Below are 115,343 nucleotides of genomic sequence, written 5' to 3'. Positions count from 1 at the left end.
TATTCATCATCCAGCAGTCGCAGAACAAAGATTCCCTGGCCATCCAACTGAAGCTGAATGAGCTGATCGCAGCAGAAGAAAGGGCCAGCAATCGTCTCATTGTTGTTGAAGACCTGTCGCAGGACGAACTGGAAATACTGAAAAAATTCTACGTCCGCCTTTCCGATCTGGCCAAAGAACAAAATGATCTGCACAGTTCGCACTCGGTAGATGAAGCCAGGGAAATGCACGAGCATAAACGCAGCATTCGCCAACACGACGAAGCGAAACAGCAGTCCCCGAATTAAACAGCATGGAAAAAGCGGTCGAACTCTCACACAAAGAGTTTTTGAAAATAGACAGGGATTATACAAAGGCGGCCAAGGCTGCTGACCTGGTATATGTCAGCGACAAAGACCTTGGCATCCTGCGTCAAAAAAAGGGAACCGGTTTTGCCTATTATGATGGAGGGGATTTGGTCAGAGATGAAGCCACGCTGGAGCGCATTAAAAAGCTGGCGATTCCTCCGGCCTGGACGCAAGTGTGGATCTGTAAAAAAGAGAATGGGCATATCCAGGCAACGGGTTACGATGCAAGAAACCGTAAGCAGTACCGTTACCATCCGCAGTGGGAGTCGCTGCGAAACGAAACCAAGTTTCACCGGTTGTTCGAATTTGGAAAAGTTCTCCCTTCCATTCGGCTGAAAGTGGAAGAAGACCTGGCGAAAAAGGAATTGACAGAGGAGAAAGTGCTGGCAACTGTGGTGAGCCTGATGGAGCGGACTTTTATCCGGGTGGGAAACGACGATTACGAAAAACTTTATGGCTCCTACGGCCTGACTACGCTAAAGGACAAGCACGTAAAAGTCGATGGCAGTACGGTCCATTTTTCTTTCAAGGGAAAAAAAGGAATCTATCACAACATTACGCTGCGCAACCGCAAACTTGCAAGACTTGTGCAAATGTGCAAAGACATTCCCGGCAAAGAATTGTTTCAATATTTCGGCAGCGATGGCGAGCGGCATTCCATTGATTCGGGCATGGTGAACCGCTATGTCAAAGAAGCCGGCGGTGGCGAATTCACAGCGAAAGATTTTCGCACATGGGCGGGAACGCTGCATATTTTGCAAACGTTTTGTACGATGGACGATCCCGGAAACGAGGCCGATTGTAAAAAAAATATTGTTGCAGCTTTGGATGAAGTCAGTCAGAAGCTGGGCAATACGAGAACGGTCTGTAAAAAATATTACGTGCATCCCGGTATCATCCGGCTTTACGAAGAGCAGGCGCTTCACAAATACCTGAAAGAATTGGACAAAATTGAAAAGGATGATCACCTGAGTGGTTTGACATCCGAAGAGCGGCTGTTGATGAAAATCCTGGAAGAATTGGTGTAAAAAAGATCCAACAGGCTGTAAAATGCTGTTGGATCTTTCTGCTTAAGATTTCTTTGCGGCTGTCTTGCGGCTGCTGCTTTTTTTCGTAGCACCTTTCTTCGCACTGGCTTTCTTCGCTGTGCTTTTTTTGGTGGTGCTTTTCTTTGTAGCCGATCGTTTTGTAGCCGATTTTTTGGTTGCGCCTTTTTTCGAAGCTGATTTTTTCGATGTGCTCTTTTTCGTCGCACCTTTTTTCGCAGCGCCTTTTTTTGCCGGCACTTTTGCGCCTTTTTCTCTCGCTTCAGACAAACCAATGGCAATGGCTTGTTTGCGGGAGGTTACTTTTTTGCCACTGCGACCACTTTTCAGCGTTCCTTCTTTGCGTTCGTGCATGGCTTTTTCTACTTTCTCGCCTGCACCTTTTGAATACTTGGCCATAATAGGAGATTTTGAGTTAGTAATAAAACAAAGGCATGAAACTATTGTACCAGTTTGTGCAAATTGTTCGCCACGCAAGGCCAAAAAGGAAGTGTTGAGTTTAGGATTTGTTTTTACAACAGGGCCTTGCTAGGCAAAAAAACAGTGGTGTCTTTCTCAGTACCGTTCCGTTGCGAAGGCGACCGAAACGGGTATGATTTTTTACCCTTGCTTTCAAAAGCGAATTATGGAAAAGATTGTAAGCATTTTGAACGACCTTGTCCGTATCAACCACGACCGCGTTGTAGGATATGAAAAAGCGATTGATGAATTGAAAGATACAGATGCTGATTTGAAAGCCTTGTTCTCCCGCTATGTCAGCGAAAGCCGCGAATATGCGCAGGAATTGACAAGTGAAGTAGGACGTCTGGGTGGTGACCCTGCACAGGGAACAACCAATTCCGGAAAGATATACCGCGTCTGGATGGACCTGAAAGCTGCCATCGCGGGTAAGGACCGCAAGACCATTTTGGACAACTGTGAGTTTGGCGAGGATGCCGCGCAAAAGGCATACGATCTGGCACTGAATGCCGATGTGGAACTGGAACCTTCGCTCCGCGACCTGCTCGTTCGCCAGAAAGCAACACTGAAAACCGGCCACGATGAAGTGCGGCGCTTGCGGGATATGCAGGCTGCCAATAAATAAATTTGTTCGTTGATATTGCTGCCCTGCGGAAGCGGGGCAGCACCTTTTGGGGAAAACTCTACTCAGCAAACCCGGATCAGGAAGGCTTTTGCCGTTTAAAAAAAATTGGCAGGTTATTCGCTTTTTATGAGTTCGGTACGCTTTGCGGCGACGTTTCTGAACTGTTGCCGTGTTACCGGTCCGTCTACCCATTTTCCAACCCCTTAGCCAAAAAATACAGAAATGCTAACGATCAAAAGTTTTCATACCAATGCTGCTTTTAATGCATGGATCAAGTGCGAGAATCTTCTGATTGACATCCAGTCTATCCGGAATTATATTTCCAAGAAAGTGGTCAATGTGCTCGACGAATGTGCACACATTTGCCTCGGTACCTTTCATGCGTTAAAAACCGGCTCGGTCAACAGTAAAAACATGGCGCTTTTGTGTGTAGGCATTTGCGAAGAATGCGCCGAAATTTGCGAAAGTCATCACGGATCCTCTTTTAAAGAATGCGCAAGAATTTGTCGTGAGTGTGCTAACCATCTGAGCGATTTTACTCTGGCCTGAAACATTTTTTGCGAACCTGATTTCTTTCAACAATTGCGAAACGCCTTGCCATCACAAGGCGTTTTTTTATGCAGGTCCTGTTCAAGTGCTTTGAATACAGGCAAACAATTTGTCTTGCCGTTCTACCAAAGCTGCGTTAATTTGCCTCATTCTTTCCGGCAAGTCATTTATATCCAGAAGCAATGAATTTTCTGAAAAAAGCATGGAAGATTTTGATGCAGGCAGCTGATAGTTTCTCGGAAGACGGCTGTATGAAACTCGCGGCGTCGCTGAGTTACTACACCATCTTTGCCGTTGCTCCCTTGCTGATCATCGTGATCTCTCTTGTTGGCTACATTTTTGGGCGGGACGCTGTGCAGGGGAGGGTGTATGACGAGATACGGCTGCTTGTGGGGAACAGCGCCGCCCTGCAGATACAGGACATTATTGCCAATGTGCAACGCTCCCATCATTCTACTATCGGAACGGTCATCGGCGCCATTGCCCTGTTCATTGGGGCCACCGGTGTTTTTACAGAAATCCAGGGATCGATCAATTTTGTTTGGTCGGTGAAGGCTAAACCCAAAAAGGGATGGTTAAAATACCTTATTAACCGGCTGTTGTCGTTCGTGCTGGTACTGGCGCTAGGATTCCTGCTGATCTTTTCACTGATCGTCAGCACCTTGCTTTCCGTGTTGGATGATAAACTCACCAGGCATTTTCCCGACTATACCATTTACCTTGTCAATACCGTTAACGTTATCGTGCTGCTGATCTCCATTACCGGCCTTTTTATGGTCATCTATAAAGTGCTTCCTGATGCCGTCATTTCGTGGCGCGACGCACTGGTAGGATCATTGTTTACTTCGGTTTTGTTCCTCGCAGGCCGCTACATCATCGGCATTTACCTTGGCCACTCCAAACTCGATGTCACGTACGGAACCGCGGCCTCCATCATCATCATTTTAACCTGGGTGTATTATTCTTCCATCATTTTGTATTTCGGGGCAGAGTTTACCAAAGCCTTTGCGCTGGAAAGCGGGCATGGCATCCGCGCCAAGTCAACAGCCGTTTTCATCATCAAGCGGGAAGAAAAAGAAATCCCGCAGTCGAGGCTGACATTATAATTCTTCTGAAACCATAGAAAAGAAATTCCCTGCTACAGCCTGCGAATGGCACAGATTTTTTGCCCAACAAAAAGCTATGCGGGATTTACAGCCTTAAAAATTGTTCAGTATGGCTAACATTCGACACCCCTTGTTCCTGACCGGCCTTGCCGCGGTATTGTTGCATCTTTTTGCGCTTGCAATGCGATCAAGCCGGAATAGCCAGGTTGCCGATTTCCTGACGCTTGCCGGTGCGTTTCTGATGGTTGTCTGTTGGGTCTGGTCTGTTTTCGAAGTGGCAAAAACCGACACCCTTGAAGGCAGTCAAAAAAAATTTTGGCTGATTGCGGTGATCGCAATTCCGTTTGTCGGGGGAATGCTTTACCACATGATGCACAGCAAGCGAAATACGATCGTAGATTAATGATCGGACACGGCAGGAAAGCTGATGGTAAATGTTGTTCCCTGCTTTAATGCAGAACTGACATCAATATTGGCTCGGTGCGACTGGAGAATGTTCAGCGTAGCAGCCAGCCCCAGCCCCATTCCATTTCGTTTCGATGTAAAATAGGGTTCAAACAGGCGGGAAAGATTTTCTTCCGGAATACCGCAACCGTTGTCGCGAATGACGACTGTGTGAAGATTCTTTGAGGTGTCGATACTGATGGCCAGGATGCCGTTGCCGGGCTCCATAGCTTCTACGGCGTTGATGATGATGTTCAAAAAAGCAATGCGCAGCTTTTCCTTGTTGGCCATGATGTAACAGGGAGAATTCGCATAGCGGATCTGCATGTTGATGCGCTGCAGGGTGATGCGGTCGAGTGCTTCCGCAATGGCTTCGTCCATGATCGACTGCAGCGAGTGTTTATCAAACGTCAGTTCTGTTGGACGGGCCGTATCGAGCAGTTCGGTGATGATGTCGCCAATGCGTTTGCTGTTGCGCTGGATAATGTCGAGGAAGAGGGTATTTTCCTCGTTTTCCGTACCGCTGTGCGCCAATTGCTCTACCGACATGTTGATGTTGTTGAGCGGGTTGCGTACTTCATGTGCCAGCGTCCGGACAAGGCGCCCGGTCGCACCCAGTTTTTCCACCATCAGGTTGGCTTTTTCGGCCCGGCGTAAGTTGGTAATATCGTGGATCAGTCCCTGGTAGGTACTTTCTTTATCGACGGTAGCAGTCACCGACAGGATGCAGGATTTTTTTTCTCCTTCCTTGGTTTGAATTTCCACTTCAAGGTCGGCCAGTTGCCCTTCATTTTCCATCCGGAACTGTAACAGCACCCTGTCGTTGTCGTCGCTGATCAGGTCATACATCGAAAGGCTGCGCAATTCTTCTTTGGAATAACCGAGTAAAATGGCGGTGGCAGGGTTGCAGTCTTTAAAAAAAAGGTCTTTATCGGAAATAAAGACTGCGTCTTTCGACAGTTCAAAAATGCTGCGGTATTTGACTTCGTTGGCCCGAAGTGCCTTTAGGTACGTTGTTCGCTCGAGTGAATAACGAATACAGCGCTCCAGTTTTTCTGTTGTCAATTCCGTTTTGACCAGGTAATCGGTGGCACCCATCTGCATGGCTTCGACGTCGATGGTCTTATTGCCCTTACCGGTTAGCAGGATGATCGGTTCTTCCGCACCGGTCTCCATGGCGTCCCGCAGAAAATCCAGCCCGGTCTTTGCACCCAGGCGATAATCTACAAAATAAACATCGTAGGCTTTTTTGCGGAGCAACTCAACGGCTTCGTTGAATTTATAGGCCCAGTCGATCTTCAGCTTGTACTCTTCAATGCCTTTCATATAATCGGACGTGATGAAAAAATCATCTTCATCATCATCGATGATCAAAACCTTTATCACGTCATCGGTAATCGCCATAGTTTACAAAGTTTTGCCGGGTAAGGAAACCGAAAAGATACAACCTGTAGTCTTTAACTGGTTTACCAAAAGGCGGCCTCCATTTCGAAGCAGGATCGCTGCCACGTTTGTTAATTGTTGTTCGTTTTGTTGTAACCAATCCGCACACGGACTGATGTTGGTGTTGAATTGAATGCTGAATTGCTTCAATCCCGCCGCGTTGTCCGTGTCGATATCTTCCGACGTGCAATGAACATGGAGAAACAACCTGGATACGTTTGCCCTGCGCTGCAGAATGGTCTGCAGCAACAGCGAAAAAACGGCTTCAAAGTCGGCTTCTGCTCCCTGCACAGCCGGAAGGTCGTCGCAGCGAAGTGCAATTCCTTTACGCAGATCTTTACTGAATTGCGCCAGCGCTTTTTTAAATATGGCGTTGGTGTTGACCAGCTTTCGCTCCGCTTCCCTTATCATTCGCTCCGAGGCTGGCGGCACTGAATGGATCTCGGACATAATGGACTAGAAACACTTACTGGTTATTGAATTCCTGGTATTGCTTCATCTTATTGTACAGGGTCTTTCTGTCGATGTTCAGAAGCTTGGCGGCTTTGCTTTTGTTGAAATTGACTTTTTTCAGCGCTTTCAAAATCATTTCATACTCGGCGTCGATGCTGGCGCCCTTTAATGAAGTTTCCGATAAGTCGCGTTGCGGCAGATCGCTGTCTTCTTTCATAGCAACCGGCGGCGGTGCGAACGAACTGGTAACCGGCTCGGGCTGCATCTGCTTTTCAAACTGCAGCTTGCTGAAATTAGAGATCTCGAACGGCAGTGCGCTTGGTTCAATTTCTTCGCCATCGGAGAGGAGCGTTGCCCGCTTGATGACGTTTCGCAGTTCCCGCAGGTTTCCGTACCAGACATAGCTGCGGAAGATCTGCTCTACTTCAGGGCTCAGGCGTTTGATATTCTTGCCCAGTTCCATGTTCGTTTGCTGCAGGAAGTGGTTGGCAAATAACAGCACATCGTCCGGACGCTGGCGCAGCGGTGGAATATCGATGCTGAATTCGTTGAAGCGGTGATAAAGATCTTCGCGGAACTTGCCCCTGCGCACAGCATCCCAAAGCCGCTCGTTGGAGGCGATGATGATGCGCACATCCAGTTCAATATCCTTCAAACCACCCACACGGCGCATTTTGCGCTCCTGTACTACCCGCAATAGCGAAACCTGGATGTCGTAGGAGAGGTTGGCAATTTCGTCAAGGAAGATGGTGCCGCCGTTGGCCGTTTCAAAGCTTCCGACCTTTTGGTTCAGGGCACCGGTAAACGAGCCTTTTTCGTGGCCAAACAGTTCGCTGCCGGCCAGTTCTTTGGAAAGGGCACCGCAATCGATTGCCACAAACGGCTTCGATTTGCGCTTGCTGCGCTTGTGAATTTCCTGCGCAATGGCTTCCTTGCCGCTACCGCTTTCACCGTGAATGATCACCGTATAATTGGTTGGCGCCACGAGATCGATTTGTTGCAGTAATTGGCGGAAGACCGGTGTGTCGCCAAAGATATAATCGCCTGAAATGGTGATGGCCGGGCCTTTTTCTTTTGGTGCTGCGGCCGACGTCGCCGAAGCAGGAGCAGGTTTCGCCGGTTCTGCCACGACACGTTCCTGCCGCACGGCGTCTCTTTCTTCGGGCGGTGTTTCCAGGGCCTTCTTGATGGTGACAAGAATTTCATCCGGGAAGAGGGGCTTGGTAATATAATCGAAGGCACCCATTTTCATCACTTCTACCGCGATCTTGATATCGCTGTAACCTGTCATGATGATCACCGGCACATGGAGATAACGTTCTTTAATTTTGGCCAGCAGTGTATTGCCTTCCATGTCCTCCAGGCGAAAGTCACACATCACAAGGTCCGGTTGCGTTCCTTCCAGCAGTTCAAGGGCTTTTTTTCCACTGTACGCTTCCAGTACTTCATAGCCATGGCGGGTTAAAAAGCGTTTCAGCAGCAAGCAAATATCACGGTCGTCGTCTACAATTAAGATGGTTTGCATTGTTTCTAAGATGTGTTTTTTTTGTGTGTGTGAAAATAGAAAATTATGCCCACAAGCCGCGTACATGCGATACAGGAATTTGCAATTGTTCCCTGTATTTTGCCACCGTGCGGCGGGCAACGGAAAATCCTTTTTGGGAAAGAATTTTGACAAGCTGTTGGTCGGTGTAGGGATTGTGTTTGTCTTCGCTCTGGATGACTTCTTCAATGGCCGATTGAATGACACGGTTGCTGATCACCTGGCCTTTTTCGTTGGCAATCCCTTCGGTAAATAAATCCTTCAGCAGGATGAGTCCAAATGGTGTTTCGGCATATTTGTTACAGGTGATTCTGGAAACCGTCGAAATATCGACGCCAACCATTTCAGCCACATTTTTCAGGATCATCGGCTTCAGCAGGTTGATGTCGCCGGTCAGAAAATAATCGTGTTGGAGATGTACAATCGAGTGCATGATCTTTAGCATGGTCGACTCCCGCTGCTGTACCGCATGGATAAACCATTGGGCAGACTGTAGCTTGTTTTTGATGTATTGTACGGCAGATTTATCGGTCGTCACTTTTGCATTATTCTCCGCCATCTCTTTCCAGGCCGCATTGATGTTGAGGCTTTCGGAACGCTGGCGGTACAACTGTACTTCAATGCTATCGCCGTTGCGGGTCACAATAAAATCAGGAAGAATATTTTGATTGGTATTGACACCTTCCTGCAGTTCGCAAACCGGACGCATTTTCAATGTAGCAATCAGCGTGAGCACGATCTTCAACTCTTCGTCGTCGATCTTCAGGTGTGCTTTGATTTTGTCCATGTTCCGGTGATGCAGGTCGGCAAAATGTTCTTCCAGGAGCCGGATGGCCGTTTTTACATCGGGCCGTTTCGTATTCAGGCGATAGAGCTGGATCAGCAGACATTCCTTGATGCTGCGGGCTCCAATGCCTACCGGTTCCAGTTGCTGGATTTTCAGCAAAATCTCCAGAAGATTTTCCGGTTCGATCCATTTGTTCTTTTTAAACGAATAGTCTTCGGCAAGCGAGTCGAGCGATTGTTCCATCAGGCCGCTGTCGTTGAGCGAATCAATGATGAATTCTGCGAGTTCGGTTTCCCTCTCATCTTCCGAAACCAGTTGAAACTGCTGTTTCAGCGAGCCGCGGTAATCGAAGGAGTTGACGATAGGGCGTTCGGGAAGCTTATCGTTGTGCAGAAAATTTCCATATTCTGCCTTATAGTCGGGTATGTCGTCGTAAATAAACTCTTCCCAATCCTGGTAATCCTGAACTGAATCCTTGTTGAACTTTTCAATCTCTGTGTCAAAATCATTTTTCTGATCTTCCAACAGCGGGTTTTCTTCAATTTCCTGCTGGATACGCTGTTCGAGTTCCAGCGTATTCAGGTGAAAAAAATTAAGCAGCTGGATCTGTTGCGGCAAAATTTTCAGCCGCTGCTTTTGGGCGAGGTGTTGATTGATCATGGTGCTTATTTTTTGGCGCAACCGTCATAAGACAAGTGTGGCTCCAAACTGATTAGTACTAGGAAAAATTCTTTTTTTATACTGATATTCAGCATTTTGTAAAAACATCAGCTTGGTGGCCTTTAAGCTTGGCTGTAGTTTTGAAAGCAACCCCAGCCATGGGTGTGGAAGCATTTCTACGAAACGGGAAATGGCGATGCCTTTGCCAAAAATAAAAAGCGCAAACCTTAGGTTGCGCTTTTGCTAAAAAAACTCGTTTATTCCGCTAGAGCAATTCTTGCCCTCTGGGCTTTGAGCGGTAGTAAAAAAATGCAGGTATCGGGTAGGACATGCCACCCGGCGCCGAAGACGAAGGATCTGTACTTCTTCTGTCTGCATATCGTTCGCGACTGCTAAGTGGTGCTGTTGGCCGGCTGTTTAGCAAAAAGGGCAAACCAGACTTACGGTCGTTTTGGGAACTATTCATCTGTACCATACTTCAGGACTTGGCTAAGGAAAGTCTAAAAAATATACCAAAAAAAATTGGCGTTTAAAGGATTGCAGATCACTACAATTGAGAACGATTTTAGTAGAATAAATTCCTCAAAACGCTGTTTTGGAAATCGCTTCTACCATTCTATTTGGACTTTGTCATGGAATAAATCTTACCGGCTTTCAATGCTATCTTATTGCTGATGTCATAACCCCTTTCACCCCACTTCCGCAATTTTGCGGCGTTTCTTTTACGGGAAGGAGAGACAAGGTATAAAAAACCAAAATTATTCAGTGTTCACCAGCCATTTGCTACTTCCTAAAAACGAATGAAACCTCCCGGAATTCCATCATCACATCCGCCGCTTGCTATCACACCGGGAGGTTAAACTCATGCTGCCTTCCAAAATGGCCATTCGGTTCTTCGTTTCAATACAACCTGTTCTATAATTCGTCTACTCTGTTTTCGCCTTCGCTCACATGCGTTTCGGATTGCGAAGGCGCATTAACGATCTTGTTTTCGCTCTGTGTATTTACAATCACTTTTTCATCCAGGCGGCTATCCTCCGGGTTGGTTTCCGCCAAGGCATCATCGCCGCCCTCGCGGCGCGGGGTTTCGTCCGGCCTGGTTTCGAATGTTGACTTCGAGTTGTCTTCCTTGTTTTTGGGGCCTGGGGCTGTACTCATAACGATATTTTTACAGGTGGCTACCTCTAATGTCTAAAAACTGTACCTGTTTTTTTGTTCAGAAAGCCGGTGGAAGGAAACGGAAATTTTTCCTCAAACGGGTGAAAGTGCGAAGCCTTTTACTTGGATTGGGTATCAGGCCGGCGGGGCGGCTTCAAATGGCTCCTTTTTTTTCTTCATCATGAACTTGCTAACCAGGTTACTCACAGTTTTCGCCACCGCTTTGCGTTGCCCTTCGGTGATTAGGTGGGAGGCGTAGTTCTTAATGACATACGGAACAACCACCTTGGCAATCCAGCCGGCGCGGCCTAGTAAAAGCTTGCGCAAAAACACGTCTGTGCCGAATTTCAGCCCGAAGTTCAACAAGGGGCCGTTGTCGTCAAAGGTGAATAGGTTTTTGGCCCCGGCCACCACTCTCTTCACAGGGTTGAGACTTGCTTTCAGTCCTGTGATATCTTCCCGGATCACCTCTTTGTAAGAAGCCAGTTGCGCAGTCAGTCGTTGTTCCTCCTGCAACAAGTCTTCGTATGTTTTAATTTTTGGTCTCATACACCTTGCTGATAATGGCATTTCGGATAAGTGGAACAATCACCTTTTTGCGCAGGGCAAAAACGAGAACGAGAAGCAGCAAAAAAAATCCGGCAACCGTGAGGAAACCTAAGGCCGGGCTGTTGAAAACATTGCCGAGCCACCAGGCTACTCCGGTGAACAGAAAGATCAGAAAGAATAGCAGCAGGAAAAATGCCGCCACGCCGATGGCCGCGCCGGCCGCCGCATTGGATGCACCTTTGGTGGCTTTTAACTTTGCGAGGTCAATCGTTGTTTTCGCATAGTCACTGACGTGGTCCTTTAGGTGGGCTGCTTTGGTTTTCAGATCTTCCATATATGTAAATTAGCAAAAAAAGAAGCAGGCCCCTTGACCTGCTAAATTATTAGCTGAAGCTTTCTTTTGCGGTGCTGTACCGATCGGCTGCCTCCGAGGCCAGATCAGCCCCTCTGCGACGCAATTTGTCAACACCATCTTTCGCACTGGAGAAAAGATCACTCAGCGAGGTGCCCCAATCGCCGGCGGTTGAAGCAATTTTTTTGCGGGTATCTGCACCTGTTTCAGGAGCCATTAACATTCCAACGGCAAAGCCCACGGCTGCCGCTCCCACTAAACCCAGAATTACTTTTGTTCTTGCACTCATATGATTGGTTTTTAAATGATGAATCGATGTGAAACGTGGTTAAATAATCATACCAACTTCCTCTGAACAAGGACAAAATGAATTGATTGAATGTGTGGGTGAACCCTTATTTTTACCCATCCGGATAGATGGAATTGCATTGGTACGATAATTATTGACATTAAGCTTTGCTGACGAGCTATGACAACACGTAAAAAGGTTTTAATTATTGACGACGAAGTGGACTTGTGTCTGCTGATGAGAAAATATTTTGTCAACAAAAATTACGAGGTTTATATTTCTCATACGCTTGCCGACGGGATGTCCCGCCTGCAATCGAACACGCCGGATTTTCTTTTCATCGACTACAATCTGCCGGATGGCCTGGGCTGGGACAAACTTCCCGAAATGTACCAGAACTACCCGGAAGTGCACTACCACCTGATCAGTGCATTTCGCCCGACCCTTCCCGAGGAGCTGGATGGCGCCAAGCTGACGATATGGGAAAAACCCATCAGCCTGAAATCGTTGGATAACTTTTTTTAATGAGCAAATGGCGAGTGACAAATAGCAGGTAGCCACTCCTATTTGACAAACTTTCTATACTCGAACCTTCCTGCCTTTTCAGGAGGTTTTTTTGCTGTAAGAAACGACTGTGCGAAAAGGCGACCCGCTACTTACTTCTTACTACTCGCTATTCCACCTATCTTTGCCCACAAAATTTTTTACGACATGAACTTGCACGAGTACCAGGCAAAAGAACTGCTGAAAAAATACGGTGTTCCGGTTCAGGAAGGAATCGCCGCCAGCACACCGCACGAAGCGGAGGAAGCATATCGTCAGATCAAAACAGATTATGGAAGTCCGTTTTCGGTGATTAAAGCCCAAATTCATGCAGGTGGTCGTGGAAAAGGTAAGGTGAAAGAGACCGGTATCAACGGTGTAAAGGTGGTGAAGAATATGGACGAAGTAATGGATGTTGCCGCCAAAATCCTCGGCGGTACGCTGGTAACGATCCAAACCGGCGAAGCCGGCAAAGTGGTCAACAAGATCCTGGTTGCGCAGGATATGTACTACGATGGACCGAGCGAACGCAAGGAGTTCTACCTCTCCATTTTACTCGACCGCTCCAAAGGCCAGAACGTAATTATGTACAGTACCGAAGGCGGCATGGACATCGAGGAAGTAGCGCACAAAACACCCGAAAAAATTTATAAGGAATGGGTATGGCCGGGTGCCGGCCTGCAAGGCTACCAGGCAAGAAAGATCGCCTTCAACCTGGGACTGAAAGGGGATTCGTTCAAAAACATGGTGAAGTTTGTCACCAACTTGTACAATGCCTATGTGGGACTGGATTGCTCCATGCTGGAGATCAACCCACTCTTCAAGGCGTCCGATGACAAGATCGTTGCAGTTGACTGCAAGATGAATTTGGACGACAATGCCCTGATGCGCCATCCTGATTTGGCCGGTCTTCGTGACATCAGCGAAGAAGACCCTACAGAGGTAGAAGCGGGTAAATACAACCTGAATTTTGTAAAGCTCGATGGGAACGTAGGCTGCATGGTGAACGGTGCAGGCCTGGCCATGGCCACGATGGATATGATCAAATTGAGCGGCGGCGAACCTGCGAACTTCCTGGACGTGGGTGGTACCGCAAATGCCCAAACCGTGGAAGCCGGCTTCCGAATTATTCTGAAAGACCCGAAAGTAAAGGCCATCCTGATCAACATTTTTGGTGGGATCGTACGGTGCGACCGTGTGGCGCAGGGTGTGATCGACGCCTATAAAAACATGGGCAACATCGATATCCCGATTATCGTGCGCCTGCAGGGAACCAATGCCGAAGAAGCCAAGAAACTAATCGATGAAAGTGGCCTGAAAGTGCAATCGGCTATTCAGCTCAGTGAAGCGGCCGACCTGGTGAACAAGGCGCTGGCCTAGTTCGAAGTTCGTGCCTGGAGTTGGGTTGTTTCGGTACAATTCACTTCTTTTTCTACCAATAGCTTTTAAGTTGAAGACGTCCTGCAACCGGACGTCTTTTCTTTTAGAATTGCCCGTCTTTTCGTCTTTTTCAACGGGAGTGTGGCCGGGAACGTTCCGCTAAACCCAAACTCCAACTGCCAAACCCTAACTTTGCCCGCTATGAACATCGACTTTGCCAAATACGCCGATGGCCTGGTGCCTGCCGTCGTGCAGGATTTTACAACGCAAAAAGTGCTGATGCTGGGTTTTATGAACGAAGAGGCACTGAAAAAAACGGAAGAAACAGGCCTGGTGACCTTTTACAGCCGCAGCAAAAAACGTCTTTGGACCAAAGGAGAAGAAAGCGGTAATCACCTGCAACTGCGCCAGATCCTGGCCGATTGCGACAAGGATACCCTTCTGATCAAGGCCGAACCGAAAGGGCCTGTTTGCCATACAGGAGCCGACACTTGCTGGAGCGAGAGAAATCACAAAGAGGATTTCCTGCTCTACCTGGAAGAAATTGTCAAACTGCGCCGAACCAGCAACGACGAAACCTCGTATGTGAAAAAGCTGTTTGATAAGGGCATTAACAAGATTGCCCAGAAAGTGGGAGAGGAAGCCGTGGAGCTGGTGATCGAGGCAAAAGACGTTAATCGTGCGTTATTTTTAGGCGAAGCAGCGGACTTGCTTTTTCATTACATTGTATTATTGCAAGCGAAAGATTGCTCACTGGCCGATGTCATCCAGGTGCTGAAAGACCGTCATCAACCGAAATAAAGTATGAAAAAACTTTTTGTATTCCTGTTCGTTCCCGCCTTGACTTTTGCGCAGGTAAAGGCTGGCGAAAAACCTGTATCCTCCGCACAACCCCAAACTGCCACTGCTAAAACCGCCGATGGATTTACAATCAGCGGAAATGTACAGGGACTTGCCGATGGTGAGGTAAAAATTACCACCACCCAGGGAGAGCAGGTGCTGGTAAAAGGCGCTGCAAAAAACGGCGTTTTTAACCTGGCCGGTAAAGTGGAGGAACCCGGATTGTACTGGCTCACGATGGGCAAAGAGCAGCCGCAATACATTTTCCTGGAAAACACAGCGATCAAAATCTCCGGGAAGCAATCCGATATTAAAAACATCCAGATCGAGGGTTCGCAGTCGCACAAGGACTTTCTCCAGTTCCGGAAAGCCTTCGACCCGCTGTTTGCCAACCTGAATGCCATCTCGTTCCAAATTCAGCAGGCCGCTGAAGAAAAGAAACCGGCCCTGATGCAGCAATACACGACCGCTATTACGAACATGAACAAAGCGGTTGGCGAGTTTATTCGGGAAAGGCCGGCTTCGTATGTGTCGGTGTTTTTGCTGTCCATTACGAAACAAATCAATGAGAATGTTTCCGAACTGGAAGAGCGGTTCAACGCCCTTAATCCATCACTGAAATCCTCAACTGTCGGAAAGGACCTCGAAGGGTATATTTCCTTTGCCAAGATTGGCTCCGTTGGTTCGGAAGCGCCGGAATTCATACAAGCGGACGTAAACGACAAACCAATTTCGCTTTCTTCCTTCCGCGGCAAATACGTGCTGCTCGACTTTTGGGCCAGTTGGTGCAAGCCCTGTCGCCAGGAAAACCCGAACGTGGTAAAAGCCTTCAACAAATTCAAGGGGAAAAACTTTACTGTTTTCAGTGTTTCACTCGACCAGCAAAAAGAGTCCTGGGTAAGAGCCATCGCCGCCGATAAGCTGGACTGGACCCACGTAAGCGATCTTAAATTCTGGAACAATGCCGCTGCAGAACTTTACCACGTACAATCGATCCCGCAAAATTTCCTGATCGACCCGGCCGGGAAAATTGTGGCGAAAGATTTACGCGGAGAGGATCTTGATAAAAAACTTTGCGAGCTTTTAGGCTGCAACTAAACGCTTTGGTTGAAAACCGGAAAGCCCCGCACTGCGGGGCTTTTTCTATGTCGTTTGTTTGTGAAAGCTTTCAGGCTGCCACTCCTTTTAATTTGCAATCAGCAAGCGGGGAAGCGCAGGTCTGACAAAGCATTGCTACAAAAGCAAATCCAGGGAATCCAAATGAAAACGGTATCAGGCTACCAGAACGGGCCGGAGTTGCCGGATGCTTTCGCCCAAAAAGTTGGGCAAAACGTGGGCATAGGTCCACATGATCTTGTCCGGGTCATTTAATTGCTCGATCATGGATTGCCATTTTTCCTCGCCGTGGTTTTCAATCACGGTTTGTTTCTTATCCTCCCGTTGCAGGTACATGCTCATCCCGATCGCATCCGCTTCGGGGTGAAACTGGGTTCCGATCATGTACTCGTTGAAACGGATACCCATCAAGGCCTGTTCGAAAGGCACGTGGGGGCGATACTTTTCAATGCAGAGGATTTTGCTGCCCAGCATGTCGATCTTTTCGAAATCCAGCGAAGTGACCTGGTAGTCGCGGCTGTCCACCACGTAAAACGGGTCGGCCAGGCCGCGAAACACACCGTCGTGCTGGCCTTCGAGAGTCACATGAACCGGGTAAACGCCAAAAGAGGTTTTGTTGCGTTTGCTGATGTTGCCAATGGCATAGTGCCGGCACACCAGCTGGAACGAATGGCAAATGAAAAAGACGAATTTTTTATTGGTATTGGCCGGGTTGGCATTCCACCCTTCCACGCCTTCCAGCCAGTGGAAATAGGCCTTCTCCCAGTCAGACCCTTCGCTCTCGAGCGGCGAACCGGGTCCACCGGACGAAATGTAAATGTCATAGGTCAGGTCGGGTACATCGTTTTCCAGGCGCACGTCAAACTCGTTCCACTCCATCGGCAGGTTATGAAATTCACTCCATTCGCCAAGGATCTGCCGGATGCACCGCATGCCTTGGTTGGCCTGCCCTTCGTAAAGGTCCAAAATTGCTACTCGTATCATATCGAAGCTCCAAACTTAGGAGATTCTCTGCAAGCTATTTGCCATAAACCTTTGAGCCGCCTACATACGTCGCCAAAACGTTTGTTTCCAGCACCTGTTTGGGACTTGCTTTCATCAGGTCTTGATCAAGGATAATGAAATCAGCCCATTTGTTTTTTTCGAGCGATCCTTTTTCCGATTCTTCAAAATTGCTTTTAGCCGCCCAGATGGTCATACCCCGGATTGCCTGTTCGCGGGTCAGTGCATTTTCCATTTGATAGCCGCCTGCCGGAAAGCCTTTCGCGTCCATGCGGAACACCGCCGCATAAAAGGTCTTGAAAGGAGAAATGTCCTCCACAGGGAAATCGGTACCCAATGGAAGCCAGCCGTTCTGACTCAATAATTGCCTGAATGCGTAAGCACCTTTCACCCGCGAGGGTCCCAGCCGTTTTTCTGCCCAGTACATGTCGGAAGTGGCATGGGTGGGCTGAACCGAAGGGATAATGCTGTAGCGGCCGAAAAGCGCAAAGTCGGCTTGGTTTATCACCTGCGAATGCTCGATTCGCCACCGGCGGTCGTTTTTGCCGCGGAGATAGCTGCCATAAATCCTGAGGATCGTCCGGTTGCCGGAGTCGCCAATGGCATGCGTGTTCATTTGCCAGCCCATTTTGTAAATCACGTTCGCTACGGAATCAAAATGCTGCTGGCTGCTCAACAGGAAACCTGTCCAGTCGGGCCGGTCAGTGTAAGGGTGTAAAAGCGCTGCGCCACGGGAGCCAAGGGCGCCATCAGCATATACCTTAAACGATGCGACATGCAGGGATGGCGTTTTGATCCTGCCTTTTTGCAAAGCAAACTGGAAGTTTGCCCTGTTATCACTGAGCATGGCGTAAATACGCATCTTGAGCTGTCCTGCTTTTTGCAAACTGTCCATAAAGAGTACCTCTTCGTAACCAATCCCACAATCATCCACCGTGGTCAGGCCCACGGCAAAACAGTTTTGCTGCGCTTCTAGAAGAGCGGTCCGGTAGGTTTGCAAAGAGGGTTCAGGGATCCGCGACGCGACCAGTGCTGTAGCCCTGTCGACAAGGATACCCGTCAGTTTGCCATTTTTTACTTCCACATCGCCGCCTTCGACTTTCGAAGATGTATTGACTCCGGCCAGGTCCAACGCTTTCGTGCTGGCAATGGCTGCATGGCCATCCACCCGGGTCAGGAAAACGGGATTGTTGGGAAAGAGTTTATCGAGCCTTTCTTTTGTTGGAAACTCTTTTACGGCCCAGTCGTTCTGGTCCCAGCCGCGGCCAATGATCCATTCACCCGGTCGGATGTTCTTTTTTGCCACATGCGCCTGCAGTCGTTGCAGGATTTCTTCCCAGCTTTCGGTGCCAACGAGATCGGCGTTTTGCAATCCGAGTCCATAGCCAAAAAAATGGGCATGCGCATCAATAAAACCGGGGTAAACGGGCCGGCCACCGGCGTCCACTTTTTCTTTTGCCTCGTATCGAGCCAGCAGTTGCTGGCTACTGCCGGTTTCCAGCACCCTGCCGTCCTTTACCGCCATAGCCGATGCCACGGAAAACCGTGCATCCGCCGTATAAATTTTCCCGTTATACAGCAGCAGGTCCGCCTGCTTTTTTTGCGCACCCACAGTCAGCGACAACAGGCTGCCTACACAAAGTATCAAGAGTTGTTTCATCATTTCAAAAGTCAGTATGATTGATTGGTAAAGAGAGACGGGTGCTTTTTGTTGTGTTCTGTTTTGGATTGGTAGGCTTTCGCTGCTTCCAGGATGGAGGCTTCATCATAAAGATTGCCCACGAAGGTAATGCTTTGCGGAAGGCCGTTTTTGTCGTAACCCATCGGCAGGCATACGACCGGGTTGCCGGTAAGGTTGGTGATGCGCAACTGGGCACCTGCAAACGTGGGCACGATCACCACGTCGTAGTCTTTTAGAAATTGCTGCACCTGCTGGCAAAGCCGGCTGCGGTAGCGGTTGGCATTGATGTATTCGACAGCCGGGATAAACCGCGCCGAGCGAAACGTGTTGGGCCACGAAAACCGGGATTGTTGTACCAGGATGGAATCCCGGCCCGATCGCGTCAGTTCATCAAATGCAGCACCGGCTTCCGCATTCAGGATAATGCCAACGAGGTTGGCCGGATAGACCGTAGAGTCGGGAAAGCTGACCGCTTGCGGGGTGTTGCCCATCTTTTTGAACGTCTCCAGTACATTCCATTCCGGTGCATCCTTCGGTAAGCGGCTGAAATAATTTTCCGCATAAGCAATGCGCAGCTTTTTGATATCGCGTTTGGGATTGTAATTGAAGGCATGGTCTACCGCACCAGCATCTTTTCCATCAGTACCCTTCAGGTAAGAATAAACGATGGCGTCGTCCTCGGCACTGCGGGAAATCGGGCCCGCCTTATCCAGGCTCCAGCACAAGACCATGGCGCCGCTCCGGCTGATGGTCCCAAACGTAGGCCGCAAGCCGGTAGCACCGCAACGTGTAGAAGGTGATACGATAGAGCCCAGCGTTTCCGTACCGATGGCAAACGGTAGCAGGCCTGCCACCACCGAGGATGCGCTGCCGGCTGATGAGCCGCTGGAACCCTGTTTCAGGTTCCAGGGATTGCGGGTCAGTCCGCCAAACCACCTGTCGCCCATGGCCAGTTCGCCCAGCGTAAGCTTGGCGCACAAAACGGCACCGGCGTTTTTAAGCTGCGTGTACACGAAGGCATCTTCTTCCACCATTTGGTCTTTGTAAGGCATGGCGCCCCAGGTTGTTTTATAGCCTTTTACGGCAAACAAATCTTTCAGGCCGTAAGGGATTCCATGCAGCAAGCCCCGGTATAGGCCTTTGCGCAGTTCTTCGTCGGCTGTTCTTGCCTGCTGCAACGCCAGGTCTTCGGTTAGTGTGACGACGCACTCCAGTGTATCGCCCCATTTTTTCAGGCGGTCCAGGTAGAACCGTGTTAGTTCGACAGAGCTGATTTTTTTATTCTTCAGCAATGACGCCAGTTGCGGGATGGAATAAAATGCCAGGTCAGATTTGTTTTTGGGTAGTGCTACATTGGCTGGGATATCCCAGGCGATCTTCTGTTGTTTTGCAGGGATGGAAAATCCGGGTGGTGCGGGATGAAAAGCAAATGGAAAAGGCAAGTCATTGGACAGTAATTCCTGGTGCATGCGCTGCAGGATGCTTTTTGCAGCCAGCACATTGGCCAATAGCGAATCCGTTTCTGCTTCGGTAAAATCCAGGTCGTATAAACCGGCGGTCTGCTGCAACAGGCGCAGCGAGTCTTTGCGGGTTTGTGCATTCGAAATAAGGCCTGCGCCAAGGGCCAGGAAGAGAATGATTTTTTTCATATGCCGTCATTACATGTGGATGTGCGGGGTGAAAATAAAGCAAAACTTTTCTACCTTTTGCGGCCAATGCCATTCAATATGAGAAAGAGCCTGCTTGTGCTTGCAGCGATCGTTTTTTTGTATGCCTGTACGACAAAGGGCAAAAACAACTCCGGTATAAACGATGTCACCGTCCGGCAATACTTCAACTACGGCGACACCGGCGTTCAATCGGCCGGCATCAAACTGATTCCCATTCAAACGCCGGTCGGTAATTTCAGGGTCTGGACCAAGCGCTTTGGCAACAATCCACGAATCAAGATCCTGCTCCTGCATGGCGGGCCGGCCATGACGCACGAATACATGGAGTGTTTTGAAAGCTTTTTCCCAAAGGAAGGCTTTGAGTTTTACGAATACGATCAACTGGGTTCTTACTATTCCGATCAACCAACAGACAGCTCCTTGTGGGTAACGGAGCGCTTTGTCGACGAAGTGGAACAGGTGCGCAAAGCCATTGGCGCCGATCAAACCAATTTCTATGTGCTGGGCAATTCCTGGGGCGGCATCCTCGGAATGGAGTATGCGCTGAAATACCAGCAGCGCATGAAAGGATTGATCGTTGCCAATATGGTGGCCAGTGCACCCGAATACGGCCGCTACGCCGCTGACGTACTGGCCAAACAAATGGATCCGAACGTGCTGGACGAAGTGCGGGCCATCGAAGCCAGGAACGATTTCAGCAATCCACGTTACATGGAACTGCTGCTTCCTAATTTTTACAAACAGCACCTTTGCCGCCTGGCCGAGTGGCCCGATCCCATCAACCGTTCGTTCAAACATGGCAATGAAGTTATCTATACCATGATGCAGGGACCTTCTGAATTCGGCATTCGCGGCCGGCTGGCGGCCTGGGACATTAAAAACCGTTTGCACGAAATTGCCATACCAACGCTGATGATCGGTGCGAAGTATGACACAATGGACCCGAAAGCGATGGAGGAGCAAAGCAAAATGGTTAAAAACGGCAGCTACCTGTATTGTCCCAACGGCAGTCACCTGGCCATGTGGGACGACCAGCAGGTTTTTATGAACGGTGTGATTAAATGGATCAGGGAAGTGGATGAGAAGAAGTGAACTGCCTAATGTTATTGGGCATGTTGGAAAATAAGTTTTCCATAACGTCGAGCCCCGAATATCCTGCTAACTTCCCACTGCCTGCATATGCGTTGCCACCGCCTCGATGATGGTCTTCATCAGCAACGCGGAATTGTCGCTTGTGGCATCGGGGAAAATGTAATTCCCGGGAGAAGGGGAGATGATCCTGTTTCCGGGCAGCAGGAGGCGAAGATCAAATTCCAGGGTCGTTAGCAGGTACTCGATATAAAGTGGCGTGGTTCGAACGGTCACCATCGTTGTGTACAATGCATCGTCGTAAGTGAAGCTGATTGTGAAAATGCGTGCCATCGTATTGAATTAAGTATTCAAGTAGAGTACAGCCGCGTTCTGTGATCAATTCTTTTCTGAAAATTCCGCCAAAAACAAGATACAAAAAAAAGCCCCGTAATTCAAAATAACCATCAGGCAGTTCCTTCAAGAAATTGCGTGGAAATGTATTCGGCAACTTTACCAAGGTCTTTTGTTTCTTCATAGATGGCCAGTTGCCGGTCGGCACCGGTACCCTTTTCCAGGATTTTGTGAATATGCTGAATCCTGTTTCGTGAACCCAGGTGATCCACGACATCATCGACAAAATCGAGCAATTCGTACACCAGCACCCTGGTGTTCACTTCTTCTTCCTTGCCGAAATCAATCAGGTAACCGTCAATGCCATAGCGGCTTGCCCGCCACTTGTTTTCGTTGATCAGTGGTCGTGGGTATTGAATGAAATTCATGTTTTGCTGCCGCAGTTTGTAGATCTTGACGCAGATGGCCTGGAAGAGCGCAGCCAGGGCAATGGTTTCATCCACCGTCATGGGCACATCGCAAATGCGAAATTCCACCGTGTTGAAAAACGGGTGCACCCGGAGGTCCCACCAGATCTTTTTCGCGTTGTCAATGCAATTGGTCTTCATCAGCAGCTTCACGTAGTTGTCATAGGCTTCAATGCTGTCGAATGCTTCGGGGATACCGGTGCGGGGAAATTTGTCAAACACTTTTGTACGGAAGGATTTGTAGCCTGTTTTCCGTCCTTCCCAAAACGGCGAATTGGTGCTGAGGGCATAAACGTGTGGCAGGAAATAGCGGGTAGAATTGGCAATATGGTTGGCCATTTCCCTTGTTTCCATTCCGACGTGAACATGCAGGCCGAAAATCAGGTTGCTGCGGGCCGCATCCTGCAATTCGTTCACGATTTCGTTGTAGCGAACATGGTCCGTAATCAACTGGCTTTCCCAGTGGCTGAACGGGTGGGTACCGGCAGCGCCCATGGCAAACCCCAGGTCGCCGGCGATGCCGGAAATGGTTTTGCGAAGCACGGACACATCTTTATGGGCTTCTTCAATGTCGGCGCAGATATCCGTGCCCACTTCCACCACTGCCTGGTGCATCTCGGCCTTTACTTTGTCCTTGATGATTTTCTGGCCTTCCTGCACGATCTTCTGCTCATGGCTTTTCAACTCCCTCGTAACGGGGTCCATGACCATGTATTCTTCTTCTACGCCAAGCGTGAAAGTTTTATAATTGATGTTTGCCATGCACTGTTTGGTATTTAACGGTCATGCTGCCTGATTCACGCAATCAGCATGCGGGGTTACATGTTTTTCCAGGAAGTTTATTGGTAGTTGTACAACAGCAGTCCGGTGCTAAACGCCGCTATCCGGAAGGCCATTTGAGGTGGCGCTCTTTTTCACATATTCGCCCCAGGTCAGGTTGTCTTGTCCTTCCAATTGTGCCTGTGCCCTTTCAATCGCATAGTTGGCGGCGGTCTCCACCACCCACTCAAAATTGTCTTCTCCCACACTGCTGCGTTCCGCATCGGGTGCAGGATTGCCAAAATCGATGGCATAGGGCACACCGTCGCGGATCGCCAGTTCCACCGTATTGAAATCATACCCCAATGCATGGTTGATGCGCAGCACGATTTCTTCCATTTGCTTCAGCAGTTCCTGCGATGGGGAGAATGCAGCCTGGTACCGCAGGTGATGCGGGTTACGCGGCTCGTAAGGCATGATGCGGACATGCTTGCAGCCGATGCAATAACAGCGATAGTATTCTTCGAATATGATCTCCTCCTGCAACAGCATGACCAGTTGACCCGTTTCCGAATGTTTCTCGTAAAACTCTTCGATGTTGTTCAACTTGTAGACGTTTTTCCAGCCGCCCCCGGCATAAGGCTTCATGTAGGCCGGGAAACCAACATAATTGAAAATGCCCGGCCAGTCGAGTGGATAAGCCAAGTTGGAAAACGATTCGCTTTTGGTGTCGGTAGGCATTTCGTACGAGGGGAGAATAACGGTTTTGGGCACCGGTACGCCAACCTGCACCATCAGGCAGTTGTTGAAAAATTTGTCGTCGGCACTCCACCAAAACGGGTTGTTGATGACGGCGGCTCCTGTCATGGCGGCATTTTTCAAATAAGTGCGGTAAAACGGGACATCCTGCGAGATCCGGTCGATGATGACCGCGTAGCCGGACGGCTCTCCCTGCATCACCTTATCGATCCGTACCGGTTCGGCCGTGATGCCTTCGACACCTTTGCTGTTAATCCGCTCGATCAATGCCATGGGGAAGCTGCGTTCCTGGCCGAAGAGAATGCCAATCTTTTTCATGTCGCTGGGTTTAATGTCCTAATCAGGGTCAAAAAATACAATATAAAATAAAGCCACAAAAAATATTTTGCCACGCCAACTCCGGGCAATTCTGTCGCTGCACTTATATTTGGCCTTATGCTTCTCGACGAGTTATCCACTATCCTGGTAGAACAAAAAGCCCTTGCCTCACATTTTCTAAAACGGTATGTCATCGTTGATGTCTACCATCCCAAACAAATTGCCAGGCCCTCTTCGCTGTCGCTGCTTGTGTTGAACGACGGGCAAAATCTTGATGAAATGCAGTTTGCCCCGCTCCTGAATGGTTTGCTCGAAACAAACCAGATAGCTCCCGTCGTTTGTGTTGGCGTGCATTGCAACAAAGACCGTATCGACGAATACGGAACAGCCGAAAACCTGGACTTTGCCGGCCGGGGGAAAAAGGCGAATGCCTATCAACGATTTTTGGTGGAAGAACTGCTGCCGTTTCTGCACCTGCATTACGGTGTCGAACAATACCGCCAAACGATGATTGCTGGCTTTTCCATGGGAGGCCTGTCCGCAATCGACACGTTGTGGAACTACCCGGATGTCTTTTCCGTTGCCGGTGTTTTTTCCGGTTCGCTTTGGTGGCGGTCGAGGGATCTGCACGATGAATACGATGACGACCGGCACCGCATCATTCACCAGGTTATTCGGAAAAAAAGCTACCATGCCGGCAGGCGTTTTTATTTTATGACCGGTTCGCTCGACGAGACAGCCGACCGCAACAACAATGGTGTGATCGACTCCATCGACGATACCCTCGACCTGATTCGGGAGTTGGAAACCATCGGCTACGAAAACGGCAGCGACATTTGTTATGTCAACGACCAGGAAGGTCGCCACGATCTTGCCACCTGGAGCAAAGCGCTGCCGCACTTCCTGCTGTGGGCCTTGCCGCCGCTGGCAACCCAAATGCTTTTTGACGCGATTGATGACCAGCAGGATTTTCACTAAGGCCAATTCCGGTTTGGCATTCGCACCAGGCTTGCGCTGGTGAGGATGCAGGTATGCCACTGCGATGTCTTCAAGACGGTTGTTGTAAACGCCAAACCATTCTTTTTTACAGCCGTAACCAAATCTTAAAACCATGCTGCACCGCATTTGCAGCATGACTTCGGCTTACCTTTGCACAAAGATTTTTTATGCTGGATAGTATTGAAAGTGCCATTGAAGACATCAAGGCCGGCAAAATGGTGATCGTGGTGGACGATGAGGACCGCGAGAACGAAGGTGACTTTATCACCGCCGCACGAAACGTGACCCCTGAAGTGATCAATTTCATGAGCAAACATGGCCGTGGGCTGATCTGCGTGCCATTGCTGGAAGAACGCTGCAAGGAACTGGGTCTTGAACTGATGGTGAACAACAATACGGCACTTCACGAAACAGCATTTACCGTTTCGGTAGACCTGCTGGGGCATGGCTGCACAACAGGTATATCGGCCCACGACAGGGCGAAAACGATACAGGCGCTGATTGACCCGGCAACAAAGCCGGCCGACCTCGGAAAACCCGGGCATATCTTTCCGCTGGTTGCCAAAAAAGGTGGCGTATTACGCAGGGCCGGCCACACCGAAGCCACGGTCGATCTGGCCCGCCTGGCAGGTTTCGAGCCGGCCGGCGTGCTGGTGGAAATCATGAACGACGATGGCTCGATGGCCCGGCTGCCGGAACTGCGGGTGATTGCCGAAAAATTTGATTTCAAGATTATTTCCATCAAAGACCTGATCGAGTACCGCATCAAGCGAGACTCGCTGATTGATGAAATTGTACGGGTGGACATGCCCACGAAATATGGTCATTTTAAACTCGTGGCCTTCCAGGAAAAAAATTCTTCCAACGAGCACCTGGCCCTGATCAAGGGTACCTGGGAACCCGGGGAACCTGTCATGGTGCGGGTGCACTCGTCCTGCTTCACGGGTGATATTTTGGGATCGCTGCGCTGCGATTGTGGCGAGCAGTTGCACCAGGCCATGCAAATGGTGGACAATGAAGGCAAAGGCGTTATCCTTTACATGAACCAGGAGGGAAGGGGCATTGGCCTGCTGAATAAACTCAAGGCTTACCGCCTGCAGGAAGAAGGCATGGACACCGTGGAAGCCAATCTTCACCTTGGGTTTCAGACCGATCAGCGTGATTACGGCGTGGGAGCACAGATCCTGCGGCACCTGGGTATTTGCAAACTGCGGCTGATCACCAACAATCCCAAAAAGCGTGTGGGCCTGATCGGTTATGGCCTGGAGATCGTCGATAATATTCCCATTAAAGTTGATCCCAATCCGCACAACGAACGCTACCTGCAAACCAAGCGTGATAAAATGGGACACGAGTTTCATTAAAGGCCTCCCTGCCCTCCAAAGGAGGGAGTGGCATTTACACAGACCCTTGCTTTTGCACGATATTTTAAAGCCTTCATCATGCATTTTGGTGGAGGCTTTTTGCTGCCGTTCGGCGTCTTCGCCAACAGCTTTTCTTTGCCATGGTGGGGGCATCGCGTTAGTAGAAAAAGGCTAGAGGGAAGAATAAAGCTTCGTAGGAGCGGAATATTTTTGTGGTACCAGCGATAGAACGTCGATTGAACACCTGTTGCGTCGCACTCTTCAGCGTTCGGAACACGGCCGGGCAAAAAGAGATGCCATCCCTTCAAGGGATGGCATCTCTAGTATAGAAAAGAATCCTGCTTAAACTGGCCCTGTGTGTTGTGGTTCCCTCTCCATGAGGAGAAGGCCGAGGTGAGGGAGCCGCTATTCCTGCTCGTCGGGATCCTTCACCGGTGCCACTTCAATGATGTCGCTGACAATAAACACACCTTTGGGAAACATGGTATTCATCAGGCTTTGGTAGCGTTTGGCTTCGTCTCTTGTTTTAAAGTTACCCGCTTTCAATTTGAAGAAAGGTGACTGGTAAGTGAGATACGCTTTTTGTTCCGGGAAGTGCGTGTAAATTTTTGTTTTGGCGGCAATGGCTTCATCCCTGTTGTTGGTGTTCAGCACCAGCAGGCGGTAACCACGCATGGTGCGTCCGGTTATTTTTCTCGACCGTTCATTGATCTCGGCCTGCTTTTTTGCCAGCATGTCGGCACGGGGGTCGGAATGTACAATCACGGCGGGGCCGGTGAGCAAAACGCTGTCTTGTGCAAACGATGTTTTTAAAACAAATAACGCGATAACGAGGGCCAGCTTTTTCATGCACAATTCATTGAAAGGGTCAGGTTCAAAAATACGCTTCCACTTGTTTCGGTACTGTTAATAGCTGCCGCTACCGGTTTCGCCTTTGACGATCGCAACGGAGGCACTGCACCCAAGACGCGTTGCACCCGCATCGACCAGTTGCTTCGCAAATTCTGCTGTTTTTATTCCGCCGCTGGCTTTGATTTGGATTTGTGAAGGAAGGTGCTCGCGCATCAGGCGGACGGCTTCCACTGTGGCGCCTCTTTCGGCGTAACCGGTAGACGTTTTAAGAAACTGCACCGGGAAATGTTTGTACAATTCACAACACCGGATGATTTCGTCGTCTGTTAAGATGCCGCTTTCAATAATCACTTTCAATATCTTCCCGCTTTCGGCTGTCAGCCGCGATAGCTGTTCGGCCTCGGTCTCTACGTAGGCCAGGTCGTTGCTGCGGAATGCGGCCAGGTTCATCACCATGTCCAGTTCATCGGCGCCTTCCTCTATCGCTAAGCGGGCTTCTTCCAGTTTTGTCTTGTAATGGTGATAGCCGAACGGAAAGCCGATAACGGTGGCGACCTTTACCGCGGAACCACCAACGAGTTTTTTAGCATCCTGTACGAAATAAGGAGGGACACACACGGCAGCAAAACCATATTCCAGCGCTTCACTGCAAATCTTGTCAATATCACCGGTGGTTGTAACGTTTTTTAACGTGGTATGGTCGATCAATTTCGAAAGCTGCATCTGAAAAAGTCTTTATTTTAGCCCCTCTTTAACACTCTATATTTTACAAAGTAATTTAAAAGCAAGCAAACATGAGAAGAACCAGACAATTTCTTTTGTTCTGTGGCGTGCTGGCATTTTCCATGGTGAGCAAAGCGCAGGAAACGTTTCCGCAGAATGACGTTGCGGATCCGAAGTACACGTATTATGCGTTTACCGGCGCCACCATTGTGAAAGATGCCAACACCACCATCACCAACGGAACAATGATCATCAAAGACGGGAAAATTGTTGCCATCGGCCAGGGCCTGAAGGTGCCGCAAAGCGCCATCGAAATCAAAGCCGACGGCAAATACATTTATCCTTCTTTGATCGACATCTACAGCGATTATGGTACCCCAGCACAGCAACCTCGCCAAGGAGGCTTCAATTTTTTTGGACAGGCCCAACTTGCTTCGAACACGAAAGGAGCTTATGGCTGGAACCAGGCCGTTCGTCCAGAGGTAGAGACATTTAAGTTGTTTGCTGCCGATCCTGCCAAAGCCAAAACATTGCGTGATCTTGGTTTCGGTACGGTGCTGACCCATGTGAAAGACGGAATTGCACGGGGCACAGGCGCCGTGGTAACACTGGCCGATGAAAACGAAAACCTGGCCATGCTGAAAGAAAGAGCATCAGCCCATTATTCGTTCGACAAAGGTTCATCCACGCAAAGCTATCCCAGCTCAATTATGGGTAGCATTGCGCTTCTTCGACAAACTTACCTGGATGCACAGTGGTATAAAAACCACCCGGCGAAAGAAGGCGTGAACATCAGTCTCGAGGCGTGGAGTGAAAACCAAAAGCTGCCACAGGTTTTTGAAGCAAATGATAAGTGGAACGACCTTCGTGCCGACCGCATCGGCGATGAAGCCGGCGTGCAATACATCATTAAAGCCGGCGGCAATGAATACCAGCGACTGGATGATATCAAAGCAACCAAGGCCACGTTCATTCTTCCCCTGAACTACCCGCAGGCACAGGATGTGGAAGATCCGGCCGATGCCCGTTTTGTCTCGCTGACCGATCTAAAACATTGGGAACTGGCACCAACCAATCCTGCTGCTTTTGAAAAAGCCGGCATTCCGTTTTGCCTCACCGCGGCCGACTTGCGGGATCAGAAAAGTTTTCTGACCAATCTTCGCACGGCCATCAACTACGGCCTGACAGAAAAAGCAGCCCTGACCGCGTTGACCAAGACACCTGCAGAAGTTCTGGGCATCAGCAACCAGGTGGGAAGTCTTGAAACTGGTAAACTGGCGAACTTCCTCGTCACCAGCGGACCGATTTTCGCCGAGAAAACCACGATTTACCAAAACTGGATCCAGGGCAAAAAACACAACGTAAAAGACGAAGTGTACAACGAAATGCGTGGCCGCTACAACGTGGTGGTCAATACATCTTCGGGCCCAGTCAATTATTTGCTTGATTTCAAAACCCCTTCTTCCGCGATTGCCTTGCGTGGCCGCGATACGGTAACGTCTCGCTTTTACTATGATGGTCGCAATGTGCGTATCAACGTGGCACCGGAGAGAAGGGGGGAAGCCAATATTCGCCTGACCGGCACCGTGAGCGGTAACGAATGGCGTGGCTACGGCGAAGACAGCGCCGGCAACCGCATTACCTGGACAGCGGCATTTGCTGCGGCCGACAGCGCAAGAGGACGGATGGACAGTGCCCGCAAAAAGCCACTGGTTCTGGGCAAAGTGACCTATCCGTTCATGCCGTATGGCTGGGAAGAAGCCCAGGCACCAAAACAGGAAACCATCCTGGTAAAAAATGCTACTGTTTGGACCAGCGAAAAAGAAGGCATACTGCAGAATACCGATGTACTGCTGAAAAACGGAAAGATCGCTGCCATCGGAAAGAATTTGTCGGAAAATGGTGCACGGGTGATCGATGGAACCGGCAAGCATCTCACTCCTGGTGTCATCGACGAGCATTCGCACATTGCGGCGGCTTCTATCAACGAAGGTGGTCAGAGTGTAACGTCTGAAGTGCGCATTGCCGACAACTTAAATCCGGACGATATCAACATCTACCGCCAGTTGAGCGGCGGTGTGACGACGTCTCATATCCTTCACGGTTCGGCCAACACGATCGGTGGACAAACACAGTTGATCAAGCTGCGTTGGGGCGCCGATGACGAAGGTCTGAAATTCAAAGGCTGGACCGGCCAGATCAAGTTTGCCCTGGGTGAAAACGTAAAACGCACGCCTGCCATCGCCGGTCAGCAAAACCGCTATCCCGATACCCGCATGGGTGTGGAGCAGGTCCTGGAAGATGCCTTTACCCGTGCGCATGAATACCAAAAAGAATGGAAGGATTGGGAAGCCGGCGGCAAAAAAGGTTTTGCGCCCAGAAGGGACCTGGAGCTGGATGCCCTGGTGGAAATCCTGAACAACAAGCGCTTTATCACCTGCCATTCCTATGTGCAAAGCGAGATCAACATGGCCATGCACATCGCTGATAAAATGGGTTACCACTACAACACCTTTACGCACATTCTGGAAGGCTATAAAGTGGCCGATAAAATGAAGCTGCACGGTGCCAACGCCTCGACGTTCTCCGATTGGTGGAACTACAAAATGGAAGTGATCGACGCCATTCCGTACAACGCCTACCTGATGCAACTGGCCGGCTTAAACGTTGCCATCAATTCCGACGACGCGGAGATGGCCCGCCGCCTGAACCAGGAAGCTGCAAAAAGCGTGAAGTACGGCGGCATGAGTGAAGTGGATGCACTGAAAATGGTTACGATCAATCCCGCAAAAATGCTGCACGTCGAAGACAAAGTGGGCAGCATCAAAGTAGGGAAAGATGCAGACGTGGTGCTGTGGAGCGACAACCCTTTGAGCATCTACGCAAAATCCCTTTATACCATTGTGGATGGTACAATATATTTCGACCGAGAGAAAGACAGGCAAATGGAGCAGCAGGTTGCAGCAGAACGCATGCGCATCGTTCGCAAAATGAACAGCGAGAAACGCAGCGGTATGCCGGTCTCACCGGTGCAACCCAGCTACCAGGTGATGCAGTCCTGCGGTGAGCATTTCCATAATCATGGTTTGCTTGTTATCGATGCCATCCAATTAGAAAACAATTAAACAGTCATTCATGAAAAAAATAGTTTTAAGTTTTGCCGCCATTTGTTTTCTGGTGACTGTAAAGGCACAGGAAAACATTGCACCGGCTCCGAAACAGGTTCAACCCGTTGTGATCACTAATGCCACCGTGCATGTGGGGAACGGGCAGGTGTTGAACAACGCCACCGTGGTAGTGACCAACGGAAAAATTTCAGCCATCGGGTCGAACGTTGCCGCCCCCGCCAATGCAAAAACCATCAATGCACAGGGTAAACATGTATACCCCGGACTGATTCTTTCAAGCACCAATCTTGGCCTGGTGGAAGTTAACAGCGTTCGGGCCAGTTCGGATGTTCGGGAGATCGGTGAAATGAACCCGAATGTTCGTTCCATCATTGCTTACAATACCGATTCAAAAGTGATCAACACCCTTCGTCCGAACGGCATTCTGCTTGCCAGTATTACACCCGAAGGCGGTATGCTCAGCGGCCAGTCGTCCGTTGTGCAACTCGATGCCTGGAACTGGGAAGATGCAGCGGTGAAAATCGACAACGGCGTCCACTTTAATGTGCCTTCCCTGATGGCACGTCCCCGCGGCTTCGGATTTGGCGGCGGTGGAAGGGCCGGCGCTGCAGCAGAAACCGACCCGGTAAAAGAGGGCCTGGATAAAATCGATGAATTCAAAAGCTTTCTCCGGCAGGCAAAAGCTTACAGCACCGTGAGCAAGCCCGAAGCTACCAATCTGAAATATGAGGCTGTCAAAGGGCTGTTCGACAAATCGAAAAAGCTCTATATCCATGCAACCACTGTCAAGCAAATCTTGGTAGCGATCGATATCGCCAAAGAGTTTGACCTGGACGCTGTGATCGTGGGCGGTGAAGACAGTTGGCAGGTGGCCGACCTGTTGAAGCAAAACAACATTTCGGTGATCCTGAGCCAGCCGCATGCCCTTCCAATCCTGCCGGATGATGATGTGGACCAGCCTTACAAAACCGCGGCTCTCCTGCAAAAGGCAGGTGTGCTCTTCGCTATTAACGATGAAGATGGCCAAACCCGCGGACGGAACCTGGCGTTCAATGCAGGGACGGCCGCTGCCTATGGGCTGACCAAAGAGCAGGCGCTTGCGGCCATCACGCTCAATGCCGCCAAAATCCTGGGCGTTGCCGACAAAACCGGCAGCCTTGAAGTGGGTAAGGACGCCAATATCGTGATCAGCGAAGGCGACATCCTCGACATGAAGACAAACCAGGTGACAACAGCACTTATCCAGGGACGGGAGATCAACCTGGACAACAAGCAAACGCAGTTGTACGAAAAATACAAACGGAAGTACACCGGAGCTTTCTAACGAAAAAGGGATGGGTTTCCATCCCTTTTTTATTTTGTCAATCCTGCAAAAACTCCGACTCCTAATTTTGCTATCCTTCTAAAACTCTTTCATTGATTGAAACGATATTGACGGCCTTTGCTGTCCTGTTGCGCATTCTCTCCAACCCGGTCGGCAATGTCGTGCAAAAAAACCTGACCGCAAAAGGCAACCATCCGCTGGCGGTCAATTTTCTTACCTACTTCCTGTTGTCGGTCATCTGCATTCTGACGGCCATTGGTGTGCAATGGCAAACGCTGCCCCGGGAATTCTGGCTGTACTCGATTCTGGCCGGTATTGCCGGCGCCAGTGGCAACGGCTTCCTGGTAAAAGCGCTGGAAAAAGGGGCCTTGTCTGTGTTGGGCCCGATCAATGCTTACAAATCGGTCGTCGGTATTATAGTGGGAATTATTTTACTGGGTGAAATGCCGAATGTATGGGGTGTCCTGGGAATTGTCCTGATCATTTACGGCAGCTACTTCGTGCTGGATACGACAGATGAAAAATTCTCCTGGGCGCTGCTCCGGAAAAGCGAAATTCAATACCGTATTTGGGCCATGATCCTGACAGCGATCGAAGCGGTGCTGATCAAAAAAATTATCTTGGCGTCATCGCCAACGATCGCTTTTTTTAGTTGGTGCTGGTTTGGTGCTGTCTTTTCTTTCATTCTTCTCCTGGTTTACCGGTTGAACCCGGCAAGAGAAATTCGGAAGATTGGTTTTGCCCATGCCGGCAGCTACACGTTGCTTGTGGCATGCATTGGCACCATGCAATTCACCACCAATTATGTTTTTGACCACATGTCGGTTGGCTATGCGCTGTCCCTTTTTCAGCTCTCCGTCATCGTCAGTGTCTTGCTCGGTAACCGGCTTTTCCAGGAAACCGAGATTCGAAAAAAAATGATCGGTTCCGTCATCATGATTGCCGGTTCAGTAATTATCATCCTGTTGAAAAAATAGGTATTGCCGTTTGTAAAATCTTCCGATGGAAGAATTGCAAAAAAAATCTTTTCGTGAAAACTATCTTTAACCACAAACCCAACTGGTCATGCGTTTTCGTTCGAAACTTGGTTTCATTTTTCTCGCTTCTCTTTTTCTTCAACTGCAGGCAGTTCATAGCCAAACCCTTTATTTCCCCGACTCAAGCTGGAAGGTCAAAAAGCCCGAAGAGGTAAAAATGAATGCCACACTGCTGGACAGCGCTGTGCGCTTTGCTGTTCGAAATGAAGTGAAGATGGATACCGATCTGCGCCTTGCCAATATCAAAGCCTATGCAGTGAATGCACATGAACCGGATTATCGAATCCTGGGACCGATGCGGGAGCGGGGAAAGCCGGCCGGGCTAATCATAAAGAACGGTTACATCGTCGCACAGTGGGGAGATGTAAAACGGGTAGACATGACCTTTAGTGCAACCAAAAGTTATCTCTCTACCGTTGCCGGATTGGCCGTTGATCAAAAGCTAATCAGAAATATCGATGACAAGGTCGCCGACTATGTGTGGGACGGCAAGTTCGAAGGAGACCACAATGCAAAGATCACCTGGCGGCATTTGCTGACCCAATCATCCGACTGGTCGGGCTGCCTGTTTGACGTATGCGATTGGGCCGACCGACCACCGAGAACCGGTGGAATCGATGACTGGAAGGCCCGTAAGCTGAATGAACCGGGAACTGTTTTTAAATACAACGATGTACGGGTCAATTTAACTGCCTATGCGTTGCTGCAGGTATGGCGAAAGCCGCTGCCGGTAGTCCTCCGCGAGCTGATAATGGACCCGATTGGTGCCTCCTCCACCTGGCGCTGGTATGGTTACGAAAATTCTTTTGTCAACATGGACGGCCAGATGATGCAATCGGTCAGTGGTGGCGGTCACTTCGGTGGGGGACTGTTTATTAATACGTGCGACCATGCCCGATTTGGATTGCTGTTTGCCCGGAACGGAAAATGGAAGAACAAGCAACTGCTTTCACCACACTGGGTAGCTTCAGTGGCACAGCCCTCCGCGGCAAACAAAGCCTATGGACTCCTGTGGTGGACAAACGGCGATAACCACCTGGGAAAACGGTCGAAGTCGGTATACGCGGCCGAGGGATTTGGGGGAAATTTTGTCGTGGTGGACAGCGAGCACGATCTCGTTATTGTCGCCCGTTGGCTGGAACCAAACAAGATCGGTGAGTTGGTGGACCTGGTGATAAATGCCATTTTGTAGCCCTTTGATGCTGTTGGAAAAAATCGCAAGCCAGATAAAATAATTTAATCTTTAAATATGTGAAAAAAGTTTAATTTTCTTGGCTGATATTAGTGCATATCGTCGTTCCCGCTTTGAAAACAAAACCCTTACAGAGAACTGCTGTTCCGTATTTTTTTGAACCGTTCTGCTGCCCTTGTTTTACTGTTGTTCCTTACCCGAAGAATGCTTTCCGACGGTTATTTTTCACCATTAAAACAACAAATATGGAAAGTAAAACTGCAGTCGATCTTGAAAAGGACCTGATCTCTCACCTGGCAGCTGCCAACATGACCAAAGAACAACTATCCGAACTTTCGAAGTCCATTGCGGCGTCTGTCGGTAGCGGATTTAAGATCGTCGATTGGTGGATCCTTGGAATTCCTGCCTTTGAGCAGGTAATCATTCAGGCGCACGTTCCCATCGCTGAAACCAACACGCTGAACAAACTAATCCTGAATGAGCGATTCAAAGGGATAGACATCCTCCGCAAAGGCATTCCAAAGCCTGATTTTTTCCAGGTGAAACTTACGATCCAAAACATCCGTTCACAAATGCCACAAGTATGAGAACAGAAACGCCTGCCGAAACCCTGCCGCAAGGCAGGGTTTCTAAAATTATCCAGGTTCACCCAAGCCTGAAATGCAACCTGTTTTGCAAACACTGCTATTCGTCTTCCGCACCGCAATACAAAGAAGGACTTTCGGTAAAATCCATTTTGCGCATCCTCGAAGAAGGAGCAGGAATGGGGTACAATGTTGTCAGCCTTTCGGGTGGAGAACCTTTTTTATACCGTCCGCTGGAGGAACTTGTGCAGGCCTCCAAAGCACTGGGTTATTTTAATTCCATTACCACGAATGGCATGTTATTACGGTCTGCATCTGCCCAGCGTGTATTCAGGCATGTCAACCTGGTGGCGATCAGCATCGACGGACGGGAGCAACAGCACGACGAAATGCGCAGCATGCCGGGAGCGTATCAAAAAATGATGGAGGGAGTCGATATTGTCAAAGCACATGTACCCAACTTCGGATTTATTCATACTGTTCAACCAGATAGCTGGCAATTGTTTCCCTGGCTGGCAGGTCTCGCCGTTGACAAAGGTGCAGCCTTACTGCATCTACACCCGCTTGAATTGGCCGGCCGTGCAAGCACCAGTTTTGGAAATATGATCTTTGGGGAAGAAGCCTTGCTGAAAACCTATATCACGCATTATTACCTGAAAACATATTACGAACCACAACTTTTCATTCAGCTTGACCTGTTGCATCGCGATCACATACGCGATAATCCGGCATTTTGTTTTCATGCCGACGCCCTGTCAGCCTGCGATTTAGGCGATTTTTCCTGTTTGTTCCGGGAACTGATCATTGATGAGCACGGGGACCTGTTGCCGATTGCACATGGGTGTTCAAAACGGTTCAGGATTGGCAATATTGAAGAAGATCTGCCGCTGGTCGAGATGTTCAATCGCTTTGCACAACAGCGCCTGGGTGAACTCATGCAGGTATACCAGCAGACCTATGATGAAATACTCAACAACACAGAACATGAAATTTTTAACTGGGCTGAACTCGTATTAAAAAACACGTTTCGGTACGAGCAGGAATTAGCCTGCGCCGGTTAGGTAAAAACTGGTTTTAGGGGATAGTCTTGATACATCATATCAAACCGTATTCGATGGTCGATGAGGGATGACAAGAGAAAAAAACGTTTTTACTGCACGTGATTGTTCCGCCCTGGTGCCGGTTTGGTACCAGCATCAATATTTTGAATAAAAGAAAAGCCATCCTCAGGATGGCTTTTCTTTTATTCAATTTTTTATTTTACTGTCCCAAATTCAGCGGGTAGGTGTAGGGTTCGGGGTTGCCCGGGTACACACCGGTTATGCGCACAGAACCCACGAGGTTTTGTAGCGCATCGCCCAGTTCTTCCACGCTGCTCACTTCATGTTCGCCTTCGTTTGTTACCAAACCGGTGATGATAAAGCCGGTCTGCACCCGGGAGCGGGCCAGTATGCCGTCTGTGTTGATCTTATTGACCACCACGCCACCTTCGATACCGTAACGGGCCGCTTTGGCTTTGTCCAGCGTCGCTAGCTCGCCACCGAGCCTTGTACCAATATTGTTTGAAACCACATCAGTTTTTTTCTTCAGGATTACGTCGACAGTGGATTCTTTACCGCTACGCAAATATGTCACAGGCACTTTGTCGCCCGGGCGGAAGCCGGCGATCTGCGCACTCATTTGCAGACCCGACGTTACCGACACGTTGTTGACTTTGGTGATCAGGTCACCCTTTTTCAAGCCTGCAGAAAAGGCGCCGCCATCAGGCGAAACATCCGAAACATACACGCCGTCGATGTTGGTGGGAATCCCCAGGCTTTTCACCTGTTCTTCGTTCAGGCCGTCTGTCGGAATGTAACTCACCCCGAGGTAGCCTCTTTGTACATCGCCATATTGGATGATGTCGCCAACGATTTTCTTGACGATGTTAACAGGGATGGCAAACGAATAACCGGCATAGGTTCCGGTGGGAGCCAGGATGGCTGAGTTAATGCCAATCAGTTGACCGTCGGTATTCACCAACGCACCGCCACTGTTACCCTGGTTTACGGCCGCATCGGTTTGGATAAACGATTCCACAGGCGTGTCGCCACGCTTGGTTTGGCGACTGTTGATATTGATCGTACGACCGGTTGCCGAAATGATACCAGCCGTCACGGTGGTTTCCAGTGTCAGCGGGTAACCAATCGCCAGTACCCACTGTCCCAGTTTGATCTGGTCGGAGTTGCCATAGATCAGGTATGGCAGGTTTTTGTCGTCGATTTTCAGCACCGCTATGTCGCTGCTCGGATCGCGGCCGATGACCCTGGCCTTGTAAGTCTTGCGGTTGTGCATCGTCACGGTGATCTCGTCGGCGATGTTGCCATTGGCTTCGTTGGTGATCACGTGGTTGTTGGTTACGATGTAACCGTCTTCACTAATGATGACACCACTGCCCGAAGCCCGTTGCTCCGGAACGATGTTGGGTCCCATGTCGCCAAAGATGTCGCCGAAGAAATCGTCGAGCATGCTGCGGCGGCGGGGGAGGTCGTTCGAGATTTTCTTGGCCGGGATTTTCGTTTTAATGTGAACGACTGCCGGTACGGCGGTGCTGGAAGCTTTTGTAAAGTCGATCGGGTCGGCCGGGGTAAAATTCTTTCCGTCAAAATAGCCTGCATAGTTGGCAGGGTAGCCGTTTTGGGCAGAACCAATTGCCGCCACTTTGTTATTGCTGAAATGATTGTACAACGCAATGCTACCCAACGCAGAAGCAGCGCTGATGGCCACGGTGAGTAAGATTTGTCTGAATTTCATAGTTCGTCAATTAGAGAGTTATTTATATGGTTCAAATAGTATGCCTTCACATCCAAACTTACGTATTGGCAGTCGCTTTGCTAAACCGGTAAAACAGTTTAACATTTATTTACTAAGACTTTCGTACTTCTTTATCACTGTAAATTCAGCAGGAATTGGACGGTGTCAACGCCATCGGCAAAATCACAAATTCCGGGGCGCTGGGCCTTGCCAAAGGGCACGTCCCCGCGGCCAACAACGCACTGAATCGTCTCATCGCCGGACAGCCTTTCCCGCACCGCTTCGGCGTCCTGGTAGTATTCGTAATGCAGTTCGCCGATCCGGGAAAAAGGCGACGCGTCTTCAACCAGGAGCAAGCTTTGGTTGCTCATGAAATAACGCTTGTTCAACAGGTAAATCGCCAGGTTGTAATCGTAATTGTTTTTGTATTTCTGGTGATCGGCAAGGTCGTTGTACTTTTTAAAAGCCTCGAGCAGGGGCTCGAAGTTGTAGTTTTCCGGTACAAAAATTTTGGTCACATTCCGGCAGCCAAGCCCGAAGAACTGGTACACGTCATCGGCCAGTTGTTCCAGCTCAACCGCTGATTCCTGTCCTGTTAGCAGGGCCACCGACGTGCGGTTCTTCCGGATAATGTGCGGGTATTTGGCAAAATAGAATTCAAAATAGTTGGACGTATTGTTGCTGCCGGTGGCAATGTAGACATCGCAGCCTTTGAGCATTTCGCCAAACGTGAAATAAGGCGCCGCAGCGGCATTCCATTCGATTAATTTAGTCACCATAAACCGCATCAGCACCGCGTCCTTCGACGAGAGTTTGATAACAGCATAATGTCCTGTCAGGAACGTGCAGAGAAGGTCGTGAAATCCCACCAGCGGAATGTTGCCCGCCATAACGATCCCGACTTTTTTAGGGGATGGATTGTCCGAAGGAATGGAATAGCGATCAATCAGGTCCTGCAGGCTTTGTTCGGTCAGGAATTGCCGGCTGATATTATTGACGGAAAGTGCAATGAATTCAGGTGTAAACCAGGCGTTTTCTGCCGATGCTTTTTTTGTTGCCCGCTGCCAGTCTTCGTCTGCGGCTCGGAGGTAGTTGCCCAGTCGCACAAGTATTTCCTTTCTTTCTTGTAAATTCATGTTGGCAGATTATTTTTGTCGCAAAACTAATTCACTTTAAAAGCAAAGAAATGTTATGGCTATAAAGATCACAGAAGAATGTATTAACTGCGGCGCCTGCGAACCGGAGTGTCCCAATAACGCGATTTATGAAGGCGGTGTGGAATGGGCGATTGCCGATGGCACGGATGTCAAAGGAAGTTTTACCCTGATCGATGGTACCGTTGTGGACGCTGGCCAGCGCAATGCCCCGATCGCTGTGGATACCTATTATATTGTGCCAACAAAATGCACCGAATGCCAGGGTTTTCACGAAGAACCGCAGTGTGCGGCGGTCTGCCCCGTTGACTGCTGCGTACCGGACGAAATGTACCGCGAAACGGTGGAAGAATTACTGGCAAAAAAAGAGCGGATGCATTCATAAAGTTTATACCTTTACTTCCAATCGTAAGGCAGCGCAAGCTGCTTCATTCAAACAGGTGATATTTCCTGTTGTAAAAAGGTGAAGCTCTTAACGGACTTCACCTTTGTTATTTTCTTTCCGTTTCGCTACCAATTCAGAAAAATGGATTGGTTTGCCGATACGTACAATACAACGCTTCCGGTACAAATAAAAGGCGGCGCATCGCCTGCCTTCTTTATTCAATCCATCCTGGTTCCTTTACTGAAACGAAGGGAAAACAGGGTCGTGAAGAATGTGTTAACGCCAAAACGATTGGTGACGAATCTCACACTCTTGATTACTTTTACCCCATGTTTGCTGCACAGCATATTCCCTACAAACAAACCAACAGCTTTTCCCGACTTGTTCTGGACTACCTAAACGGCGCCGATGCGCTTCGTCCATTTTATTCAAACCGCCCCGATCTTGACGGCATGCGAAAAATGCTCGCCGAGCGGCAGCAGTATCCAACTAACCGCCCGGTCCTGGTGCAGGTGCTAAAAGAGCAATATGCGATACTGGAACACTCGCAGGCCGTGAAGGAAAATATTGATGCGCTGCTCAATCCGGCCACATTTACTGTTTGCACGGCACACCAGCCCAACCTGTTTACCGGTCCGCTTTATTTCGTGTACAAGGTCCTTCACACGATCAAACTCGCCACTTTTCTGAAAGAGCAATTCCCGGCGAATCATTTTGTGCCGGTCTACTACATGGGATCTGAGGACGCGGATTTTGCAGAACTCAACCACACCTATGTGGATGGTAAAAAGATCGAGTGGAAAAAAGAACAAAAAGGCGCGGTCGGTCGCATGAAGGTGGACAAGACGCTGTTGCAACTGATCGATGAACTGGAAGGGCAGTTGGTTTACGAGCCTTTTGGTAAAGAGGTTGTGGCCATGCTGCGCAAATGTTACACGACCGGTCGCACCATCCAGGATGCCACGTTCGAATTGGTTAACGAATTGTACGGAGAATGGGGACTGGTTGTGCTGATCCCGGACAATCCTTCGTTGAAAGGCCTCATGAAAAACGTGTTCGCCGAAGATATTTTCGAAAACACATCTTCCCTGTTGGTGGAACAGACGTCTGCCAGGCTGGATGAGCACTACAAAGTGCAGGCCTATCCCCGCGAGATCAATTTGTTTTACTTGTATGAAAACATCCGGGAACGCATTGAAAAAAGGGAGGACCGGTTCTACGTTCTCAACACGGATAAAAGCTTCACAGAAGACGAACTGAAACAGGAATTGGAAAGCCACCCGGAACGGTTCAGCCCGAACGTGATTCTGCGCGGACTCTACCAGGAGACCATCCTTCCCAATCTGGCTTTTATTGGAGGGGGAGGAGAAACGGCCTACTGGTTGCAATTGCAGGATATTTTCCGGCATTACGGTGTGCCCTATCCTGTGCTTGTGCTGCGCAATTCCTTTTTGATCGTGGAGGAAAAATGGCAGGAACGGTTAAAAAAAATCGGACTGTCGGCTGCTGATCTTTTCCAATCCGACGACGATTTGATGAAAGAGATCGTGACCCGGCAATCGGGCAATTCTGTTTCCCTCAACGGAAATTTTGAAAAGGCAGAAGCGTTGTACGAGCAGCTCCGTTTACAGGCCGAAACCATCGACCAAACCCTCTCACAATATGTGTCCGCAATCAGGACGCGATCGCTGAAGGAACTCCAGGAACTGGAAAAGAAGATGCTGCGGGCCGAGAAACGTAAATTTGCCGATCAGCAGCGCCAGATCCAGGCCTTGAAAGAAACACTCTTTCCTCGAAATGGGCTACAGGAACGGGTGGAGAACTTCAGTGGCTTTTATGCCAAGTGGGGGGCGGCTTTTATTGCCGAGTTACTGCGGCATTCGCCAGCGCTGGAGCAGGTATTTACGATTTTGAGTCAAACTGGTTCGCCCAGCCACCCGCTTTAAGCTTTTCCGCTTTGGCCAGCACTTCGTCGTTCAGGCTTTGCTTGTAGGCCTGCACTTTTTCTCCGATTTCAGAATTGAAAGCGCCGATCATGCTGGCTGCCAGGATACCTGCATTTTTCGCGGCGTTCAGCGCCACGGTTGCTACCGGAATGCCGTTGGGCATTTGCAGGATGGACAGCACGGAATCCCAGCCGTCGATGGAATTGCTGCTCTTTACCGGAACACCGATCACGGGCAGTGGCGTCAATGAAGCGACCATCCCGGGCAGGTGTGCTGCGCCACCGGCTCCGGCAATAATTACCTTCAGTCCACGGGCTTTCGCTGTCGACGCATAGTCGAACATGCGCTGTGGTGTACGGTGGGCCGAAACAATGGTCAGTTCAAACGGGATTTCGAAAAAGGTCAGGATATCGGCCGCCGCCTGCATGATCGTCAGGTCGCTGTCGCTGCCCATGATAATACCAGCTAAGGGTGTTTGCTGTTTGGTGTTTGGTGTTTGGGGTTGTACCATCTGTCTCTCTTTCTTTCAGTTTATTCTAAAAAGGATTGTAGTCAATTTGCGTGATTTTGCTTTGGGGGATAACAGCGGTAAAGGTAATCACACCAAACTCCAAATGCCTGCCTTATTTCACCAGTTCTCCTCTCAAGCGTAGCAATTCTGTTTCTGCAACCTTCAAGTTGTAGCGGGCATTGATCAGGTTTGTAAGGATTGTCGACACATTTTCTTCGGCCTGCCGCAGTTCAATAAAGGTGGTGCGGCCCAGGCGATAGCGTTCCCGTTCGATATAGAGATTTTCCCTTGCCAGGCCAACGCTGGTATCCAGGGTGGTCACAATTTGCTTTTGGGCATCGTAGCCCCTGTAGGTATTGAGCAAATTCGTATTCAGCAACTGCTCCTGGCTTTTGTACTGCAGGTTCTGAAAATCCACTGCCAACTGGGCCTGGCGGATCTGCTGTCGCACGGTGAAATTGTTCAGGATCGGGATGGTGGCTGAGATACCCCAGTTCCACCCGTGGTTCAGGTTAAACAGTGGCGAAAACTGGTTGATCACCTGGTTGTTGCTGGTGCGGTTGAAGTTGTAAGCAGAGATCAGCGACACGGTCGGGTAACGGGCCGTTTTGGCCAGGCGTACGGCCAGTTCGGCTGATTCAATATTGGTTCGTGCCAACTGAAGGTCTGGGCTGGACTGTGAAAAATTGCTCAGCAGGTTCCCAAGCACCAGGTCCGTTTGCACCGGGATGGTGTCGCTCACTTTATAATCGGTGGCCGGTGCCACGTTCATCAACTGGTTGAGGGTTTGTTTGCGCTGGTCGATCAATGCCAGCTGGTTCAGGCGGGCGGCCGTGCTATTGTTCAAATCAATCTGCGACTGCAACACATCGGGCTTGATGCCTGCACCAATATCGAATTTGTACTGTGCGAGGCGCAAACGGTCGGCAGCCAGTTGCAACTGCTCGTCCACATTGCGTAACTGCTGTTTTTGCCGAACAATATCGAAGTAGGTGTTGATCACGCTTGCGACCGTGTTGATGACGGTGCTTTTGATCAGGAGGTTTCCCTGGTTGACGGCAATGCCAATCTGATCGCGTAACAGAAACATCCGGAAACCATCAAAGACCGTCCAACTCAGGTTCAGGGCGCTGGAGAGGTTTGTTGACCTGATGCCGGTCCTGTTTTTCTCAGAACCGTCGGCCAGGGTTTGTTTTTGGTTGTTGTTCGAAAATAGAGCCGTTCCCGTTGCATTGAGACGCGGCAGGAAAGCGGCATTGCGGTATTCGTAATTGATGGCCGCTACGGCAGAATCCTGTTTTGCCAGCATGATGGCGTAATTGTTCCGCAACGCATAGGCCACGGCCTGTTCTACTGTCAGAGAGTCCTGCTGCGCACTGACCCTGCCAAACATTCCGAGTGCGATCCCGATCAAAACAAAACCTTTCTTCATCATGTTAGTAGCGTGCATTTTCCAGTTTAGAGTGTTCCTTTTCTTCTTCCATCATTTCCAGCTCGTTCTTCTTGTGTTTTGAGGAGAGGTAAGAATACATGGCCGGTATCACAAAAAGGGTTAAGATCAGCGAAAAGATAATACCACCCACGATCACGATTCCCAGCGGGATGCGGCTGGTGGCGGCAGCACCCAGCGACAGCGCAATGGGCATCGCACCCAGCGCCATGGCGAGTGAGGTCATCAGGATGGGACGCAAACGCTGCGAGGCCGAATAAATGGCGGCTTCGGTTTTCTCCATTCCTTTTTCCTGGTTTTGGTTGGCAAACTCCACAATCAGGATGCCATTCTTGGTTACCAAACCAATCAGCATGATCATTCCGATCTGGGAAAAGATATTCAACGTCTGGTTAAAGATCCATAGTGAAAGCAGGGCACCGGCGATCGCCAGCGGTACGGTAATCATGATGATGAGTGGATCGACAAAGCTTTCGAACTGCGCAGCCAGGATCAGGAAGATCAGCCCCAGCGCCAGCATAAAAGCAAAGCCCACATTGCTCGAACTTTCCGCGTAATCACGCGACGAACCGGTAAGCGAGGTGGTGTAGGTTTCATCAAGTAATTTTTTGGCAATGCTTTGCATGGCAGCGATACCTTCGCCAACTGTTTTGCCTGGCGCAAGGCCTGCTGAAATTGTAGCCGATTTAAAACGGTTGAAGTGGTAGATCGTTGACGGTGTCGTTGCTTCCTGGAAGCTGACCAGGTTATCGAGGCTGATCATTTGCCCGGCATTGTTGCGGACATAGATGCTCTTCAGGTCATTCGGATCGTCCCTGTCGGACCGGGCCACCTGGCCCAGCACCTGGTATTGTTTTCCTTCCTTGGTAAAATAGCCAAGACGCCTGTTGCTCAGCGCAAGGTTCAGCGTGTTGGAAATATCTTCTACCGACACACCCAGCTGTGCCGCTTTTAGGCGGTCTACCGAGATGCGCAATTCCGGCTTGTTGAATTTCAGGTCCGCATCGGCACCTACCAGCACATTGCTGCGACTTGCTTCTTCCAGGAATTTCGGCAACACGGCCGCAATTTTCTCGAAGTCGTTGTTTTGAATGACAAACTGCACCGGTTGTCCGCCACGGCGGTTTTGCTGGATGGTCTGTTCTTCAATGGCCACCGCACGGCCCTCGGAAAATTTTGGAAGGTTGCGGTTGATGATGGCGACGATCTCTTTTTGCGAGCGGGTTCTTTCTTTCGGATCAACCAGTGTGGCCCGTACAAAACCGGTATTGGCTGCACCACTGGAAAAACCGGGAGCAGTCAGCGACATCACCGTGCGTTTTTCCGGAACGGAATCCAGGACAAGATTGGTCAGCTTGTCGATGAAGGCATCGGTGTATTCGTAAGAGGCCCCTTCCGGTGCGGTCACCTGCAAACGGAACTGGCTGCGGTCTTCCATCGGTGCCAGTTCGGACTGAATGGAACCGCCGATAAAATAGATGATGGCACCGCAAATGACGATGATGACGAAAGCGAACCAGCGGACCCGCATAAAGCCGCTCAGCGCTGCTTTGTAACTGTCTTCCATCCAACGAAAAAAAGGTTCGGACTTCTGGTAAAACCACGAATGTTTGTGTACGCTCTTGGTCAGCTTGACGTTCAGTACCGGTGTCAGTGTCAGCGATACGAAGGCGGAGATTAATACCGCACCGGCCACCACGATACCAAATTCACGGAACAGGCGTCCCACAAATCCCTGCAGGAAGATGATGGGCAAAAACACCACGGCAAGCGTGATGGACGTGGCAATCACGGCGAAATAAATTTCCTTGGAGCCTTCCACAGCAGCCCGCCACTTGTTCATGCCCTGCTCCATTTTTTTAAAAATGTTTTCCGTGACCACAATACCATCATCCACCACCAGGCCCGTTGCCAGAACGATGGCCAGCAGCGTCAGCACGTTGATGGTAAAGCCGCAGACATACATGATGAAGAAGGCACCGATCAGTGAAACCGGGATGTCGATCAGCGGACGCAGGGCAATGGCCCAGTCGCGGAAGAACAGGTAGATGATCAGCACCACCAGGATAAAGGCAATGATGAGGGTTTCTTCTACTTCCGAAATGGAGTTTTTGATAAACTTCGTTTGGTCGAGGGCAATGTTCAGGGTGAAGTCGGAGGGAAGCTCTTTTTTCAATTGATCCAGTCGACGGTAAAACTCATTTGAAATTTCGACATAGTTCGAGCCGGGCTGTGGAATGATGGCCATGGCGATCATCGGGATACCGCTTTCTTTCAGCGAGCTTTCTTCGTTCTCGGGTCCTAGCACGGCTTCGCCGATGTCTTTGACCCGGATATCGCCGCCGTTGCTGCTTTTAATGATTATGTTGTTGAACTCTTCCTCGGTGTTCAGTTGCCCGAAGGTGCGGACGATCAATTCTGTATTGCTGCCCGAAATCTTGCCGCTCGGCAATTCCACGTTCTCCCGCTGCAGGGCCGCCTGCACATCGGCAGGCGTAAGGCTGTAAGCGCTGAGTTTTTGCGGGTCGAGCCAGATGCGCATGGCGTACCGCTTTTCACCCCAGATCTGGATGCCACTCACACCCGGAATGGTTTGAAGGCGTTCTACCAAAAAGTTGTTGGCATATTCGGTTACCTGCAACTGGTTACGGGTATTGCTTTGTACCGTCATGGAAATGATCGGGTCGGAAGAGGCGTCGGCTTTTGAAACGACGGGTGGTGCATCCAGGTCTGTCGGAAGTGAACGCTGTGCTTGCGACACCTTGTCCCGCACATCATTGGCCGCGGTTTCCAGGTCGATGCCCAGGTCGAATTCCACGTTGATATTGCTGCGGCCCTGGTTGCTGCTGGAGGTAATGTTTTTCACCCCGGCAATCCCGTTGATGGCTTTTTCCAGCGGCTCGGTGATCTGCGTTTCAATGATATCGGGGTTGGCACCGCCATACGACGTGGAGACGTTGATATTGGGCGGGTCGATGGCGGGATAGTCCCGTACGCCCAGGAACTTAAAACCAATCACGCCGAACACCACGATGATGATGTTCATGACGATCGCCAGGACAGGCCGCTTTAAACTGATTTCTGAAATATTCATAACACCTCGGGCTTGGCATTGGGTGAATGCCTTATTTTTTTACTGGTTTCGTTGTATCGGCAGTCGGCCGTTCGTTGGCTATGGGTTTCCCGTTCACTTTTGTCAGGATCACTTTGGCATCGGGGCGAAGACTGAGCAAACCGGTCAGCAGCACCGTATCGCCAACTTTCAGGCCGCTGGTGATCTGTACGGTCGATGAGTCGCGAATACCGGTTGTGACATCAACAAACTTTGCCACGCCACCGTTGTAAACGAACACTTTCTTGCCCCTGGCCTGCGGAATGACGGCCTGCGTAGGAAGAACAAATGCATTGGGATCCGGTTCGAAACTCAGTTTCACTTTTGCAAACGCACCGGGAGTCAGACCGGCATTTTCGCCCTGCACGATAGCCCGCACCTGCAAGGTCCGTGTGTTTTCGGTAATGTTCGATTCCGTTGCCGCTACCCGGGCTGCGTAGGTCCGGTCATTTCCTTCCACGGTAAAATTGACAAACTGGCCATTCTTGATCTGCGGGATGTATTTCTCCGGAACGGTAAAGTCGATCTTCATTTGCCCTACCTGGCTGATGGTCGTCATGATCGTCGTGGGACTGACATAGGCGCCGACACTCACCAACCGCAAACCAACTTTACCACTGAACGGTGCCCGTACAACTGTTTTGGCGATCTGTGCCTGCGTGATAGCAATATCGGCAGCCGTGTTGCTCACCTGGAGTTGCGTGGCCTCGTAATCCTGCCGGCTGATGCCGCCGATCTTCAGAAGTTCCGCCGAGCGGTTTTCGTTTTGGTGTGCAATGCGTTCCTGCACCTGCAATTTCCGCAACTGCGCCTGCAGGTCGGCATCGTTTAATTTGAACAGGGTGGAGCCTTTGCCGACCATTGCGCCTTCGCGAAAGTAGATGCCTGTAATCCGTCCGGCGACTTCGGGATGAATTTCGGTGGCTTCATTGGCCACAATGGTTCCGGGGACATCGATATTGTTCAGGAGCGTCGTGGTGGTAACAGTGAGGGCTTCGGCACGAACCGGCGGACGCTGTCCTCCACCGCGTGGACCTTGCTGTTGCGCTTCCTGCTTCCGCTCGGTACTGCTGCAGGAGACGATAAAAACCAAAGCTGAAAAAAAACAAAAACTGCGTAGTGGAAACTTCATTCTAACGGCTTACAATGTTGAACCCCAAAAATAAAGACTTCCCCCGTGTGCATTCCCCTGATTGTTGCGACAACGTTAACCATTAACCATATTTAACGTGCCATAAGAGAACGAACAGCGGTGTTTTCTACTGTTTCCGGCAGAAATTAACAGCAACCGCCATTGTGAAATGCGAAGCGTGGAATTGGCTATTCCGTACAAAGAATTATTTGGTGATGACCTTTAACGTTTGCCGGATCTTGTTGGCTTTGTGAATGAGGTCCTGCTTTTCGTTGCTGAGCACTGTTACATGCCCCATCTTGCGGCCGGGCTTTGTCTGGAGTTTGCCGTACAGGTGAACAAAGGCATTGTCGATCTGCAGCACTTCTTCGAGCCCTTCGTAGACCGGCGTGCCGGTGTGGCCTTCGCTGCCAATGATATTCACCATCACCGACGAAAGGATTTTTTTGGTGTTGCCCAGCGGGTATCCCAGGATGATCCGCCACAGCATATCGAACTGCGAACTGTAATGCGCCTCGATGGTATGGTGGCCGCTGTTGTGAACACGGGGGGCCGTTTCGTTTACCAGCACATCATCGGCTGCATCCACAAAAAGCTCCACGGCAAACAGGCCCGGTGAGTGAAAATTGCGTACCACGGCCAGGGCGATGGCTTCAACCTTCCAGAGTACATTCTGCGGAATATCGGCAGGGCAAAGCTGGTAGTCCAACAGGTTGAGCGACTGGTTAAAGACCATCTCCACGGGCGGGTAAAGAACCATTTTCCCGGCCTCGTCAACCGCCACGATCTGGGCGATCTCTTTTTTGATGACCACTTTTTTCTCCAGCACACTTTCCTCGTTAAATCCATTTACGGCATCGGCCAGCGCATCGATCGGCTGCACGCCGCGGCCGTCGTATCCGCCTTCGGCCGATTTGTGCACCGCCGGAAGAAGGTGGGAATGATCGGCAATCTCGGTAGCCGATTGCAAAATGGCATAGGCCGCCGTTGGAATCTGGTGATCGGTATAGTATTTTTTCTGGCGTGCCTTGTTTTTGATGAGACGAAGCACCGATGTACGGGGATAAACTTTGATGCCTTCCTGTTCGAGCTTTTCCAACGCATCGATGTTGACATTTTCGATCTCGATGGTGATGGCGTCGAGGCTTTTGCCAAAATTGTACACGGCATCAAAATCGCGGATATCGCCTTTTACAAAATAACGGCAAAGGTGGGCCGCCGGGCAGGCATCGTCATTCTCCAGTACATGAGTCTCCACAGGATAATTTGCCGCGGCCTGCAACAGCATTCGTCCCAACTGACCACCTCCCAGAATTCCAACTTTTTGCATGGCGCAAAAATAAAGGGGATCGTTCCACTTGAAGGGAAAAAGAAATTTCGGAAAACGGTTCCTTGATGAAAAAATATTATCTTTTTCATGGCATTCTGTTGCAAGACGCTTGTACTGAACCTTTTTTCAGCAAATGTCTTTCCGGTTGCCGCAGCAACGAACGCGACCGGTTCAACAACCGGTCGGTTGAAACCAAACATTGCAGGGAGAAACAGAAGAGGGGAATTGCCGGAGAGATTGCTGAACGAACAATTTTCTTGTATGCGTTATCTACTCATTTGGCTTTTGGGCTTGACGGCAACGCTTGCAAGCGCTCAGGAGGTAGTGGTTGTTGAAAAGGTAGACGAGATCGTAAACCTTGCACCGTCTGCCCGCTACCTGGAAGACAAAGACGGACGACTGACCGTTTCGGATTTCATTTATGGAAAGCAGCCCGGTTCGTTCCAGCGAAACGGCAAGGAGGATATTTCGTTTGGTGTCACGCCTTCTTTTTTTTGGCTCCGATCGGACATCCGCAATGCGACAGATTCGGACCTGCTGCTCGAATTGGCCTCCACGGCCCTTACCGACATTGCCGCCTACTCCGTCGTTGACAACACGATCGTAAAGCAATACCACGCCGGCAACTGGCAACCGTTCCAGCAGCGGGTGGTGAAAAGCGTCAACTACCTGTTCCCCCTTTCCATTCCCACCGGTAAAACGGCCACGGTCTACCTGCGGGTCATGCACTACCGCGGCACCCAGTTTCCTCTCCGCGCCGGCACGCTGAATGCGTTTTATATCAAAGACGCCAAAATGAACCTTGCCATGGGAATCTACATCGGCTTTATGCTGGTGATGATCCTCTATAACCTTTTTATTTACTTCACCCTCCGCGACCGGTCTTATCTCTACTACGTTGCCTATACCTTCATGATGGCATTTTTCAATGCGCATTTATCCGGGTATGTTTTCCGCTTTGCCTATCCCTCCTGGACCGCACCAAACCGGTACGAAGATGTAATCGCCGCACTGGTTGCGATCTCCGGGATCTTGTTTGCCGCCAATTTTCTCAACACCCGCAAAAACGTTCCGTTCTTTCACCGTTTGTTTATGGGGTTGCTGGGCAGCTACGTGGTGATCATCGGCATCGTGCTTTCGGGACAATTGCTGCTGGGCACAGTTGTCCTGGAGTTTACGTCGCTGGTGTTGGTGGGAAGTTTTTTTGTCGCCGCCTATCAAACCCTGCGCAAGGGGTATTCTCCCGCGAAGTTTTTTCTCATTGCCTGGAGCCTTTTGCTCTTGAGCGTGGCAGTATACATTCTGAAAGATTACAAGATATTGCCGTACACGGCGCTCACCGCCAGTTCGCTGCAGATTGGCTCGGCCGTGGAGGCCCTGCTGCTTTCGCTGGCACTGGCCGATAAAATCAACGTGTATAAAAAGGAAACAATGGCGGCCCAGGCCGAAGCCCTTCACTCGCTGGAAGAAAACCGGAAGCTGATTACAGAACAAAATGTCCTGCTCGAAAAACGGGTGGAAGAACGCACGAAAGAATGGAAGCAGGCCAACCGCGAACTGGTGACGGCACTGCGCAACCTGAAAGAAACACAGGCGCAGCTGGTGCAAAAAGAAAAAATGGCGTCGCTGGGTGAACTCACTGCCGGCATTGCCCACGAGATCCAGAACCCGCTCAACTTCGTCAACAATTTTTCGGAAGTCAGCAATGAACTAACCGAAGAGATCCGCGGTGAGGTCACCAGCGGTCAAACGGAAAAAGCCGCCGGTTTGCTGACCGAACTGAAAGGAAACCTGGACAAGATCCTTTTCCACGGCAAACGTGCCGACAGCATTGTAAAAGGCATGCTGCACCATTCGCACCTTGGCACCGGCAAACGCGAAGCGACCGATATTAATGCACTTGTTGAAGAACACCTGCACCTCGCTTACCACGCCTTGCGGGCCAAGCAAAAAAACCTCACGGTCATTTTAGAGACCCATTTCGATGAAAGCGTCGGTCGGCTCGAAGTTGTGCCGCAAGATCTCGGCCGCGTTCTGGTAAACCTTTTCAACAATGCTTTTTATTCTGTGCAGGAAAAAAAGAAAAGACTGCAGGACACTTATCAACCCGTGGTCTCTGTTTACACCAGGAAAAAAGGCGACGCGGTAGCCATCGGTGTTCGCGACAACGGCACCGGCATGTCGCCGAATGTAAAAGAAAAGATTTACCAGCCCTTTTTCACCACTAAGCCGGCTGGTGAAGGAACAGGCCTTGGCCTGTCCCTGAGTTATGATATCGTGACCAAACAGCACGGCGGCAGTTTGCGTGTAGAAACGAAAGAAGGCCAGTTCGCCGAGTTTACCGTTGAATTGCCGGTAAAGAAAACAGTATGAAAAACCCAGGCGTCAAAACAAACACTTTGTGGAAAGGAACAAACAGGCTCTTTCAGCGATTCTTTACAGCAGAACCGGCTGGCGAAGGCACAGGTTGGGGCCTGTCGCTGGGCTACGATAGTGTGAAAGCGCATAACGCAGGGTTTATGATGAAAACCAAAGAAGAAGGTGCGAGGTTTTTAATTCAACTTCCATCGGCAGATAAAAAAACACGTTTTTATGAAAGCAAAAACCATCAAAGGCCAGTCGGTTGACCAGCTAAAGGCGGAACTGGAGCAAACCACGTCCGACGGGTTTCGTCCTACGCTGGCGCTGGTGTTTTTGTCCATCCGGCAAAACCGCGAGGAAATCTGCCGTTTGCTGGATGCGATGGGCATTCGCATTTTTGGTGCAACCACCGCCGGCGAATTTATCGATGGCGATGTCGCAGAAGGTTCGGTCGTGATCATGCTGCTCGATCTTGATGATCGTTACTTCCGGATCGTTTTTGAAAACATCGGTGAAAACGACCTGAAATCACTGGCCCGGCAAATCGGCCTGGCAGGCAAGCAGACGTTTGCCAACCCGGCTTTTTTGGTTTCGTACAGTGGTTTGTATACAGATGGCGAACAGATCGTGCGGGGGATAGAGGACACGGCCGGCGAAGCAACTGCCATCTTCGGTGGCATGGCCGGCGACGATATGACCTGGTCGGGACCTTGCGTTTTTACCAACGACAGTGCCAGCGACAAAGCCATTGTGGCGGCAATCATTGATGCGGATAAAATTTCGCTGCGCGGACACGCCACCAGCGGATGGAAACCGGTAGGCACCGAACGCACCATCACCCGGAGCGAAGGAAGTGTTGTATACACCATCGACGACGAACCGGCGCTGGACGTGGTGATGAAATTTTTGGGCGTCAGCGCCGAAACCAACACGGCCGCAAACGAGGTGCTGACGAAAATGGGATCTTATTTCCCGATCCTGATGCAACGACCAAACGGCGACCCCGTCGTGCGTACGACAATGTTTGCGAACTTCGAGGAGCGTTGTTTGAAATTCAGCGGCAATGTGCCGCAGGGCTCCCGGTTCCGGTTTGCACTTCCGCCGGATTTTGACGTGGTGGACGAGGTGATTGAACAATCGAAGGAAATCAAATCGCAGCAATTGCCGCAGGCCGATGCACTCGTGATGTTTTCCTGCGTGGCCCGTCACCTTACTCTCGGGCCTATGGTCAGCGACGAAATTGAAGGATTGAAAAAGGTTTGGGGCTCACCGCTGATTGGTTTTTTCAGCTACGGCGAAATTGGTAAAACAGCCTATGGCAAACACGAGTTTCACAACAATACCTGCTGCCTTGTGGCGCTAAAGGAAATCGATGAAAAACCGGCGACGGCATAAATAGAAAGGACGATAAAACCCAAGCGATAAAACAGCTACCGGATGCACAAAGCACTAAAGAAAATGGTGGATGCCATCACTGCTCTAACGGCCCTGACCGACTCTGAAAAGGCGGCGCTGGACCAGGCATTGAAGGAAGCCGACAAAGCGCTGGTCGTAACCGAATTCAAACTGGGACGATACGAAAAGGAGAAAAAATCCCTTTCCATTTTACTGGAAGAAACCATCGAAGAATTGCAAAAGAAAACCTTTGCGGTAGAGCAAGCCAATATTGACCTGACCAGGGCCCTGATGGACCTGAAAGCGGCCCAGGCGCAACTGATCCAGGCGGAAAAGATGGCGTCGCTGGGTGAACTCACTGCCGGCATTGCCCACGAGATCCAGAACCCGCTCAACTTCGTCAATAATTTTTCGGAGCTGACAGAAGACCTGCTGAAAGAAATTGAAGAGTGCCTGCAGGATGGCCGCGTGGACGAAGCCGGTGTGATCATGGAAGAAGTAAAACAAAACCTCCAAAAAATCAACCATCACGGCAAGCGGGCAGACTCCATTGTCAAAGGAATGTTGCTGCACAGCCGCAAAAGCGACGGGCAAACGCTGCCAACCGATCTTAATTCCCTGGTGGATGAATACCTGCGCCTGAGTTACCATGGGCTGCGGGCAAAAGACAAGGCATTCAACGCAATCATGCAGACCCGCTATGACGAACGTATTGGGAAGATTGACGTGATTCCCCAGGACATTGGGCGGGTCTTGCTCAATCTTTTTAACAACGCTTTTTATGCTGTGACCGAACGGAAGAAAAAAGCCGGCGACGATTATGAGCCCACGATCCAGGTCATGACCCGGCTTGACGACAACCAGGTCAAGATCCGCGTGAAGGACAATGGTGTTGGCATACCAGCCGCCGCCATGGATAAAATTTTTCAGCCCTTTTTCACCACCAAGCCGGCCGGTTCCGGAACGGGCCTGGGACTGTCGCTGAGCTACGACATCGTGAAAGCCCATGGCGGCGAACTGAAAGTGAAAAGCATTGAAGGCGAGGAAACCGAGTTTACGATCGTGTTGAACAAAACAACGCGAAAAAAGGGATAATGCTGGTGGGAAAAAAGCCATGCGGCGAATGCCGCCTCCGTATCTGCCAGGCGTTTTTTTGATTGCAACCATGCCTGCTTGTTTTATTCTCTCGCTGTACGGTATGGAAGGTGAGAAAAGGTCGTTCGCAGCGATTCAACATGATACATTCTGCCCTTAAAAACAAAATCACCTTTACATCCGGCTCGAGAAACCAACCTAAATTTTCAGGAATACGATCATGTTTTTAGAAGCCCTGTTAACATTTCTTCTCCTGATGCGTTTGCGGAAAATTCTGCAAACCTTTTCGCCTTACCCTCTCTGGGAGCGGCGGTTGAAATGGGGGATGCTTGCGTCCGCCGTATTGTTTTTTCTGACAAACGGTCTGCGCATTGAAACGGCCACGCAATGGATCTGGCACCTGGCATTGGTTGGTATCCTTATCTTCTCGTTCCGGGAACCCCGGTTTGTTCCCGTGCGCATGACACTCTATGCGGTTTTGCCCCTTGTTGTCATCTCTATCGTTTCAAATAGCCTCCTTGTTTTGTGGCCGGCTGGCCGCCCCACCTTGTATCAATACGAAGCCTATGTTTATCCCGTAGCCGCGACCTGGCTGATCGCCCTGCTCATCCTGTCACGAAAGCAACTGAAAGCCCTGAAAGAAGAGCGCCGAAAAAGACTCCAGGAAGAAGAACAGCACCGCATCGTAACGGCACGCAAAGCCGAACTGGAAGCGCTGGTAGCCGAACGGACGGCCGAATTGCAACAACAAAAAGAAGAACTGCTGCATGCGCTGCAAGACCTGAAGGCCACCCAGGCACAGCTGATCCAGCGGGAGAAGATGGCGTCGCTCGGCGAGCTCACCGCGGGCATTGCCCATGAAATCAAAAACCCATTAAATTTTATCAATAATTTTTCTGAGCTGAATGTAGAACTGGCTGCAGAAATCGGGCAGTCTATCAACCAAATGGCGATTGGCAACAAAGAAAAAGACTCCTTGTCGCTGTTGTTGCATGACCTTGTTGAGAACCAGAAAAAAATTTACGAACACGGCAACAGGGCTGATTCGATTGTAAAGGCCATGCTGCAACACAGCCGCAAAACGTCGGGACAAAAACAGCCGGTTGACATTAACGCTTTTGTAGAAGAATACCTGCGGTTAAGCTATCACGGCATCCGCGCAAAAGACGGCATGTTCAACGTGATCATCGAAACCCATTTCGACCCGGCGCTGAAACAGGTTACCATCAACGGCGAAGAGATCGGGCGGGTCTTGCTCAACCTGTTCAGCAATGCCTTTTATGCCGTAACGGAGAAAAAGAAAAATAAAGGCAGTGATTACGAGCCGACGGTGCAAGTAAGCACCCGGAAAAGAGGCGGCAGACTGGAGATCTGTGTCAAAGACAATGGAATGGGCATTGCCGAAAAAGTAAAAGAAAAAATTTACCAGCCTTTTTTTACCACAAAACCAACGGGTGAGGGAACTGGTCTTGGGTTGTCGTTAAGCTACGACATTGTAACCAAGGGCCACGGCGGTGAACTGAAGGTGGAAACAAAAGAAGGGCAGGGAAGTGAATTTATCGTATCGATACCACTTTAAAACGCTCCCGGAAAATGATGCTTCACACGCATTCAGTCATGTCCCTGATTCTGGCGCTAACGGCGGCAGGAATGGTTGTTCATCTTGTGCGGCTGAAACGTCCCGTCAATGCGAAGAAATGGCTCCTTGGTTTTTATTTCTCGTTGTTTTGCTGGCAGGTGGAAAATATGGTCCGTTACAGCCTTCCGCCGGAATACGAAGGACTTTTATTGCCAAAACTTTCTGCCACGTTCATCCTCATCCCGGGACTTGCATTTACGCTCATCTGCCACACCCAATACGTTTATTGCTTCCTGGCAGATCCCTTCCCTCGCGAAAGGAAAAAAGTATTCCTTATCAGTCTTGTTTTCTTCCTTGCAGAATTCGCCTTTGCTGTCTGGAACGAATTCTTCGGCACGGGAAATTTTGCCTATACCCGGATGTCGGCTTTTGTCTTTAGTGCGTTTTTTACCCTGTGGATGATTGCGCTGGCCCTGCGCAAGGCACGCTACCTGCATGGCACCGATCCGAAAGCCTCCAAAGCGCATTATATCTATGCCGGTATCAACGGCTGCTATGTGATCGGAAGCACGATCTCCATTGTCTTTGGCTTTCTTACCGTTCCGGGTTCGTGGTCGTATTTTTCGTTTGTGTGGCTTGGCAATCTTGCCTCCATCGTTCTTTATATTGTGACGGCAGCTGTGCCTGCGGGTTTTCAAACCAAGATCACCGGCTTTTCTTTCATCGTGGCGGCAACGATTCTTTGCATCATCACCATGACATTTTACCCACCCGATTACTCGGCCGATCTCGCTGCCCAAATGGCGCAGCAGCAGGGATTGACCCGACTCGTGATCATCGTTCCGTCGGTGGCCCTGCTCATCGTTACCCTGATGCCGTTGATGCTGCGGGCCAGCCTTACCCGGCCGCTGGAACGGCTGCTGGAAGGCGTGGAGAAGGTGAACGCCGGCCAACTGGATACGCATGTGGAAGTGGGATTGCGGGACGAAATCGGACTGCTGACCGAGAACTTCAACCACATGACGCAAAGCATGAAAAAGGCGCAGGATGAATTGACCAATTATGCGCAGACCCTCGAAATTCAAGTCGCAACCCGGACAAAGCAGTTGCAGCAATCGCTCAACGACCTGAAAGCCACGCAGGCGCAACTGATCCAGCGGGAGAAAATGGCGTCTTTGGGCGAGCTCACCGCGGGCATTGCCCACGAAATCAAAAACCCGCTGAATTTTATTGTCAATTTTTCCGAAGTGAGCGAAGATCTTGCCGACGAGTTGCGGGAGGAGATCAACAAAGTGGAAATCGACAAGGAAAACGTCAACAGCCTCCTGGATGACATCACTGGAAATTTTCAGAAAATGGTGCAGCACGGGAAAAAAGCATCCAGCATCGTATCGAGCATGTTGAAGCACAGCCGGGCATCAAAAGGAATAAAAGAGCAAACCGATCTCAATGAGCTCATCGAAACCTATCTCCATGCCAGTTATGAAGAGATGCAAATCAAGAACAAAAGTTTTCGTTCCGTCATCGAAAAAAACCTCGATCCGGAGATCGGTAAACTGAACGTTGTGCCGGAAGACATTGGACGGGTGCTGCTCAATCTGTTTAACAACGCCTTTTATTCAGTGAGTGAAAAGAAGAAACTGCTCAATGGAACGTTCGAACCCACTGTCACCATAACCACCAAAAAAGAAAGCGACAGGGTTGCGTTATGCATCCGCGACAACGGTACCGGTATCCCCCAGCAAATTATCGATAAAATCTTCCAGCCTTTCTTTACCACCAAACCGGCCGGAGAGGGAACAGGGCTAGGCCTTTCACTCAGCTACGACATCATTACCAATGGACACAAGGGCGAAATTATCGTAGAGACCAAAGAAGGCGAGGGGACAGCGTTTATCGTGCAGTTACCTTTTCAGGAACAGAAGCCAACAAATAGTCAATGAAAAACAGGCTGATCATCGTGCTTTTCTTGCTTGGCATTCATGCGGCCAATGCGCAGCAGAATGAAGGCGATCTGAGGGCCCTTATCAACCAGCACAAGGGCGATAGTGCCGAAGTCAACGCTTTTGTCCAATTAAGTTACGGGCAACCGTTGGATTCGCTTACTTGGTATGCGCAGAGAGGCCTGTCACTGGCCAGGAGAATTGGGTATAAGAAAGGAGAAGCAGATTGCCTTTTGATTCTTCAAAACTGTTATGGTCAGCAGAGCAATTTCAATCAGGCGATACAGGCCAATCTGGATGCTTTGGCGATTTACGAAGACAGTAGGGATCATGCCGGCATGGCCAATGCACATGCCATGTTGCAAGGCATTTATCGCGAAATAGGCGACTATCGCAAAGCCCTGTCCCATGCGTTTCTTGGCTTGCAGATAGCCGAAGACTACAAGGTTAACGGGTCAATTGTTTTCCCCGGCCATCGTTGGTTTCCTTTGTTACTGGCAGAGATTGGGCAGACGTACGTGTTAATGAACAAACTGGACTCCGCTCTTTTTTTCACGAAGAAATCCATTGCACAGAATGAACTTTTTAATGGCACAACGTGGGAGTTTCCTATTTACCTACTGGCAACCATTCTAAACAGGAAAGGGGAATATAAACCGGCGTTGGAAAAATATCGCGAAGCACTGGCCTTATGTGTGCCAAACGGAATTCCATGGGATACATTACAGATATACAGCGGCATGTCAACGCTTTTCAAAAATGCGCGGCAATACGATTCGACGATTCATTATGCAAAAATTGTCGAACAGGGATGGAAGAGTCAATCAGAGTTTAAAAATCTTCTGGAGGCAGTCAGCAACCTGGCACAGGCCTACAAAGCAATTGGGAACAAAGACAGCGCTCTTAAATATACCGAGCGTAGTTACGCGATAAAAGACACCATTTTCAACACCGAAAAAGACCGCGAAATACAGCAGGTCGCCTTCAACGCAAAGCTAAAGGAGGAAGAAATGAAGGCGGGCCAGGAGAAGTACAAAAGCAGGATACAGATATATGCACTGATTGCCGGCTTACTGGTTCTGCTTTTTCTCTCCGTTGTGCTATGGCAGGGCAACCGCCAAAAGCAAAAAGCCAAAGCAAAAATAGAGCGGGCCTATGCGGAGTTAAAGTCGACACAAGCTCAGTTGATTCAACGGGAGAAGATGGCTTCCTTGGGTGAACTGACTGCGGGCATTGCCCACGAAATACAAAATCCACTGAATTTTATCAACAACTTTTCGGATATCAATATTGAAATTTTGGCCGAGGTAAAAGAAGAAATCGGTTCTGGTAAAAAAGACGCCGTTCTCCAGGGAATCAATGCCGCAACGGAAAACCTGCAAAAAATCCTGCACCATGGCAGACGGGCCGATGCCATCGTGAAAGGCATGCTGGAACATAGCCGTACGTCAAAGGGAGAGAAGCAGTCCACAGATATCAATACCCTGGCGGAAGACTACCTGCGACTTTCTTACCACGGAATGCGGGTAAGAGACAAATCGTTCGATGCGGTGGTGGAAACGCAGTTTGACAAAACCCTGGATAAAATAGACGTGGTACCGCAGGAAATCGGAAGAGTGCTGCTCAATCTTTTCAACAACGCCTTTTATGCTGTCAGTGCAAAGAAGAGGCAGTTGAATGGACCCTATGGACCGGTAGTGAATGTTTGCACAAGGAAAGAAAGAAACTCCGTTGTCATCGTGGTCAAAGACAACGGCACCGGCATTCCGGAAAATGCAAAAGAAAAAGTCTTCCAGCCTTTCTTCACCACCAAGCCGCCGGGAGAGGGAACGGGCCTGGGCCTGGGCCTGTCACTCAGCTACGATATGGTGAAGGCCCACGGCGGCGAACTAAAGGTGGAATCGGAAGAAGGGGAAGGTGCGGCGTTCGTAATCCGGCTTCCACTTGACAACTCCCAAACAACGCACTGATCGATTCATTAAAACAAAAGGAGGATTTATGAATCTTGAATCACTATCGGCCGCGACCCGGGTAGCGCAATTGAAAAAGGTAGCAGAGGACTATTTTGAGTCCTTGCGCAACGCAAAATTTGAAACCATCCCCTGTGCGGAAACGGCATCCATCCGTACACCGTTCGATCCTGGCGGCGTGCTGGTTCCGACCAGCGGGAAAGACGTCTATGAAAAGTGGTGGCTACCACTCGGGCCCGCGTTGAAAGATATAACGGTGAACATTCTTGGTCATTACATCCAGGAAGATTTGTCCGGTATCATCAGCGAGGCGGAAATTTCACTGAGAGCGCCTGCGGTAACACTTCGCGTAGCCGACCGCTTTACGGTAAATGAAGAGAGCCGGATTATCGAGCAGGAAAACCATTTTGATCCGCGGGCGGTGACCGGTTGATACGTTGCAGGAGAAAAAATCATCATCTATTTTTATGGACCTGGGTACCTGTTGAAAGCAGCCACTATTAAAAAATTATAACCATGGCTATCCAACCGCAAACTCCCGGCATTCACCACATTGCATTACGCTGCAAAAATTTTTCGGTGACCAAAGACTTTTATCAGAACGTCCTTGGTTTGCCGCTGGCGCTTGACAGTCCCGACCTGATCGCCTTTGTCGCAGGACAGGTGATCGTTGCGTTTAAAAAAGCCGAAACAAACGGGAACCCCGACGCCGTATTTACGCCTTTCAACATTGGTCTAGACCACGTTGCCCTGGTCTGTGAAACGGAAGACGAACTTCACCGCTTTGCCAAAGGCCTTGCCGACGCCGGCGTGGAAAACACCGGTGTGAAAAAAGACGAGACCCTGCAAAAGCTTTACGTGGCTTTCAAAGATCCCGACCGCATTCAATGGGAGTTTTACATGAAGTAAAACAAGCGTTTTCGCATGGAAACCGAAAGCACCTTGTTCGAGTTGCAGAAAAGAATTGACGACCTGAATGCCAGGGCATGGGAGATCCGTGTGAATGATTCGGGGAAGGCCTTTTCTATGGGAAAGGAAGCCGCCGAACTGTCACGACAAGCCGGTTATAAAAAAGGTTTGGCGGAGGGATTGCGGACCTACGGTTTCGGTCTCATCCGCCTCTCAAAACACAAGGAAGCAAAGGCCGTCTTGGACGAAGCCTTTGTGTTGTTTGCTGAAATGGGCGACAACCGGGGCTTGTCGGAAGTGCATGAATATTTCGGGATTATCCACCGCAGCTTTGGCAATTTCGATGCCTCACTGGAAAACCTGTTCAAGGCGCTGGACATCTGTACCCGGACCAACTACCTGGAAGAGGCTTCGCTGGCCTGTTACCATCTCGGCGTGACGTACAAATACATGGGCAGTTACGAGAAAGCCATCCACTACCTGCTCGAGGGATTGAAAACAGCCAGGGAAATTGGACACTGGGTAGCTGAGTCTTATGCACTGAACCTTATCGGGCAGATCTATTTTGAGACCGGCGACTACCAGCAGGCGATTGCTTATTACCAGCAAAGCCTGCAAATCCGCCGGTCGAGCGGCGACCAGTGGGGCGAAGCAGGATGCCTCGATAACATTGGATTTACTTACTACAAGATCGGCGCTTACGAGCAGGCTATTGAAATGTGCACACAGAGTCTTGGTATTTGCCAGTGTACCAGCGATAAAAAAGGCATTGCCAACACCCTGTTTCATTTGAGCCAGGTATATCACAAGCAGGGCAGGACAGAAAAGGCGCTTGCTACCGCCAACGAAAGTTTGCAGATCCGCAAAGACATCAACGACAAGCGGGGGCAGGCCGAAGCGCTACTTTTTCTTTCGCAACTTTCTCTTTGTTCTTTTCCTGCGCGGCAGACGGCGCTTGTATTTTTGAACGAAGCGTTTTTGCTGGCCAATGAGATCAAGGCACAGGACCTGCTGGCCAATGTACATTTCCACTATTACACCACGTATAAAAAGCTGGAGCAATTTGAGCAGGCGCTGGCAAGCCTGGAAACCTACAACCAGATCGAGCGGGAATTGCACAAAGATGCGCTGGCCGAAAAGGTGATCAACCTGCAGATCTCCCACCGCATCGAACAGACAAAGCAGGAAGCCGAAAACCTCCGTTTGCAGAACGAGGAGCTGGCGGCTCTGTACGAAGAGCTGAAAAAGCAAAAAGAAGAAACAGACAACCAGCGCAAGATTGCCGAAGATTCCCTGGTGCAGTTAAAAGAGACACAGGCGCAGTTGATCCAGCGGGAGAAGATGGCGTCGCTGGGTGAGCTCACAGCCGGCATTGCCCACGAGATCCAGAACCCGCTCAACTTCGTCAATAATTTTTCGGAGCTGAACCTGGAACTGATCACCGAAATGAAAGACGGGCTTCAGCAGGGTAGGAGCGAGGATGCAGTGGCAATGGCAGATGATATTCAGCAAAACCTGGAAAAGGTTTCCTATCACGGAAGGCGGGCTGATGCCATTGTGAAAAACATGCTGCAGCACAGTCGCAAAAGCACCGGCCAGAGAGAGCCGACAGACATCAATGTACTGGCAGATGAATACCTGCGCCTGAGTTACCACGGTATGCGGGCAAAGGACAAAGCGTTCAATGCGACCATCGAAACGGATTTTGCTGCGGTAATTGGCAAGGTGAACGTGATACCACAGGACATCGGCCGGGTGCTTTTAAACCTGTTTAACAATGCCTTTTATGAAATCTACAAGAAGAAAAAACAACTCAGGGAAGGGTTTGAGCCAACGATTTGGGTGAGCACAAAAAAATGCGTCAATGCAATTGAAATTATTGTCAGGGACAACGGCAAGGGGATTCCGCAAAAAGCACTGGCGAAGATCTTTCAGCCTTTTTTTACCACCAAGCCAACCGGTGAGGGAACAGGCCTGGGCCTTTCGCTGAGCTACGACATCATCACCAAAGGTCACGGCGGCGCGTTGCTTGTGGAGACGCAGGAAGGTGAAGGCACCACGTTCATTGTTCAACTGCCAGCTCCGGCATCGGTAGACAAACACGAATAATTCCGTAAATTCCTTTCGAAAACGATCGCCAACCACCCATGCGAGCTTTTCTTTTTATAGTTTTTCTGCTGCTTTCATTTGCCACCTTACAGGCGCAGGACAGCTTTCCGGCGTTTCCCCTGCATGGAGAGACGGAACCTGTCATCACCGTACCGGAGACTTATGTCAGGGTATGGCGCGACGATGAAAAAAAGGCCCTTTTTCACGACGTGGTTTCCGGTGCCTACCAGCCGGAATTTCGTAAACTTGGCGAATGGACCAAAACGCTTTATCCCGGTGTATACTGGCTGCACTACCGCCTGCGAAATGCATCCGATTCTCCTGTCCATATCGCCCTGACATCGGCCGCCAATTTCGCTACCTGCTTTGTGAAAAAAGGAAGCTTACCCTGGGAAAAAAAGCAAACCGGCTGGCTACAATCCTGGACTAAAAAAGACGGCATAAAAAAAGGAAACAGCCTGCCACTGTTGCTCTCCCCTGGTGAGGAGGTGGAGGTGTACCAACGGGATGATTACTGGCAGCAGGTGCCCAAATCGGTGCAGCCGGCCGTGCAGGTGCCGCGGAAGATGGCCGAAGTTCAGTACCTGCAGGCGCAGGCGATCCCGCCGCTTTCGGCGCAGGCCAACAAAATGTTGTCGGCAATGATCGCGGGTATTTTGCTTTTTGCAGGAATCATTTATTGGCGCTTTTACCGTATTGTCCGGGTGCAGTTTTATCTCCATTATGCCCTTTTCCTGTTTGGCTTTTCGTTGCTGTATTCGCCGCTCGGTGTCCTGTTCCAGTCCTTTCCGCTGGTAGATCTTTATGTGGGAAACCTGGCCTTTGGTTTCGGGCTGTTTTATTTTACGCAATTCTTCCGCTCTTACTTACGCACAAAGGTCAACTACCGGCGGTGGGACAGGTGGTTGATCGTGGTGAGCGTGCTGCCCCTCCTGTCTTTTTTCGTGAACTATGTATTTGTGAATCTGTTGCCGCCGCCGGTGCTTGTACATACCCTTCCCTGGGGTGGGCGAAGCTATATCCTCGTCCTGGACTCGCTGTTGGTGACAGCCGTTCTTTTCATTTTTACCCACCGGGCTTCGGCCGGCATTGTGGCCACAATACCGGCCCTGCTTTTATGGGGCGTTGGCCAAACCTATAAACTGGTGCACAACCTGTTGCAGGCCAGCAATCCCGCTTTCCAGGCCCACGGCCTGATCCGGTGGATGAATGAAAATACTTACGTGGTAGACCTGGTCAGCATTCTCTGGATCGTGTCGGTGTTTTCCTCGCTCCTGGTTCAGCGGTTTGCCCACCTGCAAAATAAAGTGCTGAAGCAGGCGGTTCGCAACGAGCGGTTGAAGCAGCAGAAAGAGGCGGAGCGTCACCAGTTGATCGCCAGGCAAAAGGCCGAACTGGAACAACAGGTGGAAGCCAGAACGCTGGAACTGAAACAATCCCTGCGCGACCTGAAGGAAGCGCAGGCTCAATTGATTCAAAAAGAAAAAATGGCGTCGCTGGGTGAACTCACTGCCGGCATCGCCCATGAGATTCAAAACCCGCTGAACTTTATCAACAACTTTTCGGAGCTCAATCTCGAGATCATCGACGAGATCAAAAACGAGGCAGGAGCTAATACAGCACTTGGCCCGCTGGCCGACGACCTGCGGGTGAACCAGTTGAAAGTGCTCAAACACGGCCAGCGGGCCGATGCCATAGTAAAAGCCATGCTGCAACACTCACGGTTCAGGGTCGGCGAGAAAGAACAAACCGATATCAATGCCTTGGCGGACGAATACCTGCGCTTGAGTTACCACGGTTTCCGCGCCGGTAACAAGGATTTTAATGCCACCATTAATACGCATTTTGATTCCGGCATCGACCCAGTGCATGTTGTACCCGAAGAACTGGGCCGGGTGTTGCTCAATTTATTCAACAATGCGTTCTACGCCGTGAATGCGAAAAAGCAGATGCTGAACGGAACCTTTGAACCTATCGTGTCGGTTGCCACGAAAAAAACGGGCAGGGGAACAGAGATATCGGTGAGCGACAATGGTACCGGTATTCCCCAAAAAACGGTTGACAAAATTTACCAGCCTTTTTTCACCACCAAACCAACCGGCGAGGGAACGGGCCTGGGCCTTTCGCTGAGCTACGACATCGTGACCAAAGCTTATGGCGGTGAACTGCAGGTGGAAACAACAGAAGGCGTGGGAACAGTGTTCAAAATTATTTTACCTGCCAAAACAAATTAACTAAATTCCCTAACTAAAAGAGCCAGACTGTTTATGAAGATATTAGTGGTAGATGATGAAAAAGACATGCAGGCGCTGTTCGAGCAGCGCTTTCGAAAAGATATCCGGAATGGAAATGTGAATTTTGCGTTTGCGTCTTCCGGCGAACAGGCTTTGAACTATCTCAACCAGCACAGCCACGAAGCGGTGTTGATCCTTTCCGACATCAACATGCCCGGGATGACTGGTTTGCAATTGTTGCAAAAAATTAAGCAGAATCATTATGAACCACCGCCAGTGGTCATGATGGTGACGGCTTACGGCGACGAGGAAAATTACCACCAGGCAATGACCCTGGGTGCTGATGACTTTCTCACCAAACCAATTGACTTTGCGTTGTTACGGGAAAAACTGAAAATACCAGTGGTATGACCAAAATTCTAGTGGCAGACGACGAAGCGGACCTTGAGTTGTTGATCAAACAGCGGTTTCGCAAGCAGATCCGTGAAAACAAGTACCAGTTTGTTTTTGCGCTGAATGGGAAGGAGGCGCTGGCCCAACTGGAGGTGGAAAAGGACATTGACGTGGTGCTCAGCGACATTAACATGCCGGAGATGGATGGCCTGACCCTGTTGAGCCAGTTGACGGAACTAAGCCCTCTCATCAAAACCGTGATTGTATCGGCTTATGGCGATATGGACAATATCCGGACGGCCATGAACCGTGGTGCCTTCGATTTTATCTGCAAGCCGGTGAACTTCCAGGACCTTGAACTGACGATAGAGAAAACCGTCCAGCACGTCAACCAGTTAAAAAAAACATTACAGGCGATTAAGGAAAATGACATTTTGCGCATGTACGTTGACGAATCAGTGTTGCACTTCATGAAAAGCAAGGAATTTGAGAAGGCGCTGATGGCCAACGAAATCATTGACGCTACCGTGGTGTTTATCGATATCTGTGGCTTTACGTCCATCATGGAGAAAGAACCGGCTGACAAGGTGGTGAAGCTACTGAACAAATACTTTGACGTGATGGTGAAAGCCATTATTGCGCAAGGCGGACATGTCGACAAGTTCATGGGGGATGCCGTGATGGCTGTTTTTCGCGGCGACTTTCACCTCGACCGGGCCATTGAAGCCTCCCTGACGCTTCGGGCACAGATCGAAGCCCTGCCACCGGAAGAAAACGGGGCCGGCTATATGCCGAAAGTTTCGATCGGCATCAACAGCGGGGAAATGATCAGCGGGAACATCGGTTCGGCCACCTTGAAGCGACTGGATTATACGGTGCTTGGCGATGTGGTGAACACCGCCCAGCGCCTGCAAAGCGCGGCGACCGCCGGACAAATCTTTATTGAAGAATCATCTTATCAAAAAGTAAAGGAGTTTTTTAATTGCAGGAAAGTGGGAGAGTTTACCGTGAAAAACAAAGAAAAGCCCCTGGTTGCTTATGAAGTACTCAATTGACATCACAAACCACTAACGATGAACGTGCCACCGATCACTCACATTACGAAGCAACAGTACGACAGCGTCTGCAACGCGATGCTGCCGCAATTCAAAAAGCTTCCTTCCCAACTGTCCTACCATAATTTCGACCATATCCTTGGCGTGATCCGGGCAACGGATTACCTCCTGCAAAAGGAAGGCGTGCCTGTTGAGGAGCGCTGGATGATCCTGACGGCGGCACTTTTACACGATTGCGGTTTTTTGAAAGCCTACCAGAACCACGAGGAACTTTCGTGTGATATTGCCCGGGAAATCCTCCCGGTTCACGGCTACAGCGCCGAAAATATCGACGACATCTGCCGCCTGATCATGGCGACAAAGCTGCCGCAAACGCCCCTTGATCATTACAGCCAAATTCTTTGCGATGCCGACCTCTATTACCTGGGCACTGACAGCTTTCTGCCCATAGCCAACAATCTCTACAAGGAACTGAAAGCGGTTGGCTTCATCAAAACCGAGGAGGAGTGGAACGAAAAGCAATTGAATTTCCTTCACCAGCACCAGTATTTTACCAAAACAGCCATCGCCGAACTGGCACCGAAGAAGCAGCAAAATGTCGTAGCCCTGGAAGGTAGTGGAAAATAAACGCTGCGCTTTCTTCCAGCATTTTTCTTTTGCGCTGGGCCAGGACTGTTTTTAAACATGATTCAGTTAGAATCTGTTTCTTCCAGTCTGTGCCTTGTCCCTGATTCGTTGTAGCCGAAACACTGGCGCAACAGTTGCACGCAATTTCTAAACGCATAGAGCATGCATGCCCTTCATTCTGCCAACGATCTGGATGCTTTGCTGGATGACATTGGCGATCGCCCCGTAGTGATGCTGGGGGAAGCCTCGCACGGCACCCACGAATACTATACCTGGCGGACGGCTATTTCCAAACGCCTGATCCGGGAAAAAGGTTTCAACTTCATCGCCGTCGAAGGCGACTGGCCCGACTGTTACCGGATCAATCGTTTTGTTAAAGGCTACAAAGACGCTGGCGATAACATCAAAGATGTGCTGCTGCACTTCGACCGCTGGCCAACCTGGATGTGGGCCAACTGGGAAGTGGCGGCGCTGGCCGACTGGCTGCGTGAATACAATCAATCAAAACCGCTGGTGCAAAAGGTCGGCTTTTACGGTTTGGACGTGTACAGTCTTTGGGACAGCCTTTATGCCATGATCAATTATCTTGAAAAGGAAGATCCGCAGGCGGCGCAATCGGTGAAGAAGGCCATTCAATGCTTTGAGCCTTTCCAGGAAGATGAGCATGCCTATGCCCGCTACTCTCTGACAGAGCACTCCTGCCGCGATAAGGTGCTGGCCATGCTGCGGGAAATACGGCTGAAAGCACAATTCCTGGACGGCGACCGTGAGGCCGGTTTCAATACGGAACAAAACGCCATCATTGCCGTGAATGCCGAGAAATATTACAGCACCATGATGAGCTTTAATAATGATAGCTGGAATGTGAGAGACACCCACATGATGGAAACGCTGGACAGGCTGATGACATTTCACGGGCCCAAAGCCAAAGGCATTGTGTGGGAGCACAACACCCATATCGGCGATGCACGGGCAACGGATATGAGGAGGTCCGGGATGGTAAACATCGGTCAGCTGGCAAGGGAACAATATGGCATTAATAAGGTTTACCTAGTTGGTTTTGGGTCTTACCAGGGAACAGTGATCGCTGGCGAGGAGTGGGGGGCACCAATGAAAGTAATGGACGTGCCCGAGGCAAGAGAAGGTAGCATAGAACACCAGTTGCACAGCGAAAGCCCGCAAAACCGTTACCTGTTGTTCAACGCCGAAGAAATGCGCCGGCAGTGGGATGAAGCAATTCGTCACCGGGCTATTGGCGTGGTGTATCATCCAAGCAGGGAAAAATTCGGCAACTATGTGCCGTCGGTTATGTCGAACCGGTATGATGCCTTTGTTTTCCTGGATGCCACGAGGGCTTTGCACCCGCTGCATTTAAAGCCGCATGCAGAAAAAATCCCGGAAACCTACCCCTTCAATTATTAAAGCTGGTGTTCGTGGATCAAAACATTGTCGTTGCCCCAGCGGCGGTTTTTGCGACAGATTTCCGCATAGTTCCGGATCTGGTCCTTAATCCAGTGCGGTTTTCGAAAGGCCGTAAAGAGTAGCTTGCCTTCCGCTTCGTCGGTGCTGTACACCACGATATTTCCAACACTAAACATCCGGTAGAAAAAAGGTTCTTCAATCGAGGTGTCGCGAACGCGGTAAAGCTCCGTTTCGTTGGTGACTTTGTTGAACACACCCTGCGAAACAATGAGACGTTGGTCGGTGAGGGTGAGTTTCATGGATTTTACCAGCATCCATTTCCACCACGCATAGGCAAACGGCACCAGCAGGAACACCAACAGGACCGGGTTGTTCAGCACAAACGAAAGCACAATGATACCGGCAGCCAGCAAGCCGCAAACAAGGAAGAATTTGAGGTTTACGATTTGCGAAGGGCTGGTTTGGTGAATGGTTTTTTCGGGTTCCATGAACACGATTTTGTCGGTCGAATATAGCTAATTTTGTAGCACGCTTTTTTCACCGAAATCAGTTTTATGGAAACGCTGACATCTGCAAAACAATCGCTTGCTGCAACGACCGATTTTCTTCCTCTCCAGGGGACCGACTATGTTGAATTTTACGTGGGCAACGCCAAACAGGCCGCGCATTATTACATGAGCGCCTTCGGTTTCCAGGCCATCGCCTACGCGGGCCCCGAGACCGGTGTCAAAGACAGGGCAAGTTACGTGGTGCGCCAGCACAAACTGACCTTTGTCCTGACGACACCTTTACGGCCTGGCAACGAGATTGCGGATCATGTGTTTAAACACGGCGACGGGGTAAAAGTGCTGGCCCTGCGGGTGGATGATGCCATATCCGCCTGGAAAGAAACCACGGCACGCGGCGGCCGGAGCTACCAGGAACCGCAGCGATTAACGGATGAAAGCGGCGAAGTGGTGCTAAGCGGAATTCATACCTACGGCGATACCGTACACCTGTTTGTCGAGCGAAAAAATTACAGTGGCGCTTTCATGCCGGGATTCCGGCCCTGGAATAACCCGCATTTTGCCCCGGCCGATACCGGATTGCTGTACGTTGACCATTGTGTGGGAAATGTGGGGTGGAACCAGATGAATCCCTGGGTAAAATTTTACGAGGACGTAATGGGGTTTAAAAACATTTTATCCTTCGACGATGAAGATATCTCGACTGACTATTCAGCTTTGATGAGCAAAGTCATGAGCAATGGCAATGGCTTTGTCAAGTTCCCGATCAACGAGCCGGCAGAGGGCAAGAAAAAGTCGCAGGTAGAAGAATACCTGGAGTTTTACAACGGCGAAGGCGTACAGCACGTTGCTCTAGCAACGCAGGACATTGTCAAAACAGTGCGGGACCTGATGAGCCGCGGCGTGGAATTTTTAAAAGTGCCCACCTCTTATTACGACGACCTGCTTGACCGCGTCGGTAAAATCGACGAAGACCTGGAGCCGCTAAAAGAACTGGGCATCCTGGTAGACAGGGACAACGAGGGATACCTCTTGCAGCTATTTTCGAAACCCGTACAGGACCGGCCAACACTTTTCTTCGAAATCATACAGCGCAAAGGCGCCAAAAGCTTCGGCAAAGGTAATTTCAAGGCCCTCTTTGAAGCCATTGAACGGGAACAGGCGGAACGGGGCAATCTTTAAGCGGTTACTGACGTTAATGTGATGCACTGCAATGGTTCACCACCGGATTGTCCGTGGCAGCGAGCCGTGCCGAAATAATCGAACAAACTCTTTGCTTGAACGATTTTTGAACTTTTCTTTACACTTGAATAGTGAACTTGCCAACCATAAAGCGATCAATTTGATGAAAAACCTTCTTCTGGCTGTTTTAATGTTGCTGGGAATTGCCGGCTTCGGACAAGGAACCACGGTTTCGTTTATCGAGTTTCAGCGAAACTTTACCCGCCCGTCGCAGGCCATGCAAAACAAGCTGGACACGTTGCAAAAGCAGTTTGCCGCAAAAGGTTTCCAATGGCCGGCCCGCAATCTCTACATCCGTTCGTTTAAGTATGACGGGCAGTTGGAAGTGTGGGTAAGCAACAGCCGCAAGGAGCCCTATAAGCTTTTCAAGACCTACCGCGTTTGTGCACTGGCCGGTTCGCTGGGACCCAAGCGCATGGCCGGCGATTACCAGGTTCCGGAAGGCTTTTACTACATCAGCGAATTCAATCCCAACAGCAATTACTACCTGTCACTCGGCCTGAATTATCCCAATGTTTCGGATAAAATTCTTGCCGACCCCGTGCGTCCCGGTGGCGACATCTATATCCACGGAAGCTGTGTGACCGTTGGCTGCATTCCGGTAACCGATCAGCAGATTGATGAAATTTACCTGCTGGCAGCGTTTGCCAAAAATGCAGGGCAGGACTATATCCCGGTACATATTTTTCCGATTCGCTACAACAATCAAAAAAGTGTTGACTATCTCACGACACTGACCAAGAACGACGAAAAGCTGAACGCTTTTGAGACAAAACTGGAATCCGTTTATGACCATTTTGAACTGACCCACCAGTTGCCGGTGATCATGGTCGATACACAGGGCGAATACCAGTACGACGGTCTTGCAAAAAAACTGCCGCCACCGCCAAAGCCCAAGAGACAACCCGTGCAACACAGGGTCCGGAACATTACACAACTGGCCGATGTGGTGCTGACCTGGCCGCAGTTCACCGGTGGGGGCGAGGGCTTTTTGAAATATCTCGATAAAATGGGAAAGGCGCTATCGTCAAGTCTTCCTCCAACCGTTAAAAAAGCCCATGTGCAGATTGAATTCATCGTGGACACCGACGGCGTACCGACGAATTTTAAGGTGTTGCAGGGCGTGAACGAAGAATTCGACGATGAACTGATCTCGGTACTGGAGCAAATGCCTGTATGGGAACCGGCGATCCTCGATGGCAAACCGGTGGCAAAAAAGATCAAGCAGAGCATTACCATCGAAAAATAAAAAACAATACATTGAAGAGAAGCAGTCCGACACCGGGCTGCTTTTTTCGTAAAAATACGCTATTACGTGCCGTATAACTGCTTGTAGAGGGGTGGGTTGTTTACCCGGGTTGGCGTAATAACCATAGGGTGAAAAAAGAGAAAAAGCGCAATTGTACAGGTCGTGCGGCCAGCTTACTTTTGTACCAGATCATTGCGAAAGCGGTGAGCCGATATCCAAAGAAAACCAACCATCCAAATCCTTCGAAAACCAGGACTTTTACTCGTTACGTCCGTTTTTAGTTTTGTACCCGAAAACAAATCCATTCTTATGAAAAACACAGGCGTCCAATCAGATGAAAACTAAGTTACACGTACCAAAAACCGCCTGAAATTATTATCCCGCCGAGAGGCGGGATTTTTTTATGCATAAAACTCTGCGTGAGAAGAGTAAGGTGAACCACCCTGTTTAAAGGTCAGGCGTGGTTTCAGGTTTGCGCCATTTGTCAAAGCCCGTAGTTTCTCCGACGAATTATAAGCCATCACGGAAACAAGATCCTCATTTTCTTTCTGGTAAAAAACTTCTACCAGGAGGTGGTCCAGTTCGTAAAGATCAACGATAAAGCTGTCCTCAATCCGGGATAGCAAAAAGGTCGCATCGGATAAAAGCACATCTGCTTGTTGTTGATAGCTGAGTTGATAAAAATCGGTAGAGTTGAACATGCAAACACAATTTAGGCTAAAAAATGGTTCATATAACAACAATCTGTACAGTAATTGTGCCAGTTTGTCTCTGCCTGAAATGGAGTGAAACTCCGTGAAACGACGGAAAAACAGAGGAAGATATTTGCCAGAGTGTGGAAATGCCGGTAAGTCCGGTTCTACACATATCAGTCAACGGGGCAGCCTGCAGGGAAATTCTCCCCGTTTGCCGTGTACGTTTTCTGCCAACAGCAAATGATTAAAGACGGTTCAGTGCCTGCAAGATGTCGTTCAGAATGTCGTCCTTGTTTTCGAGGCCAACGGAAATACGGATAAGCCCCGGCGTAATGCCAACGGTTTGCCGTTCTTCCTCCGTTAGTTTGGCATGCGTGGTGCTGGCCGGGTGCGAAACAATGCTGCGTGTGTCGCCAAGATTCGCCGTCAGCGAAAGCATCTGCAGGGAATTGAGGAACGTTCGTCCTGCCTCCAGGCCGCCGCTCAGTTCAAAGCAAACAATCCCACCGCCGTCCCGCATTTGTTTTTTGGCAATGGCATGTTGCGGGTGGGACGAAAGAAAAGGGTATTTGATCCAGTTTAATTTCGGATGGTTTGAAAGCGCTTCAGCCAGGTAAAGTGCGTTGGAGGCATGGCGCTCCATTCGAACTTCCAGTGTTTCCATGCTTTTGCTCAGCACCCAGGCATTGAAGGGAGACATGGCGGGGCCCGTGCTGCGGCAAAACAGGTAAATATCTTTAATAAGGTCTTTGCGGCCTACAACGACGCCGCCCAGAACCCGGCCTTGCCCGTCGAGCCACTTGGTGGCCGAATGCACCACGAGGTCGGCGCCCAACAGGATGGGTTGTTGCGAGACCGGCGTGGCAAAGCAGTTGTCAACGTTCAGAATAAGGTTGTGTTTCTTAGCCAGGGCGCTCAGGGCCGAAAGATCGAGGATATCCAACCCGGGATTGGTTGGAGTTTCCACATAGATCATCCTGGTCGTGGGCCGGATCAGTGATTCCCATTCTTCGGGTTTGTCGGCTTTAAAATACGTGTGTTCAATTCCGTATTTGGGGAGGTATTTGGTGATGACGGTATGTGTGCTGCCGAAGATGGCATTGCAGGCAAGCAAGTGGTCGCCCTGTTTCAGCAGGGCCATAAACGAAGCAAAAACGGCACTCATCCCCGAAGCGGTGGCAAAGCCGGCTTCCGCACCTTCCATAATGCAAACCCGGTTCACAAACTCCTGCACGCTGGGATTGGAAAAACGGCTGTAAATATTGTCGTCTGTTTCGTCGGCAAAGGCGGCCCGCATGTCTTCGGCATTCTCAAAACAAAAAGAGCTGGTCAGAAAAAGGGGCGAGGAGTGCTCCATTTCGTTGGTGCGTTCTACTTGGCTGCGGATGGCTTTTGTTATGCGGTGTTGGTTCATTGTACGTGTGTTTGTGTTAAGCGTATAACCATTGCGAGAGATGTTGACTGATGGCTGCTGTTTCCACCAGGAAGCCGTCGTGCCCGTAAAGCGATCCGATGGTGATCAACTGGGCCGATGGAATCTGTTCGGCGAGAAAAACAAGCTCTTTCACCGGGCACAAAAGATCGGATTCGATGCCCATCACCAGCGTTTTGGCGCTGATGCTTTTCAGCACCTCGTTCATTTCTCCTCTTCCCCGTGCAAGGTTGTGGGAGTCCAGTGCCTTGCTCAGGTGCCAGTAGCTGTGCGCCGTAAAGCGGTTGGCCAGCTTTTCGCCCTGGTATTGAATATAGGACGAGGCCATAAAACCGTCAACCTTCTCGTTGTTGTGATCCGTTTGCGTTTTTACAAACGAGTCGTAGCTCCGGTACGTCAGCATACCGATGGCCCGGGCGACTTTCAGGCCGTTCAGGCCGTCCGATTCCCGGCCTTCTTTCCAGGTGCTGTCGGTTTCGATGGCCATGCGTTGGGCTGTATGAATAGCAATACCCCAGGCACTTTCCCGCGCCGAAGTGGTGATAAGAAAAAGGTGTTCGCACAGCGCCGGCGCTTTTACGGCCCATTCGAGCACCTGGTAACCGCCCATGCTGCCCCCGGCGAGCAAATGAATTTTTTGGATACCCAGGTGTTTGCGAAGCAGGTCGTGGGCATTGACCATGTCGCGGATGGTGATAAAGGGAAATGAATAAAAATATGGCTGACCTGTTTCCGGATTGATGCTGGAAGGCCCCGTTGTACCGTAACAGGAGCCCAGGATGTTGGCGCAAACAACAAAATACCGGTTGGTATCAAACACCAGTCCCGGCCCGATTAAGTTGGGCCACCATTCCCTGGCGTTGGAGTTTGCCGTCAGGGCGTGGCAAACCCAGATCACATTATCACCGCCTTCGTTGAGTTGCCCCCAGGTGTGATAGGCGATTGTCAGTTCGGGAAGCACGGCGCCGGTCTCCAGCGCAAAGGGTTGCTTGGAAGAAAAAGTTTTCACCCGGTCGTGCATGTCTTTCATACTGGTCTGTTGCGACAACGATTCTGCATTCATTGATAAGTCGCAAAATTGAAGAAAATACTGTTTTATGCAGGTGAAAATTTCAAATCGGCCCTGCGGCGTAGTTTCCGGCGGGAGTGCCGGGTATAGCGAAAGTCATTTGCCTTGCGTTTTCGGAGACGGTAAATTGGCGGATTACAGTGTCAGCGCCGGCAGGTAAAGCATATAAAAAGGGAAGGGTGGCCACGAAGAGCCACCCTTGTCTTGAATTATAGGCATTGAAACTACTGCTGTTTTACCACAACTTTTTCGATGCTTGAAGTTGAGTTGGTTTTATCCAGGATTTGGATCGTGTAAAATCCTTCGTTCAGGTTTTCAATTACCAGGTTGTTGGAACGTACGTTGCTGAATTTCTTCACAACGCGGCCAGCCATATCGCTGACAACAACGTCTTTTTCGTTTGCAGTTTCAAATGCCAGGTTGACTTTTCCATTGGTTGTCGGGTTGGGGTAAACAACCACTTTGCCGGCCAGGTCTTCGCTGCGCACCGAGCGGATCTCGGAAATGCTGGTTTTACCATCGAAGCTCACTTGCTGGATGCGGTATTGGCTGATACCCTTTGCAGGATTGAAATCTGTGTATGCATATGATAGCAGGCTGGCGCTGGAACCGTTCATCGCCTGGGAAGCCACGAAGGCTACATTCTGCCATTCGCTGGTGCCCAGTTGACGCTGTACATAAAATCCGCGACTGTTTTCTTCCATGGCTGTTTCCCATTTCACGGCAACATTTTGCTTGATGCGGGCCGCGGAGATGGAACGGAAATTAGCGGCAAGCGGTGCACAAGTGTTGGTGGCATAGGCAGTCGACACGTTGGGAATGCCAGGTGTGTTGGCAACAACCCAAACATTGAATTGCTCTCCCGGCTGAACGCTGTAGGCATAATCGCCAACAGAGCGGTAGTCGTTCGTAGCGCTGTTGAACGTGGTGGTTGTGTAGTAAACCGGGCTTACGGCGTTGGCAGCGAGTGTATCGTCTGCAGTGAATACACCAACCGGCGCTACATCTTTATAAAGCCGGAAGCCAATCGAACGGGCCTGGGTGGTAATGAAGGTGGTCGTTACCAGGCGGCTTGCACCACAACCTTTGCTCAGCGCCCTGATAATCGGTTCGTTGGGCGAAAAGGCCAGACCTTTTGACAGACAGCCAATGCTACTTAAGTCAGGCGACTGTGAAGAAATGACGTCTGCCTTCAGCGTGATCAGGCTGGCGCAATCGGTAAACGTAACCGTTACATCTTTGACGGTTATTTGACCTGAAGGATCAATATTGTACGTCAACCCGCCTTCCATGCTGGCAGGACGTTCAAAAGAATTACCGGATTTCTGGTAGTTGTACACAGTCAGTGCGCTGTCTTTGTTGATCTTGATCGTTGCCAGCGCCTTGGCGGCATTCAGTTCAGCAGAAGTCGGAACGTGGTTGTCGTTGCCATAAAAATTTGCTGGGAGTGCATTGTAATCGGCCGTGCTGTACAAGTACAGGGCCGTTACCTTGTTGCCACCGTTTCCGGTCAGGTTAAAGCTCAGGTCAAACGTAAAGCTGCAACCGGATTTGCGGATGTTTGACACCGCCGGTTGGGTGACGGTACATTGTGCATTCAGTTTGTTGAAAGCGAAGGTTGATGCCAAAAGGGCACAGGAGAGTAGCAGTTTTTTCATAAAAACTTTTTTTGATAGTTTACAAATGCCGTTAAATCGATGTATGATGTTTTGGTTACATCCAGTATTGGGGGCTCATCGGATTGGAGATATGTGCGGACATTGATAGGATGGTCGGATCGATAAACGAACGGCGGTAGTCAATAGGTACAGCAAGACAGGAATAGAATTCTCTATTCAAAAAAATGGTAAAATGGAAATTAGATCAGGAGGTCTTTGAGAAGGATAGGGCGGATCAGATGGTGTAGCTTGAGAGCAAACATAAACCCTGAATTTCAAATTTGCAAATCAGCAGGAAAAATTTTTTTTCAGGAGGCGAACGTTTTAAAAACGTATCCTCTTTTCCGTTAGTTGTTTTATTTTTTCACGGTGAATGACGATTCGCAGCAGTGAGGCTGATTGTTACAGGGCAAAAACCTCCGCTTCAATTTCACCAGCCCGCCTTTTTTCGTCGTCATCCACACCTTCAAGGCCATGCAGGTAATACTCCTCTTCGTCATAGCATTCTACAAAATAAAGGGTGAGCGAATAGGCGGCAATCAGGCCGGGACTGGCATCTGTAGCTGGTGTGAACGGCAAAAAATAATCGCTTTCCTTGGCGAGAAACAACAGCCTGTCGGTATAATATTCATATGCCTGTTTTTTGCTTTCTGCAAGCGAGTCGAAATGGAAATCCAGCGAATGTGAGAACGACTCTTCTTTTCTTTCACCTCTGCCTGAAGTGGCGACAAATTCATCAACCCTGTAAAAATAAGTTGGCGTCATGGATGGTTACGTCTGGAAATCAAGCCCGGTCCGGGCATTTGTGAAAATGAAAGTTATGGAAAGCAAATGAAATGTGACGGCGAAACGTTGGCGGGAGAGACGTTATTTCATTAACGGTACCTTCCTGGCGTAAAAAAAATGGTGATAGAAATGCACTTCAACAGCAGGAAATGGAAAATGAATCTCCAACAATGTGCTGCGTTTTGGGAGTGAGCAACTAAAGCCAGAGTCGTCGGCCCGATGGTGCAGGATAGTTGAAAAGGAATCCGTTTTTATCTTGAAAAACGTGATTTTCGCTTTGAACATTACAACGCTTTGTTCAGCGTGTTAAAACAATGCCCGAAATGATTGCTTGTGTGGAATGCAGAAAGTCCTGGCAGTTATTTCTGCCGCACCAGCACCAACGACAGCTAACCTTTTTTCGGATCGATAAAGCAGGATTTATGGAAACAAACAAAAATGAAAACATCTTCCAGGTAAACAAGGAGATCGACTGGCAGCCGGCCGGCCCCGGTATTCAACGGCAAATTTTCGGGTATGGCGACCAGGTGATGATGGTAAAAGTGCTGTTTGAAAAGGATGCCGTCGGCGCTTTGCACAACCACCCGCACATACAGGTTTCCTACGTGGAAAGTGGCGTTTTCGAGGTGATCATCGGCGGCGAAAAAAAGACACTCCGGGGTGGCGACGGATTTTATGTTCCGTCGAACGTTGAACACGGCTGCCATTGTCTTGAAGCCGGTGTGCTGATAGATGTATTTACACCGCAACGCGAAGATTTTTTGATCTGATTTTTGTTTGCCTAGTTTCCCGGATGGCGGTTTTTTTCTTGTCGTAACGAATACTATTTTTTATGCGTGTCGTTTTGCTTGCTTTGCATTTACTCGTGTTTTCGACCTCCGTATTCAGCCGTTCCGAACCCGAAATGGACAGCATCCTTTCGAACTACCGCCTGTATCTTTTCCGATCGGTGAACCTCCGGGTTTTGGATTCTGCCGTGGCTGTTTATGTTGCGCACTACTCCCCTGCAAAGCAATGGACCGAAGTAAATTACAATGACACCAGTTCCGCCAGCTGGCAGGTCATGGGTCACCTCGGACGGGTGGAAACACTGGCCTATGCGTGGGCCGATCCCGCATCCGCTTTTTATCAAAATGCTTCACTCTGGGCAGTACTGAGCCAGTCGCTGGATCACTGGCTGGAAAAGCGCTACCAGAACCGGAACTGGTGGCACAACGAAATCGGCGTGCCGCGAAGCATGCGCAATATTCTCGTCCTCACACGGGATCATTTAAGCTCGGAGCAATTTCATCGTGCAATGGAGGTTTTTGCACAGCACAAAGTAAAAGGTACAGGCGCCAATATGATCTGGAGTGCCGACCTGGGAATGCATTTCGGTTTGTTGAACCATGATGAAGACCTGGTGGCTAAAACCAGTCAGTTGATTGCCCGGGAAATTAAGGTGTCAACGGACGAGGGCATCCAGCCAGACTACAGTTTCCACCAGCACGAAGCCAGGCTGCAAACGCATTCTTATGGCTCGTCGTTTTTAAGTGAAGCCGTGCGTATCGCTTGGGAATTGCGAAACAGCAAATGGGCCTTTGAGCAGGAAAAAATTCGCATTCTCACCGATTTTGTGTTGAAAGGCTGGCAGTGGATGGCAAGAGGGATCTACGTTGTTCCGGGCACCATCGACCGGTCTGCGACACGAATCAATGCGCTGACCTATGCCGACCTTCGTTCGTTATTACCCTACCTGCGCGAACTCGATCCGCAACATAAACCGCAATTCGATGCAATTGCGGGACAGCAAAACGGCACGGGCCCTTTTTTACGTGGGTTTCGCTATTATCCGTACTCGGATTTTGCCGCCTACCAGCAAAACGACTTCAGCGTTTTCGTCAAAACAATTTCCGACAGAACACTGCCCAGTGAATCGATCATTTCGGAAAATTTAAAAGGACGCTTGCTGAACAACGGCGATACCTACCTGGTTCGAAACGGAACGGAATATTTCAACCTGCTGCCTGTCTGGGACTGGAATTTCCTGCCGGGCATCACCAATGCAGGCAGCGATTTGACCATTGTTCGCAACAGTTTTGCGGGAAGTGTAACGGATGGCCGCACGGGTGCGACGGCGATGGTCTATGGGCTGGAAGGAGCGGGGAAAACACTCGCTGCGCACAAATTTTGGGCTTCCGATCAAAATCTTACGGTTTGCCTGGTCGCCGGGTTGACCGGGCAAAACATTACCGATAGCATCTTCACGGCGCTGGATCAATGCCGGTGGCAGGGTCCGGTGATGACGAATCATCGCCGGTTCGATGGTCGCCAGGGTGGCCGCTTTTTGCTGCCCGACACCCGGTGGATCTACCATGCGCAATTTGCCTACATTCCGCTCAGGCCATCTACGATAAAGCTTGAACTGGAAAAAAGAACTGGTACCTGGAGCGCTATCAACCAGTCGATCGTTGCTCCACCGGTGCAGGACAGTGTTTTTCTGCCGCTCCTGTATCACAGTCCATCGGAGCCGGCAACAGGTTATGTGCTGGCGTCGTGCACCAGCGCGGATGCGGTAAAATCACTGGTGGCGCATCCAACCTGGAAGGTCCTGGCAAACACCGGTCATTGCCAGGCAGTGGTGTTTCAAAACAAGAATGTGATGGCAGCTTTTTATGCCAACGCCACATTGCAGGTCGATCGTGCAACGTGGCTCACCGTCGACAAGCCCTGCCTCGTACAGCTGGTGGGCAACAGTCTTTTTGTGAGCGACCCGTTGCATAAAGGGGAGGTGCTGCACATGGCGTTGAATCAAAAAAAATATACCGTAACGTTGAAGGCTGATGGAACCACAACGGCTTTGACGAAGTAGCAATCGTGCCGGAACGACCTGCCTTTAAAAGCAGGGTAGCAACATAAACAATGCTTGCCTTCCCGCTAATGGCAATCCCATTGGAAGGCCGGTGAAAGTGAATTTGATCAACTGGAACAAACGACAAAATGCAAAAGCTGAAGATTGGCTTATACGGCATTGGGCTTGACACGTACTGGCCGCAGTTCGAAGGTCTGTACGAACGGCTGCAAGGCTATCAAAATCGAATCAGGGAAAAAATGGAGCAGAGGGGTGTAACCGTGATCGATGCCGGTTTGGTAGACAACCCGCAGAAAGCCGCTGATGCGGGGGACTACCTGCGAAGTCAAAACGTTGACATCCTGTTTCTCTTTATTTCCACCTATGCACTTTCCTCTACCGTATTGCCGGTTGCCAAACGGCTAAACGTGCCGGTGATCATTCTTAATCTCCAGCCGGTAGCCGCCATCGATTACGAGTCTTTCAATCTCCTGGGCGATCGCGGGCAAATGACCGGTGAGTGGCTGGCCCATTGCCAGGCCTGTTCGGTCCCTGAAATCGCTTCGGTGTTCAATCGCTCTTCGATCCGCTACGAAATTGTTTCCGGCTACCTGGAAGAGGAAGCCGCTTGGAAGCAGATTGCCGAATGGATTAGCGCTGCAAACGTGCAATGCATCATGCGTCACAACCGTCTGGGCGTCCTGGGGCATTATTACGGCGGCATGCTCGATGTGTATGCCGACCTGACAAAGCATTCCATCGTTTTTGGTACGCATATGGAAATTGTGGAGATGTGCGAACTGAAAAAATACCGTGATGCAGTCTCCGGCGATCAGGTCCAACAAAAACTGGCGGAGTTTCACGCAACCTTCGATGTGTCCGATGAGTGTCCGGACGATGAACTGGTGCGGGCTGCAAAAACATCAATCGCTTTGGATGCACTGGTCAAGAATCATCAACTGGGTTCACTGGCTTATTACTATGAAGGAGAAGCCGGAAATGATTATGAAGACATCGTAACATCGGTCATTGCAGGTAACACGCTTCTCACCGGAAGAAATCTTCCCGTTGCCGGTGAACTGGAGATCAAAAATGCCCACGCCATGAAGATCATGGACTCGCTAAATGCGGGTGGCTCGTTCTCCGAATTCTATGCAATGGATTTTGCGGATGATGCTGTTCTTCTCGGGCATGATGGGCCGGCGCATTTTGCCATCGCGGAAGGCCGCGTAAAACTTGTTCCGTTGCCGGTCTATCACGGTAAACCTGGTAAAGGCCTGTCAATTCAGATGACCGTCAAATACGGGCCTGTAACGCTGCTCTCCGTTGTGGAAGGCAAGGCGGGAATGTTTTTGCTGGTGGCCGAAGGCAGTTCCGTGCCCGGTCCTGTGCTTCAGATTGGAAATACGAATAGCCGGTATCGCTTTCCTATTCCGGCAAAAGAATTTGTCAACCGCTGGTCAAAGCAGGGGCCTTCGCATCATTGTGCCATCGGTGTGGGACACGTTGCCGGCATCATTCATAAATTGGGCATGCTTCTGAACATCCCGGTCATCCAAATTTGTTAAACGACTTATCCGCTCAAAATGAAAAATCTATTTTTTGTTTGCCTTTTTTATTTTGTTGGCCTCACTGGTGACAAACCTTAAATTATCTCCAATGCACATTGAATCCCAGTAGCCGAAGTACACCTGCCCGAAACGGTGCCAAACAAACTATTCGAAAGCAGTAAACCATTGTCGTCGCCGGTTGGCAACGGCAGAAGTATTCAAGGAAGGCAGACGGTCCTGGTCGTCGGCTCCGGCAGTTATTCTTTTCCGATTCGCAAGTAAATCCATCGCATATTTGTTGCTACTTGTGCCGCGTTTTTCAATCCGGTCGTCAGTCCGTTTCAGGCAGGTGGAGGTGTGGCCTATTATCGCAAAAAAGAAATTAGCGACTCCTGTTTTATCGTTCAAACTTTTTGATCTACAGTATGGTGCAGGATGGTTAACCAGCATGTGAAAATTATTTTTAGAAACTTAATCGATTGTTCCAAACAAAACTCTTGTTATATGAAGTCAAGCAGCTGCTTTTATTGGAAGTCGCAATATTTTCGACTTCTTCGATTGCCTTTTTTAACCTTTCTGCTTTTTCTTTCTTTCTTCTCTGCAACGGCACAAAACGGTGCCACTGCAACAATCAGTGGGAAAGTTTCATTGGGAAACGGCCTGACTGATTTGTCGGGTACATCGGTCCAGGTGAAAGGCGCTACACAAGGTGTTACTACGGACAATGATGGCCGCTATTCCATCTCTGTAAAATTGCCGGCGATACTCGTTTTCTCGCATGTGGGATATAACGACTATGAAGTACGTGTTACAACGCAAACGCAGATCAATCCCGTACTGGACGCAAATAACAAGAGCATGGACCAGGTAGTGGTCGTCAGTTATGGTACCAAGCGCCAGCGTGACATTACCGGCTCCGTATCCAAAGTCAATGCATCGGAACTGCAGGATATTCCTGCGGCCGAATTCGGTCAGAAACTGCAGGGAAAAGTTGCCGGCGTACAATTGAACCAGTCCACCGGCCGCCCGGGCCAAGGAATGGATTTTCGCATTCGGGGAGCGGCTTCATTCTCATCCGGTTTCCAGCCCCTGATCGTGGTGGACGGCCAGCCCCTGACCGGTGCCAATACACGCAACGGCGACATGAACCTGATTAACCCAGATGAAATTGAATCGTTCACAGTGCTGAAAGATGCCTCTGCGACGGCACTTTACGGTTCCCGTGCCGCCAACGGTGTGATCATCATCACCACCAAGCAGGCCAAATCGGGTCGTACCAATGTGTCGCTGAATGCCTACACCGGCTGGCAAACCGTTCCGCAAAGAGGACGACCAAACCTGATGAACGCAAGGGAGTTTGCCACTTTCATGAAGGAGTTCTACGAAGACAAAGCAAAATACGAAGGGTACACGGCTGGCGTACCGGCCGATTATGCCAACCCCGAACAATATGGTGAGGGAACAAACTGGTATGATGCGCTGATCAGAACAGCGCCGATGCAAAATTATTCGGTGAACCTTTCTACGGGTACCGACAAAGTTTCCTCCAGCACCACGCTCACCTATTTCACGCAGGAAGGTGTGCTGCTCAATACCGGCATGAAGCGTTATTCTTTCCGCAGCAACAACGAATACCGGCCAAACGATCGGGTGAAAGTCGGATTCAACATTGCCCCGACCTTCCAGCGTGATCACAACACAAGAGGCTACACCGACGGCAGCCGCCAGATCATCGGCCTGGCGACGGCGGCTTCCCCGTTAATTCCTATTCGCAATGTAGATGGGAACTACACCGGCAGGGTTAGTTCGTTTGGCATGCTGGGAATCAACAACCCGGTGCAGCAACTCGAATTGTTGGACGGTAATCAAAACACCCTGCGTTTGTTGGGTAACCTTTACGGCGAACTGGAAATCATCAAAAATCTTCGCTTCCGTTCGAGCTTTAATACAGACTACGGTGCGGCCGAATACGACCAGTTCTTCGGCACCATGTTCGGTATCGGATTAAATGCGCCTGTGCTGCCCCGTGCCGCAACGTCTGCTTCGGCCACGCACAGCTCGTACAACTATGTTTCCTGGCTAAACGAAAACACGCTTACGTATAACCTGAAAGTAAAGGACCACAACATTGATCTACTGGCCGGTTACAGTGCACAAAAATGGAATCGCAACTACCGCTCGATTGGCGGCAGCAACTTTGCCGGCGATGCCATTCCATGGATCTCCGGTGCAGCTGTCACCAGCGGTACCAACAACAACGAGGCCTGGAGCCTGGCTTCTGCGTTTGGCCGTGTGAGCTATGACTACAAGTCGAAATACTACCTCACCGGAACCATTCGCCAGGATGGTTCGTCCCGCTTCGGTGAAAACAAGAAGTACGGTTATTTCCCGTCCGTTTCTGCAGGCTGGGTGGTGAGTGACGAAAGCTTTTTTCCGAAAAATGATTTCGTCAGCTTCCTGAAACTGCGTGGCAGCTACGGCAAAACCGGGAACTTCAACATCGGTAACTACCTGCAGATTTCCAACATCACGGCGACCAACTATGTTTTTGGCGGCAACCTGACTCCCGGTTTGTCCATCACAACCTTGGGTAACAAAGACCTGACCTGGGAAGTTTCGAATCAGGCCGATTTTGGTTTGGAAGCCAACCTGCTGAATAACCGGCTGACGTTCACTTACGACTACTACAAAAAGACCACAGAGGGTATGCTGTATCCAACATCACTGCCGTTTGCATCCGGTTACGGAAGCGTTACACTGAACGTGGGCAAGTTTAAAATGTGGGGACACGAATTTCAGTTAAGCTCCCGGAACCTTACCGGCCCTCTTAGCTGGACAACGGATCTAAACCTTTCATTCAACGACAACAGGGTGATGGAACTGCCACCGAATACGCCGTTCATCGGTGGCGGACCGCGTTATTCCGGCTTTAACAGGTCGGTTGTGGGGCGCCGGATCGGTGAGTTTTACGGCTATGTTTTTGACGGCATTTACATGACCGACGACGAACTGGCGAAATTCCCCAAAGAAGCCACGTCCATGGTCGGTACAACCCGTATGAAAGACACCAACGGCGACGGCAAGATCGATGACGCTGACAGGACCTTCATCGGCAATCCCAATCCGAAGTTTATTTACGGCATGACCAATACGGTGCGCTACAAAAATTTCGATTTCAATTTTGTTTTGGCGGGACAGTATGGCAACAAGGTGATGAATGTAAACTTCCAGGACTTTCACAACAACGATGGTGTCTTCAATATGAGCCGCGATATGATCAACCGCTGGCGTTCTCCCGAAAATCCCGGCGACGGCAAAACGCCGAGAACTCGTTCCGGTACCACTGAACTTTACCGCCTGGCCAATACCACCTGGGTTTCCGATGGCAGCTACCTGACGGCAAAGAACATTGCACTGGGATACACGCTGAAACCAAACGCGGTGAAGTATATCAAGTCGGCCCGGCTTTATGTAAGCGTGCAGCAGGCATTCGTGATCACCAACTACACGGGTCAGAATCCCGAAGCCAGCATAGGCCGCGATGATGCGATCGGTACATATGGACAGGACCTGAGCACCTTCCCTGTACCAAGAACCTTCATGATCGGGACCAACATCAACTTCTAACGTAAACGGACCTTGCTGTTTGCGTGAGGAAACGTTGGGTCTGTAACAAAAAACTGAAATGTTCATCACCGTTGTGATCAGAAAAAATTCTTCTTATATGAAACAAGTCAAAATTTTCCTATACCTCTTTTCATCCGTTGTCCTGATGGGCTCCTGCAAAAAAGACTTCCTGACGCTTTACCCGGAAGGAAACCTGAACGAGGGGAACTTTTATAAATCAACGCTGGATTTTCAGCAAGCAGTAAACGGCGCTTACGTACCCCTGCGGGACATTGCCAACAACGCCTACTGGATGGACGAAATGCGTTCGGACAATGCGCATTACGACTACAACCAAAAAGACAGGGGCAATGCCACAACGGAAAACCTGGTGGATTTTCTCGACCAGGCGAACAACGTGATCACGCAAAACCGTTACCAGGCCGCATACAACGGCATATCCCGCACCAACGTCATTCTCGACAGGCTGGCAGCCATCACATTTGCCATGTCGGACGCCGACAAAAAGCAAATCACCGGTGAAGCAAAAGCGCTTCGTGGTCATTACTATTTCGACCTCGTGAGAAATTTCGGCGGGGTGCCCCTGCATCTTCACGAGGTGAAAAATCCGTCCGATGCCTTTGTAGAACGTTCATCCGCCGAACAGGTCTATGCGCAGATCATTGCCGACCTGACGGAAGCTGCGGGACTGTTGGCTGCGCCAACCTTTGCGGCTGCGCAAACCGGACGTGTAACGAAAGGATCGGTTACCACCGAACTGGCTGCGGTCTATATGCAGCGCAAGGAGTATAACAAAGCCATTCCCTTGCTGCAAAGCGTGACGCAGATGGGCTATGCACTTATGCCCAACTTCCGCGACGTCTTCAATCCTGCCAATAAAAACGGGAACAAGGAAATCATTTGGGATGTGCAGTTCCAGTCCGGCACAACAGGGCAGCAAAGCAATTTTATTTATCGCTTTACGCCGGTGACCACCAATACGCTGAATATCCTGGGTGTGAGCTTCAACAACACGATCGGCGGCTGGAACGTTCCGACCGAAAGCCTGATCAACACTTACGAAGCCGGCGACACCCGTTTTGATGCGACCATTGGTGTGATTGAAGGCACGCTGGATGCCAACACCAACTTTACGCCGACCCGGGTTGTCAGTGCCGTAGGCTATACGCAACCCGCCGGTGTGGTGGCCAAGTATTTTGCAAGGAAGTTTTATTATCCTCCTTACCCCAACCTGAACCAGAATACCGATCAGAACTGGCCCCTGTACCGCTATTCGGATGTGTTGCTGCTGCTGGCGGAAGCCCTGAACGAAACCGGCAAATCAACCGAAGCACTGACCTATCTGAACCAGGTCAGAACCCGGGCCTTTGGTGCCGGCAACGGCCAGATTACGACCGTCGACCAGGCGGCCTTACGCACTATCATCGCGGATGAAAGAAGAAGGGAGCTGGCTTTTGAAAACAAGCGCTGGCAGGATCTTATTCGCACGGGACAGGCCATCCAGGTGATGACGGCCTATGGCACAGCCCTGAAGCTAAAATATCCCTACCTTTTACCGCAAAGCTATAATGTCACCCAGGATCGTTTACTGTATCCCATTCCGCTGCGGGAAATCCAGTTGAACGCCAAGTTGACGCAAAACCCGGGTTATTAATTTTTAAAACGTCTTGCATATGAATTGGAAACTCTCTCAGGAGCAAATAGACTCCTACCAGGAAAATGGTTTCATCGTCATAGATGATTTCCTTTCGCCGGAAGAACTGGAAGAATGGCGTGGCGCCGTGACAGAAGCGGTAAAAGAACGTGGCGGGCAGAAGATGCCTGGCAAGGAAGTGAGAGTCGGCGAAGACGACGGCATCAACGAAGACGCCGATTATTTTGGAAAAGTGTTTGACCAGCTCCTGAATCTATGGCAAACAAACGACCGTGTGAAAGAGCTGATGGTGGATGAACGCATTGGTGAGATGGCGGCCAAACTATCCGGTGCCGATGGCATCCGCATCTGGCACGACCAGGCGCTGATCAAGCGGCCATGGGCCAATCCAACAGCCTGGCACCTGGATACGCCATTCTGGTCGTTTTCCGATCGCAGGGCGCTTTCGATCTGGGTGGCCCTCGACGATGCGACACTGGAAAACGGCTGTCTGTATTTCATTCCCGGATCGCACAAACTCACCAATTTTAAAAACAGTGGCATTGGCAAAAACATGGACGGCATTTTCGAGGTGTATCCGCAATGCGCCACGATGAAATCCTTTGCGGCAAAAATGAAAGCCGGCAGTTGCTCGTTTCATAACGGTCTCACCATTCACGGGGCCGGCGCCAACATGACCAATGGCTTCCGTCGTGCCATGACCTGTGCCTACATGCCCGAAGGCAATACGTTCAACGGGCAGGCCAACATTCTGCCGGAAGAATATTTACGAACCTTACAGGTGGGTGATCAACTGAACAACGATGCGCAAAACCCGCTCATCTACCATGCATCGATGCCGGTAGGAGTATGAGGATAAAGTTCTTTTCGCCGCGGTGGGGTTACGAACACCTTCCCTGGGAACCATTCCTCTCTTCGGTAAAACAAGCCGGCTATGACGGAATAGAATGGTTCCCGTTTGGGGAGCGCTGCGATCACCAGGACGTGTTGCGCCTGTTGGAAAAATATGACCTGGAGTTTTGTATCGTGATGGCCGTGCTGCAAACCTTCGACAACAGCAGCGATTACCTGAACGAATTACGAACGCAGTTGCTGGAGCTGTGTGCACTGCAGGCAGACGGCAAAAAGCCTTTGTTCATCAGTGCGCAAACAGGACGCGAGTTTTATACAATTGGTGAGATCAATGCCTGCCTGGATTGCTGCCTCGATGTTAGCCGGCAAACCGGCATTCCCATTTACCAGGAAACCCACCGCAACAAATGGTCTTACGCCGTGCATACGGTTGCACCCATTTTGCAGGCACGCGACGAACTGGCGTTAACGCTCGATCTTTCACACTGGTTTTGCGTGTCGGAAAGCTATTTAAGCGATCAGCAGGCCGGCGTGCAAAAGGCCATCCGCCATGCCCGGCACGTGCATGCCCGGGTTGGCTTTCCCGAAGGGCCGCAGGTGTACGACCCGGCCCTGCCCGAATATGCCGAAGCCCTGGCCGAGCACCTGAAGGTGTGGGATCAATGGATCACTCAGCGGAAGGAAAGTGGCGCCGCCTGGTGCAGCATCACACCTGAATTTGGTCCGCCGCCTTATTTGGTAACGGCCGGCCGCACAGCCGCACCACACGAGGAGCAATGGCGCCTGAACCTTTGGATGAAAGACCTGTTGCAAAAACGATATTCGAACGACTGAACCTAGAAGAATGAAAAGAAGAACATTTTTAAGCCAGAGCACCCTGGTAACGGCAGGATATACACTGTTTTCTTCCGTGCCCGCTTTTGCCCGCAATATCCTGGCGGAAACAAACACCGACGATTCAAGCGATATTTACCAGCTTTTCAAAAACCCGTCCGCAGGTTATCGCCCTTTTGTACGATGGTGGTGGAACGGCGACAAGGTAGAAAAAGCAGAACTGGCAAGAGAACTGCACCTGCTGAAAGAAGCCGGTATTGGCGGTGTAGAAATCAACCCCATTAAATTCCCGCAACGCACCGACGACCTGGGAAAACGATCGCTGACCTGGTTAAGTGACGAGTGGATCGAAATGCTGCAGTTTACTTTTTCCGAAGCAAAGAGCCTGGGGCTCACCTGCGACCTGATTGTGGGATCCGGGTGGCCGTTTGGTGCGGAATACCTGGAAGGCGAAGAACGGGCCCAACTGATGGTGCTTGGGGCGAAAAAACTGGAGGGGGCGATGGATTTTGAGGCATCGCTTTTCGATCTCTTGAAAGATGCCGATCCGGCAGTTACCAGTCCCTTTTCCCGCCGTAAAATGGAAATCATTTCCGTGCAATTGGCTCCCGATCCGCTCAGCCGGATGGACGAAATCAAAGACCTGACCGACCAGGTCAAGTCGGGCTTTATCAGCGTTACCCTACCCCAGGGCAAATACGTTTTATACACGCTGGTCAGGAGCAGCGGCTTTCTGGAAGTGATCAACGGTGCACCCGGTGCCAACGGTCCCGTGTTGAACCACTACAACAAAGCGGCGGTCAGCAAATACCTGCACCATATGTCTGATGCCATTCAGAAAAAGACAGGACCGCTCTCCAGGCATATCCGCTCTTTCTTTACCGACAGCATGGAACTGGAAGGTGCCAACTGGACTGCTGATATGGCGGATGAATTCAAAAAGCGCAGGGGGTATGATTTGCTTCCTTACCTGCCGTTTACGCAATTCAAAATCGGCGGTATGGGCAATGTGTGGGACTACAGTTATGGCGCACAGCTCGGCCCCGAATTGAAGAACATCATCCAGCGGGTGCGCTACGATTTTGAACTGACGAAAACGGAGCTGTTGCAGGAGCGCTTTATCGATACGTTTACCCGGTGGTGCAGCGACAATGGCGTGAAATCGCGGGCACAGGCCTACGGACGCGGTTATTTCCCGCTGGAAGGAAGCTTCGACATGGACATCCCCGAATGCGAAACCTGGATCAAGTACGGCATTGGAAAAGAAATGGGCGAATCCGATTACCGGGTTGGCAGGGCTTACACGATGATCAACAAATTTGTTTCGTCTGCAGCGCACCTGAAAGGCAAGCGCCTTGTTAGCTGCGAAGAACTCACCAACACCGACGTGGTGTTCAACGCAACACTGGAAGTTCTGAAGGTTGCCGGCGACCAAAGTGCCATTTCCGGTGTTACGCACCCGGTCTTCCACGGCTTTAACTACTCGCCGCCGGAAGCGCCGTTTCCCGGGTGGGTGCGGTATGGCACCTTCATCAACGAACGAAACAACTGGTGGCCTTATTTCAGAAAATTTACCGATTATAAAGCACGCCTGTCTGCCCTCTTGCAACAGGGAGAGATGTTTGCCGATATTGCCATCCTGCCGCCGGTTGCCGATATGTGGAGCCAGTTCGGCGCACAGAACGAACCCTTCCCTTCGTTCTACTATCCCAACTATCTTTCCCTGGTTTGGGAGGCGATGCACCAGAACGGCAATGCCTGCGATTACATTTCGGAGGCGGTGATACGCGACGGCGACATGAAAAATGGGAACCTGCAATTCGGGCCGCGGAAATACCATACCCTTTTCCTGGTGCAAGTGCAAAGCCTGGAACCGGCCACAGCCCGCAAACTTTTGCAGTTTGTACAAAATGGCGGCCGTGTCTTCTGCCTTGAAACCCTTCCCGAATTCTCACTCGGCCTGCACCAGTACGAACAAAAAGACAGAGAGGTGCAGGACGTTGTTTCGCAACTCAAAGGCTATCCCGATCGATTTGTTTTGTTGAAAAAGCCGGAAAAAGATTTCCTGCAGTGGTACAAAACCATCCAGCAGCAGTATAACCTTGCACCATACGTCAACTTCCGCGATCCGAATGTTTTTGTCACGCAGGTGCGTTACCAGATGCCGGGTAAAGAAGTTTTGCTCGTGACCAATGCAAGCACCGAAGATTCGCACCGCGTTGAGATCACGCCTTCCCGTGAACTGGCCAATGGAAAACAGGCCTGGATCTGGGATGCGGAAACCGGTGAGCGGTACAAATGCGGTTCATCGTCGGGCATCACGCTGGACCTTGGTCCTGCCGATGCAAAACTGGTGGTGTTCGACAAAACCAAAAAAGGGCCGACCTGGAAGCCGGCGCCGGTAAGAGGTGCCGCCACCGTTGGTTTGAACGGCAACTGGCAGGTGGAATTCCGTCACCTCAACGGAACAACACGCACCCTGCAAATGAACCCGTTAAAAGACCTGAAAGAGCTTCCCGATACAGTTTCGTTTTCCGGCACGGCGGTCTATCGCACCAGCCTGGAGCTGGCGGAGTCGGGTAAAGAACGTTTTTTGAATTTGGGAAAAGTGTTTGGGGTTTCCGAGTTGTTGGTGAATGGTGTGCCCTGCGGCACGCGGTGGTATGGCCGTCATATCTATGATGTGACCAATCAGGTAAAACCTGGCGTAAACGCCATTGAAGTGCGGGTTGTAACCACGATGGGAAATTACCTCAAGACACTGAAAGACAACCTGGTTGCCCAGTACTGGACCAACGAAAAAAGAAAGGATCAGCCGATCCAGTCAATGGGTTTGGTAGGTCCGGTGACCTGTTACCAACCTTCGGATGAAAAAAACCTGAGCATCTAAACCGTTTTCCGTGAAAAATAGAACCTGTCTTTTCCTGATCGTTTTTGCCCTGCAGTCCTTGCCCTTGCTGGCAAAAGATTATCCTGCCTCGCTGTTTGGCATTGCATCCGACGGCGTGACCATGAACACACGGTCCATCCAGGCGGCGATAGACTACATCAATGCCAATGGCGGCGGACGGCTCGTGTTTTCCGTTGGCCGTTATCTTTCCGGCTCTCTGCAGGTAAAGTCCAACGTGACCCTGCACCTGCAGGAAGGTGCGGTGCTGGTCGGTTCCACCAACCCGTACGATTACGATAAAAAAATCTTCACGGCTTTCATCTTCGCTTACGACCAGACCAACGTGGGCATTACAGGACAGGGCGTGCTGGAAGGGCGAGGCCGGGAAGTAGCGAAAAACGTGGTTCACCTGGTTCACAGCGGCGTGATCCAGGATGCCTTGCGCAACGATCGGCCCCAGGAAGACAAACGTCCCATGCTGCTGAATTTTCGCAATTGCAATAACGTCACGATCCGTGGCGTCACCATCCAGAACGCCGCGTCGTGGGTGCAGACCTATGACCAGTGCAAAAACCTGGTGATCGACAGCATTACCGTGAACAGCAAGGCGTTTTGGAACAACGACGGCATCGATATTGTCGATTGCGAAGAGGTTGCCGTGACCAACTCGTTCATTGATGCCGCCGATGACGGCATTTGCCTGAAGTCGCACGACGACAAGGCCTTTTGCAACAATATCGTCATTCGCAACAACACCATTCGTTCAAGCGCCAATGCCATCAAGTTCGGCACAGCTTCCTGGGGTGGGTTTAAAAATATCCGCATCACCAACAACAGGGTTTTTGATACCTACCGTTCGGCCATTGCCCTCGAAACTGTGGACGGCGGATTCCTGGAAAACGTAGTGGTGGATACACTCACAGCCGTGAATACGGGCAACGCCATTTTTTTGCGCCTGGGCGAGAGGGCCGCAGGCCGGAAAGGGCGGTTGCAGCACATTCGAATCAGCCATGTCAGCGTGCAGATCCCGGCTACCAAACCAGATGCGGGATACGAGTACGAAGGACCGGTGGAAGACATGCCCCGCAACGTTTCGCCGGTGGTGATTGCCGGTCTGCCGGGACAATACATCCAGGATGTTGTGTTGACCGACATTGCCATCGTTTCTCCCGGCGGTGGAACGCCTTTTTTTGCCGATGTACCGCTCGACCGGTTGGACAGCGTTCCGGAAATTCCCGCCAAGTACCCGGACTTTTCGATGTTCAAGGAACTGCCGGCGTGGGGTATTTATATCCGCCATGCAAAAGACCTGCAGTTCAGCCATGTCACACTGACTACAGAGAAAAAAGATCACCGCCTGCCGATCGTGCTGGATGATGTGCACCAATCGCGATTTACAGCGGTAACGGCCACTCCCGGCGTACAAAACAAGATCATGCAACTCTACAAGTCAACAGGCATCACAACCAAATAAAGCGCAGCCTTTCGCAGGCAGGGGTACCCTGAAAAAATTATTGTTCTTTTAAAAGGAGGAATCATGCAACTGAGAAAATTTATCGTTGTTTCCATTTTGCTTTTGCAGGTGCAAGTGCTATGGGCGAAAGACTACCTGGCTTCGTATTTCGGCATTCATTCCGATGGCATGGTATTGAACACGCGGTCCATCCAGTTCGCCATCGATTACATTCATAAAAACGGCGGCGGCCGGCTGGTTTTTCATGTCGGGCGTTATCTTACAGGCACCATTCACCTGCGCTCCAATGTGACGCTGCAACTGGAAGAGGGCGCCGTGCTGGTAGGTTCTTTAAACCCGTTTGACTACGAGTCGCGGACCAACCCGTTCTGGACGGCCCTGGTCTTTGCCGACAGCGTGGAAAACATTGCCATCACCGGCAAGGGCATGATCGACGGGCAGGGTAAATATGTTGCCCGCAATTATGTCGACCTCATTGACAAAGGACTGATCAAGGACAAGTTCAGGAATGGCCGGCCCGAAGCGGAAACGAGACCGATGAACATTTACTTCCGCAATTGCAAAAACATTACGATCAAAAATATCATCCTGAAAAACTCCGCAAGTTGGAACCAAACCTACGACCAGTGCGCCAACCTGTTGATCGATAGCATTTATGTCGACAACAAGGATTTCTGGAACGAGGACGGCATCGACATCGTTGACTGTGAAAATGTCACGGTAACCAATTCCTATATCGATGCGGCCGATGACGGCATCTGCCTGAAATCGCACGATCCGAAAGTGGCATGCAACAACATCCTGATCCGCAACAATACGGTACGCACCAGCGCCAATGGCATCAAGTTTGGCACCGTGTCCCGCGGCGGATTTAAAAATGTCCGCATCATTAATAACAAGGTCTTTGATACCTATCGTTCCGCCATAGCCTTAGAAGCAGTGGATGGCGGCTATGTAGAGCACATTGAAGTGGACAGCCTGCAGGTATACAAAACTGGTAACGTGATTTTTTTGCGGGTTGGCGAACGCTGGGGCGATAAAACGGCACGGATGAACGATGTCGTTATCAGGAATGTCTATGCGGAAGTGCCGGCTACAAAGCCCGATGCCGGTTACAGCTACGAAGGCCCTGTGGAAGACCTGCCGCGCAACATTTCGCCGGGGATCATCATTACCGGCCTGGCCAACAAAAAGATCACGGGTGTTCGCATCAGCAATGTGGTGATGAAACACCCGGGTGGCGGCAATCCGCAGTATGCGCAGGTGTCGTTGACGCAGCTCGACAACGTACCGGAAATTCCGGCACAGTACCCCGATTTTTCCATGTTCAAGGAACTGCCTGCCTGGGGAATTTATGTGCGGCATGCAAAGGACCTGCAGTTCAGCAACATTGCCATGACCTGTGAAAAAACGGATTACCGTTTGCCTGTCGTGCTGGATGATGTGCAGCAGGCAACATTCAACGGCGTGACATTCAACCAGCCGGGTCAGAAGCAATTGCTTTATCAGTACAAGTCAACGGGTATCGTTACCCGATAGGAGGAAAGGCAATTGGCGGAGCGATCTGACAATGGAACGAATTGCTGCTGTTGCCTTCGTGCAGGAGCAAAGGCCTTTCGGCCGGTCACGCAGTATTTCATGAAACCCTAACCAAAAATGCGTTGTTTTCTTTAAGTTGCTGCTGTATGAAACCAAGCAAAATCTTTGACCTGATCCAAATCGACGAATTTTCGGCCACCCCAAAATATCTGCAGCTCACCAATTCGATTTTGAATGCGATCAACGCAGGTCAAATGAAGAAAGACGATATGCTGCCTTCGATCAACGAGCTCAGTTTTGAATTCGAGATCTCCCGCGACACGGCCGAAAAAGGATACAAACACCTGAAAAGCCTGGGTGTTTTGGGATCGGTGCCGGGCAAAGGATATTATGTGGTCAAAACGGATTTTCATCAAAAGCTGCGCATTGTTTTGTTCTTTAATAAACTGAGTGCACACAAAAAGATCATCTACGACTCGTTTGTCGAAACGATCGGTGATGACGCGGTGATCGACTTTTACATTTACAACAATGATTTCGGCCTGTTCAAAAAGCTGCTCCTGAATGCAGGCGACCGCTACACGCATTACGTCATTATCCCGCATTTCATCGAAGGGGGCGAAAACGCCAGTGAAATCATCAACACCATTCCAAAAGAAAAACTGATTTTACTGGATAAAAAGATACCCGGTGTGAACGGCGAATACGGTGCCGTGTACGAAAATTTCGAGAACGATATTTACCATGCGCTGGAAGAAGCAAAGGACCTGCTGAGCAAGTACCACACGCTGAAGTTGGTGTTCCCGCAAAAAAGCTATTACCCCGTTGAAATCGTGGAAGGCTTTAAAAAATTTTGCCTGGAATACGCTTTTACCTGCAAGGTGCTGGACAATATCGAAACCGAGGAAATTGAAGAAGGGAATGCGTTTATCAACCTGATGGAATCGGACCTGGTAACCCTGATCGAACGCATCGTGTCCTTGTCCTTCGACGTGGGCAAACAGGTCGGCGTCATCTCGTACAACGAAACGCCGCTGAAGAAAATCATCCTGAATGGCATCACGACGGTTTCAACCGATTTTCAACAGATGGGAAAGATGGCGGCGCAACTGATTTTAAATAACTCGAAAGAGCACCTGGAGGTGCCCTTTTATTTTACATCCCGTTCATCGCTGTAAACCCTAATGTAAAGGGCGGCTCCGGCGCTGCACTGTTAGTTTGCAAAAAAAGAAATCGCTTATATGAATCGATTACTGCTTCTCCTGCTGTCGCATCTTGTAGGTAGCTGTCTGCTGGCCCAGGACAATCCGGTCAATCCTGCGCTTTTGAAAGGAACGTGGTCGGCGAACTGGATCACCTGTCCCGGCGTTGCACAAAAGGCATACGGCGTCTATCATTTCCGCAAAACCCTTTCACTCGACAAAAAGCCCGCAAGCTTTCGGGTGCATGTTTCTGCCGACAACCGGTACCGGCTGTTCGTAAACGGTAAAGCTGTTTGTGCGGGCCCTGCCAGGGGAGACCTGTACAACTGGAATTTTGAAACCATCGACCTTGCCCCGTTTTTGAATAGCGGTGAGAACACGGTTGCGGCCCAGGTCTGGAACATGGGCGAATATGCAGCCGTTGCGCAGGTCTCCAATCAAACGGCGTTTTTATTGCAGGGCGACACGAAAGCGGAATCCATCCTCAACACGGACAAGAGCTGGAAAGTACTGCAGAACAAAGCCTATCATCCCTGTTCTTTGGACAATGGTGCCAGGCTGCATTCGTACATGGTGATCGGCCCCGGCGATTCGGTAAGGGCCGAAGTGTATCCGTGGGGGTGGGAAAGACCGGGCTTCGCCGACCAGGCATGGACAAACGCTGCCGTTGTAACGAACCCGGTTCCGGCGGGCTACGGCACCGATAATTTATGGACCCTTGTTCCCCGTTCCATCCCGTTGATGGAAGAACGCCTGCAGCGCATTCCGCTGGTAAGAAAGGTCGAAGGACTGGCAAACAGCACCACGTTTACTACCGGCCAAAACCCGCTGACCGTTCCGGCCAATTCCACGGTTCGCATTTTACTCGACCAGACTTTTGAAACCATCGCCTACCCGGAACTGCTGGTCAGTGGCGGCAAAGATGCCGTGCTGACGCTGACCTATGCTGAAGCCTTATTCGACAAAAACCGGCAGAAAGGCAACCGCAACGAAATCGAAGGCAAGCAGGTGATCGGCAATCATGATGTATTTATTGCCGATGGTGCGCAAAACCGCCTGTTCCGACCGTTGTGGCTGCGCACATTCCGGTACCTGGAGCTGGATGTCCGGACAAAAGATCAGCCAATCACTATCCAGGATCTTTATGGTATGTTTTCGGCCTATCCATTCCAGCCGAAGGCTTCGTTTGCCAGCAATGACGCTTCGCTGCAAACGATTTGGGATGTAGGCTGGCGGACGGCCCGTTTGTGCGCAGGCGAAACCTATTTCGACTGCCCGTACTATGAGCAATTGCAATACGAAGGCGATACGCGGATCCAATCCCTGATTTCGCTTTATGTAACGGGCGACGACCGGTTGATGCGAAAGGCCATCCGTGATTTTTACAATTCACGTGTGCCCGAAGGCTTGACTCAGGGTCGTTATCCGAGCAACCGGTTGCAGGTCATCCCGCCATTTTCGCTGTATTGGGTCAGCATGTTGTACGACTACTGGATGCACCGGAAAGACGATACCTTCCTGGAAAACTTTCTAACTGCGGCGAATGGCGTCTTGCACTGGTACGAAACAAAAATTGATCAGCAAAAAGGGATGCTTGGGCCGATGACCTGGTGGAATTTTACCGACTGGAACACGTCCTGGCCAGGCGGAACGCCGGATGGTGCAACGGATGGAAACAGTTCTGTCGTTACCCTGCAATACGCCTACACCTTGCAGCAGGCGGCCGCTTTGTTCAGCTATTTCAACCGCAAGCCGGAAGCCCTGCACTACGAAGCGCTGGCAAAAAAACTGCTTGCTTCAACCTATGCGCACTGTTTCGATGGGGCAAAAGGGCTGATGGCAAATACGCCGGAAAAGAAAACTTTCAGTCAGCATGCGAGCATCATGGGTGTTCTTACCGGGAGTATTCCGAAAGCGGCTGCGGTCAATGTAATGCAGAAAGTGCTTCACGACAGCAGCTTGAGCCAGGCAACGTTTTACTACCGCTTTTACCTGACGCAGGCCCTGAAAAAAGCGGGGATGGCCGACCTGTATTATGCCCAACTCAAACCCTGGCGTGACATGCTTGCTATGGGGCTGACCACCTTTGCCGAAAACCCCGAACCCACCCGCTCGGATTGTCATGCCTGGAGTGCCAGCCCGGATTATGATTTCCTGGCAACGGTCTGCGGCATCATGCCGGCGAGTGCAGGATTTCAAACCGTTTTGATTCAACCGGCACTCGGCGAATTAACCGAGGTTTCTGCCACCATGCCGCACCCGGCTGGTGCCATTACCGTGTCTTTCAAACGGAAAGGCCGGGAGGGCATCAGTGGTACGATCACGCTTCCTGCTTCACTTCGCGGAACCTTTCGCTGGAATGGCCAGGAGATCCTGCTTCATGGCGGAACACAACAGGTAACACGTTGAATCTTTCTTTTTCCTTCGACAAGACAACCGTATGCGAAAACAAAAAGCAGTGCGAAGATTAGTTAACCCCCCTTTTTTCTGTACGCTGTTACTGGCCTTCCTTTTTCACCCGGCAACGGCGCAGGATGATTTTCGTTCGCTAACCAAACAATTTAAAAACCCGGGACGGAAGTACGGCAGTGCTCCGCTATGGGTTTGGAATACGGATGTTGATTCCGGCACCATTTCGCAAATGCTCAGGGAGTTTAAGCAAAACGAATTCGGCGGTGTGTTTATTCACCCGCGACCCGGGCTGATCACGCCTTATCTCTCGCCACAATGGCTTGCCCTGTGCAGCTACACATTGAAAGAAGCCAAAAGACTTGACCTCGATGTATGGATCTATGACGAGAACTCGTATCCCAGTGGTTTTGGCGGCGGGCATGTGCCGGATGAAATGCCTTCGTCCTACAACCAGGGGCAAATGTTGCAGTTGACAAAAACAACGCAGCTTCCGGATACGGCAGGCAGTTTCTTTCTTTGTTTGAAGAGGGAAGGAGACCGTTTTATTGACATCACCAAAACGGTGGATGCCGAGAAAAACAAGACCGGCAAATTTTATCTCTACAAAAAAACCTTCTACCACAATTCCGACTGGTACGGTGGTTTCTCGTACGTGGACCTGCTGGTAAAGGGAGTGACGGAAAAATTTATTTCCGTAACCATGCCGGCATATGAAAAAATCTTCGGCAAGGATTTTGGCAAATCGGTTCCCGGTGTTTTCTCCGACGAGCCGAATATTGAAGTGCAGGACGAACACAGCCTGCGGTGGACACCCGACCTGTTCGGCATCTTCCGCAGCAAATGGGGGTACGACCTGGTGCCGAACCTGCCTTCCTTGCTCGAGGAGGTGGGCGACTGGAAAAAAGTTCGCCATGACTATTTTTCAACCTTGCTGGTTTTGTTTATCGAGCGGTGGAGCAAGCCCTATTATGCCTTCACGCAAAAGAAAGGTTTGGAATGGACCGGCCATTATTGGGAACATGCCTGGCCCAATCCCAACTGGGGGCCCGATAACATGGCGATGTACGCCTGGCACCAGCGGCCCGGTATCGACATGTTGTTCAACCAGTTTAACGAAGCCAGTCCCGGGGCACAATTTGGTAACATCCGTTCGGTGAAGGAACTGGCAAGCGTGGCCAACCAGTTGGGAAAGAAACGTACCCTGAGCGAAACTTATGGCGGGGCGGGCTGGGAGATCACCTTCAAAGATTTAAAACGGTTGGGCGACTGGGAATTCGTACTTGGCGTCAACACCCTGAACCAGCACCTTTCTTACATGACCCTGAAAGGAGCTCGCAAATACGACTACCCGCAGTCGTTTTCGTACCAGAATCCATGGTGGCCATCTTACGGCTCGCTCAATAAATATTTTGCACGCCTGTCACTTGCCCTTTCGAGCGGGAAACAGCAAAACGACATTCTCGTACTGGAACCTACCACCACCACGTGGATGTATTTCAATTACGACAAACCAAAACAGTTCATCCGCGATATCGGCATCCGCTTCCAGGGTTTCCTGACCCGGCTGGAAAAAGCGCAGGTGGAATATGACCTCGGCTCTGAAAATATTATCAGGGATCACGGCAGCGTACGGAGCGGCAAATTCGTGGTTGGCGAAAGAGCGTATGGAACGGTTGTGTTGCCGTACGGAATCGAAAACGTGGAGGCCTCCACGTTTAGCCTGCTGCAAGCATTCGGGGCTGCGGGTGGCACCATTTTGCAATTCAGCAGCCTCCGGTATATTGACGGAAAGCCGGACAAACGTCTCGATGCATTTTACCAAACGCAATCCGCCGGATTTGCACGCCTTGATTCCCTGAACACAACCGTGATTCAAAAGCGATTGCAGAACAAAAACCTGCTGGTCGAAATCGACGAGCCGGTGCAGGGCAATTTGTTCCATCACCAACGGCAAATGAAAGACGGGAAGTTGCTGTTTTTAGCGAATGCAAGTTTGGAACAGCCGGTTTCGGGACATGTGAAGGCGAAAGGTGCAGCGCTTATCCGGATGGATTTATTTACAGGAAAAAATCAGCTCTATCCCAACCAAAGCAAAACGGTCGCATCGGTCGAGGCTTTCTTTCAGTTGCCGCCGGCGGGGAGCCTGCTGCTTTTTATACCGGATCAAAAACAGCAGGGTATAAGGCAGCTGCCAGACCCTCCGAAAAACTGGAAAGAACTCACCGCGCCAACCGCTATCAGGCCGGCATCCGGCAACACGTTGATGATCGATTTTTGCGACCTGGTCCTGGGCGGAACAATCCTCAACGATTTTCATGTGTATCGTGCCACCGATACATTGTTCAAACATTTTGGATTTGCCAACGGCAATCCCTGGAACACGTCCGTGCAGTTCAGGGACAGGACACTCGCCAGGGATACATTTTCGGCCGGTACGGGATTTACCGCTACCTATTCGTTTACCGTAGGCGAAGGCGTGGATCTGTCCTCCCTGAAAGCTGTGGTGGAGCGTCCGCAGTTGTGGCAGGTTTATCTCAATGGCAAACGCTTAAGCCCGCGCAAAGGCGAGTGGTGGCTCGACCGGAGCATGCAGGTCTTCACCATCGGTAACGAAGTTCAATACGGCGAGAATAAGCTGGCACTGGTGGCACCAAAGATGACGGTGCATTCGGAGATCGAGCCGGCGTATTTGATCGGCAATTTTGCCTTGCAGTCGGCCGCAAAAGGCTGGACGCTTGCGCCGCCTGCAGCCCTCACTTTCGGAAGCTGGAAAGAGCAGGGAATGCCGATGTACGGGCAGGAGGTCAGTTACACAAAAACAATCAATGTTTCTGCAAACAGGTTTTACAAAGTTCGCCTGGGACGGTGGGAGGGGACGGTTGCCGCCGTGTATGTTAACGGGAAGAGGGTGGGCATGATTGCCTATGAGCCGTACGAACTGGATATTTCGTCCTACCTGAAAAAAGGGAGCAACACCGTCGAAGTGAGAGTAACCGGAAGCCTGAAAAATTTACTGGGCCCGCATCACGGTAAACCGGCACCCGGCTTGGTTTCTCCCTGGCACTGGCGAACGGCCACCGTTTATCCGGCCGGTAAGGATTACGACACCTATCCCTACGGCTTGCTGGAAGACTTTCACATTCTTGCCGCGGCAAACTAAGCCCAATTTGCAGCAGGCAATAAAGGAAAAAGTCTGACAAAGTAGTTCTCCAAGGCAAACACAAAAAAGCGACAGGCAAACGCCATAAGCCTTCCCTGTCAAACAGGTAAGAGCGGCCCGTTTGCCGCAAGGCGTTTACCAAACATACTGAAACCAATAAGTGTGATACTTGTCACGAAGCAAGTATGACTTCCGGCTTATTTTTACGACAAATGTTTCATGAAACCAGGCGGAATGAGTATTCATTCTTTTAGCAAGATCCTGTTCCAAACAGCAGCAAAATAAAAGAAGGCATACAGCCTGGCAGGAAAGATTGCAAAATCACCAAGGGCAATGAATCATACGCGGATGACAAAACTCGTGAACAAAAAAAATCTGCAGAGGGCGGGTAATTTCCTTTTTTGGGGACTACTGATCGTCCTGTTGATAAATACCGATGCAAAAGCCTGGCTGTTGAAACAGTTGGTCAACGTCGGCCTTTTTAAGGCGGAAATTAAAAAAGAGGCGCCGTTGGCCGATGTTCCGGCTGATCGACTCTCGTTTGCCGTTCGTGATGAGAGCGGGAAAGCCGTATCGACCGCCGATCTTCGGGGAAAGGTGGTGTTCATCAACTTCTGGGCAACGTGGTGCCCGCCCTGTCGTGCCGAGATGTCCTCGCTGAACGACATGTACAACGAATTGAAAGGGGATAGCAACCTTGTGTTTTTATTCATCAGCGAAGACGACAATGCAGCGAAGGCAAAACGCTATTTGCAGGACAAGGGTTTTTCAATGCCCTTGCTGGCACGCTCCGGAACGGTGCCGCCGGAAATTTTCAGTGGTACCCTTCCCACTACCGTGGTGTTAAACAGGGAAGGGAAACTCGTTTACCGGAACGAGGGGATCGGCGCTTACAATCATGCAACATTTAAAGCACAGTTAAAGAGTCTTGCGTCGGTAAAAGACGGTGTATATTTCATGCGTAAACGTATCTGATGAAGAAGACCCTAATCATTTCGGCAAGTGTTCTCCTGGCAACATTTTCAGCCTGCTCGGATAGCAAAAAGAACGGAAACGCCGCAGCAACAACAGAAGTCGTACAAACCAGCACGGATCACAACACGGCAAGCGCACCGGTGGTTGCGGCCAGCCTGCCTTCGTTTGCCATCCAGGACATGCAGGGCCGTAAATTGAACCTGCAAAGCCTGAAAGGTAAAAAGGTATTTGTGAATTTATGGGCTTCGTGGTGCCCGCCCTGCAGGCGGGAAATGCCATCGATTGAGAAGCTTTCGCAAGCAGTCGATGCGAACCGGGTCATGTTTGTGATGATTTCCCTGGACGACCAGTTTGAACAGGCAAAGCAGTTTGTAAAAGCGAAGAAAATGCAATTGCCGGTTTACTATCCCACCGAAAACCTGCCGGCTATGTTCCGCGTCCCCTATATCCCTGCTACATTCATTTTTGATGAAAAGGGAGAACTCATCAAACAGGTGGGCGGCAGTGATGATTACAATACGGCCAGGTACAAAGCCCTGTTGCAATAAAAAAGAAGAGTCTTTCCCGGAGATTTTTTTCTCCATTCGCTGCGTGGTTCGGTTCAATATAGATCCGCACAAACGCTGCTTTTCCAGAAGAGCTTCATCGTGCAGCACATGCGAACCTGGGCGACAAGGCCTGCCAGCGCCGTCAGTGCAGCAACGATCAGCAATGTAACAACTATGCCGAATGCGTCTGCCAGCATCCCCGAAAGCAAGGCGCCGGCAACATAACCGCTGTCCCGCCAAAACCGGAAAATGCTCAGGCTCTGTGCCCGTTGGTGCGGATGCGTGTTTTCGGCCACGACAGTCAAAAAATTGGGGTAAACCAGGGCGGTTCCCAGGCCTAACAGCGTCATGGAAAAAATGGCTGTCGAAACTGTTGCTGCAAGCGCCAGTACGATCAGTCCAACAGCCTGTATCGCCATGCCGGCCGAGATCAATTGCTTTTTGCAATAGCGATCGCCCAACCGGCCGGTAAAGAGTTGTCCCAGACCCCAGATGGCGGGATAAATGCCGGCAACCAGTCCCGTTTGCGTTACCGAGAAATGCTTGCTTGCCAGCAGCACGGGCAGCAGTCCCCAAATGATGCCATCGTTCAGGTTATTGACAAAGCCGTTGATGGTTACACTGCCGATGTTGTGGTGCCTGAACGAGGTTTCTTTCCAGATATTGGGCAACAAGGGAAGCTTGCTTTTTTCGGCTTCGTGCAACACATGCGGCATTGTGTCTTTCACGAAGAGAACAGTAAGCAGCAGGCCGGCAAGCGAAAAGAAGATGCCCGGCAGAAAGGGATAGAACGCAAAGCCTTTGGCCGCAGCGATTTCGCTGGCCAGGTAGGCTGCCAGGCCAACAGAGAGATAGCCGGCAAATTCGTTAATGCCCATCGCGAGACCACGGTTTTTTTCGCCCACGAGATCAATCTTCATGATCACGGTTGACGACCAGGCCAGTCCCTGGTTGATTCCCAAAAAAATATTGGCCGCAATGATCCAATTCCAATTGGGTGCATAGAGCAGGAGAAACGGAACCGGTAGGGCGGCGATCCATCCCAGCAACAGGACCTTTTTGCGGGAAAGCTTTTTTGAAAGTTTACCGGTCAGCAGGTTAAAAAGAGCCTTGCTGCTGCCAAATGCAACCAAAAACGAAAGCATGGCTGTATAGCTGTCCAGGTGAAAAGACTGGCTTAATCCCGGTAATACCGACCGTTCCAGGCCTACCATGCTGCCGACAAAAGCGTTGATAAGCACCAGGAGATAAAACTGGCCGCGATTTTCTTTTAATCCCTGCATTTCCTGAAACATTTACCCGACAAATTAACCAAAGAATTGACGTTTATTGAGTGACTGAAGTCACGCATTGGATGAGAGGCACAAGATAAGTTTGTCTTTACTTTACAATCAACATTCGACGTGATGCAGATAAAACAATTCGAAGACAAAAACCTTTCGCAATACAGTTACGCAGTCGTAAGCGACTGCGAGAAAAAGATGATCCTGATCGATCCGGCCCGTACGGTGCAGCCTTACCTTGACTTTGCACAGCAAAACGGGCTGCAACTTGCCGGCATCATTGAAACGCACCCGCACGCCGATTTCGTCAGCGGACATTTGGAACTGCACCGGCTGACCGGTGCGCCTGTTTACACCAGCAAACGGGTGGATGCAACCTATCCGCACCAGTCATTCGACGAAGGGCAATCGATCCGCTTGGGTAAGATAACCCTGTCCGCTCTATTTACACCCGGTCATTCACCCGACAGCATTTGCATTTTGCTTGCGCACGATGGAAAACAGAAAGCCGTTTTCACCGGCGATACACTTTTTGTTGGCGACTGCGGCCGGCCCGACCTGCGCGAAGGTGCCAGCAAGATGCACACGAAGCGGGAAGAACTAGCCGGGCAGATGTTTCATTCGCTGCGTGAAAAACTGATGGTGTTGCACGATGATGTTGTTGTCTACCCGGCACACGGCGCCGGCACCCTCTGCGGCAAAAGCCTCGGCAAAGAAAGCAGCAGCACGATCGGCAGGGAAAAGCAGACCAACTGGAGTTTGCAACCGGCAAGCAAAGCGGAATTCGTTGAAAACCTTTTGGCCGATCAGCCCTTTGTTCCGCAGTATTTCCCGTATGCCGTCGAATTGAACAGGCAGGGCGTTGCGCCGCTGGCCGAAAACCTGTCCAGGATTGCTGTGCTGGAAAGCGAGGGGCAAATCAATGGATTCGACAAAACGGCGTGGATTGTGGATACACGTAAAGGAGAAGCGTTTAAGAATGGGCATTTACCCCATTCCGTGAACCTGATGGAAGATGGAAAGTTTGAAACCTGGTTGGGCAGCATCATCAGACCCGGCGAAAAATTTTACCTGGCCGGTGAAAACGAAGAACAGTTGCAACGAATGATGAAAAGGGCGGGATCGATCGGGTACGAAACAGCGATTATCGCGGCCCTGGTCGTTACCGGTGGTGGAGTGAAGGAAGCAACGATGGATGTGGCACGATTCCGGCGACACATTGACAAGTACACCATCGTGGATGTGCGAAACACACCGGAGGTAAAAGCCGGTAAAATCTTTCCGGGCAGTCTTGCTATTCCCTTGGCTGAATTGCGGAACAGGGTCGGGGAGATACCAACGGACAAACCAATCGTTGTACATTGTGCCGGCGGCTACCGCAGTGCGGCCGCCAGTTCGCTGATCCATTCCAAACGCAACGGGAGTGTTACCGTGCTGGATCTTGGTGAGGCGGTTAAGGAGTTTAGCCAATCAGAAAAATTAAAAGAACAATGACGAAACTGAAAATCATTCCGGCCCTTTTGATCCTGTTTTTTTCCGTTACCGGTCATGCACAGAAAACCACCAGGCCACAGGCGTTTCGCGGAGCGGAAGCCACGTTAACTGAATACAAGGCACTCTATATTCTCAACCAGTCGGACGACAAGAAGATCCGGGGTATCATCCGCAACATCAACAATGCCCTGGCAGATCCACGCCTGAAAGGCAAACTGCAGGTGGAACTGGTTGCGTTTGGAGACGGTGTGGAGATGTACCGGAAAACGGCGCACTACGATACGTTGCTGACCGCCCTGCAAAACAAAGGTGTCATTCTTGCCCAGTGCGAAAACACCGTTCGGGAACGGCACATCAGCAAAGAAGAACTGTGGCCCTTCGTTTCCTACGTTCCGAGTGGCAACGGGGAAATCATTATCCGGCAATACCAGGGCTGGGCCATTGTGCATCCCTAATACACCGGAGAAGGGTGCCTTGGGTTTTTGGCAAAAGCGCATGCGGTTCTGCCACCTGCCTGCGCCGTCGATTTCCATGCTTCACTGGTCTTAAACGGAGATCAATGATTGCCCATTTTCATTTCACCCATCGACGCATTTTTTTTGCCGGTTTGGTCCAGCGCAGCCCGAAGGCCTTTTGCTAACTGCTCGGCATTGCCAATGCCCCAGTAGTGCAAAAAGAATATTCGCGGTTGCTCGTGCACCATGTGGTTATGGACCGCCACGACTTCAATCCCGTTTTCCACCAGCGCTTTGATCACCGGGGCAACCTCGTTTTCAAGCATGGTAAAATCACCGGCAACGGCCGCCTTTTCCGGTGTACCCTGGAAGGCGGCCCAGGTATTAAAACCCATGAACGTCGTAACGGTCATGCCGTGTTCCTTCAGGGTTACATCGGGCCGGCCAATGGTGTATTTGTATACCCCCTTGCTCATTTCGGCTTTCGATCCCAGTATTTCATCCAGGCGCTTGGTATCAAGGGTGTTTTGTACGCTTTGGTTGGAAGCCGTTCCCTTCGCCGGATCGCCACCCCGCAATTCGGCTATTTTGGCCAACACGGCTTTTATTTTTTGCGCTATCCCGGCAGTGGGTCCGGAGCCGCCCACATGCATGTACAATACATTGGGATGGTTGCGGACAAAATGGTTATGAATGGCGGTAATGGTCAGTCCCTGCCTGATAACTTCCTGTTGCACGGGCTTGAGATCGGTTTCGGTCAGCACGAGGTCACCCATGACCATTGCGCCGTCAGCCGAAGGCGCAAAGTCAACCCATGTTCCCAGTCCCATTGCTGGGATAATTGTAAAGCCATCAACATCGACGCGCAGGTCGTTTTGCGGGATCGTGATTTTGTATTCGCCGTTACTGGATTTCCCTTTCAGCCCTACGCTCTGTTCAATGACGGCCGTGTCCAAAAAAGGCAAGACCCGGTTGGGGCCCTTTTCATTTTGTGCGTTTGCGAAGTGGGCACTGAATACGGCAAACAGGAAGACAGGGAGACTGCGACACAGTTTTTTAGCAGGCATAATTTTCAATTTGACGGTGAAACCAAAATTACCGAATTGCAGCCGTACCATTTTGCTTCGCGAAACAAGGACTTTTAAAGATTCTTTCCAGGCCATTGCCTTTTTGCTGTACAGTTTTGCCGAAGCCGGGAAATTTTGGTCGCGGAATGCATACCAGCAGATTTTATTATCCTTCGCCCTACCAACAGAGCCCTGCGAAAAAGACGCAATGAATTTATTCGCAACAGCCGATCACGTTTCCAAATTTGTCGAATTTGTAGTTACAGCACTTGAGGATGGCCTCTTTAAGCATTTGCCTTGCCCGTTGCACTCTCGACTTTGCACCAGTATAGGAGATGTTCAGCTTCTCCGCCAGCTCTTTTTGCGGAAGTCCTTCCAGGTCGCTGAGGATGAGTGCGTCCCTGTAAATGGCGGGAAGGTTTTCAATGTACGGTAGCAGGGTAATATTGTACAGTTCCGTAGAGGAAAATTCCTGGCTGCCCGCCAGTGGGCCATATTCGCAGATTTCGGTCGGCTCTTCTTTTTGTGAACGGTAATAATCGATCACGGCGTTCTGGGCCATCTTGATGATATAAGACGCCGGTTTTTCCAGCAGGGCGATCTTTTCCTCTTTGTCCCGGATCTTAAAAAACAGGTCGTGCAGAATGTCATTGCAGCAATCATCATCGTTCACCTTATGGCAGATGAACTGTTTTAGTTTCTCGCTGTGTTCTTTCCATAGTGAAGCGGTCAGTGTGCTTGTAGCCATCGGTTTGCTCTCTTTTTAGCAGGTCAATCTATCGTGCGGCAGGCGGCAATCTTCAACTGTCGCTTGAAATCAAATCTAACAAAATTCGTCAAACGGGTTTTATCCGTTAGGCTGCTATCATGCTTAAGGCAAGTAGCAGATCGGTTCTGGTATGCATTACGTTGCGCCATTCCTGTGCGTGAAGGTTCGTGTCAATCACGTTCAGTTGTCCAGACAATATTCATTGGTTTCAGGTTGCCTGTACAGGTTTGGTAGAATAGAATTTCTTCCGGAACCAAAAGGCCAGGTTCACCAGTGCAATCAGCGCCGGCACTTCCACCAGCGGGCCAATGACGCCTGCAAATGCCTGCCCGCTGTTGATGCCAAAAACGCCAATGGCTACGGCAATGGCCAGCTCAAAATTGTTGCCGGCTGCCGTAAAAGCAATGGAGGCGTTGGTGGAATAATCGGCGCCCATCCTTTTGCCGATCCAAAAGCTCACGGTAAACATGATGGCAAAATAAATGACCAGCGGAACGGCAATCCGGATGACATCAAACGGGATCTGCACAATCAGTTTGCCTTTGAGACTAAACATCACGACAATGGTAAAGAGCAGGGCGATCAGCGTGACGGGTGCAACAAAGGGGATGAGCTTCGTTTGGTACCACGTCTCACCCAGTGCCCGGCGCAGAAGAACTCGTGTGAGAACGCCGGCGACGCAAGGGATGCCTAAGTAAATGGCCACGCTTTTGGCAATCTGCCCGATGGTGATGCTGACTTCGGCACCGGTAATGCCAAACAGCGGCGGCAGCAAGGTGACAAACACATAGGCATATACGCTGTAAAGCAACACCTGGAAAATGCTGTTCAGCGCCACCAGGCCGGCTGCATATTCGCGGCTGCCTTCTGCCAGTTCGTTCCAAACGATCACCATCGCGATGCAGCGGGCAAGCCCGATCAGGATCAGGCCCACCATGTATTCGGGATAGCCGTGTAAGAAAACAATCGCCAGGATAAACATCAGCACGGGACCGATCACCCAGTTTAGCAGGAGCGACATGCCGAGGACTTTTGTATTCCGGAAAACCTCCCCGAGCTTTTCGTAACGCACCTTCGCAAAGGGTGGATACATCATCAGGATCAGTCCAACGGCCAGCGGAATATTGGTGGTGCCGGAGGAAAAGGAATTGATGATACCCGAAGAAGAAGGCAAGAAATAGCCGAGGGCGACGCCAGTTCCCATGGCCAGGAAGATCCAAAGGGTGAGGTACCTGTCTAAAAATCCAAGGCGCTTTCGTTCGTTGGCCGGTGTACAATGAGTGGCTGACATATTCAAATGAGTAGATGAGTACGCGATGTGGTTTCGAAAAGGACTAACAGCAGTTGTTTTTTCCTTCGTAGCTGACAAAGAAAGCATCCATTTGCTGCCTGTATTGCTTCCATCCTTTCGGATCGATGCAATAGCACGTGCTGGTTCCTTCGACCGTGCCTTTAATCAGGCCGACATTTTTGAGTTCCTTCAAATGCTGGGAGATGGTTGCCTGCGCCAGGCCCAGTTCATTCACCAACTCATTGCAGATACAGGTTTTCGCATTGAGCAGTTCCTGGATGATGGCAATCCGGGCAGGATGGCCAAGTGCCTTCATCATCTGCGCCAGCCGGTTCTGCCGGTCGGTAAAGTTTTCCGCTTTCGTAGTTCCCATATTAATTGCAATATTACGATGAATGCGGCTGGTGAATCGGAAAAAATAAATCAATGAAATTTCTAAAAAAACCTGCGTCTTTTTTTACAGGCTGCCGTTGTTAGGATGTAAACCAGCCACACAAACACAAAAAACAACAACCATGAAACGCTTTCACGTTCACGTACGAGTAAAAAACCTGGCCGACAGCATCAGCTTTTACAATGCCTTGTTCAACATACAGCCAAGTGTAGAAAAGGCTGATTATGCCAAGTGGATGCTGGACGATCCCCGTGTTAACTTTGCCATCTCCACCGGTCATGCGGAAACCGGCATCGAGCACCTGGGACTGCAGGTGGAGAGCACGGACGAACTGCAGGATGTATACCGGAACATGCAAAACGCCAAAGGAACGGTCAGAGAGGAAGGAGAATGCACCTGCTGTTATTCCAAGTCGCAAAAAAGCTGGATTACAGACCCGCAGGGAGTGGATTGGGAAGCCTTCTATACACACGGAACGGCGACCGTTTACGGAGAAGGCGTCAATGCAAGACCAGCGCCGGAAGCAATGGAACAATGGATGGGTAACGACGGAAAAAATGCTGAATTACCGATTGCCGAAAGCAACGTAAAAACAAATGAAGCGAGCTGTAACCGCTGTGCAAATTAAGCCTTTGCTGCCCCGGCACTGGGAGGCCGTAAGGAAGATTTATGAAAGTGGCATTGCCTCGGGCAATGCCACTTTCCAGCTTTTGGCTCCTGCCTCCTGGCATTTGTGGAACAGTGGCCACCTCAATCATTCGAGGTTTGTTGCCGTACAGAACGATGTGGTTGTTGGCTGGGTTGCCTTGTCGCCGACATCAGCCAAAGAGCATTACAAGGGTGTCTGCGAATTGAGCATCTATATTGACCCGGTTTTTCATGGAAAAGGGATTGGCAGTAGGCTCATGGAAGCCGTGATCAAAAGCAGTGAAGCGAACGGCGTATGGTCGCTTTACTCAAGCACTTTTCCGGAAAACACCGCTAGTATCGCACTTCAAAAGAAGTTCGGTTTCCGTGAAATTGGCTACCGCGAAAGAATTGCCCAACTTAACGGTCTTTGGCGGAATACCGTGTTGCTGGAGCGAAGAAGCACCGTTGCTGGCCGATGAAAATACCGTGGGCACTTCTGGAAATAAAAGGACGACCGGTGCGGCTACCGGTACCAGATCGAAAACTGGCGTTTGCCCTGTGTGAGAGCAGGGTTCTTTGTAAGGACAAAAAGTAGGCGTCGTTATCTGCAAAAGCCAAAAAAATGTAACGATTTGTCGAAATATTGAAACAATCTGAATAGAAAACAAAAGCAAATTTCCGCAACTTCACCACCCAAAGACCTTCGTAGGATTTTCCTGCTTATGAAAAAAGGCGGTTGCGCTTGAGGGTAAACAGTACAAATCGTTTGGAATAGGTGATATCGATACGAGTGCAATTGCCCTGAAAAATCAGCGATCATTTCCTGGTTAGTGGTAACAGTGCAGAGGACTCCCGGGTAACCCCACTTTCATTGGCAGCTTTTAAAATCCAGTCGCGATCCGGTCCTTTGTGTTTACCTTGAAATGAAAAGAATGATGAAGAAGACGATTCTTTGCTGCTTATTTCTATTGTCTTTTGTATCGGCAACATTTTCGCAAACCAGCACCGGTGTGCTGCAGGCCGGTACGCCAAAAAGTACGATCAGCCGGTTTATTTACGGGCATTTTGCCGAGCATTTGGGCCGCTGTATTTACGATGGTTTTTACGTGGGTGAAAAGAACACCGCCATTCCCAACACGGCCGGTGTGCGGAACGATGTGGTGGCCGCTCTTCGCAAATTAAAAGTGCCGGTGCTGCGCTGGCCGGGTGGCTGCTTTGCCGATACCTATCACTGGAAGGACGGCATTGGGCCCAAAGCCAAGCGGCCGAAAATGGTGAACGTATGGTGGGGTGGTGTTACGGAAGACAACTCCTTCGGTACGCACGATTTTCTCAACATGTGCGAACTGATTGGTGCCGAACCTTACCTTGCTGCCAACATCGGCAGCGGCACCGTGCAGGATGTTGCCGACTGGGTCAACTATGTCAACTTTCCCGGCGAAAGCCCGATGACCAATCTTCGCAAGGCCAACGGCCGCAGCAAACCCTGGAACGTGCGGTTTTGGGGCGTGGGCAACGAAGCCTGGGGCTGTGGCGGCAACATGAAGCCCGATTACTATTCCGATCTCTATCGCAAATATGCCACGTTCATGTCCGACTGGAGCAACACGAGCCATATCTTTCGTGTCGCTTCCGGCGCCAATTCCGCTGATTACAACTGGACCGAAACACTGATGAAGAACATCCCGCTCCACATGGTGGAAGGCGTTGCCCTGCATCACTATTCGGTCATCAACTGGTCGAAGAAAGGCGATGCGGTGAACTACAGCGAGGACGAGTATTTTAAAACGATGCAACAGGCCCTCTTCATGGATAGCCTTGTGCAGCATCACAGCGCCATCATGGACAAATACGATCCGCAGAAAAAAGTGGCCCTGGTGGTGGACGAATGGGGCGGCTGGTACGATGTGGAGAAAGGCTCCAACCCCGGTTTTCTTTACCAGCAAAACACCATGCGTGATGCCATGATTGCCGGCACCACGCTGAACATCTTCAACAACCACAGCGACCGTGTGCGGATGGCGAACCTCGCACAGGCCATCAACGTGCTGCAGGCGGTGATCCTGACAAAGGGGAATAAAATGATCCTGACACCGACCTATCATGTGATGGAGATGTACAACGTGCACCAGGATGCCAGGCTGTTGCCGCTGACGATCCGCTCGGGTGATTACGTGGTGAGCGGGCAAAAACTACCGGCGGTTTCCGGTTCCGCTTCAGTAGACTCGCTGGGACGCACACACGTTTCATTGGTGAACATCGACGCCCAAAAAGAGCAGACCGTAAGTTTGCAGGTTGAAGGCGGAAAATACAGCACGCTGACCGGTCGCATTTTGCAGTCCGGCAAACTGCAGGATTACAATTCATTTGAAAATCCTGCCAAAATTCAGCCGGCTGTATTTAACGGTGCGACCCTTGCCGGGGGGGCGTTGAATGTAAAGCTACCGCCTTTCTCGGTGGTGGTGCTGGAGATGAAGTGATAACAGCCGGGGGAGCTGAGTAAATCACAAACCTGATGCGTTCAGGACCGAATTAAAACGATAGCATGAAAAAACGGATACCGATTGTGCTGGTTGCCACCGCGGTTTACCTGCAGCTTACGGCGCAGCCGGCGGCGATGGTGGTCAACGTAAACGAGGTAAAGGCCAGCGTGCAGCCCACCATGTGGGGCGTGTTTTTCGAAGACATCAATTTTGGTGCGGATGGCGGGCTTTATGCGGAACTGGTGAAGAACCGTTCGTTTGAGTTTTTTAAGCCCACCATGGGCTGGACAATCACGCGGCAGGCCGAAGGTGACGTGCTGGTGTTGAACCGAAAGGAGGTAAACAGTACCAACCCCCGCTTCCTTCGCGTGGCGGCCCGCCATCCGCAAAAAGGCGATGTCAGTTTGCTCAACGAAGGCTTCCGCGGGATGGGGTTTAAAAAAGACCTGCGCTACGATTTTTCGGTGCTTTATCGCCAGCAAAAGCCGGGGTTGAAACTGCATATCGAATTGCTGGATGCAGCAGGCGGGGTCATTGGCGAAACGGTATTGACGCCGGAAAAAAGCGATACCAACTGGAACCGGCAGGCGGTCAGTTTACAGGCAACTGCCACGGAACCCAAGGGCAGGCTGAATCTCTGGTTTGAAGGCGAGGGGATCATTGACCTGGACATGATCTCCCTTTTTCCTTCGGACACCTGGAAAGGCCGTCCGGGCGGGCTGCGTGCCGACATGGTGCAGATGCTTGCCGATATGAAGCCGGGCTTTGTGCGCTTTCCCGGTGGCTGTATCGTGGAGGGCTACGACCTGTCGCAGCGGTATGAATGGAAAAAAACCATCGGACCGGTGGAAAACCGCCAGATGAAGATCAACCGCTGGAACTTCGAATTTGCCCACCGCCCGGCGCCGGATTATTTTCAATCCTTTGGCCTGGGCTTTCTGGAATATTTTCAATTGTGTGAAGACATTGGGGCGGAGCCCCTGCCGATTTTAAACTGCGGCATGGCCTGCCAGTTTAATTCCGCCGAAGTGGTGCCGCTGGATGAACTGGGCCCCTATGTGCAGGACGCCCTGGACCTGGTGGAATTTGCGAACGGCGATGCAACGACGAAATGGGGAAAGGTGCGTGCCGACCTGGGACACCCGGCGCCTTTCCACCTGAAGATGATGGGCATTGGCAACGAAAACTGGGGACCGCAATACCTCGAGCGCCTGGCCATTTTTACGAAAGCCCTCAAAGCAAAATATCCCGGTATTCAACTGGTGAACAGCTCGGGCACCGATCCCAATGGCGAACGATTTGACCAGTTGAATACAGCGCTGCGCAGCAACAACGCCGACATCATTGACGAACATTACTACCGCCGCCCGGAATGGTTTCTGCAGAACGCGGGCCGCTACGACAATTATCCCCGCAACGGCTCGAAAGTCTTTGCCGGTGAATATGCCGCACAAAGCGACAGGACCGTGAGTGTGAGCAACCGCAACAACCTCACGACGGCCCTTTCGGAGGCGGCCTTTATGACCGGTTTGGAACGCAATGCCGACGTGGTGACCATGGCTTCGTATGCGCCGCTGTTTGCCCATGCCGACGGCTGGCAATGGACGCCGGACCTGATCTGGGTGGATAACCTGCACATCATCGGCACACCGGATTACTACGTGCAGAAATTGTTTTCGCTGAACAAAGGCACCAAGGTGGTCTCTCTTACAGCGAACGGGAAAACGATTGCGGGCCAGGACAGCTTGTATGCATCGGCCGTCGTAGATGAAAAGTCCAATGACCTGATCATTAAACTGGTGAATGTTTCCGGTAAACGCAAGAGCAGCAACCTCTCACTGGAAGGTGTACAGTCGTTGAGGGGCGAAGGCACGCTGACCGTCCTGCAGGGCAATGAGCCGGATGCAGTGAATACCTTCGGTCAGCCCGCACAGGTCGCGCCCAAAGAATCTACGGTTTCCATCAAAAGCAATAAACTGGCGCTGAGTGCCCCGGCGTATTCATTGTCAGTCGTTCGAATCAGGATGGCTGGCGGTAAACCTTCCCTGAAAAAAAACAGTACAAAACAATAATCATTTTTCAATCAATTAAAACAAGTCAGCTTTATGAACAGAGTGACATTCTTCTCCCTGGTGGTTTTTTGCAGTGGTTTATTTGCTTCCTGCGGAAACACAGAAACGAAAAACGAGAACGCGGCCGGCAAAGGCGACACTACCACGCATACGGCAGCAGTGACGGCGGCCGACTGGGGCGAGGCCGGCGGCAAAAAAGTGCAGCTCTTTACGCTGACGAATAAAAACGGTGCGGAAGTAAAAATTTCATCCTACGGCGGCACCGTTACCTCGTGGATAGCGCCTGATAAAAGTGGTGGCAAGAGCAATATTGTGCTGGGCTTTGACAGCCTTTCGGGCTACCTGGCTAAACCACCTTATTTCGGGGCTACCATCGGCCGCTATGGCAACCGCATCGCCGATGCAAAATTCAGCCTTGATGGGAAAACCTATACACTGGCAGCCAACAACGGCAAAAACAGTTTGCACGGCGGCAACCAGGGCTTTGACAAAGTGGTGTGGGATGCAGCGCCTGCCAATGATGGCACACCGGCGCTCACCCTTTCTTACATCAGCAAGGACGGCGAAGAAGGCTACCCCGGCAACCTGAAAGCAAGCGTGACGTTCACCCTGACTGACAACAACGAATTGCAGATTGAGTACACTGCCGAAACAGACAAAGCCACGCCGGTAAACCTCACCAACCACAGTTATTTTAACCTAAGCGGCGATGTGAGCAAAGGCATTTTGGACCACACGCTTTGGATTGATGCCGACCGGTACACACCGGTTGATACCACGCTCATCCCGACAGGGCAATTGCTGGCGGTAAAGGGCACACCGTTCGACTTTACTTCTCCGCATAAAATCGGTGAACGCATCGGACAGGTGCAGGGTGGTTACGATCACAACTTTGTCTTGAACAGGAAAGGAACTGATCTGGCCCTGGTGGCCTGGGTGGCGGATTCGGCGACAGGCCGGAAGTTGGAAGTCTACACCACCGAGCCGGGACTGCAGTTTTATTCGGGCAATTTCCTGGACGGCACCATCAAAAACAGGGATGGAAAACCTATTCCGCAACACGGTGCTTTGTGCCTGGAAACCCAGCACTTTCCGGACTCTCCCAACCAACCTTCGTTTCCTTCAACAATTCTAAAACCCGGTGAAAAATACCATACCGTTACCAGATACAAACTCACCGTTCAGTAAACCAAATTCTCTCCAATCCGCATAAGCAAATAGTCCATGAAATTTTTTATTGATACGGCGAACCTTTTGCAGATCCGTGAAGCGGCCCGGCTGGGCATACTGGATGGTGTGACCACCAATCCTTCGCTGATGGCCAAAGAGGGCATCAGGGGAAGTGA

Annotated in this window: 96 protein-coding genes (1 of these 96 running past the window's edge); 61 read left to right on the top strand and 35 right to left on the bottom strand. The window is 50.4% G+C overall.

Annotated elements, in window-relative coordinates:
- A protein-coding gene (locus D6024_RS20015) for a low affinity iron permease family protein (RefSeq protein ID WP_240410101.1) crosses the window boundary here: on the top strand, positions 1-287 show its 3' portion. Its footprint begins 253 nt before the window's first position; the window shows 287 of its 540 coding nt (coding positions 254-540); its start codon lies beyond the left edge, outside the window; its stop codon occupies positions 285-287.
- A 5-nt stretch (positions 288-292) separates the two neighbouring features.
- The gene (locus D6024_RS20010) at positions 293-1,375 is read left to right on the top strand and encodes a DNA topoisomerase IB (protein ID WP_121356537.1); all 1,083 of its coding nucleotides are present in this window, start codon (positions 293-295) and stop codon (positions 1,373-1,375) included.
- 42 nt (positions 1,376-1,417) lie between these two features.
- Here D6024_RS20010 and D6024_RS20005 read toward each other — a convergent pair whose 3' ends face one another.
- Complete coding sequence (locus D6024_RS20005) at positions 1,418-1,792, bottom strand: DUF6496 domain-containing protein (RefSeq protein WP_240410100.1); 375 nt, start codon at positions 1,790-1,792, stop codon at positions 1,418-1,420.
- A gap of 226 nt (positions 1,793-2,018) precedes the next feature.
- Between D6024_RS20005 and D6024_RS20000 the strand changes: the two genes are divergently transcribed.
- The 4 genes from D6024_RS20000 (at position 2,019) to D6024_RS19980 (ending at position 4,535) form a co-directional block, all read left to right on the top strand.
- The gene (locus tag D6024_RS20000) at positions 2,019-2,477 is read left to right on the top strand and encodes a ferritin-like domain-containing protein (RefSeq protein ID WP_121356536.1); all 459 of its coding nucleotides are present in this window, start codon (positions 2,019-2,021) and stop codon (positions 2,475-2,477) included.
- 222 nt (positions 2,478-2,699) lie between these two features.
- A complete protein-coding gene (locus tag D6024_RS26870) occupies positions 2,700-3,026 on the top strand; it encodes a hypothetical protein (RefSeq protein ID WP_162944900.1) in 327 nt (108 codons plus the stop codon).
- A 182-nt stretch (positions 3,027-3,208) separates the two neighbouring features.
- Complete coding sequence (locus D6024_RS19985) at positions 3,209-4,132, top strand: YihY/virulence factor BrkB family protein (protein WP_121356533.1); 924 nt, start codon at positions 3,209-3,211, stop codon at positions 4,130-4,132.
- A 130-nt stretch (positions 4,133-4,262) separates the two neighbouring features.
- Positions 4,263-4,535 carry a PLDc N-terminal domain-containing protein gene (locus tag D6024_RS19980; RefSeq protein WP_162944899.1) on the top strand — a complete coding sequence of 91 codons (273 nt, stop codon included), beginning with the start codon at positions 4,263-4,265 and terminating at the stop codon, positions 4,533-4,535.
- On the opposite strand, the gene D6024_RS19975 is transcribed toward D6024_RS19980, so the two are convergent.
- From D6024_RS19975 to D6024_RS19935, 8 genes are all read right to left on the bottom strand, one after another.
- Positions 4,532-5,980, bottom strand: coding sequence for a hybrid sensor histidine kinase/response regulator (locus D6024_RS19975; RefSeq protein WP_121356531.1), 1,449 nt, complete (start codon positions 5,978-5,980; stop codon positions 4,532-4,534). The genes D6024_RS19980 and D6024_RS19975 overlap by 4 nt on opposite strands.
- 3 nt (positions 5,981-5,983) lie before the next feature.
- A complete protein-coding gene (locus D6024_RS19970) occupies positions 5,984-6,469 on the bottom strand; it encodes a hypothetical protein (RefSeq protein WP_121356530.1) in 486 nt (161 codons plus the stop codon).
- Between the two features lie 16 nt (positions 6,470-6,485).
- Positions 6,486-7,997, bottom strand: a complete 1,512-nt coding sequence (locus D6024_RS19965) for a sigma-54-dependent transcriptional regulator (RefSeq protein ID WP_121356529.1) — start codon at positions 7,995-7,997, stop codon at positions 6,486-6,488.
- Positions 7,998-8,040: 43 nt separating this feature from the next.
- Positions 8,041-9,462: an RNA polymerase factor sigma-54 gene (gene rpoN / locus D6024_RS19960; protein ID WP_121356528.1), complete on the bottom strand. Its 1,422-nt coding sequence runs from the start codon at positions 9,460-9,462 to the stop codon at positions 8,041-8,043.
- A 915-nt stretch (positions 9,463-10,377) separates the two neighbouring features.
- The gene (locus tag D6024_RS19950) at positions 10,378-10,620 is read right to left on the bottom strand and encodes a hypothetical protein (protein ID WP_121356526.1); all 243 of its coding nucleotides are present in this window, start codon (positions 10,618-10,620) and stop codon (positions 10,378-10,380) included.
- Between the two features lie 135 nt (positions 10,621-10,755).
- Entirely contained in the window at positions 10,756-11,169 is a 414-nt protein-coding gene (locus tag D6024_RS19945; protein WP_162944898.1) for a hypothetical protein, read from the bottom strand.
- Positions 11,153-11,503: a phage holin family protein gene (locus D6024_RS19940; RefSeq protein WP_121356524.1), complete on the bottom strand. Its 351-nt coding sequence runs from the start codon at positions 11,501-11,503 to the stop codon at positions 11,153-11,155. The genes D6024_RS19945 and D6024_RS19940 overlap by 17 nt, the downstream gene beginning before the upstream one ends.
- A 49-nt stretch (positions 11,504-11,552) precedes the next feature.
- Positions 11,553-11,810 carry a YtxH domain-containing protein gene (locus D6024_RS19935; RefSeq protein WP_121356523.1) on the bottom strand — a complete coding sequence of 86 codons (258 nt, stop codon included), beginning with the start codon at positions 11,808-11,810 and terminating at the stop codon, positions 11,553-11,555.
- A gap of 180 nt (positions 11,811-11,990) precedes the next feature.
- Here D6024_RS19935 and D6024_RS19930 point away from each other — a divergent pair, with 180 nt between their 5' ends.
- The 4 genes from D6024_RS19930 to D6024_RS19915 all read left to right on the top strand — a co-directional run bounded on the left by D6024_RS19930 (position 11,991) and on the right by D6024_RS19915 (position 15,671).
- Complete coding sequence (locus D6024_RS19930; RefSeq protein ID WP_121356522.1) at positions 11,991-12,335, top strand: response regulator; 345 nt, start codon at positions 11,991-11,993, stop codon at positions 12,333-12,335.
- Positions 12,336-12,521: 186 nt separating this feature from the next.
- A complete protein-coding gene (gene sucC / locus D6024_RS19925; RefSeq protein ID WP_121356521.1) occupies positions 12,522-13,733 on the top strand; it encodes an ADP-forming succinate--CoA ligase subunit beta in 1,212 nt (403 codons plus the stop codon).
- A gap of 201 nt (positions 13,734-13,934) precedes the next feature.
- On the top strand, positions 13,935-14,534 hold the full coding sequence (gene hisIE, locus D6024_RS19920; protein ID WP_121356520.1) for a bifunctional phosphoribosyl-AMP cyclohydrolase/phosphoribosyl-ATP diphosphatase HisIE: 600 nt from the start codon (positions 13,935-13,937) through the stop codon (positions 14,532-14,534).
- A 3-nt stretch (positions 14,535-14,537) separates the two neighbouring features.
- Positions 14,538-15,671, top strand: a complete 1,134-nt coding sequence (locus D6024_RS19915; RefSeq protein ID WP_205573330.1) for a TlpA disulfide reductase family protein — start codon at positions 14,538-14,540, stop codon at positions 15,669-15,671.
- Between the two features lie 174 nt (positions 15,672-15,845).
- Here D6024_RS19915 and D6024_RS19910 read toward each other — a convergent pair whose 3' ends face one another.
- Genes D6024_RS19910 through D6024_RS19900 form a run of 3 tightly spaced genes read right to left on the bottom strand, consistent with a single transcriptional unit; the run spans position 15,846 to position 20,021 of the window.
- Positions 15,846-16,673 carry a type 1 glutamine amidotransferase gene (locus tag D6024_RS19910; protein WP_121356519.1) on the bottom strand — a complete coding sequence of 276 codons (828 nt, stop codon included), beginning with the start codon at positions 16,671-16,673 and terminating at the stop codon, positions 15,846-15,848.
- 34 nt (positions 16,674-16,707) lie between these two features.
- Positions 16,708-18,354, bottom strand: a complete 1,647-nt coding sequence (locus D6024_RS19905) for an amidohydrolase (protein WP_205573329.1) — start codon at positions 18,352-18,354, stop codon at positions 16,708-16,710.
- Between the two features lie 8 nt (positions 18,355-18,362).
- On the bottom strand, positions 18,363-20,021 hold the full coding sequence (locus tag D6024_RS19900; protein WP_121356517.1) for an amidase: 1,659 nt from the start codon (positions 20,019-20,021) through the stop codon (positions 18,363-18,365).
- Positions 20,022-20,099: 78 nt separating this feature from the next.
- Here D6024_RS19900 and D6024_RS19895 point away from each other — a divergent pair, with 78 nt between their 5' ends.
- Entirely contained in the window at positions 20,100-21,134 is a 1,035-nt protein-coding gene (locus D6024_RS19895; RefSeq protein WP_121356516.1) for a proline iminopeptidase-family hydrolase, read from the top strand.
- A 66-nt stretch (positions 21,135-21,200) separates the two neighbouring features.
- Here D6024_RS19895 and D6024_RS19890 read toward each other — a convergent pair whose 3' ends face one another.
- The 3 genes from D6024_RS19890 to D6024_RS19880 all read right to left on the bottom strand — a co-directional run bounded on the left by D6024_RS19890 (position 21,201) and on the right by D6024_RS19880 (position 23,767).
- Entirely contained in the window at positions 21,201-21,464 is a 264-nt protein-coding gene (locus tag D6024_RS19890; RefSeq protein WP_121356515.1) for a hypothetical protein, read from the bottom strand.
- A gap of 113 nt (positions 21,465-21,577) precedes the next feature.
- A complete protein-coding gene (locus D6024_RS19885; protein WP_121356514.1) occupies positions 21,578-22,693 on the bottom strand; it encodes a carboxylate-amine ligase in 1,116 nt (371 codons plus the stop codon).
- Between the two features lie 108 nt (positions 22,694-22,801).
- On the bottom strand, positions 22,802-23,767 hold the full coding sequence (locus D6024_RS19880) for an ATP-grasp domain-containing protein (protein ID WP_121356513.1): 966 nt from the start codon (positions 23,765-23,767) through the stop codon (positions 22,802-22,804).
- 117 nt (positions 23,768-23,884) lie between these two features.
- Between D6024_RS19880 and D6024_RS19875 the strand changes: the two genes are divergently transcribed.
- Positions 23,885-24,745 carry an alpha/beta hydrolase gene (locus D6024_RS19875; RefSeq protein ID WP_121356512.1) on the top strand — a complete coding sequence of 287 codons (861 nt, stop codon included), beginning with the start codon at positions 23,885-23,887 and terminating at the stop codon, positions 24,743-24,745.
- 188 nt (positions 24,746-24,933) lie between these two features.
- Positions 24,934-26,130 (top strand): bifunctional 3,4-dihydroxy-2-butanone-4-phosphate synthase/GTP cyclohydrolase II, encoded by a 1,197-nt coding sequence (locus tag D6024_RS19870; RefSeq protein ID WP_121356511.1) that lies wholly within the window; start codon positions 24,934-24,936, stop codon positions 26,128-26,130.
- A gap of 405 nt (positions 26,131-26,535) precedes the next feature.
- Here D6024_RS19870 and D6024_RS19865 read toward each other — a convergent pair whose 3' ends face one another.
- Both D6024_RS19865 and deoC read right to left on the bottom strand, forming a co-directional pair.
- Positions 26,536-26,979: an SPOR domain-containing protein gene (locus tag D6024_RS19865; protein WP_121356510.1), complete on the bottom strand. Its 444-nt coding sequence runs from the start codon at positions 26,977-26,979 to the stop codon at positions 26,536-26,538.
- 57 nt (positions 26,980-27,036) lie between these two features.
- Positions 27,037-27,705 carry a deoxyribose-phosphate aldolase gene (deoC, locus tag D6024_RS19860; RefSeq protein WP_121356509.1) on the bottom strand — a complete coding sequence of 223 codons (669 nt, stop codon included), beginning with the start codon at positions 27,703-27,705 and terminating at the stop codon, positions 27,037-27,039.
- 71 nt (positions 27,706-27,776) lie between these two features.
- Here deoC and D6024_RS19855 point away from each other — a divergent pair, with 71 nt between their 5' ends.
- The 6 genes from D6024_RS19855 to D6024_RS19830 all read left to right on the top strand — a co-directional run bounded on the left by D6024_RS19855 (position 27,777) and on the right by D6024_RS19830 (position 36,031).
- Positions 27,777-30,830, top strand: coding sequence for an amidohydrolase family protein (locus tag D6024_RS19855; protein ID WP_121356508.1), 3,054 nt, complete (start codon positions 27,777-27,779; stop codon positions 30,828-30,830).
- A 10-nt stretch (positions 30,831-30,840) separates the two neighbouring features.
- Positions 30,841-32,157 carry an amidohydrolase family protein gene (locus tag D6024_RS19850; protein WP_121356507.1) on the top strand — a complete coding sequence of 439 codons (1,317 nt, stop codon included), beginning with the start codon at positions 30,841-30,843 and terminating at the stop codon, positions 32,155-32,157.
- Positions 32,158-32,249: 92 nt separating this feature from the next.
- A complete protein-coding gene (locus tag D6024_RS19845; protein ID WP_121356506.1) occupies positions 32,250-33,134 on the top strand; it encodes an EamA family transporter in 885 nt (294 codons plus the stop codon).
- Between the two features lie 88 nt (positions 33,135-33,222).
- Entirely contained in the window at positions 33,223-34,386 is a 1,164-nt protein-coding gene (locus tag D6024_RS19840; protein WP_121356505.1) for a serine hydrolase domain-containing protein, read from the top strand.
- Positions 34,387-34,631: 245 nt separating this feature from the next.
- Positions 34,632-34,973, top strand: coding sequence for a hypothetical protein (locus D6024_RS19835; RefSeq protein ID WP_121356504.1), 342 nt, complete (start codon positions 34,632-34,634; stop codon positions 34,971-34,973).
- Entirely contained in the window at positions 34,970-36,031 is a 1,062-nt protein-coding gene (locus D6024_RS19830; protein ID WP_121356503.1) for a radical SAM protein, read from the top strand. The genes D6024_RS19835 and D6024_RS19830 overlap by 4 nt, the downstream gene beginning before the upstream one ends.
- 199 nt (positions 36,032-36,230) lie before the next feature.
- On the opposite strand, the gene D6024_RS19825 is transcribed toward D6024_RS19830, so the two are convergent.
- Positions 36,231-37,763: a trypsin-like peptidase domain-containing protein gene (locus D6024_RS19825; protein ID WP_121356502.1), complete on the bottom strand. Its 1,533-nt coding sequence runs from the start codon at positions 37,761-37,763 to the stop codon at positions 36,231-36,233.
- A gap of 134 nt (positions 37,764-37,897) precedes the next feature.
- Positions 37,898-38,899 carry an acyl-CoA reductase gene (locus tag D6024_RS19820; protein WP_121356501.1) on the bottom strand — a complete coding sequence of 334 codons (1,002 nt, stop codon included), beginning with the start codon at positions 38,897-38,899 and terminating at the stop codon, positions 37,898-37,900.
- A 55-nt stretch (positions 38,900-38,954) separates the two neighbouring features.
- On the opposite strand from D6024_RS19820, the gene D6024_RS19815 reads away from it, so the two are divergent.
- Both D6024_RS19815 and bshC read left to right on the top strand, forming a co-directional pair.
- A complete protein-coding gene (locus tag D6024_RS19815; protein ID WP_121356500.1) occupies positions 38,955-39,302 on the top strand; it encodes a 4Fe-4S dicluster domain-containing protein in 348 nt (115 codons plus the stop codon).
- A gap of 329 nt (positions 39,303-39,631) precedes the next feature.
- Entirely contained in the window at positions 39,632-41,248 is a 1,617-nt protein-coding gene (gene bshC / locus D6024_RS19810) for a bacillithiol biosynthesis cysteine-adding enzyme BshC (protein ID WP_121356571.1), read from the top strand.
- Here bshC and purE read toward each other — a convergent pair.
- From purE to D6024_RS19785, 5 genes are all read right to left on the bottom strand, one after another.
- The gene (gene purE / locus D6024_RS19805) at positions 41,205-41,759 is read right to left on the bottom strand and encodes a 5-(carboxyamino)imidazole ribonucleotide mutase (protein ID WP_121356499.1); all 555 of its coding nucleotides are present in this window, start codon (positions 41,757-41,759) and stop codon (positions 41,205-41,207) included. The two genes, bshC and purE, sit on opposite strands and share 44 nt — an antisense overlap.
- A gap of 112 nt (positions 41,760-41,871) precedes the next feature.
- On the bottom strand, positions 41,872-43,194 hold the full coding sequence (locus D6024_RS19800) for a TolC family protein (RefSeq protein WP_162944897.1): 1,323 nt from the start codon (positions 43,192-43,194) through the stop codon (positions 41,872-41,874).
- Position 43,195: 1 nt separating this feature from the next.
- Positions 43,196-46,303, bottom strand: coding sequence for an efflux RND transporter permease subunit (locus D6024_RS19795; RefSeq protein WP_121356497.1), 3,108 nt, complete (start codon positions 46,301-46,303; stop codon positions 43,196-43,198).
- 31 nt (positions 46,304-46,334) lie between these two features.
- The gene (locus D6024_RS19790; RefSeq protein ID WP_121356496.1) at positions 46,335-47,453 is read right to left on the bottom strand and encodes an efflux RND transporter periplasmic adaptor subunit; all 1,119 of its coding nucleotides are present in this window, start codon (positions 47,451-47,453) and stop codon (positions 46,335-46,337) included.
- A gap of 205 nt (positions 47,454-47,658) precedes the next feature.
- Positions 47,659-48,783, bottom strand: a complete 1,125-nt coding sequence (locus D6024_RS19785; protein ID WP_121356495.1) for a 5-(carboxyamino)imidazole ribonucleotide synthase — start codon at positions 48,781-48,783, stop codon at positions 47,659-47,661.
- Positions 48,784-49,044: 261 nt separating this feature from the next.
- Here D6024_RS19785 and D6024_RS19780 point away from each other — a divergent pair, with 261 nt between their 5' ends.
- The 15 genes from D6024_RS19780 (at position 49,045) to D6024_RS19710 (ending at position 67,875) form a co-directional block, all read left to right on the top strand.
- A complete protein-coding gene (locus D6024_RS19780; RefSeq protein ID WP_162944896.1) occupies positions 49,045-51,156 on the top strand; it encodes a sensor histidine kinase in 2,112 nt (703 codons plus the stop codon).
- A complete protein-coding gene (locus D6024_RS19775) occupies positions 51,153-51,410 on the top strand; it encodes an ATP-binding protein (RefSeq protein ID WP_205573328.1) in 258 nt (85 codons plus the stop codon). Before D6024_RS19780 ends, D6024_RS19775 begins: the two co-directional genes overlap by 4 nt.
- A complete protein-coding gene (locus tag D6024_RS19770) occupies positions 51,376-52,539 on the top strand; it encodes an FIST signal transduction protein (RefSeq protein ID WP_121356493.1) in 1,164 nt (387 codons plus the stop codon). The genes D6024_RS19775 and D6024_RS19770 overlap by 35 nt, the downstream gene beginning before the upstream one ends.
- A 42-nt stretch (positions 52,540-52,581) precedes the next feature.
- Complete coding sequence (locus D6024_RS19765; RefSeq protein ID WP_121356492.1) at positions 52,582-53,634, top strand: sensor histidine kinase; 1,053 nt, start codon at positions 52,582-52,584, stop codon at positions 53,632-53,634.
- Between the two features lie 220 nt (positions 53,635-53,854).
- On the top strand, positions 53,855-55,213 hold the full coding sequence (locus tag D6024_RS19760; protein ID WP_121356491.1) for a sensor histidine kinase: 1,359 nt from the start codon (positions 53,855-53,857) through the stop codon (positions 55,211-55,213).
- Between the two features lie 38 nt (positions 55,214-55,251).
- Positions 55,252-57,156: a sensor histidine kinase gene (locus D6024_RS26865; protein WP_162944895.1), complete on the top strand. Its 1,905-nt coding sequence runs from the start codon at positions 55,252-55,254 to the stop codon at positions 57,154-57,156.
- The gene (locus D6024_RS27320) at positions 57,153-59,126 is read left to right on the top strand and encodes a tetratricopeptide repeat-containing sensor histidine kinase (RefSeq protein WP_121356490.1); all 1,974 of its coding nucleotides are present in this window, start codon (positions 57,153-57,155) and stop codon (positions 59,124-59,126) included. The genes D6024_RS26865 and D6024_RS27320 overlap by 4 nt, the downstream gene beginning before the upstream one ends.
- A gap of 28 nt (positions 59,127-59,154) precedes the next feature.
- The gene (locus tag D6024_RS19745) at positions 59,155-59,559 is read left to right on the top strand and encodes a hypothetical protein (RefSeq protein WP_121356489.1); all 405 of its coding nucleotides are present in this window, start codon (positions 59,155-59,157) and stop codon (positions 59,557-59,559) included.
- Positions 59,560-59,642: 83 nt separating this feature from the next.
- Positions 59,643-60,035 carry a VOC family protein gene (locus tag D6024_RS19740; protein ID WP_121356488.1) on the top strand — a complete coding sequence of 131 codons (393 nt, stop codon included), beginning with the start codon at positions 59,643-59,645 and terminating at the stop codon, positions 60,033-60,035.
- Between the two features lie 15 nt (positions 60,036-60,050).
- Positions 60,051-62,144 (top strand): tetratricopeptide repeat protein, encoded by a 2,094-nt coding sequence (locus D6024_RS19735; protein WP_121356487.1) that lies wholly within the window; start codon positions 60,051-60,053, stop codon positions 62,142-62,144.
- A 38-nt stretch (positions 62,145-62,182) separates the two neighbouring features.
- Complete coding sequence (locus D6024_RS19730; protein ID WP_240410099.1) at positions 62,183-64,378, top strand: ATP-binding protein; 2,196 nt, start codon at positions 62,183-62,185, stop codon at positions 64,376-64,378.
- Between the two features lie 33 nt (positions 64,379-64,411).
- Complete coding sequence (locus tag D6024_RS19725) at positions 64,412-64,789, top strand: response regulator (protein ID WP_121356486.1); 378 nt, start codon at positions 64,412-64,414, stop codon at positions 64,787-64,789.
- The gene (locus tag D6024_RS19720; protein ID WP_121356485.1) at positions 64,786-65,826 is read left to right on the top strand and encodes an adenylate/guanylate cyclase domain-containing protein; all 1,041 of its coding nucleotides are present in this window, start codon (positions 64,786-64,788) and stop codon (positions 65,824-65,826) included. Before D6024_RS19725 ends, D6024_RS19720 begins: the two co-directional genes overlap by 4 nt.
- A gap of 18 nt (positions 65,827-65,844) precedes the next feature.
- Entirely contained in the window at positions 65,845-66,453 is a 609-nt protein-coding gene (locus D6024_RS19715; protein ID WP_121356484.1) for an HD domain-containing protein, read from the top strand.
- A gap of 162 nt (positions 66,454-66,615) precedes the next feature.
- Positions 66,616-67,875, top strand: a complete 1,260-nt coding sequence (locus D6024_RS19710) for an erythromycin esterase family protein (RefSeq protein WP_121356483.1) — start codon at positions 66,616-66,618, stop codon at positions 67,873-67,875.
- On the opposite strand, the gene D6024_RS19705 is transcribed toward D6024_RS19710, so the two are convergent.
- Positions 67,872-68,363 (bottom strand): PH domain-containing protein, encoded by a 492-nt coding sequence (locus tag D6024_RS19705; RefSeq protein ID WP_121356482.1) that lies wholly within the window; start codon positions 68,361-68,363, stop codon positions 67,872-67,874. The genes D6024_RS19710 and D6024_RS19705 overlap by 4 nt on opposite strands.
- A gap of 66 nt (positions 68,364-68,429) precedes the next feature.
- On the opposite strand from D6024_RS19705, the gene hppD reads away from it, so the two are divergent.
- Positions 68,430-69,563, top strand: a complete 1,134-nt coding sequence (gene hppD, locus D6024_RS19700; RefSeq protein WP_121356481.1) for a 4-hydroxyphenylpyruvate dioxygenase — start codon at positions 68,430-68,432, stop codon at positions 69,561-69,563.
- Between the two features lie 163 nt (positions 69,564-69,726).
- Positions 69,727-70,872, top strand: coding sequence for an energy transducer TonB (locus tag D6024_RS19695; RefSeq protein WP_162944894.1), 1,146 nt, complete (start codon positions 69,727-69,729; stop codon positions 70,870-70,872).
- 401 nt (positions 70,873-71,273) lie between these two features.
- Here D6024_RS19695 and D6024_RS19690 read toward each other — a convergent pair whose 3' ends face one another.
- From D6024_RS19690 to D6024_RS19670, 5 genes are all read right to left on the bottom strand, one after another.
- Positions 71,274-71,573 (bottom strand): hypothetical protein, encoded by a 300-nt coding sequence (locus D6024_RS19690; protein ID WP_121356479.1) that lies wholly within the window; start codon positions 71,571-71,573, stop codon positions 71,274-71,276.
- Positions 71,574-71,811: 238 nt separating this feature from the next.
- Complete coding sequence (locus D6024_RS19685) at positions 71,812-72,981, bottom strand: trans-sulfuration enzyme family protein (RefSeq protein WP_121356478.1); 1,170 nt, start codon at positions 72,979-72,981, stop codon at positions 71,812-71,814.
- A gap of 16 nt (positions 72,982-72,997) precedes the next feature.
- Entirely contained in the window at positions 72,998-74,029 is a 1,032-nt protein-coding gene (metX, locus tag D6024_RS19680) for a homoserine O-acetyltransferase MetX (RefSeq protein WP_240410098.1), read from the bottom strand.
- A gap of 263 nt (positions 74,030-74,292) precedes the next feature.
- On the bottom strand, positions 74,293-75,726 hold the full coding sequence (locus D6024_RS19675; protein ID WP_121356477.1) for a T9SS type A sorting domain-containing protein: 1,434 nt from the start codon (positions 75,724-75,726) through the stop codon (positions 74,293-74,295).
- 402 nt (positions 75,727-76,128) lie between these two features.
- The gene (locus tag D6024_RS19670; RefSeq protein ID WP_121356476.1) at positions 76,129-76,491 is read right to left on the bottom strand and encodes a hypothetical protein; all 363 of its coding nucleotides are present in this window, start codon (positions 76,489-76,491) and stop codon (positions 76,129-76,131) included.
- Between the two features lie 443 nt (positions 76,492-76,934).
- Here D6024_RS19670 and D6024_RS19660 point away from each other — a divergent pair, with 443 nt between their 5' ends.
- From D6024_RS19660 to D6024_RS19585, 15 genes are all read left to right on the top strand, one after another.
- Positions 76,935-77,282: a cupin domain-containing protein gene (locus D6024_RS19660; protein ID WP_121356567.1), complete on the top strand. Its 348-nt coding sequence runs from the start codon at positions 76,935-76,937 to the stop codon at positions 77,280-77,282.
- A gap of 62 nt (positions 77,283-77,344) precedes the next feature.
- Positions 77,345-79,363: a polysaccharide lyase family 8 super-sandwich domain-containing protein gene (locus D6024_RS19655; RefSeq protein WP_121356474.1), complete on the top strand. Its 2,019-nt coding sequence runs from the start codon at positions 77,345-77,347 to the stop codon at positions 79,361-79,363.
- Between the two features lie 128 nt (positions 79,364-79,491).
- The gene (locus D6024_RS19650; RefSeq protein WP_121356473.1) at positions 79,492-80,910 is read left to right on the top strand and encodes an L-fucose/L-arabinose isomerase family protein; all 1,419 of its coding nucleotides are present in this window, start codon (positions 79,492-79,494) and stop codon (positions 80,908-80,910) included.
- Positions 80,911-81,396: 486 nt separating this feature from the next.
- Positions 81,397-84,519, top strand: a complete 3,123-nt coding sequence (locus D6024_RS19640) for a SusC/RagA family TonB-linked outer membrane protein (RefSeq protein WP_121356471.1) — start codon at positions 81,397-81,399, stop codon at positions 84,517-84,519.
- 97 nt (positions 84,520-84,616) lie between these two features.
- Positions 84,617-86,173: a RagB/SusD family nutrient uptake outer membrane protein gene (locus D6024_RS19635; protein WP_121356566.1), complete on the top strand. Its 1,557-nt coding sequence runs from the start codon at positions 84,617-84,619 to the stop codon at positions 86,171-86,173.
- A gap of 19 nt (positions 86,174-86,192) precedes the next feature.
- Positions 86,193-87,026, top strand: coding sequence for a phytanoyl-CoA dioxygenase family protein (locus D6024_RS19630; RefSeq protein WP_121356470.1), 834 nt, complete (start codon positions 86,193-86,195; stop codon positions 87,024-87,026).
- A complete protein-coding gene (locus D6024_RS19625; RefSeq protein ID WP_121356469.1) occupies positions 87,023-87,859 on the top strand; it encodes a sugar phosphate isomerase/epimerase family protein in 837 nt (278 codons plus the stop codon). Before D6024_RS19630 ends, D6024_RS19625 begins: the two co-directional genes overlap by 4 nt.
- A gap of 10 nt (positions 87,860-87,869) precedes the next feature.
- On the top strand, positions 87,870-90,749 hold the full coding sequence (locus D6024_RS19620) for a glycosyl hydrolase (RefSeq protein ID WP_121356468.1): 2,880 nt from the start codon (positions 87,870-87,872) through the stop codon (positions 90,747-90,749).
- A 10-nt stretch (positions 90,750-90,759) separates the two neighbouring features.
- Entirely contained in the window at positions 90,760-92,223 is a 1,464-nt protein-coding gene (locus D6024_RS19615; RefSeq protein WP_121356467.1) for a glycoside hydrolase family 28 protein, read from the top strand.
- Between the two features lie 63 nt (positions 92,224-92,286).
- Positions 92,287-93,762, top strand: coding sequence for a glycoside hydrolase family 28 protein (locus D6024_RS19610; RefSeq protein ID WP_205573327.1), 1,476 nt, complete (start codon positions 92,287-92,289; stop codon positions 93,760-93,762).
- Positions 93,763-93,908: 146 nt separating this feature from the next.
- Positions 93,909-94,940 carry a GntR family transcriptional regulator gene (locus D6024_RS19605; protein ID WP_121356465.1) on the top strand — a complete coding sequence of 344 codons (1,032 nt, stop codon included), beginning with the start codon at positions 93,909-93,911 and terminating at the stop codon, positions 94,938-94,940.
- Between the two features lie 63 nt (positions 94,941-95,003).
- The gene (locus tag D6024_RS19600; protein WP_121356464.1) at positions 95,004-97,373 is read left to right on the top strand and encodes an alpha-L-rhamnosidase-related protein; all 2,370 of its coding nucleotides are present in this window, start codon (positions 95,004-95,006) and stop codon (positions 97,371-97,373) included.
- 49 nt (positions 97,374-97,422) lie between these two features.
- Complete coding sequence (locus D6024_RS19595; RefSeq protein WP_162944893.1) at positions 97,423-100,536, top strand: glycosyl hydrolase; 3,114 nt, start codon at positions 97,423-97,425, stop codon at positions 100,534-100,536.
- A gap of 348 nt (positions 100,537-100,884) precedes the next feature.
- A complete protein-coding gene (locus D6024_RS19590; protein WP_162944892.1) occupies positions 100,885-101,511 on the top strand; it encodes a TlpA family protein disulfide reductase in 627 nt (208 codons plus the stop codon).
- On the top strand, positions 101,511-102,059 hold the full coding sequence (locus D6024_RS19585; protein ID WP_121356461.1) for a TlpA family protein disulfide reductase: 549 nt from the start codon (positions 101,511-101,513) through the stop codon (positions 102,057-102,059). Before D6024_RS19590 ends, D6024_RS19585 begins: the two co-directional genes overlap by 1 nt.
- A 53-nt stretch (positions 102,060-102,112) precedes the next feature.
- Here the strand turns inward: D6024_RS19585 and D6024_RS19580 are convergent, their stop codons facing one another.
- Positions 102,113-103,342, bottom strand: coding sequence for an MFS transporter (locus D6024_RS19580; protein ID WP_240410097.1), 1,230 nt, complete (start codon positions 103,340-103,342; stop codon positions 102,113-102,115).
- Between the two features lie 123 nt (positions 103,343-103,465).
- Here D6024_RS19580 and D6024_RS19575 point away from each other — a divergent pair, with 123 nt between their 5' ends.
- Positions 103,466-104,836: an MBL fold metallo-hydrolase gene (locus D6024_RS19575; RefSeq protein ID WP_121356459.1), complete on the top strand. Its 1,371-nt coding sequence runs from the start codon at positions 103,466-103,468 to the stop codon at positions 104,834-104,836.
- Positions 104,833-105,291 (top strand): DsrE family protein, encoded by a 459-nt coding sequence (locus tag D6024_RS19570; protein WP_121356458.1) that lies wholly within the window; start codon positions 104,833-104,835, stop codon positions 105,289-105,291. Before D6024_RS19575 ends, D6024_RS19570 begins: the two co-directional genes overlap by 4 nt.
- 101 nt (positions 105,292-105,392) lie before the next feature.
- Here the strand turns inward: D6024_RS19570 and D6024_RS19565 are convergent, their stop codons facing one another.
- From D6024_RS19565 to D6024_RS19550, 4 genes are all read right to left on the bottom strand, one after another.
- Positions 105,393-106,358, bottom strand: coding sequence for a DUF1259 domain-containing protein (locus D6024_RS19565; RefSeq protein WP_121356565.1), 966 nt, complete (start codon positions 106,356-106,358; stop codon positions 105,393-105,395).
- 214 nt (positions 106,359-106,572) lie between these two features.
- Positions 106,573-107,106, bottom strand: a complete 534-nt coding sequence (locus D6024_RS19560; RefSeq protein WP_121356457.1) for a sigma-70 family RNA polymerase sigma factor — start codon at positions 107,104-107,106, stop codon at positions 106,573-106,575.
- 229 nt (positions 107,107-107,335) lie between these two features.
- Entirely contained in the window at positions 107,336-108,418 is a 1,083-nt protein-coding gene (arsB, locus tag D6024_RS19555; protein WP_121356456.1) for an ACR3 family arsenite efflux transporter, read from the bottom strand.
- Between the two features lie 43 nt (positions 108,419-108,461).
- Positions 108,462-108,791 carry an ArsR/SmtB family transcription factor gene (locus D6024_RS19550; RefSeq protein WP_121356564.1) on the bottom strand — a complete coding sequence of 110 codons (330 nt, stop codon included), beginning with the start codon at positions 108,789-108,791 and terminating at the stop codon, positions 108,462-108,464.
- A 142-nt stretch (positions 108,792-108,933) separates the two neighbouring features.
- Between D6024_RS19550 and D6024_RS19545 the strand changes: the two genes are divergently transcribed.
- From D6024_RS19545 to D6024_RS27460, 6 genes are all read left to right on the top strand, one after another.
- On the top strand, positions 108,934-109,440 hold the full coding sequence (locus tag D6024_RS19545) for an ArsI/CadI family heavy metal resistance metalloenzyme (RefSeq protein ID WP_121356455.1): 507 nt from the start codon (positions 108,934-108,936) through the stop codon (positions 109,438-109,440).
- The gene (locus tag D6024_RS19540; protein ID WP_121356454.1) at positions 109,409-109,921 is read left to right on the top strand and encodes a GNAT family N-acetyltransferase; all 513 of its coding nucleotides are present in this window, start codon (positions 109,409-109,411) and stop codon (positions 109,919-109,921) included. Before D6024_RS19545 ends, D6024_RS19540 begins: the two co-directional genes overlap by 32 nt.
- A gap of 456 nt (positions 109,922-110,377) precedes the next feature.
- Positions 110,378-111,922: an alpha-N-arabinofuranosidase gene (locus tag D6024_RS19535; RefSeq protein WP_121356453.1), complete on the top strand. Its 1,545-nt coding sequence runs from the start codon at positions 110,378-110,380 to the stop codon at positions 111,920-111,922.
- A gap of 65 nt (positions 111,923-111,987) precedes the next feature.
- Positions 111,988-113,997 carry an alpha-L-arabinofuranosidase C-terminal domain-containing protein gene (locus D6024_RS19530; RefSeq protein ID WP_121356452.1) on the top strand — a complete coding sequence of 670 codons (2,010 nt, stop codon included), beginning with the start codon at positions 111,988-111,990 and terminating at the stop codon, positions 113,995-113,997.
- Between the two features lie 33 nt (positions 113,998-114,030).
- A complete protein-coding gene (locus D6024_RS19525) occupies positions 114,031-115,185 on the top strand; it encodes an aldose epimerase family protein (protein ID WP_121356451.1) in 1,155 nt (384 codons plus the stop codon).
- 36 nt (positions 115,186-115,221) lie between these two features.
- Positions 115,222-115,343 (top strand): transaldolase family protein (locus D6024_RS27460; protein ID WP_317125278.1); only part of this gene is annotated, 122 nt, incomplete at its 3' end.

The organism is Flavisolibacter nicotianae (assembly GCF_003628535.1).
Lineage (GTDB): Bacteria > Bacteroidota > Bacteroidia > Chitinophagales > Chitinophagaceae > Flavisolibacter > Flavisolibacter nicotianae.
Note: the sequence above shows the minus strand (reverse complement) of the source record. Positions and strands in the feature narration are given on the sequence as shown.

What these genes read in the sequence shown, in the direction of transcription:
- D6024_RS19545 (WP_121356455.1), top strand. Translation starts at nt 108,934, where the DNA reads ATGAAACGCTTTCACGTTCACGTACGAGTAAAAAACCTGGCCGACAGC.
- D6024_RS19830 (WP_121356503.1), top strand. Translation starts at nt 34,970, where the DNA reads ATGAGAACAGAAACGCCTGCCGAAACCCTGCCGCAAGGCAGGGTTTCT.
- D6024_RS19565 (WP_121356565.1), bottom strand. Translation starts at nt 106,358, where the DNA reads ATGCCTGCTAAAAAACTGTGTCGCAGTCTCCCTGTCTTCCTGTTTGCC.
- hisIE (WP_121356520.1), top strand. Translation starts at nt 13,935, where the DNA reads ATGAACATCGACTTTGCCAAATACGCCGATGGCCTGGTGCCTGCCGTC.
- D6024_RS19685 (WP_121356478.1), bottom strand. Translation starts at nt 72,981, where the DNA reads ATGAACCAACACCGCATAACAAAAGCCATCCGCAGCCAAGTAGAACGC.
- metX (WP_240410098.1), bottom strand. Translation starts at nt 74,029, where the DNA reads ATGAAAGACATGCACGACCGGGTGAAAACTTTTTCTTCCAAGCAACCC.
- D6024_RS19575 (WP_121356459.1), top strand. Translation starts at nt 103,466, where the DNA reads ATGCAGATAAAACAATTCGAAGACAAAAACCTTTCGCAATACAGTTAC.
- rpoN (WP_121356528.1), bottom strand. Translation starts at nt 9,462, where the DNA reads ATGATCAATCAACACCTCGCCCAAAAGCAGCGGCTGAAAATTTTGCCG.
- D6024_RS19705 (WP_121356482.1), bottom strand. Translation starts at nt 68,363, where the DNA reads ATGGAACCCGAAAAAACCATTCACCAAACCAGCCCTTCGCAAATCGTA.
- D6024_RS19850 (WP_121356507.1), top strand. Translation starts at nt 30,841, where the DNA reads ATGAAAAAAATAGTTTTAAGTTTTGCCGCCATTTGTTTTCTGGTGACT.
- D6024_RS19800 (WP_162944897.1), bottom strand. Translation starts at nt 43,194, where the DNA reads ATGATGAAGAAAGGTTTTGTTTTGATCGGGATCGCACTCGGAATGTTT.
- D6024_RS19530 (WP_121356452.1), top strand. Translation starts at nt 111,988, where the DNA reads ATGAAAAAACGGATACCGATTGTGCTGGTTGCCACCGCGGTTTACCTG.
- D6024_RS19870 (WP_121356511.1), top strand. Translation starts at nt 24,934, where the DNA reads ATGCTGGATAGTATTGAAAGTGCCATTGAAGACATCAAGGCCGGCAAA.
- D6024_RS20000 (WP_121356536.1), top strand. Translation starts at nt 2,019, where the DNA reads ATGGAAAAGATTGTAAGCATTTTGAACGACCTTGTCCGTATCAACCAC.
- D6024_RS19660 (WP_121356567.1), top strand. Translation starts at nt 76,935, where the DNA reads ATGGAAACAAACAAAAATGAAAACATCTTCCAGGTAAACAAGGAGATC.
- D6024_RS19640 (WP_121356471.1), top strand. Translation starts at nt 81,397, where the DNA reads ATGAAGTCAAGCAGCTGCTTTTATTGGAAGTCGCAATATTTTCGACTT.
- D6024_RS19630 (WP_121356470.1), top strand. Translation starts at nt 86,193, where the DNA reads ATGAATTGGAAACTCTCTCAGGAGCAAATAGACTCCTACCAGGAAAAT.
- D6024_RS19560 (WP_121356457.1), bottom strand. Translation starts at nt 107,106, where the DNA reads ATGGCTACAAGCACACTGACCGCTTCACTATGGAAAGAACACAGCGAG.
- D6024_RS27320 (WP_121356490.1), top strand. Translation starts at nt 57,153, where the DNA reads ATGAAAAACAGGCTGATCATCGTGCTTTTCTTGCTTGGCATTCATGCG.
- D6024_RS19765 (WP_121356492.1), top strand. Translation starts at nt 52,582, where the DNA reads ATGCACAAAGCACTAAAGAAAATGGTGGATGCCATCACTGCTCTAACG.
- D6024_RS19730 (WP_240410099.1), top strand. Translation starts at nt 62,183, where the DNA reads ATGCGAGCTTTTCTTTTTATAGTTTTTCTGCTGCTTTCATTTGCCACC.
- D6024_RS19725 (WP_121356486.1), top strand. Translation starts at nt 64,412, where the DNA reads ATGAAGATATTAGTGGTAGATGATGAAAAAGACATGCAGGCGCTGTTC.
- D6024_RS19605 (WP_121356465.1), top strand. Translation starts at nt 93,909, where the DNA reads ATGAAACCAAGCAAAATCTTTGACCTGATCCAAATCGACGAATTTTCG.
- D6024_RS26865 (WP_162944895.1), top strand. Translation starts at nt 55,252, where the DNA reads ATGTCCCTGATTCTGGCGCTAACGGCGGCAGGAATGGTTGTTCATCTT.
- D6024_RS19975 (WP_121356531.1), bottom strand. Translation starts at nt 5,980, where the DNA reads ATGGCGATTACCGATGACGTGATAAAGGTTTTGATCATCGATGATGAT.
- D6024_RS19910 (WP_121356519.1), bottom strand. Translation starts at nt 16,673, where the DNA reads ATGATACGAGTAGCAATTTTGGACCTTTACGAAGGGCAGGCCAACCAA.
- D6024_RS19690 (WP_121356479.1), bottom strand. Translation starts at nt 71,573, where the DNA reads ATGTTCAACTCTACCGATTTTTATCAACTCAGCTATCAACAACAAGCA.
- D6024_RS19585 (WP_121356461.1), top strand. Translation starts at nt 101,511, where the DNA reads ATGAAGAAGACCCTAATCATTTCGGCAAGTGTTCTCCTGGCAACATTT.
- D6024_RS19785 (WP_121356495.1), bottom strand. Translation starts at nt 48,783, where the DNA reads ATGCAAAAAGTTGGAATTCTGGGAGGTGGTCAGTTGGGACGAATGCTG.
- D6024_RS19780 (WP_162944896.1), top strand. Translation starts at nt 49,045, where the DNA reads ATGCGTTATCTACTCATTTGGCTTTTGGGCTTGACGGCAACGCTTGCA.
- D6024_RS20005 (WP_240410100.1), bottom strand. Translation starts at nt 1,792, where the DNA reads ATGGCCAAGTATTCAAAAGGTGCAGGCGAGAAAGTAGAAAAAGCCATG.
- D6024_RS19535 (WP_121356453.1), top strand. Translation starts at nt 110,378, where the DNA reads ATGAAGAAGACGATTCTTTGCTGCTTATTTCTATTGTCTTTTGTATCG.
- D6024_RS19815 (WP_121356500.1), top strand. Translation starts at nt 38,955, where the DNA reads ATGGCTATAAAGATCACAGAAGAATGTATTAACTGCGGCGCCTGCGAA.
- deoC (WP_121356509.1), bottom strand. Translation starts at nt 27,705, where the DNA reads ATGCAGCTTTCGAAATTGATCGACCATACCACGTTAAAAAACGTTACA.
- D6024_RS20010 (WP_121356537.1), top strand. Translation starts at nt 293, where the DNA reads ATGGAAAAAGCGGTCGAACTCTCACACAAAGAGTTTTTGAAAATAGAC.
- D6024_RS19965 (WP_121356529.1), bottom strand. Translation starts at nt 7,997, where the DNA reads ATGCAAACCATCTTAATTGTAGACGACGACCGTGATATTTGCTTGCTG.
- D6024_RS19900 (WP_121356517.1), bottom strand. Translation starts at nt 20,021, where the DNA reads ATGAAAAAAATCATTCTCTTCCTGGCCCTTGGCGCAGGCCTTATTTCG.
- D6024_RS19580 (WP_240410097.1), bottom strand. Translation starts at nt 103,342, where the DNA reads ATGCAGGGATTAAAAGAAAATCGCGGCCAGTTTTATCTCCTGGTGCTT.
- D6024_RS19890 (WP_121356515.1), bottom strand. Translation starts at nt 21,464, where the DNA reads ATGGCACGCATTTTCACAATCAGCTTCACTTACGACGATGCATTGTAC.
- D6024_RS19970 (WP_121356530.1), bottom strand. Translation starts at nt 6,469, where the DNA reads ATGTCCGAGATCCATTCAGTGCCGCCAGCCTCGGAGCGAATGATAAGG.
- D6024_RS19885 (WP_121356514.1), bottom strand. Translation starts at nt 22,693, where the DNA reads ATGGCAAACATCAATTATAAAACTTTCACGCTTGGCGTAGAAGAAGAA.
- D6024_RS19670 (WP_121356476.1), bottom strand. Translation starts at nt 76,491, where the DNA reads ATGACGCCAACTTATTTTTACAGGGTTGATGAATTTGTCGCCACTTCA.
- hppD (WP_121356481.1), top strand. Translation starts at nt 68,430, where the DNA reads ATGGAAACGCTGACATCTGCAAAACAATCGCTTGCTGCAACGACCGAT.
- D6024_RS19895 (WP_121356516.1), top strand. Translation starts at nt 20,100, where the DNA reads ATGAGAAAGAGCCTGCTTGTGCTTGCAGCGATCGTTTTTTTGTATGCC.
- D6024_RS19620 (WP_121356468.1), top strand. Translation starts at nt 87,870, where the DNA reads ATGAAAAGAAGAACATTTTTAAGCCAGAGCACCCTGGTAACGGCAGGA.
- D6024_RS19825 (WP_121356502.1), bottom strand. Translation starts at nt 37,763, where the DNA reads ATGAAATTCAGACAAATCTTACTCACCGTGGCCATCAGCGCTGCTTCT.
- D6024_RS19820 (WP_121356501.1), bottom strand. Translation starts at nt 38,899, where the DNA reads ATGAATTTACAAGAAAGAAAGGAAATACTTGTGCGACTGGGCAACTAC.
- D6024_RS19940 (WP_121356524.1), bottom strand. Translation starts at nt 11,503, where the DNA reads ATGGAAGATCTGAAAACCAAAGCAGCCCACCTAAAGGACCACGTCAGT.
- D6024_RS19590 (WP_162944892.1), top strand. Translation starts at nt 100,885, where the DNA reads ATGACAAAACTCGTGAACAAAAAAAATCTGCAGAGGGCGGGTAATTTC.
- D6024_RS19760 (WP_121356491.1), top strand. Translation starts at nt 53,855, where the DNA reads ATGTTTTTAGAAGCCCTGTTAACATTTCTTCTCCTGATGCGTTTGCGG.
- purE (WP_121356499.1), bottom strand. Translation starts at nt 41,759, where the DNA reads ATGGTACAACCCCAAACACCAAACACCAAACAGCAAACACCCTTAGCT.
- D6024_RS19570 (WP_121356458.1), top strand. Translation starts at nt 104,833, where the DNA reads ATGACGAAACTGAAAATCATTCCGGCCCTTTTGATCCTGTTTTTTTCC.
- D6024_RS19610 (WP_205573327.1), top strand. Translation starts at nt 92,287, where the DNA reads ATGCAACTGAGAAAATTTATCGTTGTTTCCATTTTGCTTTTGCAGGTG.
- D6024_RS19935 (WP_121356523.1), bottom strand. Translation starts at nt 11,810, where the DNA reads ATGAGTGCAAGAACAAAAGTAATTCTGGGTTTAGTGGGAGCGGCAGCC.
- D6024_RS19855 (WP_121356508.1), top strand. Translation starts at nt 27,777, where the DNA reads ATGAGAAGAACCAGACAATTTCTTTTGTTCTGTGGCGTGCTGGCATTT.
- D6024_RS19655 (WP_121356474.1), top strand. Translation starts at nt 77,345, where the DNA reads ATGCGTGTCGTTTTGCTTGCTTTGCATTTACTCGTGTTTTCGACCTCC.
- sucC (WP_121356521.1), top strand. Translation starts at nt 12,522, where the DNA reads ATGAACTTGCACGAGTACCAGGCAAAAGAACTGCTGAAAAAATACGGT.
- D6024_RS19930 (WP_121356522.1), top strand. Translation starts at nt 11,991, where the DNA reads ATGACAACACGTAAAAAGGTTTTAATTATTGACGACGAAGTGGACTTG.
- D6024_RS19715 (WP_121356484.1), top strand. Translation starts at nt 65,845, where the DNA reads ATGAACGTGCCACCGATCACTCACATTACGAAGCAACAGTACGACAGC.
- D6024_RS19635 (WP_121356566.1), top strand. Translation starts at nt 84,617, where the DNA reads ATGAAACAAGTCAAAATTTTCCTATACCTCTTTTCATCCGTTGTCCTG.
- D6024_RS19790 (WP_121356496.1), bottom strand. Translation starts at nt 47,453, where the DNA reads ATGAAGTTTCCACTACGCAGTTTTTGTTTTTTTTCAGCTTTGGTTTTT.
- D6024_RS19950 (WP_121356526.1), bottom strand. Translation starts at nt 10,620, where the DNA reads ATGAGTACAGCCCCAGGCCCCAAAAACAAGGAAGACAACTCGAAGTCA.
- D6024_RS19740 (WP_121356488.1), top strand. Translation starts at nt 59,643, where the DNA reads ATGGCTATCCAACCGCAAACTCCCGGCATTCACCACATTGCATTACGC.
- D6024_RS19915 (WP_205573330.1), top strand. Translation starts at nt 14,538, where the DNA reads ATGAAAAAACTTTTTGTATTCCTGTTCGTTCCCGCCTTGACTTTTGCG.
- D6024_RS19795 (WP_121356497.1), bottom strand. Translation starts at nt 46,303, where the DNA reads ATGAATATTTCAGAAATCAGTTTAAAGCGGCCTGTCCTGGCGATCGTC.
- D6024_RS19695 (WP_162944894.1), top strand. Translation starts at nt 69,727, where the DNA reads ATGAAAAACCTTCTTCTGGCTGTTTTAATGTTGCTGGGAATTGCCGGC.
- D6024_RS19745 (WP_121356489.1), top strand. Translation starts at nt 59,155, where the DNA reads ATGAATCTTGAATCACTATCGGCCGCGACCCGGGTAGCGCAATTGAAA.
- D6024_RS19650 (WP_121356473.1), top strand. Translation starts at nt 79,492, where the DNA reads ATGCAAAAGCTGAAGATTGGCTTATACGGCATTGGGCTTGACACGTAC.
- D6024_RS26870 (WP_162944900.1), top strand. Translation starts at nt 2,700, where the DNA reads ATGCTAACGATCAAAAGTTTTCATACCAATGCTGCTTTTAATGCATGG.
- bshC (WP_121356571.1), top strand. Translation starts at nt 39,632, where the DNA reads ATGTTTGCTGCACAGCATATTCCCTACAAACAAACCAACAGCTTTTCC.
- D6024_RS19525 (WP_121356451.1), top strand. Translation starts at nt 114,031, where the DNA reads ATGAACAGAGTGACATTCTTCTCCCTGGTGGTTTTTTGCAGTGGTTTA.
- D6024_RS19905 (WP_205573329.1), bottom strand. Translation starts at nt 18,354, where the DNA reads ATGATGAAACAACTCTTGATACTTTGTGTAGGCAGCCTGTTGTCGCTG.
- D6024_RS19625 (WP_121356469.1), top strand. Translation starts at nt 87,023, where the DNA reads ATGAGGATAAAGTTCTTTTCGCCGCGGTGGGGTTACGAACACCTTCCC.
- D6024_RS19865 (WP_121356510.1), bottom strand. Translation starts at nt 26,979, where the DNA reads ATGAAAAAGCTGGCCCTCGTTATCGCGTTATTTGTTTTAAAAACATCG.
- D6024_RS19875 (WP_121356512.1), top strand. Translation starts at nt 23,885, where the DNA reads ATGCTTCTCGACGAGTTATCCACTATCCTGGTAGAACAAAAAGCCCTT.
- D6024_RS19945 (WP_162944898.1), bottom strand. Translation starts at nt 11,169, where the DNA reads ATGAGACCAAAAATTAAAACATACGAAGACTTGTTGCAGGAGGAACAA.
- arsB (WP_121356456.1), bottom strand. Translation starts at nt 108,418, where the DNA reads ATGTCAGCCACTCATTGTACACCGGCCAACGAACGAAAGCGCCTTGGA.
- D6024_RS19835 (WP_121356504.1), top strand. Translation starts at nt 34,632, where the DNA reads ATGGAAAGTAAAACTGCAGTCGATCTTGAAAAGGACCTGATCTCTCAC.
- D6024_RS19840 (WP_121356505.1), top strand. Translation starts at nt 33,223, where the DNA reads ATGCGTTTTCGTTCGAAACTTGGTTTCATTTTTCTCGCTTCTCTTTTT.
- D6024_RS19880 (WP_121356513.1), bottom strand. Translation starts at nt 23,767, where the DNA reads ATGAAAAAGATTGGCATTCTCTTCGGCCAGGAACGCAGCTTCCCCATG.
- D6024_RS19735 (WP_121356487.1), top strand. Translation starts at nt 60,051, where the DNA reads ATGGAAACCGAAAGCACCTTGTTCGAGTTGCAGAAAAGAATTGACGAC.
- D6024_RS19675 (WP_121356477.1), bottom strand. Translation starts at nt 75,726, where the DNA reads ATGAAAAAACTGCTACTCTCCTGTGCCCTTTTGGCATCAACCTTCGCT.
- D6024_RS19710 (WP_121356483.1), top strand. Translation starts at nt 66,616, where the DNA reads ATGCATGCCCTTCATTCTGCCAACGATCTGGATGCTTTGCTGGATGAC.
- D6024_RS19775 (WP_205573328.1), top strand. Translation starts at nt 51,153, where the DNA reads ATGAAAAACCCAGGCGTCAAAACAAACACTTTGTGGAAAGGAACAAAC.
- D6024_RS19985 (WP_121356533.1), top strand. Translation starts at nt 3,209, where the DNA reads ATGAATTTTCTGAAAAAAGCATGGAAGATTTTGATGCAGGCAGCTGAT.
- D6024_RS19540 (WP_121356454.1), top strand. Translation starts at nt 109,409, where the DNA reads ATGAAGCGAGCTGTAACCGCTGTGCAAATTAAGCCTTTGCTGCCCCGG.
- D6024_RS19720 (WP_121356485.1), top strand. Translation starts at nt 64,786, where the DNA reads ATGACCAAAATTCTAGTGGCAGACGACGAAGCGGACCTTGAGTTGTTG.
- D6024_RS19600 (WP_121356464.1), top strand. Translation starts at nt 95,004, where the DNA reads ATGAATCGATTACTGCTTCTCCTGCTGTCGCATCTTGTAGGTAGCTGT.
- D6024_RS19770 (WP_121356493.1), top strand. Translation starts at nt 51,376, where the DNA reads ATGAAAGCAAAAACCATCAAAGGCCAGTCGGTTGACCAGCTAAAGGCG.
- D6024_RS19550 (WP_121356564.1), bottom strand. Translation starts at nt 108,791, where the DNA reads ATGGGAACTACGAAAGCGGAAAACTTTACCGACCGGCAGAACCGGCTG.